Raw genomic sequence first — 100,117 nt, 5'->3', positions numbered from 1 at the left:
CTTCCTCAACCACCGTGAGGCTCGGGTGGTTTCGAGACAGGCGCCAGGGCGCCTTCCTCAACCACCGTCAGCTGACGACGGACGGTGTGAGGCGGGCCTGGTGCCGGCCTGCCCAGTCGTCGACCTCGTCGGCGATGACCGCGCCCCACAGGCCCCGGGCGGCCCGGCGGTCGGCGTACACGACGCTCTGGCCGCGCTCGGTGCCGAACCCCGCGACGGGCATCGTCAGGTAGGTGAGCCTGCTCGTGTGGAAGCTCCGCATCGACACGACGAGCTTGAGCATGTCGCGCGTCGACCACTCGTCGTCGATCGACAGGTGCCGCGTGACGGTGGCCAGGAAGTCGTAGAGCATGCGGGGGTCCTTGCGCATCTCCTGGTGCAGGCTCTCCTGCATGAGCGTGCGCAGCACCACCTGCTGCCGGGCCACCCGGTCCAGGTCGCCGTTCGGCAGGCCGTACCGCTGCCCGACGTAGTCGAGTGCGTCGGCGCCGTCGAGGTGGTGGACGCCGGCGGTCCACGTGACGTCCCGCGCGGAGTCGACGACGGTCTCGGGCACGGTCACGTCGATGCCCCCGACGGTGTCGATGAGCGCCTCGAAGCCGGCCCAGTCGATCACCGCCAGGTGGTCGATCCGGATGTCGGTGAGGTACTCGACCGTCTGGATCGCCAGGGACGGGCCGGAGAAGGAGAACGCCGCGTTGATCTTGTTCATGCCGTAGCCGGGCACGTTGACCCAGGTGTCGCGGGGGATCGACACGATGGACGCGGCCCGCCGGTCGGCGTCGATGTGCAGGATCATCAGCGCGTCGCTGCGTTGGGCGCCGGGGATCCAGGACGACGCCCTCGCGTCGCTGCCCGTCGTCGGCACGCCGGAACGGCGATCCGTGCCGATGACGAGGACGTTGACGGCGTCACCGGCAGGTCCCGACGGCCGCTCGGGCCGATCGGTGAGGCCGTCGAACACCCCCGGGATCCGGGCGACGTTGCCCGACAGCCGGTGCTCGAGGTAGAGGAACGCGCCGACGGGCACCATCGCCAGGACGGTCAGGCAGACGACCACGCCGATCAGCGCCCGCCTCAGTCGACGACGCCGACGGGGCGGGGCTTCCTCCTCCACCTCGCCGCCGAGGTCCTGCAGAAGACTCATGGACCCCATCGAGTCATCGTTCGCCGGCGGGATCGCCCGGGAGCGGGTGCATATCCCCAATCGTGGGTGCCGAACGCCGTCGGCTCGCCGGTCGGGTCGTCGGTCGCGCCTCGAGTCCTCCTCCGAGGCCTGCAGCAAGGGGCTCATCAATATTGGCGAAGGTCTCTCACGCCGCCGGGTGGCGTCCTGTCCGCTGGGTCAGGCTCCCTTCGCAGGACGAAGCGAAGTGGGGGCGATGAGGGGGCATGGTCGGCGTGACGAACGCAGATGGAGCGGCGCGGCGCGAGCTGCGTCGGGGGGACGAAGTACGCGTGCGATCGGCGAGCGAGATCCTGGCGTCGCTGGACGAGTCGGGTGACCTGGAGCATCTCCCGTTCATGCCGGAGATGCTGCCCCTGCTGGGCAGCTCGTTCACGGTCTCGGCGCGCGCCGACAAGACGTGCGACACCGTCAACATCACCGGTTGCAGCCGCGAGATGGACGACACGGTCCACCTCACCGAGGTCCGGTGCGACGGCTCGGCCCACGGTGGCTGCCAGGCCGGCTGCCTGCTCTTCTTCAAGGAAGAGTGGCTCAGCCGCGACGACGCGGCCCCTCAGCAGCCGGCCGCCGACGAGGCCGCCGCGCTGGCCGAGCTGACCGCCCGTGTCGAGGCGCGGACGACCGTGGCGCCGGGCGTCTACCGGTGCCAGGCCACCGCCCTCCCGGACGCCACGCGCCCGATGTCGGGCATGCGCCACTACCTGCGGGACGTGCAGACCCGCAATGTCTCACCGCGGTTGTTCCTGCGTGCGATGCGGATCGCGTTCGTCGACCGCTACCAGCGGTTCTCGAGGCGGCGGCTGCCGGGGTGGGCGCGCGTCCAGGGCGGCGCCGAGCTGCCCGACGTCCGCGGCACGCTCAAGCGCACGCCGGTGGAGTCGCTCGACCTCCAGCCGGGCGAGATCGTCGAGGTCCGGAGCCTGCCGGAGATCGTGGCGACGCTCGACACCAACCAGCGCAACCGGAACCTCTGGTTCGACCGCGAGATGATCCGCTACTGCGGACGTCGGTTCCGTGTCCTGCGTCGGGTCGACCGGCTCATCGACGAGAAGACCGGCGAGATGATCCAGACGCGCACACCGAGCCTCGTGCTCGACGGGGCCGTGTGCGTGGGCGACTACCACAAGCTCTGCCCCCGCCAGGACTACGCCTTCTTCCGGGAGATCTGGGTGAAGCGTCCCGAGGGCGCTGCGCCCGCCGTGGCGGCTGCCGCGGCCGGCGCCACAGACGACAAGACCGAGCACGCCGACAGCAATGGAGTCACGGCATGAAGATCCTGGTGACAGGGGACCGCGGATACATCGGGGCGGTCATGGTGCCCCACCTGATCGGGGCGGGGCACGAGGTCGTGGGCCTCGACGCCGGCTGGTACGACGGGTGCGACTTCGGTCGGGTCCCCGAGGGGTACGAGCAGCGCACCGGCGACTGCCGCGACGCGACGGTCGACGACCTCCGCGGGTTCGACGCGGTCGTCCACCTCGCCGCCATCTCCAACGACCCGATCGGTCATCTCAACCCCGCGGCGACGTACTCCGTCAACGCGGACGCCGCCGTCCACATGGGTCGGATGGCGAAGGAGGCCGGCGTCACCCGGTTCCTGTTCTCCTCCTCGTGCTCGCTCTACGGAGCAGCGGGCGACGCGCCGGTCACGGAGGATGCGCAGTTCAACCCGGTGACGCCCTACGGCGAGAGCAAGGTGCTTGCCGAACGCGGCCTCTCGATCCTCGCCGACGACGACTTCAGCCCGTGCTACCTCCGCAACGCCACGGCGTACGGCTCCTCGCCGCGACTGCGGGCGGACATCGTGGTCAACAACCTGACCGGCACGGCCTTCACCCGCGGCAAGGTCGAGCTGCAGAGCGACGGCAGCCCGTGGCGCCCGCTGGTGCACGTGGAGGACATCTCACTGGCCTTCCTCGCGGCGCTCCAGGCGCCACGTGAGCTCGTGCACGACGAGGCCTTCAACGTCGGGCGGGACGAGGACGTGGTGCAGATCCGTGAGATCGCCCTCGAGGTGTCGTCCCGGATGGACGCTCCCGTGACGTTCGCCGCGGACGCGGGTCCCGACAAGCGCGACTACCGGGTCGACTTCACCAAGATCCACCGGGTCCTCCCGGCGTACCAGCCGCAGTGGTCGGTCCCGCTGGGGGTCGAGGAGCTGGCCCGCGACATGGCGGTGAACTCGCTCTCCGCCGAGGACTTCGAGGGGCCCAGGTTCGTGCGGCTCGCGCGGATCCGGGAGCTGACCGATGCGGGACGGTTGGGCAACGACCTCCGGATGCTCCAGCCGCTGCACGCCGAGGGGGTGCGGGCATGAACGCACCCGAGTGCCGCCTGTGCCACGCCGAGCTCACCCACACCTTCGTCGACCTGGGGATGTCGCCGCCCTGCGAGAGCTACCTCGACGCCGACCGGCTCGACGCCGGCGAGACCTTCTACCCGCTGCACGTCCGGATCTGCCCGAGCTGCCTGCTGGTGCAGCTGCCGACGTACATCCCGGCCTCCGACATCTTCAGCTACTACGCCTACTTCTCGTCCTTCAGCGACTCCTGGGTCGAGCACGCGCGTCGCTTCGTCGACGGTGCCGTCGACCGGCTCGGGCTCGACTCGGACTCGTTCGTGGTCGAGGTCGCGAGCAACGACGGCTACCTGCTGCAGCACGTGAAGGACCGCGGCATCCGCTGCCACGGCGTCGAGCCGGCCGGCAACGTGGCCGAGGTCGCGCGGGCGAAGGGGATCCCCACCACGGTGGAGTTCCTCGGCGAGGAGACCGGCACGATGATCGCCAAGGAGCACGGGCGTGCCGACCTGGTGGTGGCCAACAACGTCTTCGCCCACGTGCCCGACATCGTCGACTTCTCCCGCGGCCTGCGGGCGCTGGTGGCCGACGGCGGCACGGTCAGCATCGAGATCCCGCACCTGCACCGGCTGATCGAGGACCGCCTGTACGACACGATCTACCACGAGCACTTCTCCTACCTCTCCCTCCTGACGACGCAGCGCGTGCTCGCGGAGGCCGGCCTCACGGTCGTCGACGTCGAGCAGCTCAGCACGCACGGCGGTTCGCTGCGGACCTGGTCGATGCCGACGGAGACCGCGCCGGCGCCCAGCGCGCGGGTGGCGGCCGTGCTTGAGGAGGAGCGGGCCGCGGGGCTCCACTCGCTGGAGGGCCACGCCGGCTTCGCCGCCGTGGTCGCCGAGGCCCGCAACGAGCTCGTCGAGTTCCTCGTCGCTCGTCAGCGGGAGGGCGCCAAGGTCGCCGGGTACGGCGCGCCGGGCAAGGGCAACACCCTGCTCAACCACGCCGGCATCCGCACCGACCTGCTGTCGTTCACCGTCGACCGCAGCACGTTCAAGCACGGCATGTTCCTGCCGGGCACGCACATCCCGATCCATCCGCCGGAGAGGCTCGCCGAGGAGAAGCCCGACTACATCCTCATCCTGCCGTGGAACCTCCGCGACGAGATCGCCGCACAGCTCGAGTACACGAAGAGCTGGGGTGCCCGCCTGGTCGTCCCCCTCCCGAAGCTCGAGGTGCTGCCATGAAGGTCGTGCTCTTCTGCGGCGGTCTCGGCCTGCGGATGCGAGTCGGCGACGACCCGCGACCGAAGCCGATGATGACGATCGGCGACCGTCCCGTGCTCTGGCACATCATGCGGTACTACGCGCACTTCGGGCACACCGAGTTCATCCTGTGCCTCGGCTACGGCGCGCAGGTCGTCAAGGACTACTTCCTGCACTACCAGGAGACCGCCTCCAACGACTTCGTGCTCTCCGACGGCGGGCGGACGATCGATCTCATCAGCAGCGACATCAGCGATTGGCGCATCACGTTCGTCGACACCGGTATCAACACCCAGATCGGCGAGCGGCTGCGTCGGGTGCGTCGCTACCTCGGCGACGACGAGATGTTCCTCGCCCACTACGGGGACGTCCTCACCGACGCGCCGATGAACGACGTCATCGACGAGTTCAAGGCGTCTGACGCCGCGGCGTCGCTGCTCGCCATCCGGCCGCCGGGCTCCTTCCACGTCGTGCACGTCGACGAGCAGTCCAACCGGATCCGCGGCTTCCAGCCCGCGACCGAGCTGGCGCTGCGGATCAACGGCGGCTTCTTCGTGCTCCGCCAGGACATCTTCGACTACATCGACGAGGGCGAGGACCTGGTGGCGGACGGGTGCGAGAAGGCGGCCCGCGACGGGCGCATGCTCGCCATCCCGTACGACGGCTTCTGGCAGCCGATGGACACGCTCAAGGAGCGGGCCGAGCTGGACGACCTCTACCGCAGCGGTGCCCCACCCTGGGCGGTCTGGCGTTCCTACGAGGAGCCGGTGCCGTCGGTCTCCGACCGGTGGTGGTGACGTGATCGGGTTGCACCTGCCGTCGGACGGGCTCGACGTCCTGTGCCTGGGAGCCCACCCGGACGACATCGAGATCGGGTGCGGGGGCACCTTGCTCGCTCTGGGCGCGCGTGAGCGCACGACGGTGCGCTCGGCCGTCCTGACCGGCTCGGAGCTGCGGGCCGAGGAGGCGCGGAACGCCGCGAGAGCGTTCGGCGTCACCGATCTCGCCCTCAGCTCCCTGCCGGACGGACGCCTTCCCGCGCACTGGGCCGAGGTCAAGCAGACCCTCGAGGACCTCGCCACGGGACCACGCCCCGACGTCGTCCTGGCGCCGCGTCCGGACGACAGCCACCAGGACCACCGCCTGATCGCCGAGCTCGTCTCGACCACCTGGCGGGACTCGCTCGTCCTGCACTACGAGATCCCGAAGTGGGACGGGGACCTCTCCCGCGCCACCCACTACGTCCCGCTGACCGCCGAGCAGGCACACCGCAAGGTGGAGCTGCTCCACGACAGCTTCGTGTCGCAGAAGGACCGCGACTGGTGGGACGACGAGACGTTCCTCGGCCTGATGCGCCTGCGCGGGATCGAGTGCCGAGCCCCCTACGCGGAAGCGTTCACGGCCCCGAAGGTGCTCCTTGACCTCCGCCGTCCCTGAGCCGTCGACCGGCACGCGCTGCCCGCTGTGCGCCGCACCCGGCGGGTTGTCGGTGCACCGCATCGGCTCGCTGCCGGTGCACAGCTGCCTGCTCATGGACAGCCGCGAGGACGCGCTCGCCGTGCCCGTCGGATCGCTCGACCTCACGCTGTGCGACTCCTGCGGCTACCTCGCGAACCGCGACTTCGACGAGCGCAGGACGGCGTACAGCGACCGCTACGAGGACTCCCAGGCCTTCTCCGGGACGTTCGTGTCCTACGCCACCGGGCTGGCCGACCACTGGGTCTCGAGGTGGGGGCTCGCCGATGGCGTCATCGTGGAGGTCGGCGCCGGCCGCGGCGACTTCAGCCGGATGCTGTCGGCGGCCGGGGCGGCGCGGGTGGTGGCCATGGACCCGACCATCGACCCCGTGCGGTTCGGCAGCGCCGACCCGCGGGTCGAGCCCCTGGTACGGCGATTCGACGTCGCCGCCGACCTGCCTGCCTGCGACGCCGTCGTGATGCGCCACGTCCTCGAGCACGTCGACGACCCGGTCGCGCTGCTCACCCAGCTACGCACGGCGCTGGCCGAGCGGCCCGAGGTGCCGGTGCTGGTGGAGGTGCCCGACGCCACCAGGATCCTCGACGAGGGCGCCTTCTGGGACGTCTACTACGAGCACTGCGCCTACCTGACCCCCGCGACCGTCACCGAGATGTTCGAGTCCTGCGGCTTCGAGGTCCGCGACCTGACCCTCGCCTACGCGGGCCAGTACCTCCTGGTCGAGGCGACGCCGACGGGCACCCGTCGTGAGCCGCGGCTCTCCTCCGACCGGCTCGAGACCCTTCGAGCCAGCGCGCTGGGCTTCCGCGACAGCGTCGGCGAGGAGCTCCAGGCGTGGCGGGAGAGGCTGGAGGAGGCTCGTCGAGCCGGACTCCGCGTCGTGATCTGGGGATCCGGGTCGAAGGGCACGGCGTTCCTCGTCGCCATGGGGGACCTGGCCGAGGTCGTCGATCGCGTGGTCGACATCAACCCGCACCTGCACGGCAGGTTCGTCGCCGGCACCGGTCACCGGATCGTCGCACCCGACGAGCTCGCTGCCGCCGGCTGCGACCTCGTCGTCGTGATGAATCCCGTGTACGTCGCGGAGATCAGTGCGCTTGTCGAGTCGCTGTCGCCGGGCGCCCAGGTCGTCGGGCTCGGAGCTGACGCAGTCGGATCCGGTACTCACCGAGGATGATGCGCCACTGACGGTTGGCGCCGAGCCACCTCGCGACCACCAGCAGGCAGCGCGCCCGCTCGACGCCCCCGATCGGGGCAGTCAGGACCGCCCGGAGATAGGCGACCAGCAGCTGGTGCTGGGGCATGGGGAAGGCGCGACCGCCGTCCGGGTCGAACCACGCGGAGATCTGCTCCGGGGTCTTGTCGATCGCCGAGGAGTCGGCGTGCCGCCGGTTGTAGAAGAGCCGCTGCTCGACGAGGGCCCAGTCCCCGCGGAGCGCGAGCTCGCACAGCAGGACGGTGTCGGCGCCGGGCATCGTGCCGAGCAGGTGGGTGCTGAGGAAGACATCGTGCCGGATCACCCCGTAGACCGGGTAGCACATGTGCAGGAGCGTCTCGTCGGTGCGCGCTCCGAGCAGGCTGCGCAGGCGGGCCGACGGCGAGCCGTTTCGGAAGGGGAGGTCGGCGCGGTACTGGGACGTGACCGCGCCGTCCGCGTCGATGACCGTCGTGAGCGGCCACGCCAGCACGACGGACCGGTCGGAGTCCAGCACTGCCGCGCACGCCTCGATGCAGCGGGGATCGAGGCGGTCGTCGTAGGAGTACCAGCGGAAGTAGGGACCGGACGCGCGCCGCACGACCTCACTGTGGTTCCAGGAGGCGCCGCGGTTGACCTCGTGGCGCAGGTAGACGATGCGGGAGTCCAGCGCGGCGTACCGCTCGCAGATCGCCTGGGTCCGGTCCGTCGACCCGTTGTCGCTGATCACGATCTCCAGGTCGGCGTGCGTCTGCGCCAGCAGGTCGTCGAGCGCCTGCTCGAGGTAGCGCTCTCCGTTGTAGACCGGCAGCCCGACCGACACGCGCGTCATCCGACTCTCCTCGTCCTGACGTTCACAGGTAGACCACCCGGTGCCGCAGGCTTCCCTCGATCCGTCCGGCCACGGTACCGGCGATGGAGAACCACAGCGCCCGGCGTTCCCTCCCGAGCAGCAGGTAGGGGCTCCGCGAGCCGATCCACCAGGCCCGCTCCAGCACCTCGAGTGCGGACTGGCGCTTCGCGCCGACGGCCCGGTACCGCACGAAGAGGAGGGCCTCGCTCGCCTTGTAGCGGCGCATCTGGTGGAAGAGCTCGGTCACCGTGCTTCGATAGCGATAGTGCATCGTCGCGCCCGGCGCGAAGACGAGGCTGGCTCCGGCGAGCTGCGCGCGCCAGCTGAAGTCGACGTCCTCGCAATGCGGGAGCGACTCGTCCCACCCCCCGAGCTTCTCGAACGTCGCGCCGTTGACGAGGACGTTGGCCGACGACGCGTAGGGCAGGTAGCCGCAGGGACCATCCGGCAGCGCCCTTCCGTAGTCGGGGCCGCCCCGGGCCTTGAGCAGGTCCGGGTCGTTGAGCAGGGTGACGTCGAAGGGGCCGCAGACGATGTCACCCGAGTGGCGCGCGGCCCACAGGTTGGCGAGCCAGTCGTGCGCGGCGACGTCGTCGCTGTCGCAGAAGACCAGCCACTGCCCGCGCGCCTCGGCCGCTCCCTTGTTGCGCGCGTACGACGCGCTGGGGTGATCGGACGCATCGACGATCCGGACGTCGAGCAGGTCGCGGAACTCCTCGACGACCGCGAGGGAGCCGTCGGTGCAGCCGTTGTCGGCGAGCACGACCTCCCACGGCTCCGAGAGGCGCTGGGCGGCAAGGGCGACCAGCTGCTCGCGGAGCAGCGGTCCGGGGTTGTAGACCGGCACGACCACGCTGACCGCGCACGCGGCGGGTTCCCTGGTCATGCGGACGGCCGCTCTCGGAGCGCGGACATCGCGTCCAGCAGGCCCTGCGGGCGCACCCGCCGGAGCAGGAGGACGTAGGCGAGCCCGCCCGCCAGCGTCCCGACGGCGAGCTCGAGCAGCTGGGACCCGCCGACGGCCCGGACTCCCTGCGAGGCTCCGAACGCGATCGCCGTCATGACGAGCGTGATCCAGACGTACGGCAGCATCTCTCGCGCGTAGTCCCTCAGCCTCAGGTCGATCTCGCGGAAGGCGAGCATCAGGCCGAAGGGCATGAGGAGGAGCACGCCGGCGGCGAACGCGGCGGCCACGCCCGGCAGGCCCCACGGGACGGCACAGAGCTCGCCGACGGTGAGCACGACGCAGTAGACGATCCCCCAGCGGTAGGAGATGTCGCTGCGGCCCTTGGCCAGCAGGATCTGGCCGGAGCTCGCCGTCACGGACTGGATCGCGGCGACGGGCGCCAGCAGCCAGATGATGGGCACCAGGTCGTTCCAGTCGGGGCCGAAGACCACGGCGACGGCCGGCGTGGCCAGGGCGGCCAGTCCACACATCGCCGGGAAGGTCACGAGGGCGACGACACGGGACGACTTCACGTAGCCGGCGCGCAGGGCGGCGTCGTCGTCCTGACGGCGGGAGAACGCCGGGAAGGTCACCTCGGCGACCACCGAGCCGACCGTCGCGATCGGTGAGGTCACGGTCCGCTGGGCGAGGGTGTAGGTGCCCAGCGCGCCGCCGCCGAGGAATCTGCTGACGATGACCTTGTCGACCTGGTTGAAGACCAGGAAGAGGAGGTTGGAGAGGAAGAGGTGGTAGCTGAAGCGCCAGATCGACTGCAGGCTGGAGAGCTCGACCCGGCCCCAGGTCGGCCGCCACCGGTCGTAGTGCCAGACCATCACGGTGCCCACGACCGCTCCGGCGGCCGTGCCCGCGACCAGCGCCCAGTAGTCGAGTCCCAGGACCGCCGCCGCGATCGAGACCGCCGCGGTCACCGCCGCCGTGGTGGTGGTGACGACGGCCAGCTCGAAGAAACGCAGCTGGCGACGCAGCAGCGCGTGGTGGATCTGGGCGAAGGAGGTGAGGAAGGTGATGGCGGCGAACGCCTGCAGGACCGGTTCGGCGTCCTGGTTGCCCAGCAGCGAGGCGACCGGCCCCGCGGTGAGGTACATGGTCGCCGCCAGGAGGGTGCCCAGCACCAGGTTGAGGTAGAAGACGGCGTTGATCAGCGCGTCGTCCACCATGTCCTTCTGGACGATCGCCGACCCCGTGCCCACGTCCTTGAGCTGGTCGATGAGCATGCTGACGACCATGGCGATCGCCACCACGCCGAAGTCGTCCGGAGTGAGCAGGCGGGCGAGGACGATCGTCGTCGCGAACCGCACCGCCTGGGTGAACCCCTGCGAGAGGGCGGTGTGACGGGTGGCCCGTGCGACGGACGCCGTCGTCACGTCCTCGGTGGTCCCCACTCCGGCCGAGGTCTTCGGCTCGCTCATCCGTGCTCCGCGGCTGACTGCGCCCGCGGACCATCCGCGGGCGAGCCGAACCTATGTCGCGCGGGACGACGGGCCCGGAAATGGTGGCGCCACATCCCCTACCTTGGGGTCAGCGGCGCTGCCCGCGCAGGTCAGCCCTGACCGCAGAGGCTCACGTGCCGCCGCGAGGGCAGCCGCAGGTTGTCCGAGCTCTCGAACCCGCCGCTCCCCGAGCTGTTGCCCAGGTAGCACGCGCGCCAGTGCGGGTCGCGGATGCGGTTCTTCGTGAAGCTGGCGCTCTCCGCGTCGACCATGACCGAGAACGCGAACCCGATCAGCCAGTTGTGGTGGACGGTCACGTTCGAGTCACCACCGTTGGCGTTCTCGAGGTAGACCGCGGCGTTGTAGTTGTCGCGGTAGGGGCCGGCCCGGTAGGTCGAGCACTCGATCACCATCCGGTCGACGCCGCGGACCTGGGTGCCGTCGTAGTGAGACCCGTCGGTGACGCGCGGGTCGTGGATGTAGTTGTAGCGCAGCCTGATCTTCCGGACGAGGCTGCCGGCGTCGGAGGTGACGTGGATCGCGTCGTCGGTGCTGTAGCCGATGTCGGATCGGATGACCGAGATCCTCGACGCGCTGGAGATGCCCACGCCCTGGCTGGTCGTCCGCACGATCCGGACGCGGCTGCTGCCCGGGGTGACGAAGATGTTCCCGCGCACGTGGACGTTCTTCACGGTGACGTCGGAGCCGCTGATCTCGAGGCTGTCGACGTTGGCGTCCTGGAGCGTCTGGCCGGACCCGAGCGTCGTCACCGACCGGTCGTTCCGGACTCCGTGCGCACCGGTGTTCTCCGGCCCCGGGCGGAACTTGCAGGGTCCGGGCGACGCCGACGCGGCGGCGGCCGAGGCGCTCGGCGCGCCGGTGGCGGTCGTCGCGGCCAGGAGCGGTGCGAGCAGGGCGCCGAGAGCGACGGCCCTGAGGACTGGGCTGGCGAGAGTGGACATGCGGGCCCTCCTTGGGGGTCGGGAGGAGTGGGGGGTGGCTCCGCGACCTGACCGGGAGCCGACCTCGGGCCCGGAGGACAGCTTCCCGGGACCGCGCCGGCCCACACCCAATTTCGGGGAGCCGAGGCGTCCTCCATCCGAGCACATGACGGCTCCTCGGACCAGCCCGTACCCCATTCTGAGTACGACGCCGTCTCCCCCACGATCCGGGCGACACCCCCCGCCTAGTCTGCCGACGAGGCAAGGACGACAGAGATGGGGAACCGTGGACGCGCTCGACGTCATGAAGGTGTGCTTGCGCCGGTGGTACGTGATGATGGCAGTCATCCTGATCGCCGCCGGCGCCGGTGCCGGCCTGGTGCGTGACCAGGCGCCCGTGTTCAGGGCGTCCGGCAACTACGCCCTGGTCTACACGCACGGAGAGGACGTCCTGCCCAACCAGGCCGATCCGCGCAGCGCCAACCCGCTCGGCGGCGACAACGCGGCGCTCCTGGCGGAGGCGCTCGCCGACGAGCTGAGGTCCCCGACCCAGCAACGCGCCCGCGCGTCGGCCGGGACCCAGGGCTACGCGCCGGGCGACCCGGCGGACGGCTCCTCGTTCGTCGCCGCTCGCCCCGAGTGGTCGAAGGCGTACGTCGTGCAGGCGTGGGGCCCGAGCCCGGACGCGGTCCGCGACGTCGTCTCCGACGTCCTCGAGTCGACGCCGATGATCGCCCAGCAGATCCAGGACCGGGCCGGGGCGCCGAGGTCGTCGCAGTGGACGACGTTCACGACGGCACCCGTGCAGGTGTCGGCGCTGCCGCCCTCGTCGAAGATGAAGCTCCTGATCGCGATCGCCGGCATCGGACTGCTCGCAGGCGCCGCGCTCTCCATCCTCTTCGACCGGCTGATGTCGCGGCGGCGTGCCCGGCTCGCGGCGCGTCAGCAGGCGGACGACGTCGACGACGCGGTCGCCACCCCCGACGCGGGCTCGCACGTCCCGAGCGTGGGCCCCGGTGCCGTGAACCGGCAGGGCCGCCCCCTCCACGAGGTGCATCCCGACGAGGACGAGCAGGACGCACGCCAGGATGCACGACGGAGCCGTGAGCTCCGGCGAGTCCGCTGAGGCAGGCGGTCGTGGAGTCCCGCACGGTACGCCGGCCGCGGCTGCTGCAGTGGACGCTGCGTGTCGCCACGCTCCTGGGCGCCGCTGCCCTCGCCATGGCGACGATGTCGAACGCCGCGGCGGTGTTCCTGGTGCTGGGGCTGCTGATCCTGTCGTTCCTCGTCGGCCTGATCGCGCTCTCGCGTCGCGACGCGCAGGCGGTGCTGACGTTGCTGTTGCTGCTGCTCTTCCTGGTCCCCGAGAACTACGTGCTGGTGGGACCGCTCAGGTCGGTCGGCCAGCCCGCGCTCCTGGTCGGCATGATGGCGCTCGCGCTCTGGGCGGCCGGACGGATCCTCGGCCTGCTCGAGGCCCGGCGCGGGCATCCGGTCCGCTGGATGCTCCTGGCCTACGCGATCACGACCCTGATCTCGTTCGCCGCGGGGATGTCGCGGACGCTGACGGGTGAGGAGAGCGCAGGTGCGGTCCGGGCGCTGTTCCCGGTCGTGGCGATGCTCGGCATCGGGTTGCTGGCGCTGGACGGGCTCGAGAGCCGCCAGCGTGTCGAGTCGCTCCTGGAGCGACTCGTGCTCATCGGGGGGGTCGCCGCGGCGATCGGCATCCTGGAGTTCTTCGACGGCGGGTTCGTCTACTCCCAGGTGATGCACCTGCCCGGGCTCACGTCGAACACCACGATCATCAACGACACGCGCTCCGGCTTCTCGCGCATCGACGGAGCGGCCGCGCACCCGATCGAGTACGCCGTCGTCATCGCCTGCCTCGCTCCTCTGGCCCTCCACCTGGCACTGAACGCCCCGACGCCCAAGCGCCGGCATCGGTGCGCGCTGGCGCTGACGTTGATGCTGGTGGTCAGCCCGATGAGCGTGTCGCGGTCGGGCATCCTGGCACTGGCGGTCGGGCTCGCCATCTACGTCGCGCACCTGTCCGGGCGCGCGCGTTTCAACGCCCTGGTCGTCGGCGTGATCGGGATCGGGGTCTTCCGCGCGATGGTCCCCGGCCTGCTCGGCACGCTCAAGAGCCTCTTCCTGGTCGGCGAGGACGATCCGAGCATCGCGGGACGGACCGAGGACTACGCCCAGATCCCCGGCCTCCTGGAGGGCCACGTGTGGTTCGGCCGTGGGCTCGGCACCTTCCAGCCGACGAAGTACTTCTTCCTCGACAACCAGTACCTCGGGTCGCTGCTGGAGGGAGGCGTGCTGGCGCTCGCCGTGCTGATCGGCGTCTACGTGACGGGCATGTGCGTCGCGCGCGGGGTCCGCCACCGGACCGGGGACCCGGCGCTGCGCGGCCTGGCGCAGGCGCTCGTCGGCGCCATCGCGGCGCTGGCGGTCTCGGCCGTGACCTTCGACGAGCTCGGCTTCCTGCAGACCGCGTTCGTGCTCTTCCTCCTGCTCGGCTGCGCAGGTGCGCTGTGGACGCTGGTGCGCGAGGCGCCGAGGCGGCACCCGTCGGGCGAGGTGCGCCAGCCGGAGGCACCACCGACCCCGGTGCCGGTCGGATGAGCATCGCCGGTCCCCGCCACGACTCTGTCGTGTTCGCCCTGGCGTACAACACGTGGGCGGACGGCGCCGGCCGGGGGATGTCCTGGTCGGCGGACCGGATGGCGGCGCAGCTCTGCGCGGACCCCCAGGTCTCGTCCCTGCTCGTCGCCGACCCGTTGCGCAGCCATGCCGCCCGGCTGAGGCGGCGGGCGCGTGCCTGGGACGCGGGCTTCCCGGACGACCCCACCCGGACGCTGGTCAGGCCCCGGCGGTGGCGCCGCTCCGACAGCGAAGCCCTGTCGACGACGACGCGTGACTACGTGCGACTCGCCCGCCGACTCGAGCAACACAGCCGCGACCGGAGCATGACCAGGCCCGTGCTCGTGTCCTGCCACCCGGTCCTCGCCGCCGTGGCCGACCGCGACGCCTGGGCCGACGTCGTCTACTACGGGTGGGACGACTGGCTGTCCTACCCGCCCTTCCGGCCGGCGCGGGACCTGATCTCCTGGAGCTACCAGCAGATGGCGGCCCGCGACGTGCACGTCATCGGCGTCACCGAGGCGATCGTGGAGCGGATCGGCGCCGAGCGCGGGACCGTCGTCCCGAATGGCGTGTCGGCCTCCGACTTCGACGAGATGGGCGAGCTGCCGGACTGGTTCCGCCGCCTGGACGGCCCCATCGCGTTCTACGCCGGATCGCTCGAGGAGCGCATCGACGTCCCGGCCCTGGAAGCCTGCGCCCGGGAGCTGCCCGACTGGACGTTCGTCCTCGTCGGCTACCTCGCGGCGCCCGACCTGTTCGCCGACCTGGCGCGCCTCCCGAACGTCGTGCTGCGCACTCTCGAGCCCAGGCCGGTGATCCTGGCGATGATGGCCGCGGCGGACGTGTGCCTCGTGCCGCACCGCCGGACGCCGATGACGATGGCGATGAGCCCGCTGAAGCTCTTCGAGTACCTGGGCGCCGGGTCGCCGGTCGTGGCCACGGACCTGCCGCCCATGCGCGGCCTCTCCGACCGGTGCCTGCTCGTCGAGCCGGGGGAGCCGTTGGCGCCGGCCGTCGTGGCGGCGGCGGCGCTTCCGAGTGACACCTCCGCGGAGCTGGCCGCGTTCCGTCAGCGGCACGACTGGTCGGGGCGCTACCGGGACTGGCGGGCGGCTGCCCTGGGTGCCTGACGGCGTCGACGGCTCGGCCGGTCAGGACGCCGTCGCCGTCGGCGAGCTGCTGCCGAGACCGCGGTAGAGCTCGAGCATGCGGGCGGCGGCCGCGTCCCAGGTCCACCCCGGTGCGCTGGACTCGCCGTTGGCGCGCAACCGGCTCCACTCCGCCGGGTCGGTGAGCACCCGCTCGAGGTGGCACACGAGCTCGGCCTCCGACCCGGTCGCGTGCACGAGCCCGTCGACGTCGTGGCGCACGGGCGACCCCGCGGCCGTCGACACCAGCGGGACGACGCCGGCGCCGAGGGCCTCGTAGGTGACGAGGGCGCTGCCCTCCGAGAAGCTGGGGTGGATCAGCACGTCGGTGCCGGCGAGGAAGGCGCCGATGTCGTCGACCGGTGGGCACTCCACGACGCTGGGGTCGTCGAGCTCGCCGGCGAGGAGCTGGCGTACGTCGGGCGGGATGGCGCCGCGGATGAGCAGGCGCGTGTCCCGGGGCCGGTGCGCGCGGGACCACGCGCGCAGCAGCACGTGGACCCCCTTGGCGGGCTCGGCCCGGCCGATGAAGACCGCGGTGCGCGCCCGATCGGACCGCTCGCGCCGGTGGAAGCCGGCCGCGTCGAACCCGTAGCGGTTGACGCAGACACGCACCGGGACCGGGGCCGCGTCGAACGACCTGGCGGCCTCGGGAGAGCCGACCAGCACGAGGTCGACCGCGCTGAACTCGCGGTCCTCGAGCGCGAGCACGGACTCGGGGATCCGGTGGAAGTGCCCGGCGGGCACGTCCAGCCCGACGGCGGTCCAGGCGGCGGCCGCCTCGGAGATCGCCGTACGCGTGTAGGGGCTGGGCGCCTCACGGACCGACGGCACGCCCAGCTCGGCCGCGCGGGCCGCGGTCCTGAGGACGGCCCGGGGCCAGGTGTGGACGACGTCCGGACGCGCGATCCGGAGCTGGCGCGCCGTCATCCGGTCGACCAGGTCGGCCGCTCGCGCGCGCCCGATCATGCGCGGCCGGATCGGGCCGAGCACCGGCACGACCCGGATCGGCAGGCGCGGGTCGAAGGAGCGGTGCAGTGCGGTGCAGACGACGGTCACCCGGGCGCCGGCTCGGGCGAGGCTGTCGACGTGGTGCCAGGCGACCGTGCCGATGCCGACACCGCCGACCGGGTGCGGGAAGCTGTAGAGGACGTGCGTCACCGGATCACTCTCCTGTCAGCGCGCGGCCGGATCACATGCGCGCATCGAGTCCTCGCGCACTGCCGCGGTGCTGGAGCTCGGGCACCAGCGTGCGGAGGAGGTCTGCGACGTCCTCCTCGTCCACCGGCGCCGTCGGGTCGTCGAGCCAACCGGCCAGTGCGCGCAGCGCCGACCCGATGAGCTCCGAGTGCGTCCGGGGGGCTCGCAGCGAGCGCAGCGCCGTGAAGCCGGCGTCGCCGACGACGTCCCCGGGCGCGGCGAACTCCTCGAACTCCTTCTCACCGGTGGTGTCGAGGTCGGTGAGGAGCACCGGCCAGGTCCCGGGCGCCGGATCGGCGGCCGAGCGTCGGGCCTCGTCCTCCTCCTCGCAGAAGTTCGGTCGGAGGCCCAGGCTCCCGAGCACGTCCTCGGCCACCTCGACGAGGTCGCGAAGCTCCGTCCGGGGATCCAGGTGCGGGATGACGACCTCGCCGGGGCGCCCCAGGACAGCCGCCAGCGTGCAGAGGTGACCCGACTCCTCGAGCGTCACGAAGTAGCGCCGGGTGTCGCGCGGCACCGCCCAGGCCTGGCCCTTGTCCATCCGTCGCAGCCAGCCGTCGAGGAGGGATCCTTGGGAGAAGGCGACATTGGCGAAGCGGGCGCTCGTGACCTCGGGGCCGAGCTGCTCGTCGAGGATGACGTGCTCCATCGCCCGCTTGGAGGCACCCATCAGGTTCACGGGGTTCGCCGCCTTGTCGGTCGACACCGCGAAGTAGCGACGGGTGCTGCCACCGACCCACTCGAGCAGCCGCCGCGGCAGCCGCACGTTGATCTCCAGCATCCGCAGCAGGGAGTAGACGTCCTTCTCCGAGCGCACGTGCTTGACCGCCGCGAAGTTCAGCACGCGGTCGTAGCCGCCGTTCTCCGTGATCAGGCGCAGCATGCTCGGGCAGCCCGCGTCCATCGGCGTGGTGCGCAGCTCGGTCTCCGCCCTCACCAGGTCGCGGTTGCGCAGGTCGCGCACCAGCTCCGTGAGCCCGTTCTCGTCCGTGTCGACGACGTGGAGCTGCCGCGGTCGGAGCCGGGCCAGCTCGGCGACCGTCGCCGACCCGATGCTCCCGGCCCCGCCGACGACCAGCACCCGCTCGCCGCGCACCTCGTCGGCCATCCTCTCGGCGTGGGAGTCGAGGTCGGGTCGGAGCAGCGAGTCCTGGCGACGGACGACCTCGCGGGCGAGGCGGGCCGTCCGACCGACCGGACGGCGTGCCGTGTGCACCGGGTTCACGTGAGCACGACCCCCGGTGCCTCCGGGGCGGGCAGCCCCGGCAGGAAGCGATGGGGGGCGTCGGCGAAGTCCGCGCTGGCCCGCTGGTAGTCGTCGAATCGTCCGATGTCCTGCCAGTAGGCGTCGGACTTCATGCAATGGACGTCCTCGCCGTTCTCGGCGAGTCGCGACATCAGGGACGGCATGTCGAACCGACCCTCCGGGATCGTCGCGACCGACCTCCTGGTGAGCCCGTAGATGCCGGTGCTGACGAAGTAGTCCAGGGTGGGCTTCTCCTCGTAGCGCTCCAGGGAGCCCGTCGGCGCGGCGTGGACCACGCCGTAGTCGATGTGGACCTGGCGCCGCGCGAGCACGATCGTCGCGGCACTCTCCCGGGACTCGAGGTCGCGGATCACGTCGCCGTAGTCGACCGTGGTCAGCAGGTCGCCGTTCATCACCAGGAACGTCTCGTCGAGGTCGTCGACCAGACGCAGCGGCCCGGCCGTGCCGAGCGGCTCGTCCTCGAACTGGTAGTCGATCTGGAGGCCGTAGCGCTCACCGTCGCCGAGCAGGGCGACGATCAGCTCGGGCAGGTGACCCAGGGTCAGCACGACTCTCGTGAAGCCCTGGTCGGCCAGCTGTCGCAGCACGATCTCCATCGTGGGCGTGTCGCCGAGCGGCAGCAGCGGCTTGGGGATGTTCATGGTGTACGGGCGCAGCCGCAGGCCCAGACCTCCGGCCAAGATCACTGCCATCATCTCGCTGTCTCCTTCGCGTCCCCGGTCGTGTCTTCTGGGTGGTTCCTGGATCTGGTCGGTGCCGTCACGAGTCGCCCGGAGCGGCGCTCGGTGACGCGGTGCACAGAGGGTCGGGATCGCCGGTCGCCTCGTCGACGTTGTCGCGGATCGTCAGCGCGTCGGGGGTGGTGCCCGGGCCGAGGTAGCAGGTGCCCCAGTGGGGATCACCGGCGACCCGGTTGCCGATCAGCCGGGTGCCGGGCGCGTCGAGCATCACGGAGAAGCCCGAGCCGAGCAGCCAGTTGTGCTCGATCGCGACGTTGGCGTCACCGCCGTTCGCGTCCTCGAGGTAGATGGCGGCGTTGTGGGTGCTCTCATAGGGGCCCGCGTCGTACGTCGAGCACGTCACGAGGAGCCCGTCGACGCCCCGCACCTGGGTGCCGTCGTAGTGTCCGCCTGGCGGGACCTCCGGTGAGTGCACGAAGTTGTAGCTCAGCGTGATGTCCGTCGCGAGCCGGCCCCGGTCGGAGGTGACGTGGATGCCGTCCTCGGCGCCCCCGCCGATGTTCGAGTACCGCACCTCGGCCTTCGAGGCGCTCGAGATCGCGATCCCGGTGGTGCTGACGTGGTCGATCGTGACGCCGTCCCCGGTGACGAGGATGTTCCCGTCGACCCGCACGTTGCGGAGCGTGACGTCGTCCGCGCGCACCTCGACGCTGCCGAGGTGGACGTCCTCCAGCGTCGCGCCGTCCTCCTCGACGACGGCCGTCGAGTCGCGCCGCAGGTCGCCGGTGGCACCGGTGTTGTCGGCCGACGGCCGGACGTCGCACGGTGCTTCCTTCGCCGTGCCGCCGTCCGCGTCGTCCGAGCAGCCGGTCAGGCAGCTCGCGGCCAGTGTCGCCGCGAGCGCTCCCGCGATGACGAGTTCGAGCGCGTCCACGGATGCATCGTCGTCGCGCAGGACCGGTCAGACCCCGGCCGCCCGACCGGCTCCCCCAACTCTGGGTATGAGCCGCGCTCGGCCGCACCGTGGCACGCCCGCCGAGCGCGCGCCCCGGCTACCCAATAGCCGGGAAGCCGACCGTCGTTCGACCGGGTCCGTGCGTAGCCGCTGCAGGATGGGTTGCCGGTGCGCGGCGTGGGTTCGCGGCGTACGACGTGACGATCGAGGGGGTGGATGGTGGACGTCCAGGGCAGCCGTTCGGGTCGACCGGTGATCGCGAGCGTCGTGATCCCCGCGCACGACGAGGCCCAGGTGATCGGGGCGACGCTGCGCTCGCTCCTGGACCGCGCCGGGGCCGGCCGCCTCGAGGTGGTCGTCGTCTGCAACGGGTGCACGGACGACACCGCCGAGGTCGCGCGGGGCTTCGACGGCGTACGAGTGATCGAGATCGCCGAGCCCTCGAAGGCGCAGGCGACGGCCGTCGGCAACCGCGCCGCCACCGTCTTCCCGCGGATCCACCTCGACGCCGACGTGATGATCTCCGGCGCCGACGCGATCGCCCTGGCGCGCGCCGTCCGCGGCGGCGTCCACGCCGCCGCGCCGGCCCGACTGGTGCCGCTGCGGGACTCGTCGTGGCCCGTGCGCAGCTACTACCGCGTCTGGGAGCAGCTGCCGCAGGTCCGCGACGGTCTCTTCGGCAGGGGAGTGGTCGCGCTGTCGGAGGAGGGCCAGAGCCGCGTCGACAGCCTGCCGCGGGTGATGAGTGACGACCTGGCGTTCTCGGACGCGTTCGCCGAGTCCGAACGTCGGGTCGTCGCGGACGCCACCGTCGTGGTGCACCCGCCACGCACCACGGCCGACCTGCTCCGACGGCGGGTGCGCGTCGTCACCGGCAACGCCCAGGCCAGCGACCTCGGGATCCGCCGTCGCTCGTCGGTCACGACGCCGTCGGTGCTGCTGCGGATGGCGCTGCGCGACCCGCGCATCGGCCTCCGGATGCCCGTCTTCCTCGGCATCGTCCTCGTGGCCCGCAGGAACTCACGCAGGGCCGTGCGATCGGGCGACTACACCACCTGGCTGCGCGACGAGAGCTCCCGGGCCCGACCCTGACCCAGCCGCCGGGTCAGGAACCCGGGGGCGTGGCGGCCGCGGGGAACCCCTGCCACCATTCGGAGCGTCGTCGCCAGGTCGCCAGCCACTTCGGGGCGCGGCCTGTGCACCGGGAGCCCAGCGCACGCACGGCCACGCCGGTGCGCAGCAGGGTGACGACCAGCGCGGCGGATCCCCGTGGGAAGTGCATGCGGGCGTAGACCACCCGCCCGGCCAGCATCAGGGGCGTGCTGCCCGCCTGGCTGGTGGACGACTTGCCGACCGCGTGCACCACCTCGGCGTCGGGGGTCACGACCGGTCGCATGCCGTGGGCGCGCGCCCGCGCGCTGAAGTCGGCGTCCTCGCCGCACACGAAGTAGCGCTCGTCCAGCCCCCCGAGCCGCTGCCAGTCGTCCCGGCGGACCAGGAACAGGCAGCCCGTGACCATCCCCACCTCGCGGACGGAGTCACGCTGCCACCGGCCGAGTGACTCGGGGTCGAAGACCGGCGAGTGCTTGAAGGCCGTGCTCAGTCCCACGGCGAAGCAGAAGGTGCTCCAGACCGTGGGCAGGCCCCAGCACGAGGACCGCTCGAGCTCGCCGTCGACGGTGAGGGTGCGGCCGCCGTACAGGCCGTTGTCGGGGTTCTTCTCGGCGAACTCCAGGAGGTTGCGCAGCGCTCTGGGCCGCGCCTCCATGTCGGGGTTGAGCAGGAGCACCCAGGGCGCCGTGGTCGCGGCGGCACCGCGGTTGACCGCCTTCGCGAAGCCGACGTTCTCCGCGTTGCGGATCAGCGTGACCCCCGGGTACCCCTGCTCGACCAGGGCGGCACTCTCGTCACTCGAGGCGTTGTCGACCACGACGATCTCCGCCTCGCGGCCGTCGAGCGCAGCGGGAATCGCGTCCAGGCACCGGTTGACCCAGTCGGCGCTGTTGAAGGTGACCAGGACGATGGCGACGTCGGGCTGGGTCATCTGCGCTGCATCTCCTTGGCGACGTAGGCGTCGGACTGCAGCCGGTAGAGCTCGGCGTACCGGCCGTCCTGGGCGATGAGGTCGTCGTGGCTGCCCTGCTCGACGACCTCGCCCTCGTGGAGGACGTAGATCCGGTCGGCTCCCCGGACCGTGGAGAAGCGGTGGGAGATGAAGAGCGCGGTCCGGCCGTGCAGTGCCTCGCGGAGCGTCGAGAAGAGCTCGTGCTCCGCGCGGGGGTCGAGGGCGGCGCTGGGCTCGTCGAGGATCACCAGCGGCGCGTCGCGGTAGAACGAGCGCGCGAGCGCGACCCGCTGCCACTGGCCCCCGGAGAGGTCGGTGCCGTCGGCGAACATGCGCGAGAGCACGGTGTCGTAGCCGTGGGGGAGGCTGTCCAGGGTGGCATCGGCGCCGGCGGCGGCCGCCGCCATCCGGACCCGGAGCGGGTCCGCCGGCTCGTCGACGCGCCCGACGGCGATGTTCTCCGTCGCCGGCAGGGCGTAGCGCACGAAGTCCTGGAAGACGACGCTGATCCGGCTGCGCAGGCTCGACGGCCGGAAGGCGGCGGCGTCCCGGTCGTCCCACAGGATGCGGCCGGCCTCCGGTTCGTAGAGTCCGGCGAGCAGCTTCGCGAGCGTGGTCTTGCCCGAGCCGTTCTCTCCGACCAGGGCGACGACCTCGCCCGCGCGCAGGTCGATGTCCACACCGCGCAGCGCGGGCGTCTCGGAGCCGGGATAGCGGAAGGTCAGACCCTCGGCGCGCAGCGCGTCGAACGACTCCGGTGCCTCTGCACCGGAGTCCTCCTCGCCCGCCGGGCGACCGTAGGCGAGGAACTCGTCGAGATCGTCGAGAAAGAGTCCCGACTCGAAGATCGTCTGCACCCCGCGGAAAAGGGTCTGGACCTGGGTGGCGAGCAACCGGATGGCGACGACCGCGGCGCCGGCGGTGGCCACGTCGATCCGGCCGCGGGCGATGAGCCCGGCGAGCACGATCAGCGTGCCGCCGAGGACGACGGCGGAGCCGACCTGCCCCACGAGGCTGAGGATGCTGCGGCGTCGTACGTGCCGCTTCAGATCGTGCAGGTAGGTGGCGTAGAGCCCGTCGAACCGGTTGCCCAGCCACCTGCCGAGGCCGAAGGCCCGGACCTCCTTCGCCTCGGGCCGGCCCGTCTGCAGCATCGCCAGGTAGCTCCGGAGCCGGACGGTGGGGGTCTGCTCGACTGCGAAGTCGAACTCCAGCCTCGACTCGCGTCGGCTGGTGATCAGCATGGGGATGCCGCCGATGACGACCAGCGGCAGGAGCACGGGGGCCACCCGCAGGAGGACGAGGCCGAGGCCGAGGCTGGCGGCGAGCGCGCCGGCCATGGTCAGCAGCCCCTGGGTCACCTGGTACGGGCGGACGAGGGCGCTCGTCTGGACCCGGTTGAGCCGGTTGAAGAACTCCGGGGACTCGAAGAAGCGGAGCCCCACGCCCGTCGCGACCGACAGCACCTTGCTCCACATCGTGCGGGTGACGCACTCGCCGAGCAGGCGCTGCAGCTGACCCTGGAGTGCCGTCGTCACGGCGGCGACCGCCGTCAGCGCAGCGAGCATGACGATCGGGGTGAGCACGATGCCGGTGTCGCCCTGGCTGTCCGCGGTCAGGACCGCGTCGAGGAGCTCGCGCACGGCCAGGACCTGCGCGGCCAGCGCGACGGCCGCGAGCAGCTGCAGCGCCACGAGGGCGAGGAACAGGAGGCGGGCAGCGGACCACACGAGCGAGACGCTGGCCCCCACCAGCTGCGACAGCCGTCCGAACGACTTGGGTGCTGAGCGCGCGGCCGCGCGAAGCGCGAGCGGGTCCGTCGGTGCGACGTCCGCAGCCATCTCAGGCGTCCTGTCGTGTCGGCCCGACGGCCGACATGAGCGGCTCGGCCCGTCGCAGGACGCGCGGCCGTGAGCGCGCGCCGCCCGGCCGGTGCGCGAGGTCCTCGACCGCGGCGAGGTAGTCCTCGACCGCGTGGGGGTCGACAGGGGTGCGCCGAGGCGGGGCACCGGGCGGCACCGGGGGCGGCGCCGAGGTGAGTGGCCGGACGCGGTCGACGATCCCCAGGAACCCGTTCCGGCCGATCGACGCGAGGCTGCGGAGCGCGCCGTCCCGGGCGCCGCGGGCGACCAGGCGCGGGACCGACGCGTCGTGCCGCAGACGATGGACCGGCCAGTGCCGATCGACCGTCGCGGTGAGCGCTTCGAACGCCGACGACAGTCCGAGCCGGCGGCGCAGGTCGTCGGGCACCGGCGTTCCGAGCAGACGGGACGCCCGGCCGAGGACGAGTGCGACCTGAGGCGTTGCCGACCACTCCCGCGCGCGCCGGGCGATCGCGTCCCAGTCCTCGGTCTGCCGCGCCAGCTGGTCGGCGTCGAGAAGGTGACCGAGCCGGTTGGCGCCCGCGAGCGCGGCGTGCATGCAGACGTGGACGAGCGCGTCGGCGTCGTCCAGCGTCCACGCCCGTGTCGGTCCCAGCGTCACCGGCACGCGCCGCGCGAGCAGGCTGCCGGTCGAGACCGTGAAGTGCGATCGCCTCCGGGCCGGGTTGATCATGGCCCAGTGCAGGTCCAGGACCGTGCCGTCGGAGCCGACGAGGGAGATCTCCCCGTTCACCGGTCGGAAGCGGAGCGCTGCCTCCGGGCCGGTGATCGTCCATCCGGCCTCGGCCAGGCGCTCGCAGCCGGCACGGAGGTCCTCGGGTGCCAGCAGCAGGTCGAGATCCGCGTAGGAACGCAGCCCCGGGAGCGGGTGAGCGAGCTCGGACAGCACCGGACCCTTGAAGGTGAGCCAGGGGATCCCGTCCAGGGCCTTCGCGATCCCGCCCAGCGCGGCCATCGTCCGCAGGTGGTGCAGCATGGCGTGGTCACGGTGCCCCCGCAGCCGCTTGGCGGCCTCCGGATACTGCTCGCGCAGGGCGACCTGGGTCAGCGGAGCGATCCGGTGGAACCTCGTGGCGCGGACGATCTCGTCGAAGACCTCGCCGGCGACCTCGTCTCCCGCGGGGAGCCGTGGGGGGCGGCCGGCGCAGACGTCGACCAACAGGTCGTCGATCGCGCGCTCCCGTCTCGCCCGGCGGGTCCCCACGCCGCGCTCCTTCTGCTCGCTGGTCACGCCTGGCTCCTCGTCATCCCGCCACGGCCGCCGGCACGAGCTCGTCGATGCCGACCGCCCTTCGGACGTCCGCCGCGAGGTCGTGGGCGAACGGCGGACCCCACGGCAGCCGCGCGACGTACAGCGGCACCCGCTCGACGACGTCGCCCAGCTGCTGGAACTGCTGTCCGAGCATCCTGGTGTCCTGCCACCCCAGCAGGCGAGGGAACCGCGAGAGCATGATGAAGGACTCCTTCGCCCCGAGCCGGTGCACGCTCGCGCGCGTCGACTGTCCCGAGTGATCGGGAGCCGGCACGACGAGCCCGACGAGCGGGAGGCCCTCGGTGTCGGCCACGGAGACGGCGAGGGCGTCGCGCTCGTCACCGGTGATGCGCTGTGTCGGCTGGCGCTCGAACCGCCCCGCGAGGTCGCCGGCCGCCTTGCGGAGGCGCAGCTCCGTCGCGCCCAGCGAGCAGGTCGGTGGCGACTGGGACAGGTCGAGGCGCAGCAGGTCGTCGGTGATGAGCCGCCCGCCGTCCGCGCACATGAGGGTGGCGGTCGTGGACTTGCCCATGCCCGAGGCGCCGACGAAGCCGAGGGCGACGTCCCCGACCTGGACGGCACTGGCGTGCAGCACGGTCTCGCCGCGCAGCGCGAGCACGAACGCGAGCAGCGTGCCTCCTGCGATCACCGAGAGGAGCGCCTCGTCGGTGTCGCCGACAGGATGGATCACGGCGTGGTCCATTTCGCGGTTGATCTCGATGTCGCACGCGTTGTAGAAGCGCAGGTGGTAGGCGTCGTCCGTCATGCTCCCGGTGTAGAGCTGCCGATCCATCCGGAGGTCCAGCAGGGTGCGGCCCGGGGGAGGCGCGTCGGTCGCGCCCCGTCGCGCGCCGAGGACGATGTCGAGGTCGACGGGCGCGGACGGCGCTGCCGGTCGGTCCTGGTGGAGCGGGACCTCCGACCGGACGGTCAGGCCGTACAGCCGAGTCAGTGTCGTCATGTCGCGAGTCCTGTCGAGATCGAGGTCAAGGGCTGGTAGGAGGCGGCGGCGAACAGCGGGTCCACGACCGTGCCGTTGACGAGCAGCCAGGAGTGCGCTCGGACCTCGCCGTCGATCTTCGCCACGCCGACCACGAGCGACGGGTCGAGACGGCGCAGCCGCCCGCCGCCGACGAGGGCCTGGCGCAGGCAGGTGTCACCGAACGGCCAGTGCCGCAGCACGCGACGGATGGCCTGGAGCTGCTTGACGGCGCGCGGCGGGAGCGGCGCCACCGGCCCACGGTCCATCGGCCTGTTGGTCGACCCGGCCCCGTCCACGACGAGGGTCGTGCCGAGCAGGCGCGCCAGCCGGGGGAGGGTGGTCACTCGCAGCCCGACCTCGACCACGACGGCCATGAGCAGGGTGGCGAGCAGGGTGGGGAGCTCCGCCGGGGTCACTCGCGGGATCCGCCGTCGAGGCAGGCTCATGGGAGCAGTCCTTCCGAGGCCAGCCATGCCTGCTGCAGGAGCAGCCCGCTGGCCATGGTCGGGCGGTCGGAGAGCCAGACCTCCCGCAGCCGCTCGGCGTCCACGAGGTCGTGGTCGACGCCGGAGCCGTCCCAGCCTCGCGCGAACTCGGTCGTCGCCTCGCCGCGATTGGCGAGGTTGAAGGCCGCCTTCGTCGGGCGCGCGATCAGCGCCGCCGGCAGGACGTCGGAGAAGAGTGCGCGCATGACCGACGTCCGCCCGTTGAATCCGGCGATGCCTCCCGCACGCGCCAGTGCGGCGAGGAAGCCCGCGTCGAGCAGCGGGTCGTGCGCGTCGATGTCGAACTCGGCCGCGGCGCGTGTGTGGTTGTGCCGGACCGTCGCGAAGGAGCGCCATCCCGCGATCGCCCAGGTCGCCTCGTCGTAGCGCAGCGGCTCGCGGGCCAGGTCGTCCACGACGAGGCGTGCGTGCCGCTCGAGGGCGGCCGGCGTCAGCCACCGGCTCTGGGCGGAGGTGCGTGCGCCGCGCACCGCCTGGCGTCGTCGCAGCGAGGCGGGGAGCGTGGTCGTGAGGGCAGCGGCCACGAGTGCGCGGCTCGGCTTCCCGTGACGGCGCAGCACGGTCAGCGGAGTGATCCGACGGGCGCCGAACACGGCGTCTCCGCCCTCACCCGTGAGGAGCGAGCCGCCCCGCAGTCGCTCGAAGACGAACCCGTGCGTCTGCAGGGGTGCCGGCCAGAGGAGGCCGCGGGCGCGCAGTCCGGCGCGCGCGGTGTCGCCCAGCAGATCGCTCTCGTCCTCGCGGAGCTCGAAGCGGATCCACTCGGTGAGGCCCAGGTGGTCGACGACCATGCGCTGCCACGCGGACTCGTCGGTGGCCGGGATGTCGGGGTAGCACCGGGTGACCGGGATCGGCAGCGGATGGCCCTCCCGGCGGGCGAGCGCGGTGGCGGCGGCCAGCACGGCCGAGGAGTCGCGACCGCCGGAGAACGTCACGTAGCACGGACCGTCGAGCAGCGCGGGCCGGATGGCGTCGTCGAGCGCCTCGCGCGGCGTGCGCCGCGTGGCCGACAGCGGCGGCGGCGTCGTACGTCCGTAGACCCAGCCGGATGCGGTCTCGAGCGGACTGCAGCGGACGTAGTCGTCCTGAGCCTTGGTCGTCATCCTCGCACCCCCCTCCTGCGTCGATGTTCGGTCGTGGGCTGACGAGTGTCAGGGGTCGCCCGGATCGGGCGACCCCTGACATCGCGGTCGTGTCGATCAGCTGTAGTCGACGCCGTAGTGGAAGAAGAAGAGGAACGTGTCGTCGTCGCCCTCCCAGCCTTCACCAAGGGTCAGGTCCTTCACCGATCCGAGCTGCTTCAGCCTCGGGGACTCGTACTGGGTGTCCATGATTCACCTCCCTCCTGGGAACTCATCCCGACGGAATTCGGAGTCTCCGTCGGCGTGGACTCTGCCCTCAGGCAGTCTCCAGCAGGTCGCTCCCCTCGAGGTCGTCGAGGAACGCCTGCACGTCGTGTTCGGCCTGCTGCTGCCTGATCCCGAAGGCGGTGACCAGGGAGTGGACGAGCTCGCCGGCCGACCGTTCCTCGATCAGCTGCTTCATGAGCAACGTGGCGCTCGCGTTCGCCGTCAGGTACGTCGACGACCGGAGATCCAGGATCACCAGGTCACCGTCGATCTCCCGCCAGGTGAGGTTGTCGCCCCGAAGCCTCATCTACGTCTCTTCTCCGTGGACACGCCGCCAGCGGCGCGATCGAATGATGCTGAAACCGTACGAATCGGCGGCGGCCGAAGTGGCAATCGCGCCCGGGATCCTCACAATGCGGTATCCGTCGCTGAAGCGGTGGCGCGACAGGGTGCTCACCGATTTCAGGGATGTTCGCCCCTACCGTCGCGCGGCTCCCAGCCCACCCCCACAAGGTGTGCCGCATGGCAGAGAACCCTCACGTGCTGGTGATCGTGCAGAACCTGCCGGTGCCGCTGGACCGGCGCGTCTGGCTGGAGTGCCAGGCGCTGACCGCTGCTGGGTACGAGGTCAGCGTGATCTGCCCCCGGGGACCGGGAGACCCCTCCCGATCCACCATCGAGGGCGTTCACCTCTACAAGTACCGGCCCGCGCCCGAGGCGCACGGTGTGCTCGGCTACCTGGTGGAGTTCGTGTACTCGTGGGTGCGCACCGCGCTCCTCTCCCGGCGGGTGTGGCGCCGGCGGCCGTTCGACGCGATCCAGGCGTGCAACCCGCCGGACACCTACTGGGCCCTCGCGCGCTGGTGGAAGCGGCGTGGTGTGGCCTTCGTCTTCGACCAGCACGACCTCAACCCCGAGCTCTTCCTGTCGCGCTTCGGGGAGCCCGAGGGCATGTCGGGGCGCCTCCAGCTGTGGGGGCTGCGCTGGCTCGAACGGCGCACCTACGCGACCGCCGACCACGTGATCTCGACGAACGAGTCCTACAAGCGCATCGCCATCGACCGTGGCGGGTTCGCTCCGGACGACGTCACCGTCGTCCGGAGCGGTCCGGACACGACGGTGATGCGGCCGGTGCACCGGCCCGAGAGCTCGCCGCCCCCGGGGCGGCACACGCTCGCCTACCTCGGCATCATGGGGCCGCAGGACGGGGTGGACACCGTGCTGCACGTCATGGACGAGCTCGTGCACCGGCGCGGCCGCACCGACGTACAGGCGACGCTGATGGGCTTCGGCGACTGCCTGCGCGATCTCCAGGAGCTCTCGCGCGACCTCGATCTCGACGACCTCGTGACCTTCACCGGTCGGGTCGGCCCCGCGGCGATCGCCCAGCACCTGAGCGCCGCCGCAGTGGGGCTGTGCCCGGACCAGAAGACGCCGCTCAACGACGTGTCGACGATGAACAAGACCATGGAGTACATGGCCTACGCCGTGCCGTCGGTCTCGTTCGACCTGGCGGAGACGCGGGTCTCGGGTGGCGACTCGTGCCTCTACGTCCCCTCCGGCGACATCCAGGCCTTCGCCGACGCGGTGGAGCGGCTGCTGGACGACCCGGACCTGCGGTTCGACCTGGCGCGGCGCGCGCGTCGCCGGGTGTCGCTCTCGCTCGACTGGAAGCCGCAGTCGGTGGCGTACGTGCGCGTCTACGACCAGCTGCTGCGCGCCGACCGCGCCGCGGCCGCCAGCGACGGCGCAGAGGCGTACGTCGACCTCGGCGACGAGCTCGAGTTCCGGGCCTTCGTGCTCGGCCGGGGGCCGGTGCCGGAGGTCGAGCCGGTGCCCGAGGACCGGGCCGTCGGGGCCTGACAGACCGAGCGAAGGGGAGACATCGTGCGGATTTCGGTGATCGGCTGCGGCTACCTGGGCGCGGTGCACGCCGCCGGGCTCGCGGCGATGGGTCACGACGTCGTCGGCGTCGACACCGACCCGGCCCGGATCGAGCTGCTGTCGCGCGGCGAGGCGCCGTTCTACGAGCCCGGCCTCCCCGAGCTGCTGGAGTCGGGCATGGCAAGCGGACGGCTGCGGTTCAGCGCCGACGTCGCCGACGTCGCCGACTGCGCCGTCCACTTCATCTGCGTGGGCACCCCTCAGAAGCGTGGCGGCGAGGACGCCGCCGACCTGACCTTCGTGGATGCGGCGATCGATGGGCTGCTACCCCACCTGTCGGCGCGCGACGTCGTGGCCGGCAAGTCGACGGTGCCGGTGGGCACCGCCGAGCGCCTCGCCCGCCGCATCCACGAAGTCCAGCCGCGCGCCGAGCTCGTGTGGAACCCCGAGTTCCTGCGCGAGGGGCATGCCGTCGAGGACACGCTCAGGCCCGACCGGCTGGTCTTCGGCGTCGCGCCGGGCGCCGCCGGAGAGGCCGCGGCGCAGTTGCTGACCGAGGTGTACGCCGAGGTCCTCGCCGGCGGGGCGCCCCTGGTGTGCACCGACTACGCGACCGCGCAGCTCGTCAAGGTGGCCGCGAACTCCTTCCTGGCCACGAAGATCTCCTTCATCAACGCGATGGCGGAGATGTGCGAGGCGACCGGCGGCGACGTCGTCCGGCTCGCCGAGGCGATCGGGCACGACGAGCGGATCGGGCGGCAGTTCCTCAGTGCGGGTCTCGGGTTCGGCGGAGGCTGCCTGCCCAAGGACATCCGTGCGTTCATGGCCCGCGCCGGCGAGCTCGGAGTCGACCAGGCGCTGACCTTCCTCCACGAGGTCGACTCGATCAACATGCGCCGGCGGGTGCGGATGGTCGATCTCGCCCGCGAGGAGTGCCACGGCTCGATCGTCGGCCGGCGGATCGCGATCCTCGGCGCCGCCTTCAAGCCGCACAGCGACGACGTACGCGACTCTCCGGCCCTCAACGTGGCCGCGCAGATGGCCCTGCAGGGTGCCGACGTGGTCGTCACCGATCCACGGGCCGTCGAGAACGCCCGGACGAGGTGGCCGGACCTGAAGTTCGCCTACAGCGCGGAGGAGGCGGTCACCGCCGCCGAGCTCGTGCTGCTGCTGACGGAGTGGCCCGAGTACGTCGCCCTCGACCCGGTCGAGCTCGGCGGTCTGGTGCAGACGCGGCGGATCATCGACGGCCGCAACGCTCTCGACCCGGACGCGTGGCGAGCGGCGGGCTGGCGGTACCGGGCACTGGGTCGGCCGTAATCCCGTTGAGCCCGGGCCGGTCGGCCGGAAGGCTGACCACATGGCTGCCTTCATCTCGCACACGACCGTCGACTGCACCAACGCCTACGAGCTCTCGGAGTGGTGGAAGGTCGTGCTCGGCTACGTCGACATCGACGGCGACCCCAACCTCCCCGACCACGAGGAGTGCATGATCCGCGACCCCGAGACCGGCCACATGGTGCTCTTCATCGAGGTCCCGGAGGCGAAGTCGACCAAGAACCGCCTGCACTTCGACCTGCGCCCCCGATCGGCCACCCGCGACGAGGAGCTCGAGATCCTCGTCGCCCACGGCGCCACGGTCGTCGACGACCTGCGAGGCAAGTACGGCCCCGGCACCGCCTGGGTCGTCCTGGCCGATCCGGAGGGCAACGAGTTCTGCATCCTGCGCTCCGAGGCCGAGGTCGCGGCACAACAGGGTTGAGTCGGGACTTCTGACGGTTGAATCCGGATTGATCTCCCGACTCAACCGTCGAAAGTCCCGATTCGACGTTCTCGTAGACTCGGGCGCGCACCCCCTGTCAGGCGTGACCGGGGGCTTCCGTGTTGCCCGAAAGGACCGTCGTGCACCTGTCCGGCCTCGCCGCTGCCGTCCTCGCCGACCCGACGCTCGACGAGTCGTTGGCCGACGCCCGCGGCGGCGTCGTGCCCGCCCTCGACCTCACCGGACCCGAGGCGCTGCGGCCGTACGTCGTCGCCGGGCTGGTCGGGGCCGGCCGCTCGGTGCTGGCGGTGACGGCCACCTCCCGCGAGGCCGAGGACCTGGTCGAGGCGCTCGGCGACCTCGTCGACCCGGCGCGGGTCGCCTACTACCCGAGCTGGGAGACCCTGCCTCACGAGCGGCTGAGCCCGCGCAGCGACACCGTCGGCCGGCGGCTCGCCGTCCTGCGCCGGCTCAAGCACCCCGGTGACGATCCGAGCAACGGGCCGCTCGACGTGGTCGTCGCACCGGTCCGGTCGGTGCTGCAGCCGCAGGTCGAGGGCCTGGCCGACCTCGAGCCGGTCGAGCTCGAGCCCGGTGGCACCGCGCCGCTCGACGACGTCGTGCGCCGTCTCGCGGGCGCGGCGTACTCCCGCGTGGACCTCGTGGAGAAGCGCGGCGAGTTCGCGGTGCGGGGTGGCATCGTCGACGTCTTCCCGCCGACCGAGGAGCACCCGCTGCGCGTGGAGTTCTGGGGTGACGACGTCGAGGAGATCCGCTCCTTCTCCGTCGCCGACCAGCGCACGCTGGAGAAGGTGGACCGGCTCTGGGCGCCGCCGTGCCGCGAGCTGCTGCTCACCGACGACGTGCGCGAGCGGGCCGCCGAGCTCGGGCGCCGGCACCCGCAGCTGCTCGAGCTGACCGACAAGATCGCGGCCGGCATCGCCGTGGACGGCATGGAGTCGCTCGCCCCGGTGCTCGTCGACGAGATGGAGCTGCTCGTCGACCTGATGCCCGACGACACCCACGTGCTGGTGCTCGACCCCGAGCGCGCGCGCCGGCGGGCGCACGACCTGGTGGCGACCAGCGAGGAGTTCCTCGGGGCGAGCTGGGCGGCCGCAGCCGGCGGCGGACAGGCGCCGATCGACCTCGGCGCCGCGTCGTACCGCGAGATCGCCGACGTCCGGGCCCACGCCCTCGCGCTGGGCAAGCCGTGGTGGACGGTGAGTCCCTTCGGCATCGAGACCGACACGGACCTCGAGCGGCAGGTCGACCCCGACGTGCTCACCGGCGCCGTGCCGACCCGGGCGCTGTCCGCCAGGCCCGCCGACGCCTACCGCGGGGAGATGGAGCGCGCGATCGCCGACATCGCGCGCTGGCGCGCCGACGGCCACCGCGTCGTCGTGCTGCACGCCGGCCACGGCCCGGCCGAGCGCATGCGCGAGGTGCTCGCCGAGCACGACGTACCTGCGCGGGTCGCCGAGGACGTCCAGGAGGCCGCCGACCTGTCCGCCGACGTCGTCACGATCAGCTGCGGTGCCGCCACCCACGGCTTCGTCGACGAGACCAACCGGCTCGTCGTGCTCACGGGCGAGGACCTGTCCGGGCAGAAGGCCTCCACGCGCGACATGCGCAGGATGCCGGCCCGGCGCAAGCGCCAGATCGACCCGCTCGAGCTGCGCGCCGGCGACTACGTCGTGCACGAGCAGCACGGCGTCGGCCGCTTCGTGGAGATGAAGCAGCGCGAGGTCGGTGGAGCGGTGCGCGAGTACCTCGTGCTCGAGTACGGCGCCTCCAAGCGGGGTGGGCCGCCCGACCGGCTCTACGTGCCGGCCGACGCGCTCGACCAGGTGACGCGGTACGTCGGAGGCGAGGCGCCCTCGCTCGACCGCCTCGGTGGCGCCGACTGGACCAAGCGCAAGAACAAGGCCCGCCGCGCGGTCCGCGAGATCGCGGCCGAGCTGATCAAGCTGTACGCCGCGCGCCAGGCCACGAAGGGCTACGCGTTCGGGGTGGACACCCCGTGGCAGCGCGAGCTCGAGGACGCCTTCCCCTTCCAGGAGACCCCCGACCAGCTGAGCACGGTCGACGAGGTCAAGGGCGACATGATGCGCACGGTCCCGATGGACCGGCTCGTGTGTGGCGACGTCGGCTACGGCAAGACCGAGATCGCGGTGCGGGCGGCGTTCAAGGCCGTGCAGGAGGGCAAGCAGGTTGCGGTGCTGGTGCCGACCACGCTGCTGGTCACCCAGCACCTGAGCACGTTCTCCGAGCGGATGAGCGGCTTCCCCGTCGTGCTCAAGGGCCTGAGCCGGTTCCAGACCGACGCCGAGGCGCGCGAGGTGATGGCCGGCATGGCCGACGGATCGGTGGACGTCGTCGTGGGCACCCACCGGCTGCTCAATCCCGACGTGCGGTTCAAGGACCTCGGGCTGATCATCGTCGACGAGGAGCAGCGGTTCGGCGTCGAGCACAAGGAGCAGATGAAGCGGCTGCGCACCTCGGTCGACGTGCTCTCCATGTCGGCGACGCCGATCCCGCGCACGCTCGAGATGGCGATCACCGGCATCCGGGAGATGTCGACGATCACCACGCCGCCCGAGGAGCGGCACCCCGTGCTGACCTACGTCGGCGGCTACGAGGACCGCCAGGTGATCGCCGCCGTACGCCGTGAGCTGCTTCGCGAGGGCCAGGTCTTCTACATCCACAACCGGGTCAACTCGATCGAGAAGGCGGCCGCCCGCATCCGGGAGCTGGTGCCGGAGGCCCGGGTCGCGACGGCCCACGGCCAGATGAACGAGCGGCAGCTCGAGCAGGTGATGCTGGACTTCTGGGAGAAGCGCTTCGACGTGCTCGTCTGCACGACGCTCGTCGAGTCGGGCCTCGACGTCTCCAACGCCAACACGATGATCATCGAGCGGTCCGACACCCTCGGCCTCTCGCAGCTGCACCAGCTGCGCGGGCGCGTGGGCCGGTCCCGCGAGCGCGCCTACGCCTACTTCCTCTATCCGTCGGAGAAGCCGCTCACCGAGACCGCCCACGAGCGGCTCGCGACGCTCGCGCAGCACTCCGACCTCGGCGGCGGCATGGCGATCGCGATGAAGGACCTCGAGATCCGCGGCGCGGGCAACCTGCTCGGCGGTGAGCAGTCGGGACACATCGCCGACGTCGGCTTCGACCTCTACGTCCGGCTGGTCGGCGAGGCGGTGCACGAGTTCCGCGGCGACAGGGAGCCCGAGCTCGACGAGGTGCGCATCGAGCTGCCGGTCGACGCCCACCTGCCGCACGGCTACATCCCGAGCGAGCGGCTCCGCCTGGAGATGTACAAGCGGCTCGCCGAGGTGCGCTCCGACGACGACGTCGACCTCATCAACGAGGAGCTCCTGGACCGGTACGGCGAGCCGCCGGTCGAGGTCGTGTCGCTGCTGCTGGTCGCCCGGTTCCGCGCCCGCGCCCGCCGGGCCGGCGTCGGCGAGGTCACGATCGCAGGCCGCAACGTGCGGTTCGCGCCGGTCGACCTCCCCGAGTCGCGGGTCGTCCGACTCAACCGGCTCTACCCGAAGTCGATCGTCAAGGCGCCGGTCAGCACGATCCTCGTGCCCCGTCCGATGACGGCGGGCATCGGGGGTCAGCCGCTGACCGGCATCGCCCTGCTTGAATGGGCCCGGCAGGTGATCGACTCCGTGATCGACCCAGTTATCGACCCCCAGGAGAACAAGTGACGCGTGTGTCCTCGCTGGTCGGCCTCGCCGTGGCCGCCACGCTCCTCACCGGATGCGGTGCGGTGCCCGACCTCAACCCGGGCACGGCGGTGCGCGTCGACGACACGACGTACTCCCTGGACGAGGTCGCCGATCTCGCGGGCGACTACTGCGACGCCGTCAGGACGCAGCTCCAGGAGGGGGAGATGGTCGCCAACGCCGTCATCAACTCGCAGGTCGCGGGGTCGCTGGCGCTGCGGGCGGCCGCCGAGCAGTTCGCCGGCGAGGAGGGCGTCAGCCCCGACGCGACGTACGAGCAGGCGCAGCAGCAGCTCGACGCGTCGATCGCGGAGCTGACGGCGGACCAGCAGGAGGCCGTGCGCGACGTCAACCTCGCGCGGCCGTACGCCGAGGCCGTGCAGGTCGCGGTCGGCAAGCAGGGTGGCGCCGGCGACGACGAGGCGCTGGGCGCCGGACAGCAGACCTTCGCCGACTGGCTCTCCGACCAGGACGTGCGGATCGACCCGCGCTTCTCGGTGTCGGTCGCCGACGGCGCGATCGCCTCGTCCGACACCAGCGTCTCCTACTCCGTCAGTTCGACCGCGCGCAGTGGCGCCTCGGCCGAGCCCGACCCGACGTACGCCGCGGGCCTGCCGCAGACCCAGCGCTGCGGTTGACGTGTCGGACTCCGGCGAATCCTTCGAGACGCCGACCCCGTCGGCTCCTCAGGAACCACCCCTCCTCGAGTTCCTCGAGGTGATGCGCCGGCTGCGCGCCGAGTGCGCTTGGAAGGCCGGACAGACCCACCGCTCGCTCGCGCGGTACCTGCTCGAGGAGACCCACGAGACCCTCGAGGCGATCGACACCGGCGACGCCGCACTGCTGCGCGAGGAGCTCGGCGACCTGCTGCTGCAGGTCTACTTCCACGCCGTCATCGCCGAGGAGGCCGGCGAGTTCACGATCGACGACGTGGCCGGCGACATCATCGCGAAGATGCACCGCCGCAACCCGCACGTCTTCGGGTCGGAGCCCGGCGACACGCCGGCCCCGACGGACCCGGCACGGATCAACGAGGTCTGGGAGTCGATCAAGGCGTCGGAGAAGCAGCGGACGTCGGTGACCGAGGGACTGCCTCCGGGCCTGCCTGCGCTGCTCTACGCCGACAAGGTCCTCGACCGGCTCGAGCGGGCCGGCCGGCCGGCCGCGCCCGACCCGGCCGACCTCGGCGGCCGGCTGCTGGGCCTGGTCGCCGAGGCGCGGACGACCGGCGTCGACCCGGAGCAGGCCCTGCGCGACGCCGTACGCCGGCTCCTGCCGCCGGACTGAGTCTCCGGCTCAGCCGAAGAGCTGCTTGGCCTGGTCGATCAGCAGCACGACCGAGAAACCGCCGTAGAAGAGCACGGCCCAGATGAGGACGGCGAACCGGCCGCCCCGGAGCCCGATCTCGCGCGGCAGGACCCCGCGGTTGAGCTGGATCAGCAGCACCGAGTAGACGAACATCACGACGCCGTTGAGTGCCGAGGCGATCACGAGCAGGACCAGGGGCTGGTCGACGCCGGAGAGCAGGATGATCGAGCCGAAGAGGATCATCAGCCAGACGGTCGCGAAGTAGAGGCGGCTCTCGCTCCAGGTCGCGCTCTCGCGCAGGGCCCCGGTCTTGAGCACGTCGGCGGTCAGGCGGGCGACCATGTCGAGCACGGTCAGGTTGGTGGAGAAGAGCACGACGCTGCCGATGAGCCAGAACGCGGTGCCGAGCCAGTCGCCCTCGAGGGCCTTGAGCGCCTCGCCCTCCACCTTGATGAAGTCGAAGCTCTCCTCGCCGGTGAGGCCGATCGTCACGTAGGTCAGGGTCATGAACGTGAGGAGGGCGACCGCGCCGATCACGAAGAACGTCACGAACTGCTCGCGGTTGGCGACCTTCCACCACTCGTTCCAGCGCCGCATGTTCTCCTCGTCGCGGCGGAAGAAGTAGCCGGTGGTGGGCGCGGCCGACTCCTCCCCGGTGAACGGCGAGACCACGCGCGGCATCCGGGCGCCCATGCCGAGGCCCTTGTCGCGCACCCAGTTGGACTGCACCAGGTTCATCACGCCGCCCGCGCCGGCGAACGCGATCGCGCCCAGCAGCGGCGCCGCACCGATGTCCGAGATCGCGTCCGGGATCTTGTCGACCTCCACGAAGCCGCGGCCGAGCGCCTCGTACCCGTCGCCGCCGAGCAGGAAGAAGATCGCGTACAGGACGAAGAGCACGATGAGCGCGACCAGGAAGAACTGGATCTTCTCCACGGTCCGGTAGACCACGGGGGAGATGGTCAGGATCAGGCCGATCAGCACCAGCACCCCGATGGTGACGTAGGGGATCGCGTCCTCGGAGAAGCCGAGCGCGAAGCTCAGCGTCGTCGTGCCGCCCGAGGCCCAGCCCGGCCACATCCAGGCGCCGACCGCCATCACGATGAACAGCACGCCCCACGGCTTCCACAGCCGCGTGAACCCGGTGACGGCGGTCTCGCCGGTGGCGAGCGTGTATCGCTCGATCTCCATGTTGAGGAAGTACTGGGTGAGCACCCCCAGCACGGTGAGCCAGACCAGCGCGAGCCCGACCTGGGCGGTGATGTTCGGCCACAGCACGTACTCGCCGGACCCGATCGCCCCCGCGAGGAGCAGCACGCTCGGCCCGATGACCTTCTTCATCGGCAGGACCTCGGGGAGGTCGGCGTACTGCACCGGTGGCAGGTACTTCGCGGGGATCTCCGAGGCCTCGTCCGCGGTGTCGCCGCGGGCGCCCGTCGCGTCGGTCATGACAGTCCTCCTGGTTCGCGGCGCCCGCTCCGGTGCGGGGCCGGATCGTCCCGGTGCCATCGACCCATCCCGAGACCTTCCACGATGTGGAAATTTTCTTCTACGATCTGGAACGCTATGCCGATCGCGATCGAGGGGTCAACAGTGGTCGCGGGCCGGGGAGGGGAGGGTCGACGATGACGCGAGGCGTCCCCGATGCGGTGCACGCGGGTGCGGGCGGCGGGGTGCAGTCCGTGGTCCGGGCCTTCGAGGTGCTCGAGGTGATGGCCGAGCGCGGCCCGATGCGACTGTCGAGGCTGGCGCAGCAGTCCGGGCTCCCGCTCAGCACCGTGCACCGGCTGGTCGCGACGCTCTCCGACCTCGGCTACGTGCGCGCCGACGGCAAGACCTACTCCCTCGCCCCGCGGCTGATCCACCTCGGCGAGCGGGCCAGCCGGATGTTGTCGCGGTGGTCGCTGCCCCACCTGACGAGCCTGGTCGACGAGCTGGGCGAGACGGCCAACCTCGCGATGCTCGACGGCGACCGGATCGTGTACGTCGCGCAGGTCCCCTCGCGGCACGCCATGCGGATGTTCACGGAGGTGGGTCGGCGGGTGCTGCCGCACTGCACCGCGGTCGGCAAGGCGCTGCTCGCCGGGCTCCCCGAGAGCGAGTCGCTCGCCCTGGTCCGACGTACGGGCCTCCCGGCGGCCACCAGCCAGACGCTCACGACCGAGGAGGGGCTGGCTCACGCCCTGGCCGACGTCCGGGCGCGCGGGTACGCCGTCGACGACGGTGAGCAGGAGGTCGGCGTGCGCTGCGTCGCGGTCGCGCTGACCGACTCGAACCTCCCCCTCGCGCTGTCAGTCTCAGGACCGGGGCCGCGCATGACCGCGGAGCTCGAGGAGCGCGCGGTGCCGGCCCTCGGACGGGCGGCCGCCGCCCTCGCCGCCGACCTCGCGGGCGCGTGAGCAGCTCCCGATGTCCGCTGCGACGCCGCAGAGTCGACGGCGCGCTTCTTCGACGCCCGCGTCGTCTAGGGTCGACCACATGCCGCGGGTTCTGATCGTCGAGGACGACGCCGACGTCCGCGACTGGATCGCACACTGCATGCTCAGCGACGGCCACGAGATCCGTGGCGTGCCGTCCGGTGCCACGCTGCGCCGCCTGCACCAGGAGGAGCCGGGCTACCGGCCCGACCTGGTGCTCATGGACTACGCGCTGCCCGACACCGACGGCGTCGCGCTGCTCGCCGAGATCGTCGAGCGCTGGCCCGACCTGCCGGCCGTCTTCGTCACCGTGCAGTGGACCGGGGAGATCATCGACCGGATCGAGCGGACCGGTGCCGAGCGCGTCGCCAAGCCCTTCGACCCCGACGACCTGCGGGCCGCCGCACGTCGCGCCCTCACGAAGGGACCGAGCCGCGGGTGAGCCGCGCACGGCTGCCTGACCTCGTCGCCTTCGCCGCCTACTTCGTGCTGGCGGCGCTGCTCGGCAGACAGACGGTGCTCGACGGCTCCGAGGTGGCCCTGGTGTGGCCCGCGGCGGGCGTGGCGGCCGCCTGGTTCGCGGTCACCGGGTGGCGGCGCTGGCTGGTCGTGGACGCGGTCGTGCTGTTCGTCTGCTCGGCCGGGGTCAACGCCGCGACCGGTGCGGACCTCGGCCTGGCGGCCGGCTTCGCGATCGGCACCGTCGTCCAGGCGCTCGTCTTCGGTGCTCTCCTCGGCCACTGGTGTCCGGGCATGTGGGGCTTCGGCGACGAGCCGCCCCCGGGCGTGCAGAGCGTGCGCGACCTCGGCCTCCTGGCGAGTGCGGCGTTCCTCTCCGCCGTGGCCGCCTCGCTGGTCGGGCCGACCACGATCCTGTTCCTGACCGACGGCACCTGGGACTCCCTGGCGACCTGGGTCCTGCGCAACGGGCTCGGGATCCTCGCGATCTTCCCGCTCTCGATGCTGGCCCGCAACGCGGTACGCGCCCGGGCGCGCGCCCACTCGTGGCTGGGCCGGGGCGGCACCGTGGAGGCGGGCCTGCTCGCCGTCGTGACGGCGCTCGCCACGTGGCTGGTCTTCTGGGTCAACCACGACCTGCCGGTGCCCTTCCTGCTGGTCGCGACCTGCGTGTGGGCGGGCACCCGGTTCACGCCGTGGGTCTCCGACGTCCACGCGATCCTGGTCGGGGGAGCGGCGACGATCGCGACCGTCCTCAACGAGGGCCCGTTCACGGCCGTCACCGACGTCAGCGCCCGGGAGCTGGTGTTCCAGTCCTACCTGGCGGTGATCGTCGCCCTGAACCTCACTCTCTCGGTGGCGCGCCAGGAGCTCCTCCTCGCCAACCATCGCCTCGCGCAGTCGAGAGCCGAGTCGCAGGAGCAGGCGACGATGCTCCGCACGATCCTCGACACGATGGGCGACGGCGTCAGCGTGCTGGACGTCGACGGCCGCCTCGTGCTCCGCAACCGGGCCGCGGGACAGCTCGTCGGCGACCCGCAGCTCGATGCCGGCGGCCGGGTGCCCGACCGGAGCGCCGGCTTCTTCTACGCCGACGGCACTCCGACCTCGCGCGAGGAGGGGCTCTTCGCGAAGGCGCTGGCCGGAGAGAAGGTCGAGGCCGTCGACGTCTTCGTGCGCAACCCCGCCGCCCCGGACGGCCGGATGCTCGAGATGACGATGCGACCGCTCCCCGAGACCGACCCGCCCCTCGTCGTCCTGGTCTTCCACGACGTGACCGCCGACCGGCGCGAGCGCGACGAGCTCGCGTCGTTCGCCGGTGTCGTCGCCCACGACCTGCTCAACCCCCTCACGGTCGTGGAGGGCTGGTCGGAGGCGCTGCTCGAGGCCGCACACGCCGGCACCGTCGTCCCGCCCGACCAGCAGGTCGTGCAGCTCGACCGCATCCTGCGGGCCGCCCAGCGGATGCAGCACCTGATCAGCGACCTGCTCGCCTACACCACCGCGCGCGACCTCAAGATCAAGCCCGTGCGCGTCGACCTCGGATCCGTCGCCGCGGACATCGCCCGGGCTCGCGTCGACGCCGAGCGTGTCAAGGGGTCCGCGACGCCGGCCATCACGGTCGATCCCGACCTGCCCTCGGTGCTCGCCGAGCCGGTCCTGCTGCGCCAGGTCATCGACAACCTGGTCGGCAACGCGGTCAAGTACGTCGCTCCCGACGTCACGCCCCAGGTGCGGGTCACCGCCCGGCAGGTCGCCGACGACGGTGACCGGCCGATGGTGCTGATGGAGATCAGCGACAACGGGATCGGCATCCCCGAGGACGAGCAGTCCCGGGTGTTCGACACCTTCCACCGCGCCCACGCCGACGGCGGCTACCGCGGCACCGGGCTGGGCCTCTCGATCGTCAAGCGGATCGCCGAACGGCACGGCGGCACCGCCTGGGCGGGCACCAACCCGACCACGGGTGGGACCACGATGAGCGTGACCTTCCCGGCCGCTAGGGTGAACGGCGGTCCCTTCCCACCCCCTCAGGAGCAGTGACGTGGCATCCATCGAAGCTGTCGGCGCCCGCGAGATCCTCGACTCGCGCGGCAACCCCACCGTGGAGGTCGAGGTGCTCCTCGACGACGGGGCCTTCGCGCGGGCGATGGTGCCCAGCGGTGCGTCCACCGGCGCCTTCGAGGCCGTCGAGCTGCGCGACGGGGGCGACCGCTACGCGGGCAAGGGCGTGGAGAAGGCCGTGCGCGGCGTCATCGAGACGATCGCGCCGGCGGTCGAGGGCATCGACGCCGACGACCAGCGCCTCGTCGACCAGACCATGCTCGAGCTCGACGGCACCCCCAACAAGGCCGAGCTCGGTGCCAACGCGATCCTCGGGGTCTCCCTCGCCGTCGCCCGGGCCGCCGCGGACTCCGCGGGCCTGCCGCTCTACCGCTATGTCGGCGGACCCAACGCCCACCTGCTGCCCGTGCCGATGATGAACATCCTCAACGGCGGAGCCCACGCCGACTCCAACGTCGACGTCCAGGAGTTCATGATCGCGCCGATCGGCGCCCCGACGTTCCGCGAGGCGCTGCGCTCCGGCGCCGAGGTCTACCACGCGCTCAAGTCGGTGCTGAAGAAGCAGGGACTCTCGACCGGCCTCGGCGACGAGGGCGGATTCGCACCCGACCTGGCGAGCAACCGCGCGGCGCTCGACCTCATCGCGGAAGCGGTCTCGGCCGCCGGCCTGACCCTCGGCAAGGACATCGCGCTCGCGATGGACGTCGCGGCCTCGGAGTTCCACGAGGACGGCTCCTACGCCTTCGAGGGCGGCACGAAGTCGGCCGAGGAGATGACGGCCTACTACGCCGACCTGGTGTCGGCGTACCCCATCGTCTCGATCGAGGACCCCCTCGACGAGGACGACTGGGGGGGCTGGAAGGCGATCACCGACGCGCTCGGCTCGAGGACCCAGCTCGTCGGCGACGACCTCTTCGTCACCAACGTCGAGCGGCTCCAGCGCGGCATCACCGGCGGCCAGGCCAACGCGCTGCTGGTGAAGGTCAACCAGATCGGCACGCTGACCGAGACCCTCGACTCCGTGGAGCTCGCGCACCGCAACGGGTTCCGCTGCATGATGAGCCACCGCTCGGGCGAGACCGAGGACACCACGATCGCCGATCTCGCCGTCGCGGTGAACTGCGGCCAGATCAAGACGGGCGCCCCCGCCCGCTCCGACCGGGTCGCGAAGTACAACCAGCTGCTGCGGATCGAGGACGAGCTCGGAGATGCCGCGCGCTACTCCGGCGCGTCGGCGTTCCCGCGGTACCTCGGCTGAGCGACCCTAGGAGACATGCCGCCCGAGTCCCGCCGTACGTCGTCCTCACGCGGCGCGCGACCCCGTGGCCGAACCGGACCCGGACGGGCCCAGGCGACCGCGCGCCCCGGTGGGCGGCCGGCTGCAGACCAGCCCGGGTCCGTCGGCCTGCCCGGCCGGCGTCGCCCGCGGCTGACCGGCCGCGCCGCGGTCCTCGTACTGGTGCTGTCGCTGCTGACGATCTCCTACGCATCGTCGCTGCGCGCCTACCTCGACCAGCGAGAGCACATCGACGACCTCAAGGGCCAGATCGCGCTGCGTGAGGCCGAGATCGACGACCTCGAGCGCGAGAAGCGGCGCTGGGAGGACCCGGCGTACGTGCGCCAGCAGGCCCGCGACCTCAACTACGTGATGCCGGGCGAGACGGCGTACGTCGTGCTGGACGAGGACGGTGAGCCGCTCGACGGCGAGGCGACGCTGAGCGACCCCGACGCGGTGGCCCCCCGCCAGCCCCGAGCCTGGTGGTCGACCGCGTGGCGGTCGGTCGAGGTCGCCGGCCACCCCCCGAAGCCGGAGAAGGCGCCGGCGTCGAAGATCAACGGCAGTGGTGGTTGAGGAACGCCGCCCCGGTGGTTGAGGAAGGCGCACTGGGGACGTGTCGGTGGTTGAGGAAGGCGCGCTGGCGCCTGTCTCGAAACCACCGTTGGCGTCGGGGTTGCGGTGGCTTGGAGACGGTTGCCGGCGCAACCTCCTCGACCACCAAGGTGGCACCATTGTGCGGCTCCCACGACCGCCGGTGGTCGCTGTGCGTGGGAGGATCGGGCCGTGATCGATCCCGCCGACGTGTCCGCCGTCGAGGCCCAGCTCGGCCGCGAGCCCCGCTCGATCCACGCGATCGGCCACCGCTGTCCGTGCGGCCACCCCGACGTCGTGACGACCGAGCCGCGGCTGCCCAACGGCACGCCGTTCCCGACCACGTTCTACCTCACCTGCCCGCGCGCGGCGTCGCGGATCGGCACGCTCGAGGGCTCGGGGCTGATGAAGGAGATGCAGGAGCGGCTGGGTGAGGACCCGGACCTCGCGGCGGCGTACCGGCGCGCCCACGAGACCTACCTGGACTACCGCGCGACCCTCGGGGACGTCGAGGAGATCGAGGGCATCTCGGCCGGCGGCATGCCCGATCGGGTGAAGTGCCTGCATGTGCTCGCGGGGCAGGCCCTGGCGCAGGGGCGCGGCGTGAACCCTCTCGGCGACGAGGTGCTCGACCGGCTCGGCGAGTGGTGGGAGCCGGGACCGTGCGTGTAGCAGCGATCGACTGCGGCACCAACACCGTCAAGCTGCTCATCGGCGACCTCCCCGCCGTCGACGTCCGCGAGATGCGGATGGTGCGGCTCGGACAGGACCTCGACCGCACCGGCCGGATCGCCGACGCGGCACTGGAGCGGGCGTTCGCCGCCATCGAGGAGTACGCCGCGCTGATCCGGTCGTACGACGTGCCGCCGTCGCTGGTGCGGTTCGTGGCGACGTCGGCCAGCCGGGACGCGTCGAACGCCGACGCCTTCGTGGCCGGGGTCCGCGAGCGGCTCGGTGTCGAGCCGGAGGTGGTGAGCGGCGACGTCGAGGCCGCGCTCTCGTTCGACGGAGCGGTGCGCAACCTGCGCACGCCGCCCGCGACGCCGGTGCTCGTGGTCGACATCGGCGGCGGGTCGACCGAGCTGATCCTCGGCGCGACGGCCCCGGAGTCGTCGGAGTCGATGGACATCGGCTCCGTGCGGCTGACCGAGCGGCACCTGCACTCCGACCCGCCGACCGCCGCCGAGATCGCGGCGTGCGTCGCCGACGTCGACGAGCACCTCGACGCGTGCCGGGTCGACCCCGCCGACGCGGCGACGGTCGTCGGCGTCGCCGGCACCGTGACCCAGCTCGCGGCGGTGGCGCTCGGCCTCACGGCGTACGACCGTGCGGCCGTCGACCAGCACGAGCTCCCGGTGGCCGACGTCCACGGCGTCGTCGACCGGCTGCTGGCGATGACCGCCGCCGAGCGGCGCGCGATCCCGTCGATGCACCCCGGCCGGGCCGACGTGATCGGCGCGGGCGCGCTGATCCTCGACCGGGTGCTGCGCCGCGCGGGTGCCGACTCGCTGCTCGTCTCCGACTCCGACATCCTCGACGGGATCGCCTGGTCGGTGGCCGAACGGGAATAGTCCCTGACGTCTTCGGGGTCCCGAGCGTCCGGAGACCCCGAAAACGTCAGGGACTCTCCCATTTGCGGGTTTGTCCGACCGCCCCGCGGGCACGGGGCGCCCATGGAGAAGGTCCACCGGTGACGGCACACTGACCCGGTGAGCCACGTCCCGCCCGGCACCGGTTGGCCCGGGGATCCCGCGACCGCCGAGACCCCGGTGGCGCGTACACCGGCGCAGGTGCGCCGCCTCGCCCGGGCCGCGGCGCGCGAGGGCATCGAGGGCGTCGAGGAGCTCGACGCGCGGGTCTCGGTGTGTCGCGCCTGTCCGCGACTGGTCCGCTGGCGCGAGGAGGTCGCGGACGTCAAGCGCGCGTCGTTCGCCCACGAGACGTACTGGGGCCGGCCGGTGCCGGGCTGGGGACCGCCGACCGCCCGCATCCTGATCGTCGGACTCGCGCCGGCCGCGAACGGCGCCAACCGCACCGGACGGATCTTCACCGGCGACCGCAGCGGAGACTGGCTCTTCGCGAGCCTGCACCGGGTCGGGCTGGCGCGACTGCCGACCAGCGCGTACGCCGACGACGGCCAGGAGCTGATCGACACCCGGATGGTCGCGACCGTGCGGTGCGCGCCGCCGCAGAACAAGCCGACCGTCGCCGAGCGCGACACCTGCGCCCCGTGGATCGAGGCGGAGCTCGGGATGCTCGTCGACCACGTGCGGGTCGTCGTGGCGCTCGGCGGGTTCGGGTGGGACGCCGCGCTGCGCTCGTACGCCGGGCTCGGCTGGGGCGTGGCGCGGCCACGCCCGCGGTTCGGCCACGGAGCCGAGGCGCGCCTCGTCGGCCCCGGCGACGCGGACGGGCCGCGCGAGGTGACGCTGCTCGGCTGCTACCACCCGAGCCAGCAGAACACCTTCACCGGCCGACTCACCGAGCAGATGCTCGACGACGTCCTCGGGCGTGCCGCCACCCTGGCATCGCTACGCTGACACCCATGCGCGCGTCGTTCTCGGGGGTGCACGTGAGGATGTCCTCGGGGTGAGGATCCCCCGCCTCCCTGCCCAGGTCCGTGGCCAATGGGGGTCGACGGCCGACACCGCCATGGCCGTCGCCGCGACGGCATGCCTGGCGGCCACGACGTACTCGGTGCTGCGCTACCGCCAGGCGCGTCGCGCCGCCTCCACGCACCGCGCGGTCGACCGGGCGCTGGCCGAGACGACCGAGCGCTACCGGACCCTCTTCGAGTACCACCCGGACGGGGTCTTCTCGCTCAGCCTCGACGGTCGGTTCACCAGCGCCAACGAGGTCTCGGCGCGGCTGAGCGGCTACACCGAGGACGAGCTGTGCCGGATGAGCTTCACCGACCTGCTGCCGGACGACCAGGTCGAGGCGGTCGGCCGCAGCTGGGACGACGTCGTGGCGCGCCGGCCGCGGCACCTCGAGGCGACCATCCGGCACAAGGACGGGCACCGCGTCGACCTGAGCCTCACCGGGCTGCCGATCGTGGTCGACGACGAGATCGTCGGGGTCTACGGCATCGCCGAGGACATCACGCGGCGCAACCGGATGCAGCGGGAGGTCGAGCAGGCGCGGGCGGACGCCGAGGAGGCCAACCGGGCCAAGTCGCTCTTCCTCGCCACGATGAGCCACGAGGTGCGTACGCCGCTGACGAGCGTGATCGCCGCGTCAGAGATGCTCGACGACACCGAGCTCGACGACGTGCAGCGCCGGCTCACCGACACGCTGCACCGTTCCGGGGTGCGGCTGCTGCGGCTCGTCGACGACATCCTCGACTTCTCCCGGATCGAGGCCGGCCGCACCCAGCTCGAGGCGGTCCCCTTCGACGTCGCCGCCCTGCTCGAGGAGGCGCTCGCCCCGAGCCGCCGGGCGGCTGCCGAGCGCGGGCTCGCCTTCGAGACGGCGTACGCCGAGCTCCCGGCCCGCCTGGTCGGCGACCCGGTGCGCATCGCGCAGGTGGTCACGAACCTGCTCGACAACGCCGTGAAGTTCACCGAAGCCGGCAGCGTCCGGTTGGTCGCGCGCGCCAAGGACGCCGACCGTGGCCTCGACCTGCACCTCGAGGTCGCCGACACCGGCATCGGCATGACGCCGGAGCAGGTGCGCACGGTCTTCGAGCCGTTCCGTCAGGCCGACTCCTCGATCACCCGCCGCTACGGCGGCACCGGCCTCGGCCTCGCGATCTGCCGTCAGCTCATCGAGCAGATGGACGGGACGTTCGACGTCGACAGCACCCCCGGCTCCGGCACGACGTTCACGGTGCGGCTGCCGCTCGGGCTGGCAGACTAACGCCGCTCGGGGACGCCCCCGTATCCCAACCGGCAGAGGAAGCCGCCTTAAAAGCGGCGCAGTCTGGGTTCGAGTCCCAGCGGGGGCACCAGTCTGAACCGCTCCGGTGTAGCCATCTAGTCGGCCATCGTGCCACAGAACTACACCGGAGTCACCGTGCAGAGACCGTTCCGAAGCCGCCACAGCAGCTGTCGCCGTACCCCCTACCTCGTTCAGCTCCTTCCCGCCGCGGCGCTCGTCGCGACGTGTGGCGTCCTCGCCCACGCGACCGCCACCGCACCGGCACCCCAGCCCGCCAGTGCCGATGCCCACGCCGACCGCTACGTCCCCGGCGCCGACCGTCTCGCCGCGATGACGAAGGCCGGCGCGTGCTGGGGCAACGACGGGCACACGCACCCCTACCCGTCGCGCGTGTGGGTCGTTGCTCCCTATGGCGGCTCGGGCGACGTCAAGTACGTGCTGCGGGGTCAGGCGGCGGTCGACGCGATCCTGACGTCGGGCGACTACGGGAGGGCGGTGCGTTTCTGTGAGTGAGCAGATGGGCGAGGGCGAGCAGCACCCGACCCAGCGGCCGGCCACGCCCAGTGACCCGCCGTGCTCGTGCGGAATGCCGGCAGTGGTCGTATTCCTGACCCCGAAGTTCGGCCCCGTGTCGTGGTGCGGGGTGAACCGATGACCCTCCGCCACCGCCTCGCCCTGTGGCTGAACCGCATCACTCGGCGGTGGCTGCGATGAGTCAGCCCATCGGCTACACCCACCGCCACGACACCGGCCTGCGCGGGATGCTGGCGCGCTGGTGGCTGCGACGACGCACGCGGCGGGTACGGCGGACACTGGGGCGCGTCCGGAAATGACGAAACCGCCCCCACCACCTCGGCATGAGGCGGCGGGGGCGGTGCGCGTTGGAGCGAGCGTCAGACGACGCTGACCTTCTGGTTCGTGCAGGCGAGCAGGATGACCTCGGGCGAGTCGTCGACCTTGACCCACATCCAGTAGGTGCCGGCGGTCGTGTCGCTGTCGACGAGCAGCTTGACCGTCGCGGTGGAGCCGTCGATCGTCACGTCGTCCGGTGCTCCCCAGCTCTCGGGCGGCGTCTCGCGCGACGCTGACAGGCCGACCGTGAACGTGGCACCGGTCAGGTCGGCGCCGTTCTTCTCGGCGACCGTCGCCGTGAGGTACTCGGTCTCCCCGGCGGTGGCGCGGATGGTGATCATGGCGTCTCCAGTCGTGCGGTGAGTCGGGGCGGGTTGAGCGTGACGGCGTGACGTGCTCCGGCGAGTGTCGCTGCGAGGCGCGGGGGCTCGAGGGCGGCGGTCACGGTGAGGTCGCGCTGGTGCTCGGGGTTGCCGCCGCCTCCGGTTGCGGTCGCTGTGGCCGCAGCGGTCGACCCACCGCGCCGGAGGGTCGTGCCGTCTCCGGTGCCACTGGCGACGACGGTGATGGAGCCACCGCCGAACCGGACCGCGTAGCCTGCCCCGGTCGCTGTCGCAGTGGCGTGGGCTGTGGAGCCGCCTCGCCCGGGGATGACGGCGTGACCGGCACCGGTCGCCGTGGCGGTCGCCGTGGCAGGAGAGCCACCGTGCCCGACCTTGACTCCGGAGCCGGTGACGTCGGAGACAGCGAGGGCGGGTGCTCCGGCGGTGATGACCTTCCGGCCGCCGCCCGATGCTCCTGCAGTCGCGGTCGCCGTCGAGCCTCCGCGGCCCTGGGTGACCGCGTGCCCTCCGCCGCTCGTCGTGACGGTGGCCGCCGCGGCACTGCCGCCCGATGCGCGCTTGTGACCCGCGCCGGTCGAGCTCGCGGTGCCCGTGACCGCCGACCCGCCGATGTGGACCGGATGGCCGGCGCCCGCTGCGGTGGCTGTGGCGGTGACCGTGGACCCGTCGCCGTGGAGTGCGCGTCCACCGCCGGTCGCCGTAGCCGCTGCCGGGACGACCGAGCCACCGCCGACGACCTTGGAGCCGCCACCGCTCGCCGACGCCACGGCGGTGACGTCGCCGCCACCGCTGCTCTGCTTGCGCCCGTCGCCGGATGCGGTCGCGGTCGCGGTGACCGTGGAGCCGCCCGAGTGGGACTCCTCGCCGCCGCCGCTGGTGCCGGCGAGCAGCACGGTGGAGACCGACACCCTCGCACCCGAGGAGTTGGGCGCGGTCGCGGTCTGGGTGCCGAGCGCGACACCAGCCGCGACCGGCCTGTGGGCGTAGGCCATGGCGCCGTAGCCGCCGTTGCCGTGGTCGGCGTCCTCGGTCCACCCGGCGGGCATCGTGACGCCGGCGGTGCCCTCGGGTGCGTTGTCGAAGTAGGCCCACTCGCTCACGGCGAGGCCGCCGTTGGTGTCGGCGGCGGGGATGGACCCGGACACTAGGGACTGGGAGTAGGTCGCGGAGGCGTTGACGACTTGCGCGGTGACCCCGGAGCAGTCCTTGGCGCAGTAGGCGGCGAGGTTGCCGAAGTCGCCGTTCGTGGTGGTCGCGGTGATCGTCTTGTCGCCGGCCGCGGTCACCTGCGCCCAGAAGGTCCGGACGCCGCAGCCGGTCGAGGTGAAGTTCGGCGTCTTCGTGCCCTCGGTCCACGTCCCGACCCCGGTCACCGCGGCGGGCGCGGAGATGTTGTCGGGCTCGTAGTCCTCGGAGACGAAGACGACCAGCCAGTCGCCGACCTGACAGCCGGTGAGGGTGACCGACAGGGCTCCGGTGAGGGTGTCGAAGGACTGGAAGTCGCGGATCGACGGGTCGGTCACGACAGCCCCCTCGGGTGCGGTTCGGTCAGGTCTAGGGGCAGGGCGTGAAGGGCTTCCCGCCGAGGAGGTTCCCGTCCTGCGTGGGCGGGCGGGAGTTGGGCTCCTGGTGGTAGCAGGTGCCCCAGTGGATGTCGCCGTCGAACCGGTTGCCGGACAGGACCGTGTTGCCGTCGTTGGCGTGGCCCCACATCGTCGACCACGCGCCGCCGGTCAGCCAGTTCCGCGTGACCGAGACGCCCGAGTAGCCGCCGTTGGCGTCCTCGAAGTACACCGCCGCGTTGAGCTGCGACACGTAGGAGCCGAGGTCGAAGTGGTTGCAGTCCACGACCACGTTCGACGCGCCCCGGACCTGCAGCCCGTCGTAGTGCGCACCGCCGGACGGTCGCGGGTCGTGGATCCAGTTCCCTCGGATGGTCGCGCCCGTGATGTAGGTGCCGGAGTCGCTGGTGATCGTGAGCGAGTCGCCGTCGTCGACGCCGCCGAGGTCGCTGTACTCGACCGTCATGCCGGCGCCGGACGACGTCGCGACCCCGGGGCCGGTCAGGTGGCTGATCGTCGTGTTCTTCGCGCGCTGCACGAAGACGCCGCCGGTCGCTGCGACGTTGCGGATGGTCACGTTGTCGGCGCGGACCACGAGCGTGCCGTTGACCCGGACGCCCTTGACGACGGTGCCCGCCTTGGTGATCGGGTTCGGCCCGGAGTACGCCGCGAGCGTGCCCGTCGCGCCCGTGTTGGACGGGCCGGGCTTCACGCAGTCGCCGGGCACCTCGGTCGGCTCCTCGGTGGGCGGCGGGGTGCTGGTCGGCTCCTCGCTGGGCGTCGGACTCGGCTCCTCGCTGGGCGTCGACTCGGTGCTCGGCTCGGGCGTGACGGTGACCGTCTCGGCGGGTGGCCTCGGGACCGTGCACACGACCGTGATCCGCTGCCCGGCCTCGACGTCCTGGACCTTCGGGTGCTTCGTGCACGTGGCGGTCTGCTGCGGTTCGTCGTCTCCAGCCACGGCAGCGACGAACAGGCCGCCGACGGCGGTCGCGGCGAGGACGGAGAGGCCAGCGACGACGGTTGCCGGGGTCTTCATCAGTTCACGTCGTAGTTGGTCGAAGCGGCTTCGAGCACGTACTGGCCGGCGCCCGCGTAGGTCTCCGCCGTGAGCGCGGCACCGCCGTAGGACGTGCCGCCGGTGAGCGCGTCGTAGCCGACCCAGCCGTCGACGGTCGCGCCTGCGGGGACCTCGAAGGTCTCGTCGGCGGCGATGTTCTGGGCGCCTGCGGTGGCGGTGCCCCAGGTGACGGCCTGGCGGGCGTAGGAGCCGCCGGTCAGCTCGGTGCCGCCGTCGGTGAGCGCGATGTGGGTGACCTGGGTGGTGATGCCCTCGACTGCGGCGTTGAGGGCGGCGTTGGTGAGGGCCATGGTGGTGCTCCCTTGCTGGTGTCGGGTCAGTCGAAGTCGGCGAGGTGGTCGTCGCCGATGCGTGCGAGGTGGCTGCCGAGGTAGGCGCCGAGTGCGCAGAGGCCAACGCCGGTCGCGGCGGCGGCAGCGGTGAGGAGCCACCCGAGGAGGCCCTCGTCGAAGCGCAGGGCAGCCATGGCGCTAGTGCTTCGATCGGGCCGCGGCGCGGGCGGTGGCGTTGAGCTGCTTGGTGACCTGCTCTGCGATGCCAGCGTTGGTCCGGTTCAGCTCCTCGACCTGCTTGGTGAGCTTCTGCATGTCGGGCATGTCCGTGAGGACCGGGGCCGGGTCGGCGGTGTTGGCGGCGGCGACGAGGCCGAGGGCGGTGCCGAGGTAGCCGAAGACGCCGAACGCGACGAGGAGCCACGCGGGCTGGTCGACGTGAGCCGTGGCGAAGCCGACCTGAGTGGCGCCGAACGCGACGCCCAGGGTGGCGTATCCGGCGTAGATCGCGGTGCGGACCTTCTTGGGCAGCATGGTCAGCGGGTTCATCGGTGCTCCTTGCGCTTGCGGGGTCGGATGGTGCCGGTGATGCCGATCGGGCGGTGGTCGGAGGCGGCCGTCTTGGCGAGGATGCGGACCTTGACGCCACGGACACGTCGGGTCAGCGGCCAGTCGATGAGGCGCTTCCCGTGGGTGCCGCCGATCGGGGGCGGGCTGACCTGCTTCATCCCGGGCCATGCGGCGTGCGTGTGCTCGCGGACCCACGGCTTGTGCGCGTCGAGGTTCCAGTCGGCGACGAGCAGCTCGGCGTCAGGGCGATGGTCGCGTCGCCACTCGCGCACCAGTCGCCGCCACGTCTGCGAGGTGTCGCGGTACTGACGGGCGCGCGCGGACGACCATGCTGCCTCGACGCCTGACGGGGTGTGCGTCACCGAGACCAGGAGGGTCCGGCCGGTCGAGACGTGCTCGAGGAGCGCGAGGACCGCGACCTGGCCCTTGCGCATCCCGTCGAGGTCGCGGGCCAGCAGGTAGTAGCCCACGCGCCGGACCCGCCAGACGCCGTCGCGGAACAGGACCGCCGACTCGCCCCAGTCGCCACCGCCGCCGTGCCGCAGCGCGAGGAAGCCGGGGACGTCGCGGAGTGCCTTGCCGCGCTTGGGTCGGTCGACCTCGGTGACGGTGATGATGTCGGCCGACACCGCCGCATCACGGAGTTGGCGCCGCAGCAGCCACGCGGGTCGGTTGTAGCGGCCGGAGAGGTGGGCGAGGCGGACCGTCGCGCGGCGCTTGGGCACGTCAGCGCTTCTTGATCGAGAGCAGCGACTTGAGCGCGGTCCGGATCTTGCCGCGCCGGACCGGGTGGCCCTTCGCGTTGGCGAACGCCTTGCGGCCCACGCGGATCATGTTCCCGATGCGCCGCGGTCGCCGCTTCGGCTCCGGCTTGCGCTCCGGCTTCGGGGGCAGCGGGACCAGCACGCCGTCGCACGTCTCGGACCAGCCCGCGTAGGTGAGCCCCCACGCACGCTCGGGCCAATCGAGCGGCACCGTGGCGACACGGCCCCGCCCGCCCGCGTCGGTGGACCGGATCATTCCGTTGCCCAGGGACACGGCGCGGTGGCCGTTGTCAGCGGAGCCGCCGAGGTAGGACACCGGGACGCCGCGCGGAGGGTTGCGGTCGAAGTGACGGTGCCGGATGGGCTCGGACTTCCACCCGTCCTCGGCGTCCGCCGCGCCGTCGCCGTCGAGGTCACCAACTGACGCGACACCGAAGATTTCGCGTGTCCACTTCTGGCAGGTGTTCGGGACGTTGGAGGTGGCGGCCTCGGCTCGGCGGGCGGCCTCTTCGCGGTCGAACATGGGGGCTCCTTTGGGCAGGCGGGAAGGGGGTTGGCACGCCGCCGAGGGGTCGAACCTCGCTGGGCCGGTGTTGGAGACCGGCCCGCTCCCGGAGCGCGACGCAGGACAGCCGCTCCAAGCCGGGACGGTCGTCCCGATGTGGTCACTTGGTTACGGCTGGATCAGGGGTAGAGCCCCGGCACCGGGACGTCACGGCACCGGCACAGCACGCCCGGGATGACCTCGGCGTCGCAGCGCATCACGTGCTCGTCGTGCTGGCAGCGGTCACAGGGCATCAGGCGGCTGAGCGTCCCGGTGTGCTCGGCGGGACGCTCGTCGGCCATGGCTCAGGAGCGCCGAGGTGGACGGAGCCGGGTCACGAGCCAACCGAGGAACATCAGCCACGCACCCACGGCGATCAACGCGAGCACCGTCAGCGCCAGCCACGTCGGCACGAACCCCGGCCACCGGTAGCCCATCAGGCTCAGGTCCAGTAGCGCCGCCAGCGCGACCGAGGACACCATCAGCCCCCAGCCGACGAACGAGCGCCACCACTGGGCGGTGATGCCGTAGCAGATCGGGAACAGCGTCGCGGGAATCGCCGCGATGGTGACCAGCAGCACGGCCCAGGCGTTGGCGCTCATCGTGCCCCCCGATAGATGCTCTCGATGTTCTCGCGGAAGTGGTTCCGCTCGCGGTGGTAGTCCATGACGGCGACCGCACGATGCACGAGCGGCCACCTGGAGCGCGTCTCCTGCAACTCCCGCTCGGCGCGCTCCACGTTCTCCGCGTCCTCCCTGCTGTGTCCCCACGGCCACTTCACGACGGGTCCCGGGGTGCGGTCTCGGCGGCCTCGTGCAACGCACTGAGGACGGCGTTCACGGTCGGGACGGCGGAGTTGAGCAGTACGCCGTTCTGTTCGATGAGCGCCGCGATCCGCTCGTCCTTCTTGTCGAGCTGCTGCTGGAGCGCGTCGAGGCGCTTGTGCCAGACGAGGCGGTCGGTGAGCACGAGCAGCACCACGAACGCCAGCAGCGTGGACTGACCGACGCCGACGATCGGCAGACCCTCGATCATCGCGTCCCCTCCATCAGTCGTCCCCGCACAGATCGCCGACCGTGAGCCGGACCAGCGCGGTCATCTGCCTCGTCAGCGCCCTCACCTGCGCGAGCGTCTGTGCGGCGGTAGGCGCATCGAGGTCGAGGAAGACGCGGTTGCCGGCGACCGCATCCCGCGCCTGCTCGACCAGCGCCGCCCGGTCCGCCACGACCGCCGCCTCAGCAGCCCGGGCGTCGGCGGCGGCGTTCTCGTCGTCGGTGTACGGCCGCGACTCCCACGGTTCGGCGGTGAAGTCCCACACCAGCCGCGCCTCGTCATCGGCCCACGACGTGCGGTCACCAGCGGGCCATGCGTCGTCGGGAACCGTCGCCGGGGTCGTCACTCGACCGCCACCTTCAACACGTCGGCGAGGTTCCGCGGCGCCTGGTCGACGATCGACAGGCTGATCCGGTCCGACCCGTCCGTGTAGGTGCTGCGGCCGAGCACGACGTCCTGCGACATGCCGAGCGTGTACGCCCGCGACCCGTCCACCACGCCCGCGAGACGGACCATCTGCCCGGCCTGCACCTGGTTCAGTGGCGCTGGGACACCGCCGGGGGTGACGATCTGCCCGTAGGTCAGGTCGAGCCCCTCCGACCAGCCCATCCGCGCGCCGGAGCGCAGAAAGATGCCGGTGATGATGGAGATGGCCTTCGCGGCGGTGATGACGCCGAGGTCTTCGAGCTCGACCTGCACGCCGCGGCGACCGAAGTAGTCGGCGGCGTCGTCGGATCCCACGGTTCGCACGTCGTACACCGGGCCCGAGGTGCCGTAGGAGGTGATGAACCGGCCGGTGATGTGGGTGTAGAACTCGTCCTCGGCGGGCTGGAGTCCACGACCGGCGACCGCATGCGGGACGTGCCACATCGGGGCGGTCGGGTCGGCCTTGACCTCGACGCGGCCGTAGTTGTCGACCCCCCACCGCATCCCGGCCTCGGCGGTGTACCCGTCGAGCAACTGTTCGAGGGTGAGTTCTCCGTTGGCGGTGGTGATCCATCCGGTGCTGGAGATCGACGCCGGCCGGGTGAAGGTGACGTCGCCTCGGCTGATGGCGCCGTCGATGGCGGAGTTTGGGGTGGTGGTGAACCCGCCGGCCGCGGTCAGACAGGGGGAGTGTCGCGTCTGCTGCCACAGCCCGTTGACGACCATCTCGCCGTTCTCGCCGGGCTCCTGCAATCGCCCGAAGCCGATGGGGACACCGCCGTCGTAGATCGTCACCGGAGCGTTCGCGCGCAGCGACGGGTGGTGGAATCGCGGGTCCATCTCCCAGGTGGCGGAGTCGAAGCCGTGGGGCCACGTGTGGGTGACGGTGACCGGGGAGAATCCTCCGATGGCGCGCAGCCAGAGCCCGTCGACCTTCGGGTGGAACATCAGACGTTCCTCATCAGATGTTCCCAGCGTGGGTATGCCAGCGCGGATAGTGCTCCAGCGACACGGCCGCGTCGGTCACCCCCGACGTGACGGTGAAGATCATCGTGCCCTCTGGGTCGAACTCGTGGCTGACCTGGTCGCACAGCACGTTCCCGGAGGCGGGCGTGTGGGAGTCGGACCAGTCGGCGGAGTAGCCGCAGTCGAGGCTGCCGTAGGGCTCCTCCAGCGACGGCGCGGCGACACGGAGACGGTTCGCCGACCCACCGAGGCCCGCGGTGCCGGTGAAGTTGTCGACCACCGTCAGGGTCCCGCGCTCCATCGCGAACAGCCACGCCTCGTCGACCACCGCAGTCGAGTCGCCGCCGAGGCCGATGCGGAGGATGCCACCGACGCCCGTCTTCGTGGGCGGCGCCGTGAACCGGCCCAGCGGCACGAGGATCCACTGGTTGGCGGGGAACGTGACCGTGGTGATGCCGGAGTGCGCGTTGCCGAGGAAGCCCTCATGGCCGGGGAACGTCGAGGACGCCGCCCACGCGATGTTCACGACCGCCGCCGTGGAACGCTTCATCCGCGCCCACAGTTGGGTGTCGCCGAACGGGATCGCCGAGACGGGGACCTCGAACAGCGTGACCGGCGACATGATGTTGTAGGCCCCGGAGACCAGAGTCGTGTCGGTCGTCACGGTGTCGGAGGACGCGAGCCACTGCCGCAGCGGGGGCGTGTAGCCGCCCTCGATGGGGTGGGAGAACACGATGGTGTGCCCGAGGCCGTCGGTGTCGTGCTGCACGAGCACGGTGCCGTGCGCGGGGACCGAGCCGCCGGGGAAGATGGTCGCGACCTTCTGGCGAGTGGTGCCCGATGACGGGAGGGTCGCCGCCTTCTGCACCTTGTCGATCTGCAACGTCGCACTGCCGGTCGAGCGGACGTGGGTCACGAAGAACGAGAAGCTGCTGACGGTCGACGAGGCGGCCGGCACCTGATACCACGACCGCGTGAATCCAGCCGTGGTCCCCGGTTCGCGACGGACCTCGGGAAGCAGCGCGCCCTCTCCATCGACCGTGACGCCCATCAGCGGCGGATTGGGTGCCTTCGACGTGGCCCAGTCGTTGGAGAGGTAGGGCGTGTCCGACACGTCGATGTCGGCGGTGCGGCGCAGGTTCGCACCGCCGAGCCCCGACCCGACATCGATGTCCGGGTCGTAGGTGTTCGTCACCGCGCCGGAGGAGACCGACAGCGCGCCCGTCGCCGGGATCTCGACGGCCCAGTTGGTCGCCGAGGACCCGTTGTCCACCACCGTCGGCGCCGCGCCCACCACCGCGGGCGTGATGATCTTCGACACTGATCGGCCATGCGGAAGCGCCTGCAACGACACCAAGTACGACCGCTCGACCCACCGCTCCCGGAAGTCGTCCATCCGGTGGTCGAACTGCGACCACACGACCTCGAACACCGTCGGCGCCGCGTTCGGGATCGGCGGCTGCCAGATCAGCTCCGCGGGACGACCCGACACCAGTTGCAGCGCCTTCTCCGCCGCCGACAGCCCGTTCGGACCCGACGCACGCACTGTCAAAGCCACCGACGGCAGCCGGTTGTCGTCGCGCAGATGACGCACCCGCGCGCCGTTGGTCAGCATCGACGTCAGCACCTCGACCACCGGCACCGGGTTGCCCCACTGCGTATCCGGGGCCAGCACGTCGAACTCGTAGGTCTCACCCGACAGCGCATCCGTGTGCACCACCGTCACGCCGTCCTCGACGAACACCAACGGCGTACCACCGGGCACACCCAGCGACAGGCCGTGGACCGGGGTCGTCACGAACGTCATCGGTGGAACCCCCCGGGTCGCTTCGGCTTGCCACGTGCCGCGCTCTTCGCCGTCGAGTTCAGCTCCTCGCCGAGACCACGACCGGCCGCCTCACCCGCAGCCACCGCGCCGTCGAGGATCACCGTCTGGAAGCGGCTCAACTCCGCCGCCAACGTCTGGTTCTGCGCCACCAGCGCCGACACCTGCTCGGCCAGCCCGGACACCTGCACCGCGACGTCGCCGAACTGGTCCGCAGCCGAGGCACGGCCAGCGAACGCCAACTCGCGCGACTCGATCCCCGCCGCGTCGAGACCACCGAACGACTGGATCAGCGCGAGGTTCCCCGACTGCGCCAGCGCCGTCGCGAGCGGACCGTCGAGACCGTTCGCTGCCGCAGCCTGCAACGCTGCGGTGGCGGTGCCGTAGTTGGCGGTGTCCCTGCCGATGGTCCGGTCGAACGCGGCGAGGCTGCCACCGAAGGCGTCGCTCATGAACGACCCCGCCGCACCCTCACGGATGGAGTCGATCTGCGAGGTCAGGTCCGAGATCTTCTCGGCGTTCTCGGTGTACCGGTACGTCAGCAGCGACGACTTGAGCGCGAGGTCGTCGAAGTTCTTCCCGACGCTCCCGCCCGCGTCACGGATCTGGTCACGGAACGCCGCCAGCGACTCCCGCACCGACCCCGCCGCCTGCGCGCCGGCCGACAGCTCGATCGGCAGGCCGTCGGTCAGCGACAGACCAGCCTTCGCCTCGCCGATCGCCTGCTTTGCCTCGCGCGCCTCCTGACGGGCGGTGCGCTCGGCCTCCTTGCGCTCCCGCTTCTCACGGTTCTGCGCGTTCCGGAGCTCGACGTGCGCGGCCTTGAGCTGCAGCTCGAGGTACGCGCGCTCCATGCCGCGCACCTTCGGATCACCCTTGTGCTTGCCCTCCTTGACCGTCGCACGGAGTTGCTTCGCGAGGTCACGGATCGTCTGCAACGCGGAGGCGACTGCGAGGCGGTCGTCGAGGGTGCCCTGGGGTGCGATGCCCGCAGTGCCGCCGTCAGCCATTCGGCCCGCGTTGATCGCCTTGAGCAGCGAGCGGTGCCGGTCCGCCTGCCCGTACCGGTTGGAGATGACCTCCTCACCGTCCGCGAGGAGGTAAAGGTGGCGGTCGGCGTAGGGCAGACCCGTCTTCGGGACCGTGGCTCCGTCGGCACCGGCACCGTCGGGGTTACCGGGCAGCGCGTTCGGCCGGTTGGCGGTGTTGATCTGGTTGACGTAGTAGTCGGTGCGGATCGAACGCGGGATGGAGTCGAGCTCCGCCTTGATGCGGCGGATCGCAGCGAGCGCCTGAGCGTTGTCGACCTCGGCCTTCTTCTTCGGCACCGTCAGGTTGATGTAGTCGCGGATCGCCTGCCGCCCCGCACGCCACGCACGGTTCGCGCGGGCGAGCTCGGTGTCGGTGGCGTTCGCGAGCTGCTTCATCCGCAGCGCGCCAGCCGGACCCGCCTCCTTGAGCGACTTGATGAGGCCCTGGTCGAGACCACGCTTCGCCGCGCGCGCCGCGTTCTGCCCGAACGCCTCCAGCGCCGCAGCCTGATCCTCGAGCTGCTTGAGCCAGTCGCCCAGCGAGACCTTCGCGTCATCGAGGGAGTCGCCGAGGGAGATGAAGCCCTTCGCGGTCTCGCGTGCCGACCCGCGGGCCGCGCGCATCTTGAGCTGCTGCTGCTCGAACGCGACGCCCGTCCGGTTCGACGCCGCCGCCACGCGACGCTGAGCCGCGACCGTCGAGTCCGTGTCGGTGGCGAGATCCTTGAGCGTCTTGGAGAGCTCGGCGCCCTCCTTGCGCTGCTTGAACATCTCGACGTCGACACCGCTGGGGGTGTCGACGTTCGCGAACCGCTCCAACTCGGAGTTGACCTCGTTGAGCGCGTCCTTGTTGCCCAGCGCTGCCTGAGTGACGACGTTGAGGTTGAGCCCCAGTCCCTCGGCGGTCTTGAGGAGGCCCTCGTCTTCGAGGTACTTCGCCGCCGCCGCCTCACTGCTCGCGGTCAGCGCACCCGTCTGCTCGTTCAGCGAAGCGGTCAGCGCAGCCACGTACCCCGCCGAGTCCCGGTTCGCGTCGCCGAACGTCGTGACGAGACCGATCGCGCCACCAATCGCAGCGCCCCATGGGCCACCGACCGCGAGGCCGGTCAGCGCACCGCCCGCGATCGCCTCGAACTGCCGCAGCCCGTCGTTCGTCTCGTGCAGCGACGTGAGGAACAGGCCCATGCCCGCCGCGCCGCCCAGCGTGCGGGCGACGCCGCTGAATCGCTGCATCGCGGTCGCCGCGCGGTTCGGAGACGTGCGCAGATCGAGGAACGCCTGATTGAGCGAAGACAGGCCGGGACCGAGGACCGACACGGCCCGGTTCAGCGCGAGGAAGCCCGCGGCGGCGGTGAACAGCGGCGGGCCGATGGGCGAGGCGGAGATCGCCGCGATGATGTCGAGGAAGTCGGACAGGATCGGCAGCAGCGCCTGCCCGAACGGAGCCGCCGCCTGGACGATGCCGACCAGCGCCATGCTCAGCGAACCGAGGAAGTCCAGTGCCTCCGGACCCGCCTCGCGGAGATAGGCAACGAAGTCCTGGAATCCCTGCGTCTCGTCGACCGCGCGCGACCACTCCGCGAACCGCTCCGTCAGGTCGACGAGGCCGTTGGAGAACGACGTCGACAGCGGGTCGAATGCCACGACCAGGTTCGCCAGTCCCTCGACCACGTTCCCGGTCGCGACAGAGAAGGCGCGCAGGGTCGGGGCGGCGTCGGTCTCCAAGTAGTCGAGGAACTCGCTGAACCGGGGGCCGGCCAGCGCCTCGCCACCCGATGCGGCGAGGTCGCCGACCTCGCGGGAGATGTTCGCGATGATCCGCTGGACCTGTGGACCCTCCGTCAGGAGCGCGTCGATGCCCTCCTCGAAGCCGGGCAGCACACCCGCGCGGGCGGTGTTCTGCAACGCCTTGAGCTCCGGCTCGATGCGGTCGAGGTAGCGAACGAAGTGCTCACCGGACGGCCCGAGCTTGTCGAGCTCCTCGCGCAGCGCCTTGAGGTTGTCGGTCGTGGGCTCGAGCTGGAAGTCGTTGAGTGCTTCGAGCGCGTCGCCGACGCCGTTGACCGCCAGTAGGGTCGCACCGAGCGCGCCGCCAGCAGCGAGCAGGCCGGAGGTCAGCCCTGCCAGCGCCGTGATGGACGCACCACCGAGGGGGATCAGCGCCGGTCCGAGGACGGTCGCCGCCTCGGTGATGAGGCGGAGGCGGCCCGAGTAGCGGTCGATCGACTTGTCGGCGCGCGTGAAGACGGTCGCCTGACGGTCCACCGAGTCACTGACTCGGTCCGTGTTGCGCGCCGTCTTGACGGACGTGCCGGAGAGGTGGTCCAGCTCCTTCGCGAGGAGTCGGGTGATCGCCGCGTCCTTCGCCATCCCGGACGTGAAGCCGGAGTCCTCGAGCTCGAGGATGACCCTTTCGCGACGATCGGCCACCACGCCACCGCCTCTCGGGTCTACAGTCGATTCATGTCAGCGAAGGAAGAGGCGCGCGGAGCCGTGTCCGCGATGCTCTGGAGTGGCCTCGGGCTGCTGCTGGTCGGACTCGCTATCGCGACCGCCACATGGCCCCATGTCGACCTCTCGGGCGATCGAGGGAGTTGGGTCCTGTCCGCGTGCGGGCTGGGAACAGCCGCAGTCGGTCAGACCCTCGTTCTCGTCGCCGTGATCGCCTACGGCGTCCGCTACGGCCTCGCGATGGTCGGAAGCCGGGAGACCCCTACGCCCACCCGATCCACGCCGGTCCGCCAGCGGAAGTCCCTCTCGGACGTGGAGCCACTGGGCGACGCCTGAGTGCTACTTGCGTGGCTTGCGGTTCGCCTCATGTGCCATGACCTCCGCCGGCGTCAGCAGCCGCAGGTACGACGTGCGTCCGTCGCTCGGCAGGTGAGCCTCGGGTGCGGCCTTCGCAGCCGCGTCGCCCTCGGCCTTGTTCCGCGCCCGCATCGCCGGAGCCGTGTCCGCACAGATCGGGCAGCGACGGTCCTCGATCTTGAACAGCGGGTCCTCGTCGGCGATCGACGAGTGGAACCCGCAGCCGGAGCAGACGTCGGCGCGGTACCGGGCCAGTGCCAGCATTCGTCGCCGCTGCACGTCATCCCACTCGGTCTCGCGGGTGACGACCGTCCAGCCGGTCAGATTCCCGTCGGCGTCGAAGTGCTCGTGTCGCTCGGCGGGTTCCCATCCGAGGACTCGCTTCTCGCTGACTCCGACTCGCTCGGCGAGCTCGAGGACTGCACGCTCTCGAGGAAGGCGGACAAGTCGCTCAGCGATTTTCCCAGGTCATCACCGTTCTCGTACAGGTCGATGACGATCTTCGCGATGTCCTTCTTGACCGGGCGCGGGACGTTCAGCGCGTCGAAGTCGCCCTCGCCGAGCGGCTCGCTCTCCCAGGAGACGACGTACCGAGCGACGTCCGCGATCAGGTCGTCGGAGTTGCACCAGCCGCCGACGATGAAGGCGTCCTCGCGGAACCCGGGCTCACCCTGCGGACGGGCGGGGTGGGCAATGCGCCACTGTGCCCAGTCGCCGTCATCGCGGGTCGCCTCGACGATGACCTCGCCCTCGTACTCGCCGATGATCTGGAGGAGCTCGGCCATCCGGGCGCGGATCTCCGTCACGCGCTCCGGAACACCGTCCGAGCCCGTCTTGCGAGGGGTGGCCGCAGCGACCGCCAGGCGCTTGTCGTGCTCGGCGGTCAACCGGTCCAGCTCGATCTCGTACTTGCGGCCCTCGCCGACGATGATCTTGAGCGGCCGGCGCGGACGACCGGCCGACTTCTCGGCGCGCAGGTCGGCAACGCTCTTCGCCATGACTACTCCTGCCGTGGTGCCGTGGAGACCCCGCCGCCAGCCACGGCAACCGGCGGCGGGGCGTGTGGGGATCAGGCCGCAGCGATCTCGTGGTCCTCGGCGATCGGCTCGCCGCCCTTGACGATCAGCGACTGCGTGACCGACTTCTCGTCGAACTCGCCGTCACCCGTCTGACCCTTGCGACGCACGCCGCACTCCATGAGGTAGATGTCGGCGACGTCGTCGGCCACGACGGCGCTGATGTCGCCATCCACGCCGTCGAGGACCACGACGGTCACCGTCGAGCCCGGCACCAGCGCCTCGTAGACCTCGTTGCCGTCCGAGCCCGTGGTCGCGACGAGCTGCGGCATGTAGGAGTACTGCGCGTCCACGGCCGGGTAGGTCACCTGACCGAGCTGGGTCGGCGAGAAGATGCTGCCGAGCTTCCGCGGACCCTCGCCCGTGTTCTGGTTCGGGGTGACGTTGAAGTCGCCGTAGAAGTGCAGCGATCCGAAGACGCCTGCGTTGACCTCGGTGAGGACCGGGATGCCGGTCGTGGCGGCGGGCGCGGTCGTGAGGATCACGACCGACTTCTGGCCGAGGCTCTTGGCGGTCGGCGGGTTGGCGAGAGGCATCTCACTGCTCCTTCGAAGGCTGGTTGTTGTCGGACTGCTCGGCCGACTCGGCGGCCTTCTTCGCCGCGGGCGGGTTGCTCGCGTGCGTCTTCGGGGCGGCCTTCTTGCTGGCCGCGCGGCTCTCCTGCTGCTCCTTGAGAGCGCGGGCGAGGTAGGGGTTCATGGCTCCTCCTAGAGCGTCAGACAGTGAACGTGTACGTAGACGAAGCCGAGAACCACGCCCCGGTCGTCAACAGGTCGCCGTCGGGTGCCACGGCGTCACCGGACTCGAACTGGATCGGCGTCGACCTGTAGGCACCGACCGTGACCCGCACGCCACGCAGCGCCGCGTCGTGGAGCCGCTGCATCTCGCGCGCGTTGTCGGCCGTCTGCCCGAGAGCCTTGACGACGACCCGCACCGACCGTGTGCCGATCTGGCCCGTCATGCGCCGCACACCGCCGAACCGGTCCGCGACCGTGAACTGGTTGCAGTCGGTGGTCGGCGCCTGGTCGAGGTCGGTCGGGACAGCGTTCGCGGCGGTCAGCAGTGCCTCGACGGCATCGAAGTGCTCCTGGAGCGATGGGAATGTCATCGGAAGCCCGCGCTCCGGAACAGGCCCTCGGCCATGTCGCCGGTGTCGTCGGCGAAGTCGGGGCCGACGATGTCCGCGGAGTTCGGCAGGTCGAGGTTGGTGCCGCTGCGGAACCCGACGCCCACGAAGTCCGTCTTCGGGATGCCCTCGGGCCCGTACTCGGCGGTCAACGGGCCGGTCATCTCCGACGTGAGCCTCTTGTACCAGTCCTTGCCGTGCGGACCGGCCTTCTCGCGAGCGAACCGCCGCGCGATGGTGTTGCCGCGCTGGGCGTTCCACTCCACGACCTGCGGCGCGCGAGTGGCGAACGAGACCGGGATCTGGGCGAGGTCGTTGGCGAGGTCACCGATGCCGTGGGTCACCCTGACGCGCATCGCAGCCTCCAGATCAACCGTCGAATGAGACCTGCGTGTTGCGCGACAGGCTGCGAGCAGACGAGGCAGCGCCAATTCCAGTAGTCCGGGCCGGGTGCTGGGGCGTGGTCGATGATCACGGCGCTGGCACCTCCACCACGTCCAGTCGTCGCGCAGTCGCAAACGACTTCGCGGGCACGTCCACGACGCGCCATCGACGACCCAGCAGCGACGGATCCGACGACGCGCCCACCGCCGTGCAAGCGAACTCCCAGCCCACCGCCGGGACCGGCGCAGACAACGGGATGTGCAGACCGCCCTCGACCACCGGACGCTCGACACCGCCGACCGTCTCCGTGCGCGTGTTCGTGTCACCCTGACGCGACCGGCCAGCGACCTTGCCCGGCGTCGTGTACTGCGCCAACCAGACCTGCTTGTCGAGGTTGCCGACCTTCGTCCAGGTGTAGGCGTAGGCGGTGAAGGTGTCGAGCATCAGGGCCTCGGCGCGGGCACGCATCGCACCCAGCCGCGCGACCGCCCTCACGACGTCTCCACGACCGCCACGCCGCCGGAGAAGCGGGCGCGAAGCCAGTTGCGGGTCACCTCGGGGATGAACAGCGGCGACACCTGACCGGCAGCCTCGTCGGTGTAGGACTCGGCGGCGTCGTCGATCCGGACCGACTTGAGGCCGGCGGTCGACCCGCCGCCCGTCTCGCGGTGCTGCAACCACGCGATCGCGAGGTCGACGCACATCTCGGCGATGTCGTCGGGCACGGCGCCGAGGCCGAACGTCGCGGTCACGGTGACGTCGACAGGCTCGCAGGCCCAGCCGCAGCGCCGCCACAGGCCGTTGCCTACGTTGCGGTAGTCGGTCACGGCAGTCCCGTCGATGGTCACGGCCGTCACGTCGCGCACCGGACCGGGGAGGGCCAGCAGCCGACCCGACGGGGCCGGGACCGTGACGGTGCCGGTCGTCTCACCGATCGCGCAGCCCGCCGCATCACGGATCGCCGACGACGCCACCGCGAGAGCACGGTCCGCGTCGGCCGAGTCGACCCACGCATCGGGGAGATCGGCGACGGAAGCCAGCGGATCGAGCGCCATCGCGACCTCCTAGAAGCTGACGGGCGGGTAGTGCAGATGCACCGGCCGGATGTGCCACGGGATCGGGACCTCGGCGCGCACGTTGTCGTGGTGCCACTTCGAGAACCGCGTGTCGTTCGCCATCTCATGCGGCTCGGCTGCGGCATAGGCGCGCCAGACCTCGCGCGGGATGTACGTCACGCCGAACCCGAACAGGTGACAGTGGGCGTCCTGCTCGGTCACCCACGGCGCGTTCCGGACATCCTCGGGGTCCTCGGCGTTGAGCCGCCGCATCACCCAGTGAGGGCCGAGGTCGCGCTTCACGAGGTAGATCCGGTACGGCGCCGCGTGCACGGCATCCGGCTCGGACGCGATCAGGTCGCGCATGTCAGCCAGATGCTCGGCACCAACCGCCATGTCCCACTCGACGATGAGCACGTCATCGGCGACGTCCTCGAAGAACGCCCGGTAGTCGTAGTCGCCCATGACGTACCGGGGTAGACCGTCCACCACGTGGCCCCGGTTGGCCGGAACCTCGCGGGGCCACGTGCGGACGATCTTCACGATCAGGACTTGCTGGCGCGGGCACTGCCCTTCGATCGGGCCGACTCTTCGACCTCGACCTTGTAGCCGTGGCGCTTGAAGTAGGCGATCGCGTTGACGTCGTCGGTCTCGCCGACGCCGTCGATGAACGCGACGCCCGCGCGCTTGCCGATGTAGTCGGCGTCCGGGGCAGTGATCTTCGCCATCAGAGGTTCCCTCACTTGATCTTGATGTTGCGGAGCACGGCGGCGCCCGTGGTGCGCTTGAGCACCGGGGCAGCGACCATCTCGACCTCGCCCTTCTTCACCGCGCCGGCGGTGGAGAAGTCGGGCAGCCAGGTCTTGACCAGCGGGCCGGTCTTGGACACCGCGTGGAAGGCGTCGAGGCCGAACTTCACCGCGTAGAGATCGGTGAGGTTGGTGATCGAGCCGCCCGTGCCGGTGCCGTCGGTGTCGCGGGACTCGGTCGGGATCACCGAGGTCTCCGTGTCGTCACCCTCGGCGACCGTGGTCCCGGCGTCCACGAGCGGGATGCCCGCGAACCGGGTCAGCGGGCGACCGAAGGCGTCCTCGGACTCGCTGAGGTAGCCGGCGAGGCGACCGATCCGGGCGAGTGCGATCAGGCCGCTCTGGTTGCCGACGATCACGTCCGCGCCGCCGACGACCTTCGCGATGAACTCCTCGAGCGTGGTCACCGCGTTGATGGCCTTCGCCTGGGTGTCGACCGTGCCGACGGTGATGTCGAAGTAGCCGGCGCCCGTCGGGACGACCTCGGAAGTGGTGCCCGCGAGCATCGCGTCGAGGCCGTCGAACCCGTTCGTGGTCACGGCGGTGTCGCCGTTCACGAGCTGGTCGATGAAGCCGTTGACGGAGCCCTTGAGCAGCTCGTCCATCTGGAAGTTGACCTCGTTGGTCCGCGCCGAGCCGAGGTCGGCGATCACGCGGTCGACCTCGAACGCGCCACCGAGGGGCACGAGGTCGACGGTCTTCCGGGTGCGGCTCGCCTGGCTGGCGGTGTACTCGGAGTTGATCGACCGGAACGTGGCCTTGCGGGTGTTCACGAGCTGCGTGTAGCCGTAGGTGAGGGTCGCCCCACCGGTGCCGGGATTGACGCAGTCGTCGAACGTGAGCCGGTCGAGCAGGTAGCTGTACCGGCGGTACATGTCGATGACGTTGAAGTCGACGTCGTCCTGGGTGTTCTTCTGGGCGTCTGCCAGAGTGATGGGCATGAGAGCCTCCTAGCTCTTCTCGTAGTGGCGGGAGATGGCCTCTCCCAGAGACTTGGCGCGGACCGGCTTCTCCTTGCGAGTGCCGCCGTCCGCGTCGCCCTGGAACCTCTTGCCGCCTTGCGCGAGCAGGTGGGGCTTCTTCTCGCCGAGCTCCTTGAGAGCGTCGACGATGGAATCGACGTCGACCTTGCCGTCGTCGATGAAGTCTTCGATGTCACGGGACCGCAGTAGCACGGCCACCGCGTCCTCGGGGTCGGCGAACGCCGCAGCCTTCGCCTCGATCTTGTCCTCGACGCGCCCTTCGAGCGCCTCGCGTTCGGCCTCAGCCTTCGCGTCAGCCTTGATCTGGTCGATGTCGGGCGTGCCGTCGTCATCGCTGTCGCCAGCCTTGCCGCCAGCCTTGCCGCCAGCCTCGGGCTTCTTCCCAGTCAGGCGAGCGATGGTGGCGGCGTCCTTGCGGGTCTTCCGTTCGAGGTTCCGCTTGTGCCGCTGCTCCGCCTCGAACTTCGCCTTCCAGTCGGTCCCGGCGTCGTCGTCCTTGCCGTCGTCGTCGGAGTCGTCGCCATCGGCGTCGTCGTCCTTGTCGGAGTCGTCGCCATCGTCGTCCGAGCCGCTGTCGCTGGCGTCCATGGACCAGCCGCCGAACAGCGCGTGGTTCCGGGCGATCGTCTCGTCGAGCCACGCAGCCTGTTCGGGTGTGAGGGTGGTGCGCTTCATCGTCTCTCCTTGCGAGAGTTGGCCCGACGCCTTGCGCGTCAGGAAGTCAGGTAGCCGTACAGCCGCAGCAGCCGGATCGCGTCGTCGTGGTCCTCGGCGAACTCGTAGATCGACTCGGGGCGCAACCGCACGAGGCGGGTCGGGTTGGCCTTGCGCCACGCCGACCGCTTCGTCGCCGCGTCGTGCGTGGCCTTCACGCGCCGGCCGAAGACCTCGGTGCGGTAGGCGGTGGTGATTCCCGGGGTTGACGTGCCTCGGGTCGCGTTGACCACCCGCGCGGGGTCGGCACCGTCCGTGATCGCCTGCGCATCGGCCTTCGAGAGACCGCGGACGTCGCCACGCTCGAACGCCTGCTGGAACGAGGACACATACCCCGCGTCGTGCGCCGACTCCCAGTCCTGCACGGGGATCATCACGCAGTCACAGCCGGGATGACGGCGGAACGCTTCGAGGTCGCGGTAGATGCGGCCCGCAAGGATCGCGCACCGTGGGCACGACGGCGGGTTCAGCATCCGCACGTAGTTCTGCCAGGTCGGCCGGACCACGAACTCCACCTGTGAGGCGGTGCGGTAGGCGTCGGCGACCTCGGAGGCGATCAACTGCTCGACCTCGGCCACGAACGCCGCCGCGTCTTCCCACCACGTATCCGGCAGTGGCTCGACCGGCGCGGGCACGATCTGGTCGATGGCCGCGACGATCGGCTCCGAGATCGGGAAGCCCAGCGACGAGACGCCCATGAACGCGCGCGGGTTGGTCAGCGGCGCCCGGTCCTCGGCCATCGCTGCGACCGACCGGACCGCCGCCGTAGCCGACGCGAATTGGTACGCCGCGACCGTGTTGACGACCTCAGCCATCGGGCGCCGGCGGCGGAACAGGGACCGGACCGCGAGTACGGCGGCTCCGACGATCTTCCGCTGGCGGTCGTAGTGGCTACGCGCCTGCGACAGGCTCGGTGTCGCCACCGGCGGCGCCCTTGATCGCGGCCTGCGTCACCGGGTCGAGGATCGAGAACGGGTCGGCCTGCTCCTCGCGGATCCGCTCGAACTCGCGGTCGATCTCGGTCTTCGTCATGCCGTAGCGGCGCTCGAGCACCGTCCGCAGCGACATGCCCACCGCCCGGTCCTTCGTCGCGGCGTCGGCGACCTGAGAGAGCGAGTGGACGAACGGGTCCTTCCACTGGATCTCCGCCAGTCGCAGCGACTCTGCGAGACCGTCCTCACCACGGACCTTCGCCATCAGTCGCAGCGTGTCCTTCGCGGACGGGTCGTAGAACTCCGCCGCGTTCGCCGTCTTCTGGCCCAGCGGCACCTCGGCGGCGGTCAGGGCGTCGGCGTTCAGGTTGGCGAACTTCTCGTTCGTCAACATGTAGTGCGGCGGCGTCGAGGTCTGCGCGGCCACGTGGGCGATCGCACGCCCGATCTCGACACCGAACACGTCGAGCTTCGCCGCGTCCCACTGGTCGATCCGCGCGTTCGCGTCCTTGGCACCGGGGAGGAACAGGAGGCGACCCTGTGCGAGATCCTCGAGCCTCGCGGGCTGAGAGCCGATGATCTGGCCGTTCTCGTCGAGGATCGGGATCTTCGGCGGCTCCGCGCCCAGCACCACGCGCGCGGCCATCGAGGCATGGTCGGCGGCGGTGAACAGGTACGCCCACAGCATGTTGATCGCGTCCTGCATCGCCATCGTGCCCGCGATGTCGGAGATCGGGTCGCCGCCCAAGAGGGGCTGGTTCAGCCACTCGACCACCGGGACCTCGCCGAGCGGGTTCGGCAGCGGCCAGACCTCCGAGGCCACCTCACGCGGCTGCCACCCGGACACGCCGAGCGAGGTTGGGACGTAGATGCCGGAGTCGGTGCGGCCCTCGCGCTGGTCGATGCCGAACGTGCGACGCTGGAACTTCCAGATCTCGTCGGGTAGGTACAGGGTGGCGTACTCGGTGTCGTCCTCGACCCACGCCTTGAGGGCGGCGAGCCGACTGCGGCGGCCGTCCTGCGAGTACGCGACGACCACCTGCGACGGGTGCTCCCATGACACGACCGGCTCGTCGTTGTCGTTGCCCCACACGAGCGTCGCCGACCGCTTCGCGACCGTGGAGGACAGGAAGCCCTGCTTCGACTGGTTCGGCAGCTCGTTGCGCTTCCAGTCGTCCCACAGCGTGCGCTCCGCGGCCGTCACGTCGTCGTCGCCGATGCGGAAGCCGTCGATGCGGAGGCGGTCGACCGGCGCACGGCCGACGACCCCACACCAGTTGTCGGCGAACCCCTTGTAGCGGTCGGCGTGGAACTGCTTCCACTGCTCAGTCGCGTACACAAGCGGCTGCTCGCCCTGGAGGTACTTGAACGACTTCTTGATCTCGGGGCGGCGCGCGGCCAGTACGTCGTAGAGCTTGCTCACCCACGAGAGGGCCTGCTCGCGTGTCGCCACGTGCCCTCCCTAGATGAAGTAGGCGAAGTTCTCCGCCGTCTCCGGCCAGCCGGCCGCGGTCATGTCGCCGTGCGCCTCGTGCGCGAGGATCGAAGGGATGGCCATGTCGATCTTGCGGCCGTCGCCCGGCTTCGTGAGCCCGTAGCGCAGCCCAGCTCGGTCCATGCCCGGCTTGACGCTCGCGGCGTACTTCCTGCGGGCGGCGGCGATGTGCGCAGCCGTGGTCTCGCAGCCGTCATGTGCGAACGTCGACTCGACCTTCACGACGTCGGTCAGCAGCCGCTCGATCGCCTCGTGCATCTGGGTCGGGCGACGGGTGTACCAGCGGATGACGCGATCCTCGCCGAACTCCTCGGCCCAGGCGTCACACTCCGACTCCCAGTACGGCGGGTCGAGGTAGGCGCGAACCACGTTGTAGGTCGCGAAGATGTGCGCCATCCCGGCCCGGACCTCGAGTCTCGGCACCTGACCGCTGGTCGCTGCCGGGTTCCAGATCATCGGGCGACCGTCCGGCAGCCGCGGCGTGAACTGATAGCCCTCGCGCGTCTCGCAACGAAAACCCGTCCAGTCGTCCACGTCCGAGCCGTCGAAGCCGACTACGACGGCAGTGCCGGCGGGGACGTCCTGCGGTGCCTTTCGTGCGGCCCAGGCGTCCATCGGACACCACGAGCCGAGCGTCTGCACCACCCGGTTGCCGAAGAACCGCTCAGCCTGACCAGGGTCGGTCTCGACGAGCTCGTCGGCCTCCGGGTCGATCGCGTTCGGCGGGTCCACCCACGGCGAGTCCGCGTAGACGTGCAGGTGGATCTTCTGCCGGTCGCGCTTCTTGGCGTAGTCCAGATCCTCGGGCGGCTTGCGGTAGTACTTGAAGATGTCCGACTGCTTCGACGCGAACGCCTGCTGGGCCGCCGAGTTCTCCGTCGGATCCCACGGGTTCGTGAGTTCGATCGTCCGGCCCTGCATCGCCGCGATGCCGCGGCGCATGGTCTGCCACGTGTCGAGGACGCCGTTCGACTCGGTGTAGAGCCCGGACTCATCACCGAGGCCGCCCGTGAGGGGCTGGCCGAGCTTCGACCGGGCGGCGGCCGTCAACGGGACGATCTTCCCGCGGTTCGGCGTGCGGATGAAGCCTTCGAGCGGCTTCACGAACGCGGCGAGCGGACCCGAGTGGATCATCGTCTGCAACGGCTCGTAGACGTTCTGCGTCTGCGACTCCGCGTAGGCGAGGAGCCCAACTAGCGACTTGCGCCGCGGGACGCCCATCGCCTCGCCCGGTTGGTACTCGTACTCCCACCCGCAGCCACAGCCGTGGTCCGCGCAGCGGTAGACCTCGCCACCCTCGGCCCAACCGGCGAACAGCGACGGGCCGACCGCCTCTAGCAGAACCATTCCGGCGCCCCATGGCGACTTCCCGCACTTCTGCGGCCCGACGACCACCGAGCGGCGGTAGACGAACGGCGCCAGGAGCCGCCGAGGGTCGAGGATCGCGTCGGCGGTGATCCGGTAGTGGTTGACCGTGCAGAAGAGCTGCCAGCCGTTGAACGTCAGCGGCTCGCCGTCGTACACGCCGCCCGGGACCCGGCAGTGGACCTCGATCCAGTCGGTTCCTAAGAAGCCGAGCGTGTGGAGCGGGTCGAAGTCGAGCGCCAGGTCATCCGTCGCCACCGACGACCTTCATCCTGTCGCGGGACGACTTCGCCGGCGCCTTCTCGGCAGCCTTCTCCTGACGCTTCGTCGCGGTCTCGTCGACCGCCACCCTCCAGCCCATCTCAGCGAGGCCGGCGGTCGTCATGCCGATCTGGTCGGCAAACCGGTGGAGCTGACCGAGCAGTGCGGCGCCGACATCCGGGTCCTCGCAGCGAACCTTGACGCGCACCCACATCGCTACGGTCGCCGCGCGCCACGACTCAGAGGGCAGCGACCACGCGCACGCCTGCGGAGACCGCCACGCCTCCTCCCACACCTCGAGCTCGCGCGCTGACGGAGCCGGCAGTGGGAAGTCGGGGACCGGGCCGTCGTACCCCTCGGCGGGGAGCGCCGTCAGCACGTAGCCACGGCGGTCCGAACGGCCGGAGTCCTCACTGGCCTGCGGGCCGGAGCGATTGCGCGCGCCACCACGGGTCATGTCGGTCAACTCCTTCGGCAGCCTTGCGCCGCGTCGGGTCCCGCACAGCCCTTGCGACTATGCGCGTGGTGCTATAGGCCGGAAAGGTCTGAACCCTCCGAACATCCGAGACGCCTCCCCCGCGGTCCGTCCCGAACAGGTGTTCGACGGTCCCCCGCCACCCCCTATGCGGCTGGTGAGATATGGCTCGCGTGTGGGCAGCCGCCGCGGGTGTTCGCGAGGTTGCATCCATGCAGGTGCTCGGGGCCGTGGATGATGCTGCGGTCGTCGTCACAGTGTCCGAGGCTGTAGTCGTGCGGCATGACCACGCGCTCACAGCGCCAGCACGTCAGCACCTCGCCGCGCGCCATGGCTGCCACGTCAGCGGCCCTGAGGCGGTCGTACTCGGCGTCGTAGCCACGCTCCTGCCGCGTCCCTCGCGCCTGATCCTTGGCCCGCCTGTGCTCAAGGCACCGCGTCTTGTCGGTCAGCGTGCCGCAGCCCGACTCGATGCAGACCCTCACCGCAGCGCCTCATGTCGGCGAGCACAGTCCTCGGCCAACGAGGGCACCACGTACCGCAGCCCACACACCGAGCACACGTACCGATCACTCATCGGCAAGTAGCCACCTGTCGACCAGCGCGTCGATCTCGTCGCCCACCTGTGCACGTCGCTCGACCCAGTGCGCCGGCATGCGCTCCTGCTTGGCACGGAGCTGCATGATGCGCAGCTCGAGGCCAGCGCGTCCCATCGGCTCGGGCGTGTCCACGTGGTTGCCGTCGACGCGGTACGACCTCACGACGCTGCCTCGTCGGGAACCCAGTGCCACACGCCATGGCGGCGGTGCACCCAACGTCCGTCCGTCAGTGGGATGTCGGGATCGGTACGCATCTTCCGTCCCCAGTAGCCCATGCGCGACGGGAGCCCGAGCCGCTTGGCGGTGATGCTCACCGTCGGGACGCTGCATCCGTGCACCTCAGCCATCCGAGCGAGAGGTACGCCGTCGGCCCACTGCTGACGGAAGAGGGCGAGATCCTGAACCAGTGGCGCGCGTGCCATGCCGCTCACCTCGATCCGGGCCGGACATGCGAAGACGCCCGTCGCAGAGTGGCGGTCCGGGCGTCTGAGCGAATGCGGCAGCCGAGGTTCCGACGGTCGCGTCTGCGCACAGCGTAGCCGATGACGTGGCGGATGCGCAGGAGGCGGGCATGTCAGTGCGTCATGGTCGCGTCTTGCGCGTCGGCGTACACCCAGCGGCGGTAGTCGTCCTGCGACCACCAGTGGTCGCGGTTCCGAGGGCACACCCAGCGGTCTCCGGTGTCGTCGTCGTAGTGCTCGCGGCGGCAGTCGGGCTCGTCGCACCAGTGCCCGGGCTCGAGCCGCAGCCGTGGCGCCGGCGATGGGCACGACCGGCATGGCGCACCACGCTCGGGCCGGTTGTCGTTGTGCAGCACGGACTCCAGGTGTTGCCGGCACTTGCGCAACTCGCGGCCGAGTAGCGGGAAGTCCTGCTCGTCGTCGTTGGCGATGCGGTGCAGGTTGCGGTCGAGGTAGGACGCTGCGGTCGCGGTCGTCACCTCGCCGAGCGTGTGGCCGTAGTCCTCGGTGATCATCAGCGCCCACCGGCCGAGCACGGCGTAGGGGTGGTGCCAGTCGTCGTCGGGCATCACGCAGTACCCGGTCTCATCGATCCCCGCGGCGGCGGCGAACGGGCCGAGTGTCGCGAGGCGCTTGCGGAGGAGGACGCGGCGGCTGACGACGGTGCCCGGGTGCGGCGATGGTCCGGCAAGGTTGGCGGCCTCGGAGGTCACACCGTCGCTGATTGCGGCGGTCATCATCAGGGACGCGAGGTCGGCGATCCACCGAAGGTCGCGCCGGACGGCGCCGATGCACCGGGCGCAGGTGAGTTCACCCTCGCCCGTATGCCAGGCGCAGTTCTTGGCCGCCGTGCAGTGGTCCTCGGCGCACGGCACGCAGCCACGGCAGTCGACCTCGGCGCAGTCGTGGCGGTGTTCGTTGCGACCGAAGTAGACGCCGTTGTCGCGGTCGCGGTAGCAGGTGCGCTTGGTCTCCGTCACTCGTCCCCCTCAACCTCGACCCGGTAGACCACAGCGAACGCCGCAGCCTTGCTCTTCACCAGCTCGGGCACTGGGTCGCTTCATGTGGGTCATGACGACGCTCCGGGCCGCGTGACGCGCTCGATCATCACGTCGAGCCACGCCATGGCCCATCGAGCCCGCGTGTGACGACCCCGCTGCGGGAACCCGTCAAGCATTCGCGAGATCTCCTCGCGCGTGCCGGTCAGTGTCTCGCGCAGAGCGGCATCGGCCAGGATCAGGTACCGCTCGCGCACCCACCCGCCCGGGTCTTCGGCCTCCCAGTGGATGCCGTCGTCTGCGGTGTAGATCGCGATTGCGACGCGCTCGCGGAGCACGTCGCCCTCGACCTGGTGCTCAGCCCGCCCCTCACTCACGGCCCGCCTCCTGCCCTCGGTCGGTGGTCTGCGCCGGGACGACCTCGGTCGGATCGTCGTTGTCGACGACGAGGCACACGGTGTCGAGCCAGAGCACCTCGAGTCCTAGCGCCTTCGCCAGCGCCTCCCCGATGACCAGTCCGGCATTCGTCTGCACGTCCGTCGCCGCCGGGTCGAAGCGAACCCGGGCGGTCAACGTGTGCCACGCGGCGGTCATCGTCCAGCCTCGTCAGCCAGCAGGTTGCGGAGGGCGATGGCATAGGCGGCGAGCAACTCGGCGGACGCCATGTGGTCGCGGCCGACGTCATTCCGCGACGCCTTGGCGGACGTGTCGAGTCGATCGGCCACCCGGCCCACCGCCTCCCGCAGCCCGGCGTACTTGTCCTCGGCGGCGTCGAGCGCGTCGAGCAGGGCCAGGACGGTCGGCGGGTCGAAGGCAGCAATGTGGGCGGCGTCTGGCTCAGACGCTTCCCCGAGTCTGTCGAGGCTGCACCCCGGCTCGTGGCCGTAGCCCACATCGCAACCACCGCCACCGCAGTGCCCCGTGTCGTAGGCGATGGAGTTTCCCCACGCGACCCAAACGCCCGGTGTCGCAGCCTCAGCCACGCGCCGCAGTTCGGCGCGGTCGATGGCGGTCACCGGGGGTCCTCGGCGGCGCAGTCGTCTGCGTGCGTCTGGTTGATCTGACGACACTCGGGGCAGCGCGTCCGTTCGAAGTACGCCGCCATCTCCGACGGCAGTTGGACGACCGGGGTCTGATCCGGGTCGCCGATCGCCTCGGGGTTCACGACGTAAGGACGGTCGATCTCGCTCATGATTCCTCCTTCGCGGCCATCGCCGCGTGCTTGATGTCGCGCAGCTCGTCGACCGCTGAGCCGGCGGGCTGGATGTAGTCGGGGCGGAACTCGTGGGTGTCGTCGCCCCATCGCGCGGTGCGTTCGCAGACGTCGCGCGGCTTGTTGCACTCGCCGCACCGGTCGCTGCGGGTCGTCTTGGTCGGCGTCCACCGTTCGACCGGCCGCTCGATCCAGCACGGCGCGGCGGTGTTCCCGATGGCGGCGGGGGTCTCGAGCGTCCGGTCGCGTGCCGCCCTGCCGACCGCCATCATCACTTCGGCGAGGTCGAGGTGGCGGATGTTGGCGAGGGCGGCCATGACTCCGGGTGCGTCCCAGTGTCGTGCGCCGTGGGGTCGGGCTGCGACGGCGAGGGTGGCGAGCATCTCGGCCTGGGGCTTGGTCACGGGCATGTCTCCACCGCCTTCGCCTCGGCGACGACATCGGCGAACATGCGCGTGCCGACGTAGTCCTCCATCGGGAACAACTCGCCCTGACCTGGCGGCGTCGGCTCGGGCTCGGTAGGTGGCGGCGGTCCGTCACCCTCGTCGCGAAACTCGATGCAGTGGTACGCGTCACCAAGCGGCCGGAGTCCGGTCTCTGGGTCGCGCTGTTCTAGCCACTCGCCGGGAGTCTGCCCACAAAGCGCGAGCACGACGATCTGGCAAGCGTCCTCGTAGCGGTCTTGGCGGGCAGGCTTGTCGTGGATGCACCGGTCGCACCAGTTCGCCATCCACGCGTAGCCCTCGGTGCCATTGCTAAATGGCGAGCCGTCGCGGGGGGTCGCGGTCGGCAACTTGGCGCTCATGGCCGCCCACCCCCTCGTCGCGGCGCAGCCGCCATCCATGCGCAGCGGTCTGTCGTGGCTGCGGCGGTGGCGTTTTCCACAGGCGGCGAGTCGCGCCCTGTAGGGACGATGGATGGGTGACCAACCCTCCTACTCCTACTCCTACTCCTACTCAGGGGAACATTGCTCATGAGTAGGTTGTGAGGGTTGCGTGCACTGCTCATGAAAACAGCACCTCCTCGGACGGCGGCGGGATTGTGCTCGGCGTCGGGTGTGGCGGCTTCTGGTGGCGACCCCATCCCCGGAGCCAGCCGTAGGTGCCACCGTTGACGCGGTAGACGAGGACCATCCCTTCCGACTCGATCTCGGCCAGCCAGCGCTTGACGCGGGCGGGCGCTAGTTCGTCGTAGGGGAACAGCTCGCCGTTGATCGCGGCGGGCGTGGCGACGAACCGCCCCTCGTCATCGGCCATCTTGGTGATGAGTCCGGCCAGCACGAGTCGTGCGTCTCGGGACAGGTGGCAGACCTTGTCGTCGTCCCAGAACGAGGTCTTGAGTGGTCGAGCCTTTCGGGCCATCAGTCCTCCCCTGGTTGGTGACACGCGCACTCGCACGACGGGCTCATGCGGCACCGCTCGTGCTGTGGTCGCGCTCCTGGTGGCCCGCTGCACCAGCCGCTCAAGGTCGGCTTAGTCTCGGTGGTCATGACGCACCCACCGTCGGCCGCCACCCGAGGTCGAGCACCTGCCGCACCCAGCGCGCGGCGGTCGCGCCGTCGTCGTGCATCTGGCGCGCGTGTGCCCAGAGGTCAGTGATCTGTGGGGCGGGCGGCGGCTGATCGAGAGCCCTGGCGTACTCGATGAGGTGGTCGCGGATTGCGGCCTCGAAGTTGCACTGGGCTTCGGCGAGGATCTGGCCCTGGTGATCGCCGCCGCAATGGTGGAGTGTCATGCCGCTGCCCGCCTTGCCGCCCGCTGCTTCTCGGCCTCGACGTGCGCCTTCTTGCAGCGCGCACACGGCTCGGTCTTGGTGCGGCGGAGGTGTCGGTAGTAGCCGCCCTCGGTGCCGCATGCTGCCTTGCCCCAGGGCTGTCGCTTCTTCGGCGGTGGTGGTGTCGGCACCCAGACCTGCACCCCGCGCCGATTGACCCACTGACCGCCGTAGAGGCCGTGCTCGTAGGCGACGGGCTGTCGGGCGGCCATGAGGGTGGCGCACTCGCGGCAGGAGGTCGCACCGCCTGTCTTGCGCCGGCACCACTCGCAGCGGGCCGCCGGTCGTTCGGTGATCTTCTGCCCGTCGCTTCCCCAGCCTGACCGCATCATGCGGTTGCGCAGGCCGGAGACGGTCATGTGGTGCTCGGCGGCGAGGTCGGCGAGTGCGAGACCGCCGCGGAGACGTTCGGCGAGGTCGGCCATGGGTGGCAGGTCGGCCTTGCGTGCGTCGCCGCGCTTGCTGGGGTCGAGGCGTGCGGGCTCGGTGTAGAAGCGCTCGGCGGTGATGCGTGGGCGGCTCATGGCGTCTCCTGCGCTGGCTCGGGGGTGGTCGCGAGCAGTTCGTCCAGGCGGCGGCGGTACTCGTACTCGGCCCGGTGGGGCGGCAGGCACTCCACCTTGACGCCGAGTGGCTTCATGCCGTCCTGATGCCACGAAGCGGGCGGCGTGGTCAGCACCACGGCGCGCTCGTCCAGCAAGATGCGGTTGTCGGCGTCCTTGACCTCGGGCGGCATCTCCGGGACCACTCCGAACCGCTGCGAGATGGCAACCATGACGCCGTGCTCAATCGCTTGGTAATGCGGGATCTGTCGCTTGAGCGGGCGCACCATGTCGCCGACGTAGGCCTCGGTCGCATCGTGGAGCAGCGCCCACAGAGCGTGCTCAGGCGCGACGGCTCGGCTCATCAAGACGCAGTGCTCGGCCACCGAGTAGAACCGGCTCGCGTGCCCGCCGTAGCGGCAGATCATCGAGAGCGCGTGCGCAATGTCGCGGGTGTCGATCTCGTCCGGGCGCGGGTCGAGCGGGAAGAACTGGCGGCCCGTGAAGGTCTGCATCCAGTCGCCGCGCGTCCAGCCTCCGGCCTGCTCACTCATCACTCGCTCCTTCGTCTCCGCACGCCAGTCGGTCTGCCAGCGCGCGTCGTGTGGTCGTCAACGTCGGGTGCTTGGTCGCCGCGGTGTGGTCGGCGGCGCCCTTGTCGTTCTCGCCGCGTGCTGTGCAGGCGGTGGGTGGGATGGCGAAGCGGTGGGCGACGCAGATCCAGTAGGTGGTCATTCGCCCACCGCCAGCAGTTCGAGCAGGTCGTCAGGCTGGTGGGCGGCGGCGATCTGAGCGCCCGTCGGCATGGCGAGCAGGTAGCGCAGTGCTTCGGCGGCTTGCTGTGGCACGACGCCGTTGCCCGCCGCCTTCAATGCTTCGTTGCGCGTGATGCCGGGGACGGCAGTGATCCAGCCGAGCGGAACGCCCATCATCCACTCGGAGAACGTGGCGGCGAGCTGCCTGCGGACCTTGAGCGAGCCACGCATCCCGACTGGCCGCTTGTCCTGGCGCGCGAGTCGCTTGGCGCGTGTCTTGAGGTAGCCGGCGGTGATGGTGGTCGGCTCAGGCGCAGGGCGGGTGATGGCTTCCCAGTGCGCGATGGCGGCGGCGTACTTGCCCCAGCGGGAGGGCTGGCGGACGGTCGCGTCGGTCGGGGTTGTGCCGTGCGTGCCCGTGGTGTCGGGGTTGCCGCCGCTGCTGTGCGCATCCATGGTGGTGGTGGTGGGCAGGAGGTCGTACTTCGCCACACCAGGTAGCAGCCGCTCGCCAGAGCGTGCGCCGGAGCGCGTCTCGTGCCCGCCCTCGCCGTCCGCAACGGATGGCGTCGGCAGCATGTCGATCCGCTGCGCCTCGATGTTGAGGCTCGGCCCGTGCCCGTTGCCGTTGTTGTGCTCGGCCTTCATGCGGGCGGTCCACTCGTCCCAAGTCTCCGGGGTGTACGCCGCGCCCATGTCATTGACGGCGGGCGTGGGCAGGAGCGCCCCGTCGAGCTCGCCACGGATTGCCAGCGCTGGCAGGCTCCGGGACTGCTGCGAGTCGCCAACGAGCCTGTACTTCTCGGCCGACGAGTCGGGCGTGGGGAGCAGCGTCACAGGTGCTCCACCTGATCGCCCAGCGATGGCTGATGACCGCCCGCCAGACGCTTCGCCGGCGGCTGCGTGCCCCTCGGCTCCCCATCCCTCGCGTTCGGCGTCCTGAACAACGGTGCGGAGGTCACGCGCCCCGGTTCCATGCTGCCCCCCCCGTTCGTGTCCGAGGTCGTCGGCGTCGGGAGTGATGGCGATGAACAGCCGCTTGCGCTGGTGCGGGGCTCCCACTCCGGAAGCCGGTAGGACAACCCATCGGACATGCATCCCGTCTTCGGCCATGTCCCCGACCACTCGGTCGAAGCCGAGCGAGCGATGGCCGTCCACGTTCTCCAGGAACGTGAGTCGGGGTCGTAGGACGCGAATGGCCTCACGGATGAAAGGCCAGAGGTGTCGGGGGTCGTCAGTTCCACGTCGCCTCCCGGCGTGAGAGAAGGGCTGGCAGGGGTAGCCGGCGGTCAGTACGTCGACCGGAGCGACGGCGTGCCAGTCGATGCGGGTCAGGTCGCCGAGGTTGGGCACGCCCGGGAAGCGGTGGGCGAGGATGGTGCAGGGTGCGCGGCACGGGTCGTGATGGCCTGCGCCATCGGGTCCGAACTTGCACACGTCGGACACCCAGGCGTGCTCCACATCGAGCACGGACGCGACGGCCAGATCGAGACCGCCGTAGCCGGTGCAGACGGAGCCGAGCCTCAGCACGACACCACCGCCTCAAGCGCCCCCGTCACCCCGACGCCCAGCAGCTCCGGACGTCGCGCCAGCAACTCGGCCGCCGCGATGGGCCAGTCGCGCAACGTCGGCCGGTCCTTGCGGAAGGGGCGGGCGTAGACGTCGGGGCTGATGGCGGGTGGTGGGTTCATGACGCACCGCCCTCGGGGAACGCATCCTCGGCGGTCGGCTGCTGCAACTCGGCAACCTCGGTCTCGATCGTCTTGCGTCGGTCGGCGTCTGCTTCGTGCCACTCGGCGCGGAGGTCGGCGATGCGCGCGACGGTCTCCTCGTCGACGGGTGTGGCGGTACGCGCGTGGTCGGGGAGCGGCTCGACGGTGTACGCCGCCCGCTTGCCACGCGTGACGGTCAGCCAGATCGTCAGCGCCTTGCCGTCGGGCAGGTCGGACATGTGGCTCACGCGGATGCCGCCCGGCTTGTCCTTGCCGAACGTCACCTCGGGGTCGCGGTAGAGCGTCATGCGCTTCCCGACGTAGGTGCTCGCGTCCTTGCCCCACGCCTGCACCATCAGCCGCCGCACGGTCTTGGACGGCTTGAACGGGCGACCGTGCGGGAACTCGGCGAGGTGGAAGTTGAACGGCTGCTCGGCGTTCCCCTTCGTGACCTCGGCGATGGTGAAGGTGCGCGGACCGGAGAGCAGGTCTTCGGCGTTCATCTGGTCGGATCGCGGCGCAATCGACTCTGTCATGTCGAGCATGGGTCAGACCTCCATGTCGTCGAGCGCGCGCCACGCATCGGGCAGCACGTCGTCGTGTTCGAAGTAGTAGAAGGCGGGCAGCGGTGACGGCTCGGCGATGAGTTCCGGGTAGCCGCCCCATGTGCCAGACGCGACGCTCTCGGCGTAGATGCGGATGGCGCGGTCGTTGAGTTGACGCGCGAGCTCGATGGCTTCGGCGTCGGGCGTGTGGACCTGCACGAGGTAGGGCGCGGTGACCTCTTGGCAGATGAACCGCATTGGCTGCGCGGCTGCCGGGTGTCCGAGCGCAGTCAGCCCGCGCTGGTAGAACTCGGCCTGCTGGTGGTAGCCGAAGCGCGCCATGGCCTTGGAGAACCCGCGACGGCTCGCGTCCTGGCAGGTCTTGTAGTCGTGGGCGCGAGAGGTGTCGAGCGTGTCGTAGCGCGCCCGCATCCAGACGCCGCCCTCCTGCCAGAAGCCGGAGACCTCGGCGTCGGCGTCGTTGAGGACCGCGGCGACGTAGGGGTGTGCGCGCAGTGCCTCAGCCATGCCGATGATCTGGTCGCGCTCGTCCTCGCTGACTGCGACGACGACCTCGGCGGCGATCTGGTCGGCGTAGGCAGCGCGCTCGGCCTTGCCTGCCTTGGTGCGTCCGTCGTGCTGCCAGACGATCAGCTCGGGGCCGGCGCCGAGTGCGTGGCGGTGCGCCGCCTTGCCGAGGTTCATCGCCTTGGTCGGCTTGCGGTCACGCCGGAGTGCGAACGCCTTGGCCGGGACGTGCTCGGTCAACAGCCGCGCGAACGTGCTCGACAGCGAGCCGTCCGGAACAGGGTCACTGTGGTAGGTGTCGTCGGACACGTCGGGGTAGAGACCCGGCTTCGTGATCTTCATGACCACCCCTCCGCCACCCACTCCGCGAACTCGGCATCAGCCCGCCGCGCGCAGTCAGGGCAGCGTCGTCCGTCGGGGCCGGGCTCGAGGTCGGTGTCCACGACGCGCTTGCAGCCGATGCAGGTGTAGTCAGGCATCGTCGCCACCGCCCGTCTGTGCGGGAGGTGTGACCGGGTTGCGGAAGTCGCCGGGGTGCCCGTCGAGGCGGCTCGCTTCACTCCCGACGGTCCCCAGAACGCAGTAGCCCAGTTTGCGGATCGCCCCCTCGCAGGACTTCGCCCCGTAGTAGGCGTTCGACCGGGCCTCCTGCGCCGCCTTGACCTCGGCCATCGACTCGGCGTGCAGGCGAAGGAATTCCGCGTGCTTCTCGTGAACCTCGACCTGTCGGCGTTCGGCCTCAACGAGGGCTGACATGTGCTCGTCCAGCGCGGCGTCTAGCGGCGCGATGTGTGCTGGTCGGCTCACGACGCCTCCCGGTCGAGCTCGTCCCGGAACGCCGCCACCTCGCGCTCGATGGCCATGAAGCGACGGATGCTGTCCATGCGCATCGCGAGCCGTGTCCGCTGGTAGTCGGTGGCGACCTGCTCAGGCGTCAGGCTGACCGCCGCGAGCATGACTGCCCAGTCGGCGTCTGCTGCTGCGTCATTGAGCGGTCCCCACATCGCACGCGGGCCATCGAAACCGGCTTCGACCTCATCGCGGCTTGGCTCACCGAAGTCAGCGGCGGTCTGCGCGTCGGCCTCGTTGCGGGCGTGCATGACGCGGCAGTAGAGGACGGCGAGGAACGCGGAGACGAGGCACCACGCGGTGAGCGCGGCGATGACGATGACGGCGACGACCATGACGGCCCAGAGGTCGGCGGCGGTCAGCATGGCGCTTCCGCCGTCAGTTCGGCCACATACGTCACGCAGCCCACTCGCAGGTAGGCGCGGTCAGTGGTGGTCTCGATGGCGGCGCCGGGGTTGTCGAACGCGATCTGCTCGAGTTCGTCGGCGGTGACTTGGGCGAGGTGGCGGAGGGTCATGACGCGCTCCTCGTCCAGAAGTCGGGATCCGTGTCCGGCGTCGGTGCCTCGGGCTGGAACAGCGGGTACTCGGCGAGCGCCTCGTCCTGGCTGGCGAAGACCGGCACGTCGGGGTAGTTGCGCTGGACGTAGGACCAGAGCAGCGGGGTCATGGAGTCGACGGTCGACGGCGGGGTGCGGCCGAATGTTGGCGTGAAGGCCAAGACACTGAGGTAACTCTCCGAACTGCCCATCTCGGGCTGAATCAGCGCGAGCAGACGGGCCTTGGAGGTTCGGAAGCCGCGAGTGCCGAGCGTGTAGACGCCGAAGCCCTCGACCACGGCGGCGACCCGACCGGTCCTCAGGTAGTCGTTCATGCCGTCGAAGTAGGCGTAAAACCCGCACTTGCAGCCGAGCCCAGCGAGCGTGTGCTTCGGCTTGGTCGCCTCGCGGAGACCGACGGCGGCTGTGCTCAACTCGCCACGCTTCGCCTTCTTGCCCCGCTTGGCTTCGACTTGCTCCAGTCCGTAGAGGCGAGCCTCCACCTGCGCCAACTGGGCGGCGAGTGCTTTGGTGTACGGGTCGGTCTTGCACTCGGCCTCGTTCACGCCGGGCTTGAAGATGCCGCCCTGCGATGGACCATTCAGCCGCCCGAGTGAGTCGACCGAGAACGCACGCAGACCGACGAGACTCCCGACATGGAACTCGCGATCGGAGAAGTCAGACATGCTCCGGCTCCTTTGCAGGCTCGGGCGCGGGGACCGGAGTCGGCGCCGGGGTCGTCTCGGGGGCTGCTGGCAAGGTGAGCGGCTCGCACTCGCCTTCGCGAATGGGCTTTCCGATGTCTCCCATGTGGAACACTTCCTTCCGTTGGGGCCAGCGCTTGCCTTCGTCGGGTCGATGCGCTGGCCTCTCTTCATGTCTCAGGACGGTCCCGGCCTGACGTGACGCGCAGCCCCACGCGCCAACCGGGACCGCCCGGCTCTAGGGCGGCGGCAGTTGGAGCACCGCCGCGACGAGGCAGGCGGCGATCACGAGCCATGCGGTTGTCGCGAGCAGCAGGCGACCGATGCGGCGGTCGGCGAGGTCACTCATCGGAGGCTCCCGACGCACAGGTCGTGTGGATCCACTCGCCGCGCCGCAGCACGACCTGCGACGACAGCTGGTGGATCGGCCGGTCGCACACCCAGCACTGGCCGTCGAACCACGCGAGCCGACCGGCCATGTGGTCGGCGGTCTTGCCTCGGTAGGTGCGGCGCGTCATGACTGCGGGCCGGTCTGTGCGGAGCGGTCTCGCCAGTCGGGAACGAGCCGCTTGTTCTGTCCGCCATCGGAGACGACCACGAAGACCTGACCGCAGCCGCAGACCCACTCATGACCCGGGTCGTGCAAGGCGACACCGACCGATGCGAACAGCAACCCAATGTGTGGGCACTTGGGAGGCTGCTGGAGGATCGGCCGAGGCTGCTGCTGCCAGCCGAACTTCCGCCCCTGCTCGCCGCTCACGACGCACCCACCCAGCGGTAGAGCCGAATCGGCTTGCCCGCGTTCTTGCCGCGCGAGTCGTCAGACACGTCCCAGCCGTCGACCTCGAGGTAGCCCGCCAGCGTCATCGCGCGGTACGTCGGCCCCACGCGCGTCGGCTTCGGCTGCTTGAACACGGGGAGCGCGGCGAGGGCGTCGCGGACACGGTTCGGGTGGACCTGACCGCTGTGGAAGCGCGCGTCGTCACGGATGGCGGCGGCGATCGTGTTGCGGTCGGCCTCTGCGAACGGGCGCCAGTCTGCGTCGATGAGGTCGAGCAGGGAGGCGGTGGCTTCGTCGACGGCGGACCAGGTGGGCGCGCTCATCGGTCCGCCGCCTCAGCGTCTGCGTGGATCTCGGCCCAGGCTTCAGGGAGCCATGCGGCGAGTTGGGCGGCGATCTCGGGGCCATGTCCGTAGGTCATGACGTTGCCTTTCTTGGGCACTTCTCGCGGTGCTTCCGGGCGTACCTGCACGGGTCGATCAGCTCGGCGGCCTTGTACGGCACCAGGGCGGCGCACTCGTCGCAGACCGCCATGAGGGGCCAGTCGTGACCGCCGGGGGTGAAGCCGAGGTCGCGGAGCTCGGCGGCGTTCGCGTGGAGGAAGCCGACGATGGAGGCGCGGGCCGTGTTGCCGCGCTCGTAGTAGGCGTCCATGCTGCTCATGAGGCACTCGCCTCATCGAGCAGCCGGAGTCCGATCGGTCCGTGGCCCGGCTTGCCACCCCAAGGTCGCGAGTAGGCGTTGATCCCCATCCGGCGCAGGTCTGCCCGCGCACGCCGAAACGCCAGGCGCTCCTCGCGATACGTCACGTACTCGAGACCTGTGAGCTGCTCGAGGAAGGCCGGCGTGAGGTTGAACCACTCGCCTTCTGCGTGATGGCGAAGGAAGAGGCCATGAAGGCGGGACTCGTCCCGCATGATGCATCCAGGATCGAGTGCATCAGCCAGATCGTGTCGGCTCGGTCGAAGTCGGCTGGCACCTTGACTCGGCCCGGCAGTGAGGCGATGCGCTTCGCTGGTGGATGCGACGTGAAGCCGATCTTGACGTACTTGCCACAGGCTGCGAAGTACACGTGGCCGGAGTGACTGTGGGCGCTCATCACGCGTCCGCCAGCCCTTCGAGCCACGCCTCGAGAGCGGCGCGGGTATAGAGCTCCTTGCCGCCCTTGCGCTCCTCGTCCTCGGTCAGCCGCTTCGCCTTGAGCGCGCCCCTGTTCTTGGCGCGGCGGAGCGTGTCCTCGGAGACGCCGCACATCTCAGCGGCCTCCTTGCGGGTGTACGCCAGGCGCGGCAGCGCGGTGCTCATGCCGCGTTCTCCGATACGCGAGACACCTTGGGCGCGAACAACGACCCCGTGGGGGCGTCCAGCTCCCTTTCGATCGCCTTGGCCCACTCTGGGCGTGTGACCTTCACATGGCCACTGACGAGGTGGCCGATCGTGGCCTTGGAGCAGCCGACCTTGGCGGCCAGCTTGGCATAGGAGAGCCCGCGGAACTTGATGTAGTGCTCAAGGATCCTGCGGTCTACGACTCGCACCTCGAACCTCCAGGGACTGCGCTTCATTGGGACTCCTGAACCTTAGACACAGTGTCTCACGTTCTGCAAGACGTGAGACAAGATTAGCCGGTGCCGTCTAACGACACAAGTCGCAATCGGCTCAGATTCGCGCTCAGCGAGCGAATCACAGCCATGGAATCGTGAGACGGATCGTCTAACGTCGGGGTGGACGCGAGACGGAATGCGGCGGAAGGCTGTTAGACATGAGCAACGAACTTCCCGGACGGTGGGGAGAGCTGCTGGCACCGAAGGGCATCCACAGCTACCGCGATCTAGCGGCCAAGATCGGAGTCAGTCATGGCACCGCGCATCGGCTGGTGACCGGGGGGAAGACGAGCCCGGAGACCATCAACAGAGCAGGAGATGCGCTCTTTGGTGGCGACCGGAACCAGGTGTTGAGGCTTCGTGGTAGCGCACGACGCGACTACGGCGACTGGTCGCTGCCGCCTGAGGCTTCACAACTCACTGAGGAGCAGCGCCGCGCGATCCTCGCCGTCGTGCGGGCGATGCTGCCTGCCGAGACAGAGGAGGGAGGTGGTGGACATGACGACGAGCAGCAGCCCGGAGGTACCGCCCCCACCAGGCACGACGACGTGGACGTCAAGACGCGTCGCGCGCAGCATCCGCTAGCAGCAGATCGACGAGCCGATGTCGATCTCTCAGACTCAGATCTGCGTCGATGAACAGCAGCCGATCTTCGGGGAGCCAGACGCTCCCCTCGGCCAGGTTCTTCACTTCTCTCACGCGCACCCCCAACAGCATGAGGAGCCCGAACTCCTCCATGCGACGGGAGTGTGCGCCACAGAGACGCCGCCTGTCCGGAAAACGCTGAAGGTGGTAAACACGTGCGCCTAGTGTTCCCGGGACGAGAGTCGATCGACGAAGGCGGCTAGCCGAGCTCGAGCATGGCGGCGACCTTCTCCAGCGCGGCGCGCTTGGAGGCGGCGTCGACGGTCATGTAGCCCTCGCTGGTCGAGAGGCTGGTGTGGCCGAGTAGTGACGTGATGGTGAGCCCGTCGACGCCCGCTTCGCGGAGGCGGGTCGCGGTGACGTTGCGGCACTCGTGGACGTGGTAGTAGCGGCCGGCCGGGTGCCCGACGCCGGCGGCGCCCTGGAGGGCGTGCCACTCCTCCAGGTCGTCGATGTTGCTGGCGGGACGGCCGAGGGTGTTCGGCCAGACGAGGCCGTGCGGGTTGTCCGGTGCGTGCTCGCGCCACTCGCGCAGGCTGGCGGCGACGACGGGGAGCAGCGGGTAGACGCGGAACCCGGCCTTGCTCTTCGGCCGGACGAGGTGCCACGACTTGTGCACCTGGACGCTGTCGTACTCGGCCGGGACCCGGAACCCCTTTGATCGGTCGCGCTTGTCCCGGTAGGGGAGCCGCTGGAGCTGCCACTCGACGACGATCTCCTCGGCGTCGAAGTCGACGGCGTCCCAGGTGAGCCCGAGGCACTCGCCCTGCCGCATCCCAGTCAGCAGCGCGACGTGCCAGCGGGACCGGTGCGGTAGGTCGCGCGCGGCGGCGATCACCGCCAGCGCCTCGGGGATGGAGAGAGGCTTGCGGTCGCTGGGCGAGGTCTTCGGCATCTTGGCCATGAGGACTCGCGTCGGGACGGCATGTCCCTCGGCGATCGCGGCGCGGAGCATGTTGAACAGCGCTCGCTGGGTGGCGGCGCAGGTCGTGCCCTTCAGTCCAGCCTCGCGCTGCTTGGCCTCGACTGATCGGATGTCGGCGGGCGTGAGCTGAGTGAGGCGCTTGCTCCCGATCGTCGAGACGACCCACTTCCGGACCGGCCCGGCTAGCGCCTTGTAGCCCTTCGGCGAGAGCTCGGCCTCCTTGATGGGCAGCCAGGTGTCGGCCCACGCCTTGACGGTGGTATTGGGCGACATGACGACGATGCCCGATTTCACCTCCGCCACCTTGTCGCGGAGCCGGCGCCGGGCCTCGGCGTCAGTGCGGCCGGTGACGGTGACGCGGCGGCGGCCACCCGAGGCGGTGAACCCGGCGTCGATGGCCCCGATCCACTTCCCGTCCCTGCGCTGGTAGACGCTGCCGGAGCCGTACTCGCGCCGCTTGACCACGCCTCGATCCTCCCGTGTAGCCATGTAGACAGCCATGTGTAGCCATGGCCAGCGGCCGATTTCCATGGAATCCTTGCGTGAAACGACCGTCTAGGGTTACGCTGACGCTGTCAATGCTACGCCTTAAAAGCGGCGCAGTCTGGGTTCGAGTCCCAGCGGGGGCACCGGACCGAGCGCGGCTCAGCCCGGAGCCGGGCTCACGCGGCGCGCAGGTCCAGCTCGCGGCTGCGCCGGTAGGCGTAGACCGGCTGGTAGCGGTCGTGCAGCGTCGTGATCAGGCTGATCAGGCAGAGGAAGAAGAACGTGTCCCAGCCGTCGGCGTTCGGGCCGAGTTGGTCGACGAACGCGACCAGGAGCACGTTGAGCCCGATGCGCACGATGACCGCGAGGCCGGCGGACTCGATCGTCCAGCGCTGCCGGGAGAAGAGCAGCGTGATGCCGGCGTTGAGGGCGACCAGCACGCCGATCGAGACGAAGAGGTCCGGCGTCGAGGACGTCACGCCGGGCAGGAACTGGCCGTAGATCACCGACACCAGACCGACGAGCACGACCTTCTCCAGCGTCATCCACGACAACACCCAGCCACCGGCGAGGTGGATGGCCGCGAGCTTGGCGCCGGTGTCGACGGCGTCGGGCACCGGGTCGGCCACCAGCCGCAGCGCGTGGTCGGACTCCGGAAGCCGCGGACGCACGCCGAACCAGAGGATCACCGCGAGCAGGACGAGCAGGAAGATCAGCAGCGGCCACGCCCACCAGTAGTCGTGGAGGGTGTCGGTCACGTCGAGCTCCGCGACGTGCAGCCAGTACTCCTGTGGCAGCTTGACGAAGATCCAGATGAACGCCGCGGTGAGGATCCAGGTCCGCTCGGCCACCGGGCGCGTGCGCCAGCGGGTGCGCCAGAGCTCGTAGGCGATGAAGAAGTACTCGAACGTGTTCGGGAAGACGAGCAGCACCCAGCGTTCGTGGGTCACCTCGAAGAGGAATGCCCCGGCGAGCCGGTAGTAGAAGAGGAAGCGGGCGACCGCGAAGGCGGCGAGGTTGTCCCAGTTGCGCATCGCCGCCAGGTAGGCGATGGACAGGTAGAAGATGTCCATCGCCTTGTCGTAGTTCTGGTAGCCGGGTGGGTCGAAGCCGAACGCCTGGAAGATCGTCTGGTCCGCCGCGTCGAGCACCAGGCAGGCGACGATCGCGGGCAGTGGGCAGAAGGGGATGAGCAGGGGCAGCAGGAACCGTCCTGCGACCACGGCGACGAAGACCGCGTCTTCCATGGCGCTGATTCTGGCACCCCGACCGGGAACCAACGGGGAGCGACGTGCGTTGGAAGCGGTGAACCCTCCTAGGATGGGTTCAGCGGTGACCCGTCAGAGCGACGCCACCCCCGGCCTCGAGGAGAGACCAATGCAGAGCAACAACCCGGTGTTCCGTTCGCAGGCGTTCCAGTCCTACGCCGGCAACGGGAGCGCCCACCAGGGCTACGGCCAGACCGGACACTCGGACCCGTCCACGTGGGGCGTCGGCACGCCGGGCGGCCCGGCCGGCCCGAGCGCGCCGGTCGCCACCACGCCGATCACGATCGACTCGGTCGTCCAGAAGACCGCCATCTCGCTCGTCGCGGTGCTCGCGGCGGCCGCCGTCACGTGGCTCGCGACTCCCGACATCACCGACACCGACGCCGACCTCGGCCCGCTGATCGGCCTGATGACCATCGGCTCGCTCGTCGCGTTCGGTCTCTCGATGGTCAACTCGTTCAAGCGCGTGGTCAGCCCCGCGCTCGTGGTGCTCTTCGCCGTGGCGCAGGGTGTGGCCCTCGGCGGCCTGAGCAAGTTCTTCGACGCGATGATCGGCGACCACATCGTGGTGCAGGCCGTCATCGGCACGTTCGCGGCGTTCGCCGGCACGCTGGCGGCGTACAAGTTCTTCGACATCCAGGTCGGCAACAAGTTCCGCACGTTCGTGATCGCCGCCATGTTCGGCATGGTCGGGCTGAGCCTGCTCGAGCTGGTGCTCGGCCTGTTCGGCGCCCAGCTGGGGCTCTTCGGCATGGGTGGCCTCGGCCTGGTCTTCGCGATCGGCGGGCTCGTGCTCGGTGTCTTCATGCTGATCCTCGACTTCGACATCGCCGAGCAGCTGATCGCCCACGGCGCGCCGGACCGCGAGGCGTGGCGGGTCGCGTTCGGCCTGACCGTGAGCTTGGTCTGGATCTACACCAACCTGCTGCGCATCCTGGCGATCCTCAACCAGGACTGACCCGCCACCAACTGCGCGCCGACCCGTCAGAAAGTTTCTGGCGGGTCGGCGCTATTTCGGGTCAGCCCGCCCCGTCCAACCAGGCGAGGACCGCGAGCACCCGGCGGTTGTCGTCGGAGGCGGGCGGCAGGTCGAGCTTGGTGAAGATCGCGTTGGTGTGCTTGCCGACCGCCTTCTCGGTGACGAAGAGCCGGGCCGCGATGGCCGCGTTCGAGCGACCCTCGGCCATCAGCGTGAGCACCTCGCGCTCGCGGGGCGTGAGTCGTTCGAGGGGCTGCTCGCGGCCGGCGCCCGCGACCAGCCCGGCGACGACCTCGGGGTCGAGCACGGTGCCGCCGTCCGCGACCTGGCGCACCGAGGCCACGAAGCCGTCCACGTCGGCGACCCGGTCCTTGAGGAGGTAGCCGACGGACCCCTCGCCGCTTGCCAGCAGCTCACGGGCGTAGAGCGGCTCGACGTACTGGCTGAGCACCAGCACCGGGAACCCGGGTCGCGCGCGGCGCGCCTCGATGGCGGCGACGAGGCCCTCGGTGGAGTGCGTCGGCGGCATCCGCACGTCGACGACCGCGACGTCGACCTCGGGCGAGGCGAGCGCCCGGGTGAGTGACGGCGCGTTGTCGACGGCGTCGACGACCGTGAACCCGCTCGCCTCGAGGATCCGGGTCAGCCCGACCCGCAGCAGCGCCTGGTCCTCGGCGACCACTGCTCTCAGGGGTTCGGGCACGGCACCTCCATGGTCACGACGGTCGGTCCGCCCGGCGGGCTGGCGACGACCAGTGTGCCGTCGAACGCCGCCAGCCGCTTCGCGACCCCGGCCAGGCCGCTGCCCTCGGGGTCGGCGCCGCCGCGGCCGTCGTCGCCGACCACGAGGCGCAGCACCCCCTCGGTGTGGGCGCCGGTGACCCAGGCCCGCGTCGCCGACGCGTGCTTCGCGGTGTTGGCGAGGCACTCGGCGACGGCGAAGTACGCCGCGGACTCCACGGGCGCCGGCAGCCCCGGGGGTACGGCGAGCGACACGGTGACCGGCAGGGGGAGCGGGAGCGCCAGCGCCTCGATGCCGCCGGTCAGGCCGCGGTCGGCGAGCGCCGGCGGGTGGATGCCGCGCACCACCGACCGCAGGTCCTCCAGGGCGGTGATGGTGGTCTCGCGGGCCTCGCGCAGCAGCTCGGCAGCGGCGGTCGGGTCGGACTGGATGAGCTTCTCGGCGAGGCCGACGTTCATGCCGACCGCCGCGATCCGGGCCTGGGCGCCGTCGTGCAGGTCGCGCTCGATGCGGCGGACCTCGGCGGCACTGTGGTCGAGGGTCTCGGCCCGCGACTCGGTGACCTCCGAGACCCGCTGCTCGAGCCGCTCGACGCGGGAGTGGCCGAGGATGTTGCGCTCCGCGACCGCGCGACCGCGCACCAGGGCCGGGGTCGCGCACCACCAGGCGACCAGCAGCGGTCCGTCGAGCAGCACCAGGATCCACCACCAGACGCCGCCGTCGACGATCGCCCCACCGAGGTGGATGAACGGCGACACCAGCATCCCCACGACCAACACCGACATGACGAAGCCCCCCGTGGACGAGAACCACAGGAACGCCACGTCCCGCCAGCGGGCCTTGTCGGTGAGCCAGCGCACCGGCCGCGTCAGGAGGTTGGTGCCGCTGGCGTCGGCGTACGCCGCCGGGATCCGCTCGCCCAGCAACGCGCCGGAGACGCGGCGGTGGACGGCGGTCAGCGCGGCGGTCGCGGGCACGACGGCGAAGGCGAGCGCGAACCCGACCATGACCAGCCCCAGCGGGATGCACAGGATCGACAGGATCGCCAGCGCCAGCGCCGGCGCCATCGCGAGCGCGTAGCCGGCCGAGACGGCGGTCAGCCGGAGCCGGTCGACGAGGGCGTCCCCGTCGACCGGCGTAGGCCGGAGCGACCCGATCCTGCGCAACATCGTCGGTGGGGGCACGGTGACCAAGTCTGTCATCGGACCGCGCCGGTGAGCGGGCCCAGCCGGCGCACGGCCGAGCGGGCCGACAGCAGCGTCAGCGCGACGGTCGCCGCGACCAGCAGTGGCGGCAGCCAGAGCTGACCGTCGGGGACGACGCCCTCGTCGCGGGCGACCGCGAACGGCACGACCGTGGCGAGGGAGCCGACCAGGCCGAGCAGCACGCCGATCCCGCCGACGATGCCGGCCTCGGCGAGCACGGACCGCTCCACCTGCGCCGGCGTCGCGCCCAGCAGCCGGAGCCGCTGGAGCTCCTGGCGCCGACCGGCGACCACGGCGGCGAACGCGTTGAGCACCATCACCGCCGCGAAGAGCACGATCATCCCGGTCACCACGTTGTTGAGCAGGTTGATCGTGTCGCCCTCGTCGGTCGCCCGGGCGCCGATCGTGCGGTGGTCGATGCCGACCAGCATGAGCACGCCCACGGCACCGGCGGTCAGGACGATGACCGGCGCGAGGACGCCACCGAGCAGCTGCGAGCGGCGCGAGGTGTTGTACGCAGCCAGCCAGCCGACCGCGCCGGTGCGGCCGAGAGCCGGTGCGCAGAGACGCGACAGCCAGCGCAGCAGCACCGGCGAGAGCACCGCCAGGCCGATGCCGACGAGGATCGAGCTGGAGCCGCTGGTGGTCATCGCCGCGTACGGGTCGTCGTCGTGGCCGGTCACCGTGATCGTCACGACGGCCATGCCCACGCCGTACGCGACGAGCACCAGGCCGATCGCGGTGCGCCACCAGGGCATCCGACCGGACCCGCTGCGGGCATCGGCGATCGCGAGGGTGGCGGGTCCGTTGGTCGTCCGCCGGGCGGTGACCGCGGCGGCCACCAGGCTGGTCGTCACCACGAGCACGACGGTGGCGCCGAGCGCGGCCGCGCCGCCGCCGTACGAGACGTCGTCGGCGACCATGCCGCCGTTGCGGAGCAGCGCGAGCAGCACGAACCCCGCGGGCCAGGCCGCGAGCGCGCCCAGCGCCGCGCCGACGCCGGTGACCGCGGCGGCCTCGGCGAGCACCAGGCGGCGGGCCTGGCGCGGCGCGGCGCCGACCACGCGGAGCAGGCCGATCTCCTCGGCCCGCTGGCGGACCGTGATCGCGAGCGTCGAGGCGACGGAGAAGAGCACGATCAGGCTGCCCCAGCCGCCGACCACGATGCCCATGATCGTCAGGGTCTCCGCGTCGGCGTCGGAGACGCCGGCGCCGGTCGAGGTCTGCGCGAGCGTGGCGAACGCGCCGATCAGCGCGGCGCCGAGGAAGACCGACACGAACGTGGCGGTGAAGGCCGTCCGGCGGTGCCGGAGCGAGGCCATCGCGAGCGAGGTCATCGCGGTGCTCACTGCGGGGTCCCTGCGGAAGTGTGGGCTGGAGGAGCGAAGCGGGGGAAGCACGCAGTTCCGTGGGGTGCTCATGACGCCGCCCCCACCAGCTCGTCGAGGTGCGCCATCTGGCCGGCGACCGCGTCGGCGGTGGGCCGCTCCATCCGGCCCGCGACCCGGCCGTCGACGAGGAAGACCACCGCGTCGGCGTACGACGCCGCGACCGGGTCGTGGGTGACCATCACCACGGTCTGGCCCAGGGTGTCGACGCTGTCGCGGATCAGCGTGAGCACGTCGTGGGCGGTCGCCGAGTCGAGCGCCCCGGTCGGCTCGTCGGCCAGCACGACGGCCGGCTGGGTGACGAGCGCCCGGGCGATGGCGACGCGCTGCTGCTGACCACCGGAGAGCGCGCCCGGCAGGTGGCCGGCGCGCTCCCCGAGGCCCACCCGCGAGAGCAGCGACCGGATCCGGTCCCGGTCCTGCCGGCGACCCGCGAGACGGAGCGGGAGGCCGACGTTCTGCTCGGCGGTGAGATAGGGCAGCAGGTGGAAGCCCTGGAAGACGAAGCCGATCCGGTCCCGGCGCAGCCGGGTGCGGTCGTCCTCGTCGAGGTCGGTGACGTCGTGGCCGTCGATCGCGACGCGCCCGGCGGTGGGTCGGTCGAGGCCGGCGACGCAGTTGAGGAACGTGGACTTGCCGGAGCCGGACGGTCCCATGACCGCCGTGAAGGTGCCCCGGGCGAAGGACAGGTCGACATCCGCGAGGGCCTGGACGGCGCCGACGTCCTCGCCGTAGGTCATGGTCAGGTCGCGGACCTCGAGGGCCGCGCCGGTGCTGGTTGAGTTCATGCCTCCGACGCTAGGGAGCGGCGGCGGTCGTCTCGATGGGCCCAGACCGCCGATCGGGGTGGGGTTTTCCCTACCCCTGCGGCGCCTCGGCGGGCTCCGACTCCTGCTCGCCCGGGGCCTCGCCCTCGGTCTCCGGGTGCCGGCGACGGTGCCGCAGCTCGACCCACAGGCCGCGTACGCCGCGGCGTGCGCCGCCCACCTCGGTGCCGCCGAGCTCGGTGCCCGGGATGTTGACGGCCTGGATCGCGGCGGCGGTGATCGGCAGCACGCCCTCGCCGCGGAACGACTCCGGCTCGGCCTCGTCGTCGGGGATCAGGCCGAGCGCGGCGAGGGTCGAGGGCAGCAGCACCTGGGCGAGCGAGCGGTAGCCCTGCGCCGACGGATGGAACTGGTCGGGGCCGAAGAGCAGCGCCGGCGCGGCCGCGAACTCGGGCCCGAGGATCGACGCCAACGACACGGTCCGGCCGCCCTCCTCGACGACCGCGATCGTCTGGGCTGCGGCGATCCGGCGCGACCAGGCGCGCGCGACCTGCTTCAGCGGCGGCATGATCGGCTTGATCGTGCCGAGGTCGGGGCAGGTGCCGACCAGCACCGCGGTGCCGTCCTCGCGCAGGCGGCGTACCGACTCGACCAGGTGTCGCACCGAGGCGGCCGGGAGCACCGTGTGGGTGACGTCGTTGACGCCGACGAGGATCACCGCGACGTCCGGCCGGGTCGGGAGCGCGCGGTCGACCTGGACGGCGAGGTCCGACGACTTCGCCCCGACGACCGCGAAGTTGCGCAGGTGCACGCGCCGGTCGGCCCGCTCCGCGACCCCGCTGGCGAGCAGCGCGCCGGGGGTCTCCTCGACGCGGTCGACGCCGTACCCGGCGGCACTCGAGTCGCCCAGCAGCGCGACCTTGACCGCCGGGCCGGGGCGGCCGCGGCCGTACCAGCCGGTCGGGTCCGGAGGGGCACCCTTCGCGTTGCCGATCGTCCGGCGCGCGGCCTCCGCCTCGAGCCGGAGCAAGCCATAGAAGCTCGCGCCGAGCAACGAGACCCCGCCACCGCCGTACGCCGCGGCCGAGGCCAGCTTCCGAGCAGCGCCTGCCTTCCCCACATCCCTCACCCTACGGACACCTACCTATCGGTACGCACGCGGATTCCACGTACGTGAGGAGCGCCTCTAGATTGACCAGATGCAGTACGCGAACTCGCTCCTCGACCTGATCGGCAACACCCCGCTGCTCAGGCTGTCGAAGTCCACGGGCTCCCTGGAGGGCGCGAAGGGACCGATCGTCCTCGCCAAGGTGGAGTACCTCAACCCGGGCGGCTCGGTGAAGGACCGCATCGCCACCCGCATGATCGAGGCCGCCGAGGAGTCCGGCGAGCTCCAGCCGGGTGGCACGATCGTCGAGCCGACCTCGGGCAACACCGGTGTCGGGCTGGCGATGGTCGCTCAGCAGAAGGGCTACAGGTGCGTCTTCGTCTGCCCCGACAAGGTCAGCGAGGACAAGCGCAACGTGCTCAAGGCGTACGGCGCGGAGGTGGTCGTCTGCCCGACCGCGGTCGAGCCCGAGCACCCCGACTCCTACTACAACGTCTCCGACCGGCTCGCGTCGCAGCCGGGCGCGTGGAAGCCGGACCAGTACTCCAACCCGCACAACCCGCGGTCCCACTACGAGACCACCGGCCCCGAGATCTGGGCGCAGACCGACGGGCGGATCACCCACTTCGTGGCCGGCGTAGGCACCGGCGGCACGATCAGCGGCACCGGTCGCTACCTGAAGGAGCAGGCTGCCCGGTCCGGGGGCGACGTCGAGGTCGTCGGCGCGGACCCGGCCGGGTCGGTCTACTCCGGCGGCAGCGGCCGGCCCTACCTGGTCGAGGGCGTCGGCGAGGACTTCTGGCCCGACGCCTACGACCGGGACATCGCCGACCGGATCATCGAGGTCTCCGACGCCGACTCCTTCGCGATGACGCGCCGACTGGCCCGCGAGGAGGCGCTGCTGGTCGGCGGCTCCTCGGGCATGGCCGTGCACGCCGCGATCCAGCTGGCCCACGAGCTGGAGGGCACCCCGGAGGGCGAGGACGCCGTGATCGTCGTGCTGCTGCCCGACTCCGGCCGGGGCTACCTCACGAAGGTGTTCAACGACGACTGGCTGGGGCAGTACGGATTCCCGGTCGACGGTGCGGTCGACGTACCCGTGACGGTCGGCGAGGTGCTCCGGGGCAAGGACGGGCGGGTGCCCGACCTCGTGCACACGCACCCCAACGAGACGATCGCCGAGGCCGTGGCGATCCTGCAGGAGTACAACGTCTCCCAGATGCCCGTCGTCCGTGCCGAGCCTCCGGTGGTGGCCGCCGAGGTCGTCGGGGCGGTCTCCGAGCGGACCCTGCTCGACCAGCTCTTCACCGGCACCGCGCGGCTCACCGACAGCGTCAGCCAGCACATGTCCGACCCGCTGCCCACCATCGGCTCCACCGAGCCCGCCTCCGAGGCGGTCGGGGCACTCGAGGGCGCCGACGCGCTGCTCGTGCACGAGGACGGCAAGCCGGTCGGCGTCGTGACGCGGCACGACCTGCTCGCCTACCTCGCCCGGAGCTGAGACACGCCCCACACCCCTACCAAGCAATTGCTTGGTAGGCTGCGACGCATGACGGACACGGCGACGCCGGCGATCGACGGCTGGTTCACGACCGGGCCCGACCCGGCGCTGCTCGGATCGCGGTGCACGACCTGCGAGACGGTGTACTTCCCTCCGGCCTCCGGGTTCTGCCGCAACCCCGGCTGCGCGGGCGAGGAGTTCGCCCAGACGCCGCTCTCGCGCCGCGGGACGGTCTGGTCCTACACCGACGCGCAGTACCAGCCGCCCGCGCCGTACATCTCCGGCACCGACCCCTACCAGCCGTTCGCGCTCGCGGCGGTGGAGCTGCCGGAGGGGCTCGTCGTGCTCGGTCAGGTGGCCGACGGGTACGGCGTCGCCGACCTCCGCGTGGGGGCCGAGGCCGAGCTGGTCGTCGAGACGCTCTACACCGACGAGACCGGCGACCGCACCGTCTGGCGCTGGCGCCCCTTGATTTCAGGGCAGGTCGTCGAGGTGGGCGAGGAGGCCGACCAGTGAACGCACCCAGGAGTGGGCAGAGCGTCGCCGTCGCCGGTGTCGGCATGCACCCGTGGGGCAAGTGGGGCCGCAACTTCGTGGAGTACGGCGTGCACGCCGCGCGGGCCGCGCTGGCCGACTCGGGCGTCGACTGGCGCGACGTCGACCTCATCGTCGGCGGCGAGACCGTCCGCAACGGCTACGCCGGCTACGTCGCCGGCGCGACGTTCGCCCAGGCGCTCGGCTGGAACGGCGCCAAGGTCGCCACGTCGTACGCCGCCTGCGCGACGGGCGCCCAGGCGCTCGACACCGCCCGCGCCCGGATCCTCGCCGGGATGTCGGAGGTCGCGCTCGTCGTCGGCTCCGACACGACCCCGAAGGGCTTCCTCGCACCGAACGCCGGTGAGCGGTGGGACGACCCCGACTGGCTGCGCTTCCGGCTGCTGGGCATGACGAACCCGGCGTACTTCGCGCTCTACGCGCGCCGCCGGATGGATCTCTACGGCGCGACCGTCGAGGACTTCGCGCAGGTCAAGGTCAAGAACGCCCGGCACGGTCTCGCGAACCCGAACGCCCGCTACCGCAAGGAGGTCTCGGTCTCCGACGTGCTCTCGTCGGCCGTGGTCTCCGACCCGCTGCACCTGCTCGACATCTGCGCGACCTCCGACGGCGCGGCCGCGGTCGTGCTGACGTCGACGGAGTACGCGAAGCGGCACGGGCTCGGCGGCGGTGTCCGCATCGACGCGATCTCGACCGTGACCCCGACCTTCCCGCAGACGGTCATCGACATGCCGCTGCTCTCGACGGACGCGACCACGGCGGTCGCCGCACCGGCGCGGACCTTCAAGGAGTCGATCGGCCAGGCGGCGTACGACGAGGCGGGCATCGACCCGGCCGACGTCTCCCTCGCCGAGGTCTACGACCTCTCGACCGCGCTCGAGCTCGACTGGATCGAGGACCTCCAGCTCTGCAAGCGCGGCGAGGCCGAGGCCCTCCTGCGGGCCGGCGACACCACGATCGGCGGCCGGATCCCGGTCAACCCGTCGGGTGGGCTCGCGTGCTTCGGTGAGGCCGTGCCCGCGCAGGCGCTGGCCCAGGTCTGCGAGGTCGCCTGGCAGCTGCGCGGCCAGGCCACCGGCCGTCAGGTCGACGGCGCCCGCGTCGGCATCACCGCCAACCAGGGCCTCTTCGGCCACGGCTCCTCGGTGATCCTCAGCGTCTGACGCGCCCCGGGTTCGGTGGTTTCGAGACGGTTGCCAGCGCAACCTCCTCAACCACCGAGGGCGTCAGGTCACGGTGCCGTCGACGTAGACCCAGCGCTCGCCGCGACGCTGGAAGCGGCTGCGCTCCCGCAGCTCCCCGGGCACGCCGGCGCGGGTGAAGGACGCGACGAACTCCACCCAGTCGGGGCCGTTCCCGACCAGCTCGAGGCCGGTCCACGTCAGGCCGGGATCGGGGGAGAGGTCGTCGGGGCGGGTGCGCGGGTGCCACGTGCGGAAGACGTAGTCGAGGTCGCCGACGGCGTACGCCGCGTAGCGCGACCGCATCAGCTCCTCGGCGGTCGCCGCCGTCACCGCGCCGCGGTGCATCCGGCCGCAGCAGGCGTCGTACGTCGCGCCCGTGCCGCACGGACAGGTCTCCTGGAGAGCCATGACCTCCAGCCTAGATCTCGTCACGTGCCCGTAACCGGAGACGGGTCCCGCTTCTTGCCTCCGCGGCGTAGCGTGAAAGCCGTGACTGCGCCCTCCATCAGCACGGTCGGTGAGCTCCGCGCCTCCGGCCACGTCCAGAAGTCCCTCCGCGAGGAGCTCCGCGACAACCTGCTCTCCGCACTCCGCGAGGGGCGCGACCCGTGGCCCGGGCTGCACGGGCTCGACGACACCGTCATCCCGCAGCTCGAGCGAGCGCTGATCGCCGGTCACGACGTCGTGCTGCTCGGCGAGCGCGGCCAGGGCAAGACCCGACTCCTGCGCACGATGGTCGGCCTGCTCGACGAGTGGAGCCCGGTCATCTCCGGCAGCGAGCTCGGTGAGCACCCGTACGACCCGGTCACGGTCGCCTCGCTCCAGGCCGTCGCGACGTACGGCGACGACCTGCGCGTCTCGTGGCGGCACCGCAGCGAGCGGTACGCGGAGAAGCTGGCCACCCCGGACACCTCGGTCGCCGACCTGATCGGCGACGTCGATCCCATGAAGGTCGCCGAAGGCCGCTCGCTCGGCGACCCCGAGACCATCCACTTCGGGCTGATCCCGCGCAGCCACCGGGGCATCGTCGCCATCAACGAGCTGCCCGACCTCGCCGAGCGGATCCAGGTCGCGATGCTCAACGTGATGGAGGAGCGCGACATCCAGATCCGCGGCTACGTGCTCCGGCTGCCGCTCGACGTGCTCGTCGTCGCGACGGCGAACCCCGAGGACTACACCAACCGCGGCCGCATCATCACGCCGCTCAAGGACCGCTTCGGCGCCGAGATCCGCACGCACTACCCGACCGAGCTCGATGACGAGGTCGCGGTGATCCGGCAGGAGGCCGAGCTCGTCGCCGACGTGCCGGACCACCTGGTCGAGATCCTGGCCCGCTTCACCCGCGCGCTGCGCGAGTCGAGCTCGGTCGACCAGCGCTCGGGCGTCTCCGCGCGCTTCTCGATCGCGGGCGCCGAGACCATCGCCGCGGCCGCGCTGCACCGCGCGACCCGCCAGGGCGAGCCCGAGCCGGTCGCCCGGGTGGTCGACCTCGAGACCGCGGTCGACGTGCTCGGCGGCAAGATCGAGTTCGAGACCGGCGAGGAGGGCCGCGAGGCCGAGGTCCTCCTCCACCTGCTGCGCACGGCCACCGCCGAGACCGTGCGCCACCGCTTCCGAGGCATCGACCTCGGCCTGCTGGTGCAGGCGATCGAGAACGGCGCGATGGTCACCACCGGCGAGCAGGTCACCGCCCGCGACTTCCTCACCGGGCTGCCGGTGCTCGGCGAGTCCGAGCTGTACGACGAGGTCTGCGATCGCGTCGGTGCCACCAACGACGGCCAGCGCGCCGGCGCCATCGAGCTCGCGCTCGAGGGTCTCTACCTGGCCCGCAAGATCGGGAAGGACACCGACGGTGCGGAGACGGTCTATGGCTAGAGTCCTCGGCGTCTCCGCGCCCCGGGGGGCGGTGGATGCGGCTCGGTTCGGTCGGACCAGATCGAGCCTCGCCCACCGCTGGGCGGCCCCGCGCCCCGCGCGCGGTGGATGCGGCTCGGTTCGGTCGGACCAGATCGAGCCTTGCCCACCGCTGGGCGGCGGCGCGGGCGAGGGTTGCCGCGCTAC

Annotated in this window: 122 protein-coding genes and 1 tRNA gene; 34 read left to right on the top strand and 89 right to left on the bottom strand. The window is 71.0% G+C overall.

Annotated elements, in window-relative coordinates; genetic code table 11:
* Positions 1–67: 67 nt before the first annotated feature.
* Complete coding sequence (locus PZ894_RS07810; RefSeq protein WP_275743932.1) at positions 68–1,147, bottom strand: LCP family protein; 1,080 nt, start codon at positions 1,145–1,147, stop codon at positions 68–70.
* A gap of 311 nt (positions 1,148–1,458) precedes the next feature.
* Here PZ894_RS07810 and PZ894_RS07805 point away from each other — a divergent pair, with 311 nt between their 5' ends.
* The 6 genes from PZ894_RS07805 to PZ894_RS07780 are packed head-to-tail and all read left to right on the top strand — an operon-like array spanning position 1,459 to position 7,406.
* Complete coding sequence (locus PZ894_RS07805) at positions 1,459–2,460, top strand: hypothetical protein (RefSeq protein ID WP_275743931.1); 1,002 nt, start codon at positions 1,459–1,461, stop codon at positions 2,458–2,460.
* Positions 2,457–3,506, top strand: coding sequence for an SDR family oxidoreductase (locus PZ894_RS07800; RefSeq protein ID WP_275743930.1), 1,050 nt, complete (start codon positions 2,457–2,459; stop codon positions 3,504–3,506). Before PZ894_RS07805 ends, PZ894_RS07800 begins: the two co-directional genes overlap by 4 nt.
* Positions 3,503–4,735, top strand: a complete 1,233-nt coding sequence (locus tag PZ894_RS07795) for a class I SAM-dependent methyltransferase (RefSeq protein ID WP_275743929.1) — start codon at positions 3,503–3,505, stop codon at positions 4,733–4,735. The genes PZ894_RS07800 and PZ894_RS07795 overlap by 4 nt, the downstream gene beginning before the upstream one ends.
* On the top strand, positions 4,732–5,550 hold the full coding sequence (locus tag PZ894_RS07790) for a glucose-1-phosphate cytidylyltransferase (protein WP_275743928.1): 819 nt from the start codon (positions 4,732–4,734) through the stop codon (positions 5,548–5,550). Before PZ894_RS07795 ends, PZ894_RS07790 begins: the two co-directional genes overlap by 4 nt.
* 1 nt (position 5,551) lies before the next feature.
* Positions 5,552–6,190, top strand: coding sequence for a PIG-L deacetylase family protein (locus PZ894_RS07785; RefSeq protein WP_275743927.1), 639 nt, complete (start codon positions 5,552–5,554; stop codon positions 6,188–6,190).
* Entirely contained in the window at positions 6,171–7,406 is a 1,236-nt protein-coding gene (locus PZ894_RS07780) for a class I SAM-dependent methyltransferase (RefSeq protein ID WP_275743926.1), read from the top strand. Before PZ894_RS07785 ends, PZ894_RS07780 begins: the two co-directional genes overlap by 20 nt.
* Here PZ894_RS07780 and PZ894_RS07775 read toward each other — a convergent pair.
* From PZ894_RS07775 to PZ894_RS07760, 4 genes are all read right to left on the bottom strand, one after another.
* Positions 7,318–8,256, bottom strand: coding sequence for a glycosyltransferase family 2 protein (locus tag PZ894_RS07775; RefSeq protein ID WP_275743925.1), 939 nt, complete (start codon positions 8,254–8,256; stop codon positions 7,318–7,320). The genes PZ894_RS07780 and PZ894_RS07775 overlap by 89 nt on opposite strands.
* A 22-nt stretch (positions 8,257–8,278) precedes the next feature.
* Positions 8,279–9,163, bottom strand: coding sequence for a glycosyltransferase (locus PZ894_RS07770; RefSeq protein ID WP_275743924.1), 885 nt, complete (start codon positions 9,161–9,163; stop codon positions 8,279–8,281).
* A complete protein-coding gene (locus PZ894_RS07765; protein WP_275743923.1) occupies positions 9,160–10,653 on the bottom strand; it encodes a lipopolysaccharide biosynthesis protein in 1,494 nt (497 codons plus the stop codon). The genes PZ894_RS07770 and PZ894_RS07765 overlap by 4 nt, the downstream gene beginning before the upstream one ends.
* Positions 10,654–10,784: 131 nt before the next feature.
* Positions 10,785–11,636 (bottom strand): hypothetical protein, encoded by an 852-nt coding sequence (locus tag PZ894_RS07760; RefSeq protein ID WP_275743922.1) that lies wholly within the window; start codon positions 11,634–11,636, stop codon positions 10,785–10,787.
* A 265-nt stretch (positions 11,637–11,901) separates the two neighbouring features.
* Here PZ894_RS07760 and PZ894_RS07755 point away from each other — a divergent pair, with 265 nt between their 5' ends.
* From PZ894_RS07755 to PZ894_RS07745, 3 genes are read left to right on the top strand one after another with little or no spacing between them, the layout of a single operon-like run.
* Complete coding sequence (locus PZ894_RS07755; RefSeq protein ID WP_275743921.1) at positions 11,902–12,741, top strand: hypothetical protein; 840 nt, start codon at positions 11,902–11,904, stop codon at positions 12,739–12,741.
* An 11-nt stretch (positions 12,742–12,752) separates the two neighbouring features.
* On the top strand, positions 12,753–14,243 hold the full coding sequence (locus tag PZ894_RS07750; RefSeq protein WP_275743920.1) for an O-antigen ligase family protein: 1,491 nt from the start codon (positions 12,753–12,755) through the stop codon (positions 14,241–14,243).
* Entirely contained in the window at positions 14,240–15,394 is a 1,155-nt protein-coding gene (locus PZ894_RS07745; RefSeq protein ID WP_275743919.1) for a glycosyltransferase, read from the top strand. The genes PZ894_RS07750 and PZ894_RS07745 overlap by 4 nt, the downstream gene beginning before the upstream one ends.
* A 21-nt stretch (positions 15,395–15,415) precedes the next feature.
* On the opposite strand, the gene PZ894_RS07740 is transcribed toward PZ894_RS07745, so the two are convergent.
* From PZ894_RS07740 to PZ894_RS07725, 4 genes are all read right to left on the bottom strand, one after another.
* Positions 15,416–16,573: a glycosyltransferase family 4 protein gene (locus tag PZ894_RS07740; protein ID WP_275743918.1), complete on the bottom strand. Its 1,158-nt coding sequence runs from the start codon at positions 16,571–16,573 to the stop codon at positions 15,416–15,418.
* A gap of 31 nt (positions 16,574–16,604) precedes the next feature.
* Positions 16,605–17,837 carry a polysaccharide biosynthesis protein gene (locus PZ894_RS07735; RefSeq protein WP_275743917.1) on the bottom strand — a complete coding sequence of 411 codons (1,233 nt, stop codon included), beginning with the start codon at positions 17,835–17,837 and terminating at the stop codon, positions 16,605–16,607.
* A complete protein-coding gene (locus tag PZ894_RS07730) occupies positions 17,834–18,574 on the bottom strand; it encodes a sugar phosphate nucleotidyltransferase (RefSeq protein ID WP_275743916.1) in 741 nt (246 codons plus the stop codon). Before PZ894_RS07730 ends, PZ894_RS07735 begins: the two co-directional genes overlap by 4 nt.
* A 64-nt stretch (positions 18,575–18,638) precedes the next feature.
* The gene (locus PZ894_RS07725) at positions 18,639–19,493 is read right to left on the bottom strand and encodes a right-handed parallel beta-helix repeat-containing protein (protein WP_275743915.1); all 855 of its coding nucleotides are present in this window, start codon (positions 19,491–19,493) and stop codon (positions 18,639–18,641) included.
* Between the two features lie 273 nt (positions 19,494–19,766).
* On the opposite strand from PZ894_RS07725, the gene PZ894_RS07720 reads away from it, so the two are divergent.
* Positions 19,767–20,606, top strand: coding sequence for a glycosyltransferase (locus tag PZ894_RS07720; RefSeq protein WP_275743914.1), 840 nt, complete (start codon positions 19,767–19,769; stop codon positions 20,604–20,606).
* Between the two features lie 13 nt (positions 20,607–20,619).
* Here PZ894_RS07720 and PZ894_RS07715 read toward each other — a convergent pair whose 3' ends face one another.
* The 8 genes from PZ894_RS07715 to PZ894_RS07680 form a co-directional block, all read right to left on the bottom strand.
* Positions 20,620–21,558 (bottom strand): glycosyltransferase family 2 protein, encoded by a 939-nt coding sequence (locus PZ894_RS07715; protein WP_275743913.1) that lies wholly within the window; start codon positions 21,556–21,558, stop codon positions 20,620–20,622.
* Positions 21,555–23,420 carry an ABC transporter ATP-binding protein gene (locus PZ894_RS07710; RefSeq protein WP_275743912.1) on the bottom strand — a complete coding sequence of 622 codons (1,866 nt, stop codon included), beginning with the start codon at positions 23,418–23,420 and terminating at the stop codon, positions 21,555–21,557. The genes PZ894_RS07715 and PZ894_RS07710 overlap by 4 nt, the downstream gene beginning before the upstream one ends.
* 1 nt (position 23,421) lies before the next feature.
* Positions 23,422–24,693: a nucleotidyltransferase family protein gene (locus PZ894_RS07705; RefSeq protein ID WP_275743911.1), complete on the bottom strand. Its 1,272-nt coding sequence runs from the start codon at positions 24,691–24,693 to the stop codon at positions 23,422–23,424.
* Positions 24,694–24,706: 13 nt separating this feature from the next.
* Entirely contained in the window at positions 24,707–25,675 is a 969-nt protein-coding gene (locus tag PZ894_RS07700; RefSeq protein WP_275743910.1) for a hypothetical protein, read from the bottom strand.
* Entirely contained in the window at positions 25,672–26,142 is a 471-nt protein-coding gene (locus PZ894_RS07695; RefSeq protein ID WP_275743909.1) for a lasso peptide biosynthesis B2 protein, read from the bottom strand. Before PZ894_RS07695 ends, PZ894_RS07700 begins: the two co-directional genes overlap by 4 nt.
* On the bottom strand, positions 26,139–27,305 hold the full coding sequence (locus tag PZ894_RS07690) for an asparagine synthase-related protein (protein ID WP_275743908.1): 1,167 nt from the start codon (positions 27,303–27,305) through the stop codon (positions 26,139–26,141). The genes PZ894_RS07695 and PZ894_RS07690 overlap by 4 nt, the downstream gene beginning before the upstream one ends.
* A gap of 96 nt (positions 27,306–27,401) precedes the next feature.
* Positions 27,402–27,533 (bottom strand): lasso RiPP family leader peptide-containing protein, encoded by a 132-nt coding sequence (locus PZ894_RS07685; protein WP_275743907.1) that lies wholly within the window; start codon positions 27,531–27,533, stop codon positions 27,402–27,404.
* A gap of 67 nt (positions 27,534–27,600) precedes the next feature.
* Positions 27,601–27,858, bottom strand: a complete 258-nt coding sequence (locus tag PZ894_RS07680; protein ID WP_275743906.1) for a PqqD family protein — start codon at positions 27,856–27,858, stop codon at positions 27,601–27,603.
* A gap of 215 nt (positions 27,859–28,073) precedes the next feature.
* On the opposite strand from PZ894_RS07680, the gene PZ894_RS07675 reads away from it, so the two are divergent.
* The 6 genes from PZ894_RS07675 to PZ894_RS07650 all read left to right on the top strand — a co-directional run bounded on the left by PZ894_RS07675 (position 28,074) and on the right by PZ894_RS07650 (position 36,221).
* A complete protein-coding gene (locus tag PZ894_RS07675; RefSeq protein WP_275743905.1) occupies positions 28,074–29,414 on the top strand; it encodes a glycosyltransferase family 4 protein in 1,341 nt (446 codons plus the stop codon).
* Positions 29,415–29,438: 24 nt separating this feature from the next.
* Positions 29,439–30,755, top strand: coding sequence for a UDP-glucose/GDP-mannose dehydrogenase family protein (locus PZ894_RS07670; protein WP_275743904.1), 1,317 nt, complete (start codon positions 29,439–29,441; stop codon positions 30,753–30,755).
* A 40-nt stretch (positions 30,756–30,795) separates the two neighbouring features.
* Positions 30,796–31,197, top strand: a complete 402-nt coding sequence (locus PZ894_RS07665) for a VOC family protein (RefSeq protein WP_275743903.1) — start codon at positions 30,796–30,798, stop codon at positions 31,195–31,197.
* 140 nt (positions 31,198–31,337) lie between these two features.
* A complete protein-coding gene (mfd, locus tag PZ894_RS07660; RefSeq protein ID WP_275743902.1) occupies positions 31,338–34,916 on the top strand; it encodes a transcription-repair coupling factor in 3,579 nt (1,192 codons plus the stop codon).
* A complete protein-coding gene (locus tag PZ894_RS07655) occupies positions 34,913–35,572 on the top strand; it encodes a hypothetical protein (protein ID WP_275743901.1) in 660 nt (219 codons plus the stop codon). The genes mfd and PZ894_RS07655 overlap by 4 nt, the downstream gene beginning before the upstream one ends.
* 1 nt (position 35,573) lies before the next feature.
* Positions 35,574–36,221, top strand: a complete 648-nt coding sequence (locus PZ894_RS07650) for a MazG family protein (protein WP_275743900.1) — start codon at positions 35,574–35,576, stop codon at positions 36,219–36,221.
* Between the two features lie 9 nt (positions 36,222–36,230).
* Here the strand turns inward: PZ894_RS07650 and PZ894_RS07645 are convergent, their stop codons facing one another.
* Positions 36,231–37,691, bottom strand: coding sequence for an Nramp family divalent metal transporter (locus tag PZ894_RS07645; RefSeq protein WP_275743899.1), 1,461 nt, complete (start codon positions 37,689–37,691; stop codon positions 36,231–36,233).
* A gap of 176 nt (positions 37,692–37,867) precedes the next feature.
* Here PZ894_RS07645 and PZ894_RS07640 point away from each other — a divergent pair, with 176 nt between their 5' ends.
* The 11 genes from PZ894_RS07640 (at position 37,868) to PZ894_RS07590 (ending at position 47,444) form a co-directional block, all read left to right on the top strand.
* On the top strand, positions 37,868–38,641 hold the full coding sequence (locus tag PZ894_RS07640) for an IclR family transcriptional regulator (RefSeq protein WP_275743898.1): 774 nt from the start codon (positions 37,868–37,870) through the stop codon (positions 38,639–38,641).
* 79 nt (positions 38,642–38,720) lie between these two features.
* Positions 38,721–39,101, top strand: coding sequence for a response regulator (locus PZ894_RS07635; RefSeq protein ID WP_275743897.1), 381 nt, complete (start codon positions 38,721–38,723; stop codon positions 39,099–39,101).
* A complete protein-coding gene (locus PZ894_RS07630; RefSeq protein ID WP_275743896.1) occupies positions 39,098–41,161 on the top strand; it encodes an ATP-binding protein in 2,064 nt (687 codons plus the stop codon). The genes PZ894_RS07635 and PZ894_RS07630 overlap by 4 nt, the downstream gene beginning before the upstream one ends.
* Position 41,162: 1 nt before the next feature.
* The gene (eno, locus tag PZ894_RS07625) at positions 41,163–42,440 is read left to right on the top strand and encodes a phosphopyruvate hydratase (RefSeq protein ID WP_275743895.1); all 1,278 of its coding nucleotides are present in this window, start codon (positions 41,163–41,165) and stop codon (positions 42,438–42,440) included.
* A 15-nt stretch (positions 42,441–42,455) separates the two neighbouring features.
* Complete coding sequence (locus PZ894_RS07620) at positions 42,456–43,034, top strand: septum formation initiator family protein (protein ID WP_275743894.1); 579 nt, start codon at positions 42,456–42,458, stop codon at positions 43,032–43,034.
* 210 nt (positions 43,035–43,244) lie between these two features.
* A complete protein-coding gene (locus tag PZ894_RS07615) occupies positions 43,245–43,724 on the top strand; it encodes a DUF501 domain-containing protein (RefSeq protein WP_275743893.1) in 480 nt (159 codons plus the stop codon).
* Positions 43,715–44,623, top strand: a complete 909-nt coding sequence (locus PZ894_RS07610; protein ID WP_275743892.1) for a Ppx/GppA phosphatase family protein — start codon at positions 43,715–43,717, stop codon at positions 44,621–44,623. The genes PZ894_RS07615 and PZ894_RS07610 overlap by 10 nt, the downstream gene beginning before the upstream one ends.
* A 138-nt stretch (positions 44,624–44,761) precedes the next feature.
* Positions 44,762–45,592 carry a uracil-DNA glycosylase gene (locus PZ894_RS07605; protein ID WP_275743891.1) on the top strand — a complete coding sequence of 277 codons (831 nt, stop codon included), beginning with the start codon at positions 44,762–44,764 and terminating at the stop codon, positions 45,590–45,592.
* A gap of 49 nt (positions 45,593–45,641) precedes the next feature.
* Positions 45,642–46,910: an ATP-binding protein gene (locus PZ894_RS07600; protein ID WP_275743890.1), complete on the top strand. Its 1,269-nt coding sequence runs from the start codon at positions 45,642–45,644 to the stop codon at positions 46,908–46,910.
* A gap of 14 nt (positions 46,911–46,924) precedes the next feature.
* A tRNA-Leu gene (locus PZ894_RS07595) sits at positions 46,925–47,001 on the top strand.
* Positions 47,002–47,066: 65 nt separating this feature from the next.
* On the top strand, positions 47,067–47,444 hold the full coding sequence (locus PZ894_RS07590; protein WP_275743889.1) for a hypothetical protein: 378 nt from the start codon (positions 47,067–47,069) through the stop codon (positions 47,442–47,444).
* A 380-nt stretch (positions 47,445–47,824) separates the two neighbouring features.
* Here PZ894_RS07590 and PZ894_RS07585 read toward each other — a convergent pair whose 3' ends face one another.
* The 16 genes from PZ894_RS07585 to PZ894_RS07510 form a co-directional block, all read right to left on the bottom strand.
* Entirely contained in the window at positions 47,825–48,124 is a 300-nt protein-coding gene (locus tag PZ894_RS07585) for a hypothetical protein (protein WP_275743888.1), read from the bottom strand.
* Positions 48,121–49,650 carry a hypothetical protein gene (locus PZ894_RS07580; RefSeq protein ID WP_275743887.1) on the bottom strand — a complete coding sequence of 510 codons (1,530 nt, stop codon included), beginning with the start codon at positions 49,648–49,650 and terminating at the stop codon, positions 48,121–48,123. The genes PZ894_RS07585 and PZ894_RS07580 overlap by 4 nt, the downstream gene beginning before the upstream one ends.
* Positions 49,651–49,681: 31 nt before the next feature.
* A complete protein-coding gene (locus PZ894_RS07575) occupies positions 49,682–50,728 on the bottom strand; it encodes a right-handed parallel beta-helix repeat-containing protein (RefSeq protein ID WP_275743886.1) in 1,047 nt (348 codons plus the stop codon).
* The gene (locus PZ894_RS07570; RefSeq protein WP_275743885.1) at positions 50,728–51,060 is read right to left on the bottom strand and encodes a hypothetical protein; all 333 of its coding nucleotides are present in this window, start codon (positions 51,058–51,060) and stop codon (positions 50,728–50,730) included. Before PZ894_RS07570 ends, PZ894_RS07575 begins: the two co-directional genes overlap by 1 nt.
* Positions 51,061–51,086: 26 nt before the next feature.
* Positions 51,087–51,236 (bottom strand): hypothetical protein, encoded by a 150-nt coding sequence (locus tag PZ894_RS07565; protein WP_275743884.1) that lies wholly within the window; start codon positions 51,234–51,236, stop codon positions 51,087–51,089.
* 4 nt (positions 51,237–51,240) lie between these two features.
* Positions 51,241–51,591 (bottom strand): hypothetical protein, encoded by a 351-nt coding sequence (locus PZ894_RS07560; RefSeq protein WP_275743883.1) that lies wholly within the window; start codon positions 51,589–51,591, stop codon positions 51,241–51,243.
* Positions 51,588–52,337 carry a hypothetical protein gene (locus PZ894_RS07555; RefSeq protein WP_275743882.1) on the bottom strand — a complete coding sequence of 250 codons (750 nt, stop codon included), beginning with the start codon at positions 52,335–52,337 and terminating at the stop codon, positions 51,588–51,590. The genes PZ894_RS07560 and PZ894_RS07555 overlap by 4 nt, the downstream gene beginning before the upstream one ends.
* 1 nt (position 52,338) lies before the next feature.
* On the bottom strand, positions 52,339–52,899 hold the full coding sequence (locus tag PZ894_RS07550) for a hypothetical protein (protein ID WP_275743881.1): 561 nt from the start codon (positions 52,897–52,899) through the stop codon (positions 52,339–52,341).
* Between the two features lie 161 nt (positions 52,900–53,060).
* Positions 53,061–53,222: a hypothetical protein gene (locus tag PZ894_RS07545; protein WP_275743880.1), complete on the bottom strand. Its 162-nt coding sequence runs from the start codon at positions 53,220–53,222 to the stop codon at positions 53,061–53,063.
* Positions 53,223–53,225: 3 nt separating this feature from the next.
* A complete protein-coding gene (locus tag PZ894_RS07540) occupies positions 53,226–53,522 on the bottom strand; it encodes a hypothetical protein (RefSeq protein ID WP_275743879.1) in 297 nt (98 codons plus the stop codon).
* Positions 53,519–53,701 (bottom strand): hypothetical protein, encoded by a 183-nt coding sequence (locus PZ894_RS07535; protein WP_275743878.1) that lies wholly within the window; start codon positions 53,699–53,701, stop codon positions 53,519–53,521. The genes PZ894_RS07540 and PZ894_RS07535 overlap by 4 nt, the downstream gene beginning before the upstream one ends.
* Positions 53,698–53,955: a hypothetical protein gene (locus PZ894_RS07530; protein WP_275743877.1), complete on the bottom strand. Its 258-nt coding sequence runs from the start codon at positions 53,953–53,955 to the stop codon at positions 53,698–53,700. Before PZ894_RS07530 ends, PZ894_RS07535 begins: the two co-directional genes overlap by 4 nt.
* A 13-nt stretch (positions 53,956–53,968) precedes the next feature.
* On the bottom strand, positions 53,969–54,319 hold the full coding sequence (locus tag PZ894_RS07525) for a hypothetical protein (protein ID WP_275743876.1): 351 nt from the start codon (positions 54,317–54,319) through the stop codon (positions 53,969–53,971).
* Positions 54,316–55,347, bottom strand: a complete 1,032-nt coding sequence (locus tag PZ894_RS07520) for a hypothetical protein (protein WP_275743875.1) — start codon at positions 55,345–55,347, stop codon at positions 54,316–54,318. The genes PZ894_RS07525 and PZ894_RS07520 overlap by 4 nt, the downstream gene beginning before the upstream one ends.
* 13 nt (positions 55,348–55,360) lie before the next feature.
* Positions 55,361–57,172: a hypothetical protein gene (locus PZ894_RS07515; RefSeq protein WP_275743874.1), complete on the bottom strand. Its 1,812-nt coding sequence runs from the start codon at positions 57,170–57,172 to the stop codon at positions 55,361–55,363.
* Entirely contained in the window at positions 57,169–60,651 is a 3,483-nt protein-coding gene (locus tag PZ894_RS07510; protein WP_275743873.1) for a hypothetical protein, read from the bottom strand. The genes PZ894_RS07515 and PZ894_RS07510 overlap by 4 nt, the downstream gene beginning before the upstream one ends.
* A gap of 33 nt (positions 60,652–60,684) precedes the next feature.
* Between PZ894_RS07510 and PZ894_RS07505 the strand changes: the two genes are divergently transcribed.
* Positions 60,685–61,008: a hypothetical protein gene (locus PZ894_RS07505; protein WP_275743872.1), complete on the top strand. Its 324-nt coding sequence runs from the start codon at positions 60,685–60,687 to the stop codon at positions 61,006–61,008.
* Positions 61,009–61,011: 3 nt separating this feature from the next.
* Here PZ894_RS07505 and PZ894_RS07500 read toward each other — a convergent pair whose 3' ends face one another.
* The 47 genes from PZ894_RS07500 to PZ894_RS07270 form a co-directional block, all read right to left on the bottom strand.
* Entirely contained in the window at positions 61,012–61,308 is a 297-nt protein-coding gene (locus PZ894_RS07500) for a hypothetical protein (RefSeq protein ID WP_275743871.1), read from the bottom strand.
* Between the two features lie 41 nt (positions 61,309–61,349).
* Positions 61,350–62,027 carry a hypothetical protein gene (locus tag PZ894_RS07495; RefSeq protein WP_275743870.1) on the bottom strand — a complete coding sequence of 226 codons (678 nt, stop codon included), beginning with the start codon at positions 62,025–62,027 and terminating at the stop codon, positions 61,350–61,352.
* A gap of 71 nt (positions 62,028–62,098) precedes the next feature.
* The gene (locus tag PZ894_RS07490; RefSeq protein ID WP_275743869.1) at positions 62,099–62,641 is read right to left on the bottom strand and encodes a hypothetical protein; all 543 of its coding nucleotides are present in this window, start codon (positions 62,639–62,641) and stop codon (positions 62,099–62,101) included.
* A gap of 1 nt (position 62,642) precedes the next feature.
* Positions 62,643–62,804: a hypothetical protein gene (locus PZ894_RS07485; protein ID WP_275743868.1), complete on the bottom strand. Its 162-nt coding sequence runs from the start codon at positions 62,802–62,804 to the stop codon at positions 62,643–62,645.
* A 16-nt stretch (positions 62,805–62,820) separates the two neighbouring features.
* A complete protein-coding gene (locus PZ894_RS07480) occupies positions 62,821–63,213 on the bottom strand; it encodes a hypothetical protein (protein WP_275743867.1) in 393 nt (130 codons plus the stop codon).
* Positions 63,210–63,587, bottom strand: coding sequence for a hypothetical protein (locus tag PZ894_RS07475; protein WP_275743866.1), 378 nt, complete (start codon positions 63,585–63,587; stop codon positions 63,210–63,212). Before PZ894_RS07475 ends, PZ894_RS07480 begins: the two co-directional genes overlap by 4 nt.
* 115 nt (positions 63,588–63,702) lie before the next feature.
* Entirely contained in the window at positions 63,703–64,083 is a 381-nt protein-coding gene (locus PZ894_RS07470) for a DUF6093 family protein (protein WP_275743936.1), read from the bottom strand.
* Positions 64,084–64,106: 23 nt separating this feature from the next.
* On the bottom strand, positions 64,107–64,670 hold the full coding sequence (locus tag PZ894_RS07465) for a hypothetical protein (RefSeq protein ID WP_275743865.1): 564 nt from the start codon (positions 64,668–64,670) through the stop codon (positions 64,107–64,109).
* Between the two features lie 9 nt (positions 64,671–64,679).
* Complete coding sequence (locus tag PZ894_RS07460) at positions 64,680–65,213, bottom strand: hypothetical protein (protein ID WP_275743864.1); 534 nt, start codon at positions 65,211–65,213, stop codon at positions 64,680–64,682.
* A 2-nt stretch (positions 65,214–65,215) separates the two neighbouring features.
* Positions 65,216–65,398: a hypothetical protein gene (locus PZ894_RS07455; protein ID WP_275743863.1), complete on the bottom strand. Its 183-nt coding sequence runs from the start codon at positions 65,396–65,398 to the stop codon at positions 65,216–65,218.
* 11 nt (positions 65,399–65,409) lie between these two features.
* Positions 65,410–66,420 carry a major capsid protein gene (locus PZ894_RS07450; RefSeq protein WP_275743862.1) on the bottom strand — a complete coding sequence of 337 codons (1,011 nt, stop codon included), beginning with the start codon at positions 66,418–66,420 and terminating at the stop codon, positions 65,410–65,412.
* A 9-nt stretch (positions 66,421–66,429) separates the two neighbouring features.
* Positions 66,430–67,137 carry a hypothetical protein gene (locus PZ894_RS07445; protein ID WP_275743861.1) on the bottom strand — a complete coding sequence of 236 codons (708 nt, stop codon included), beginning with the start codon at positions 67,135–67,137 and terminating at the stop codon, positions 66,430–66,432.
* A 38-nt stretch (positions 67,138–67,175) separates the two neighbouring features.
* Positions 67,176–68,099: a hypothetical protein gene (locus PZ894_RS07440; RefSeq protein ID WP_275743860.1), complete on the bottom strand. Its 924-nt coding sequence runs from the start codon at positions 68,097–68,099 to the stop codon at positions 67,176–67,178.
* Complete coding sequence (locus PZ894_RS07435) at positions 68,068–69,561, bottom strand: phage portal protein (RefSeq protein WP_275743859.1); 1,494 nt, start codon at positions 69,559–69,561, stop codon at positions 68,068–68,070. Before PZ894_RS07435 ends, PZ894_RS07440 begins: the two co-directional genes overlap by 32 nt.
* Positions 69,562–69,570: 9 nt before the next feature.
* Complete coding sequence (locus PZ894_RS07430; RefSeq protein WP_275743858.1) at positions 69,571–71,226, bottom strand: hypothetical protein; 1,656 nt, start codon at positions 71,224–71,226, stop codon at positions 69,571–69,573.
* Positions 71,213–71,686 carry a hypothetical protein gene (locus PZ894_RS07425; RefSeq protein ID WP_275743857.1) on the bottom strand — a complete coding sequence of 158 codons (474 nt, stop codon included), beginning with the start codon at positions 71,684–71,686 and terminating at the stop codon, positions 71,213–71,215. Before PZ894_RS07425 ends, PZ894_RS07430 begins: the two co-directional genes overlap by 14 nt.
* 164 nt (positions 71,687–71,850) lie before the next feature.
* Complete coding sequence (locus tag PZ894_RS07420) at positions 71,851–72,189, bottom strand: hypothetical protein (RefSeq protein WP_275743856.1); 339 nt, start codon at positions 72,187–72,189, stop codon at positions 71,851–71,853.
* Between the two features lie 84 nt (positions 72,190–72,273).
* A complete protein-coding gene (locus PZ894_RS07415) occupies positions 72,274–72,465 on the bottom strand; it encodes a hypothetical protein (RefSeq protein WP_275743855.1) in 192 nt (63 codons plus the stop codon).
* Positions 72,462–72,725, bottom strand: a complete 264-nt coding sequence (locus tag PZ894_RS07410) for a hypothetical protein (RefSeq protein WP_275743854.1) — start codon at positions 72,723–72,725, stop codon at positions 72,462–72,464. Before PZ894_RS07410 ends, PZ894_RS07415 begins: the two co-directional genes overlap by 4 nt.
* Positions 72,726–72,877: 152 nt before the next feature.
* Positions 72,878–73,744 (bottom strand): hypothetical protein, encoded by an 867-nt coding sequence (locus PZ894_RS07405; protein ID WP_275743853.1) that lies wholly within the window; start codon positions 73,742–73,744, stop codon positions 72,878–72,880.
* A gap of 89 nt (positions 73,745–73,833) precedes the next feature.
* A complete protein-coding gene (locus PZ894_RS07400) occupies positions 73,834–74,139 on the bottom strand; it encodes a hypothetical protein (RefSeq protein ID WP_275743852.1) in 306 nt (101 codons plus the stop codon).
* Complete coding sequence (locus tag PZ894_RS07395) at positions 74,132–74,356, bottom strand: hypothetical protein (protein ID WP_275743851.1); 225 nt, start codon at positions 74,354–74,356, stop codon at positions 74,132–74,134. The genes PZ894_RS07400 and PZ894_RS07395 overlap by 8 nt, the downstream gene beginning before the upstream one ends.
* The gene (locus PZ894_RS07390; protein WP_275743850.1) at positions 74,353–74,778 is read right to left on the bottom strand and encodes an ead/Ea22-like family protein; all 426 of its coding nucleotides are present in this window, start codon (positions 74,776–74,778) and stop codon (positions 74,353–74,355) included. Before PZ894_RS07390 ends, PZ894_RS07395 begins: the two co-directional genes overlap by 4 nt.
* Positions 74,775–74,954 carry a hypothetical protein gene (locus PZ894_RS07385; protein WP_275743849.1) on the bottom strand — a complete coding sequence of 60 codons (180 nt, stop codon included), beginning with the start codon at positions 74,952–74,954 and terminating at the stop codon, positions 74,775–74,777. Before PZ894_RS07385 ends, PZ894_RS07390 begins: the two co-directional genes overlap by 4 nt.
* A complete protein-coding gene (locus PZ894_RS07380; RefSeq protein WP_275743848.1) occupies positions 74,951–75,379 on the bottom strand; it encodes a hypothetical protein in 429 nt (142 codons plus the stop codon). The genes PZ894_RS07385 and PZ894_RS07380 overlap by 4 nt, the downstream gene beginning before the upstream one ends.
* A complete protein-coding gene (locus tag PZ894_RS07375; RefSeq protein ID WP_275743847.1) occupies positions 75,376–75,780 on the bottom strand; it encodes a hypothetical protein in 405 nt (134 codons plus the stop codon). Before PZ894_RS07375 ends, PZ894_RS07380 begins: the two co-directional genes overlap by 4 nt.
* 199 nt (positions 75,781–75,979) lie before the next feature.
* The gene (locus PZ894_RS07370) at positions 75,980–76,336 is read right to left on the bottom strand and encodes a hypothetical protein (protein WP_275743846.1); all 357 of its coding nucleotides are present in this window, start codon (positions 76,334–76,336) and stop codon (positions 75,980–75,982) included.
* Positions 76,337–76,460: 124 nt separating this feature from the next.
* A complete protein-coding gene (locus tag PZ894_RS07365) occupies positions 76,461–76,709 on the bottom strand; it encodes a hypothetical protein (protein WP_275743845.1) in 249 nt (82 codons plus the stop codon).
* Positions 76,706–77,272: a hypothetical protein gene (locus PZ894_RS07360; RefSeq protein WP_275743844.1), complete on the bottom strand. Its 567-nt coding sequence runs from the start codon at positions 77,270–77,272 to the stop codon at positions 76,706–76,708. Before PZ894_RS07360 ends, PZ894_RS07365 begins: the two co-directional genes overlap by 4 nt.
* Complete coding sequence (locus tag PZ894_RS07355) at positions 77,269–77,844, bottom strand: hypothetical protein (protein WP_275743843.1); 576 nt, start codon at positions 77,842–77,844, stop codon at positions 77,269–77,271. Before PZ894_RS07355 ends, PZ894_RS07360 begins: the two co-directional genes overlap by 4 nt.
* Positions 77,837–78,025 (bottom strand): hypothetical protein, encoded by a 189-nt coding sequence (locus PZ894_RS07350; protein WP_275743842.1) that lies wholly within the window; start codon positions 78,023–78,025, stop codon positions 77,837–77,839. The genes PZ894_RS07355 and PZ894_RS07350 overlap by 8 nt, the downstream gene beginning before the upstream one ends.
* Positions 78,022–79,575 carry a DNA cytosine methyltransferase gene (locus PZ894_RS07345; protein WP_275743841.1) on the bottom strand — a complete coding sequence of 518 codons (1,554 nt, stop codon included), beginning with the start codon at positions 79,573–79,575 and terminating at the stop codon, positions 78,022–78,024. Before PZ894_RS07345 ends, PZ894_RS07350 begins: the two co-directional genes overlap by 4 nt.
* The gene (locus PZ894_RS07340) at positions 79,569–79,736 is read right to left on the bottom strand and encodes a hypothetical protein (RefSeq protein ID WP_275743840.1); all 168 of its coding nucleotides are present in this window, start codon (positions 79,734–79,736) and stop codon (positions 79,569–79,571) included. The genes PZ894_RS07345 and PZ894_RS07340 overlap by 7 nt, the downstream gene beginning before the upstream one ends.
* Complete coding sequence (locus tag PZ894_RS07335) at positions 79,733–80,302, bottom strand: hypothetical protein (RefSeq protein WP_275743839.1); 570 nt, start codon at positions 80,300–80,302, stop codon at positions 79,733–79,735. The genes PZ894_RS07340 and PZ894_RS07335 overlap by 4 nt, the downstream gene beginning before the upstream one ends.
* Before the next feature lie 3 nt (positions 80,303–80,305).
* Complete coding sequence (locus PZ894_RS07330) at positions 80,306–81,172, bottom strand: PD-(D/E)XK nuclease-like domain-containing protein (RefSeq protein WP_275743838.1); 867 nt, start codon at positions 81,170–81,172, stop codon at positions 80,306–80,308.
* A complete protein-coding gene (locus tag PZ894_RS07325) occupies positions 81,169–81,309 on the bottom strand; it encodes a hypothetical protein (protein ID WP_275743837.1) in 141 nt (46 codons plus the stop codon). Before PZ894_RS07325 ends, PZ894_RS07330 begins: the two co-directional genes overlap by 4 nt.
* The gene (locus tag PZ894_RS07320; RefSeq protein ID WP_275743836.1) at positions 81,302–81,637 is read right to left on the bottom strand and encodes a hypothetical protein; all 336 of its coding nucleotides are present in this window, start codon (positions 81,635–81,637) and stop codon (positions 81,302–81,304) included. Before PZ894_RS07320 ends, PZ894_RS07325 begins: the two co-directional genes overlap by 8 nt.
* A complete protein-coding gene (locus tag PZ894_RS07315) occupies positions 81,634–82,044 on the bottom strand; it encodes a hypothetical protein (RefSeq protein ID WP_275743835.1) in 411 nt (136 codons plus the stop codon). Before PZ894_RS07315 ends, PZ894_RS07320 begins: the two co-directional genes overlap by 4 nt.
* Complete coding sequence (locus PZ894_RS07310) at positions 82,038–82,196, bottom strand: hypothetical protein (protein ID WP_275743834.1); 159 nt, start codon at positions 82,194–82,196, stop codon at positions 82,038–82,040. The genes PZ894_RS07315 and PZ894_RS07310 overlap by 7 nt, the downstream gene beginning before the upstream one ends.
* On the bottom strand, positions 82,193–82,903 hold the full coding sequence (locus PZ894_RS07305; RefSeq protein ID WP_275743833.1) for a hypothetical protein: 711 nt from the start codon (positions 82,901–82,903) through the stop codon (positions 82,193–82,195). Before PZ894_RS07305 ends, PZ894_RS07310 begins: the two co-directional genes overlap by 4 nt.
* A 359-nt stretch (positions 82,904–83,262) precedes the next feature.
* A complete protein-coding gene (locus tag PZ894_RS07300) occupies positions 83,263–83,439 on the bottom strand; it encodes a hypothetical protein (RefSeq protein WP_275743832.1) in 177 nt (58 codons plus the stop codon).
* The gene (locus PZ894_RS07295) at positions 83,436–83,681 is read right to left on the bottom strand and encodes a hypothetical protein (RefSeq protein ID WP_275743831.1); all 246 of its coding nucleotides are present in this window, start codon (positions 83,679–83,681) and stop codon (positions 83,436–83,438) included. The genes PZ894_RS07300 and PZ894_RS07295 overlap by 4 nt, the downstream gene beginning before the upstream one ends.
* Entirely contained in the window at positions 83,678–84,025 is a 348-nt protein-coding gene (locus tag PZ894_RS07290; protein ID WP_275743830.1) for a hypothetical protein, read from the bottom strand. Before PZ894_RS07290 ends, PZ894_RS07295 begins: the two co-directional genes overlap by 4 nt.
* Before the next feature lie 94 nt (positions 84,026–84,119).
* The gene (locus PZ894_RS07285; RefSeq protein WP_275743829.1) at positions 84,120–84,365 is read right to left on the bottom strand and encodes a hypothetical protein; all 246 of its coding nucleotides are present in this window, start codon (positions 84,363–84,365) and stop codon (positions 84,120–84,122) included.
* Positions 84,362–84,619, bottom strand: coding sequence for a hypothetical protein (locus PZ894_RS07280; RefSeq protein ID WP_275743828.1), 258 nt, complete (start codon positions 84,617–84,619; stop codon positions 84,362–84,364). Before PZ894_RS07280 ends, PZ894_RS07285 begins: the two co-directional genes overlap by 4 nt.
* A gap of 181 nt (positions 84,620–84,800) precedes the next feature.
* Entirely contained in the window at positions 84,801–85,007 is a 207-nt protein-coding gene (locus PZ894_RS07275; RefSeq protein WP_275743827.1) for a helix-turn-helix domain-containing protein, read from the bottom strand.
* Positions 85,004–85,264, bottom strand: a complete 261-nt coding sequence (locus PZ894_RS07270) for a helix-turn-helix transcriptional regulator (protein WP_275743826.1) — start codon at positions 85,262–85,264, stop codon at positions 85,004–85,006. Before PZ894_RS07270 ends, PZ894_RS07275 begins: the two co-directional genes overlap by 4 nt.
* A 197-nt stretch (positions 85,265–85,461) precedes the next feature.
* On the opposite strand from PZ894_RS07270, the gene PZ894_RS07265 reads away from it, so the two are divergent.
* Complete coding sequence (locus tag PZ894_RS07265; RefSeq protein WP_275743825.1) at positions 85,462–85,941, top strand: hypothetical protein; 480 nt, start codon at positions 85,462–85,464, stop codon at positions 85,939–85,941.
* Between the two features lie 206 nt (positions 85,942–86,147).
* Here PZ894_RS07265 and PZ894_RS07260 read toward each other — a convergent pair whose 3' ends face one another.
* Positions 86,148–87,338, bottom strand: a complete 1,191-nt coding sequence (locus PZ894_RS07260; RefSeq protein WP_275743824.1) for a site-specific integrase — start codon at positions 87,336–87,338, stop codon at positions 86,148–86,150.
* Between the two features lie 197 nt (positions 87,339–87,535).
* Complete coding sequence (locus tag PZ894_RS07255; protein WP_275743823.1) at positions 87,536–88,606, bottom strand: hypothetical protein; 1,071 nt, start codon at positions 88,604–88,606, stop codon at positions 87,536–87,538.
* Positions 88,607–88,691: 85 nt separating this feature from the next.
* Here PZ894_RS07255 and PZ894_RS07250 point away from each other — a divergent pair, with 85 nt between their 5' ends.
* Positions 88,692–89,585, top strand: a complete 894-nt coding sequence (locus tag PZ894_RS07250) for a Bax inhibitor-1/YccA family protein (RefSeq protein WP_275743822.1) — start codon at positions 88,692–88,694, stop codon at positions 89,583–89,585.
* A 61-nt stretch (positions 89,586–89,646) separates the two neighbouring features.
* Here the strand turns inward: PZ894_RS07250 and PZ894_RS07245 are convergent, their stop codons facing one another.
* The 5 genes from PZ894_RS07245 to PZ894_RS07225 form a co-directional block, all read right to left on the bottom strand.
* A complete protein-coding gene (locus PZ894_RS07245) occupies positions 89,647–90,297 on the bottom strand; it encodes a response regulator transcription factor (protein ID WP_275743935.1) in 651 nt (216 codons plus the stop codon).
* Positions 90,294–91,532: a histidine kinase gene (locus PZ894_RS07240; protein WP_275743821.1), complete on the bottom strand. Its 1,239-nt coding sequence runs from the start codon at positions 91,530–91,532 to the stop codon at positions 90,294–90,296. Before PZ894_RS07240 ends, PZ894_RS07245 begins: the two co-directional genes overlap by 4 nt.
* Positions 91,533–91,546: 14 nt before the next feature.
* Positions 91,547–92,902 (bottom strand): FtsX-like permease family protein, encoded by a 1,356-nt coding sequence (locus PZ894_RS07235; RefSeq protein WP_275743820.1) that lies wholly within the window; start codon positions 92,900–92,902, stop codon positions 91,547–91,549.
* A gap of 68 nt (positions 92,903–92,970) precedes the next feature.
* Positions 92,971–93,729: an ABC transporter ATP-binding protein gene (locus PZ894_RS07230; RefSeq protein WP_275743819.1), complete on the bottom strand. Its 759-nt coding sequence runs from the start codon at positions 93,727–93,729 to the stop codon at positions 92,971–92,973.
* 70 nt (positions 93,730–93,799) lie between these two features.
* The gene (locus PZ894_RS07225) at positions 93,800–94,828 is read right to left on the bottom strand and encodes an SGNH/GDSL hydrolase family protein (RefSeq protein WP_275743818.1); all 1,029 of its coding nucleotides are present in this window, start codon (positions 94,826–94,828) and stop codon (positions 93,800–93,802) included.
* Between the two features lie 79 nt (positions 94,829–94,907).
* On the opposite strand from PZ894_RS07225, the gene PZ894_RS07220 reads away from it, so the two are divergent.
* From PZ894_RS07220 to PZ894_RS07210, 3 genes are read left to right on the top strand one after another with little or no spacing between them, the layout of a single operon-like run.
* A complete protein-coding gene (locus PZ894_RS07220) occupies positions 94,908–96,317 on the top strand; it encodes a cystathionine beta-synthase (protein ID WP_275743817.1) in 1,410 nt (469 codons plus the stop codon).
* Between the two features lie 48 nt (positions 96,318–96,365).
* The gene (locus PZ894_RS07215) at positions 96,366–96,833 is read left to right on the top strand and encodes an OB-fold domain-containing protein (protein ID WP_275743816.1); all 468 of its coding nucleotides are present in this window, start codon (positions 96,366–96,368) and stop codon (positions 96,831–96,833) included.
* A complete protein-coding gene (locus tag PZ894_RS07210; protein ID WP_275743815.1) occupies positions 96,830–98,035 on the top strand; it encodes a lipid-transfer protein in 1,206 nt (401 codons plus the stop codon). Before PZ894_RS07215 ends, PZ894_RS07210 begins: the two co-directional genes overlap by 4 nt.
* 63 nt (positions 98,036–98,098) lie before the next feature.
* On the opposite strand, the gene PZ894_RS07205 is transcribed toward PZ894_RS07210, so the two are convergent.
* Complete coding sequence (locus PZ894_RS07205; protein ID WP_275743814.1) at positions 98,099–98,464, bottom strand: YchJ family metal-binding protein; 366 nt, start codon at positions 98,462–98,464, stop codon at positions 98,099–98,101.
* An 81-nt stretch (positions 98,465–98,545) separates the two neighbouring features.
* Here PZ894_RS07205 and PZ894_RS07200 point away from each other — a divergent pair, with 81 nt between their 5' ends.
* Entirely contained in the window at positions 98,546–99,931 is a 1,386-nt protein-coding gene (locus PZ894_RS07200) for an AAA family ATPase (RefSeq protein WP_275743813.1), read from the top strand.
* The last annotated feature ends 186 nt before the right edge of the window (positions 99,932–100,117 follow it).

It is taken from the genome of Nocardioides sp. YIM 152315, assembly GCF_029210375.1.
GTDB lineage: Bacteria > Actinomycetota > Actinomycetes > Propionibacteriales > Nocardioidaceae > Nocardioides.
The sequence above is the reverse complement of the archived record's forward strand: the minus strand, read 5'-3'. Positions and strand labels throughout refer to the sequence as shown.

Coding starts and splice junctions, on each gene's coding strand:
- PZ894_RS07520 (WP_275743875.1), bottom strand. CDS start 55,347: ATGTTCCACCCGAAGGTCGACGGGCTCTGGCTGCGCGCCATCGGAGGA.
- PZ894_RS07455 (WP_275743863.1), bottom strand. CDS start 65,398: ATGGCGAAGATCACTGCCCCGGACGCCGACTACATCGGCAAGCGCGCG.
- PZ894_RS07370 (WP_275743846.1), bottom strand. CDS start 76,336: ATGGCCCGAAAGGCTCGACCACTCAAGACCTCGTTCTGGGACGACGAC.
- PZ894_RS07490 (WP_275743869.1), bottom strand. CDS start 62,641: ATGCCTCTCGCCAACCCGCCGACCGCCAAGAGCCTCGGCCAGAAGTCG.
- PZ894_RS07335 (WP_275743839.1), bottom strand. CDS start 80,302: ATGCTCGACATGACAGAGTCGATTGCGCCGCGATCCGACCAGATGAAC.
- PZ894_RS07280 (WP_275743828.1), bottom strand. CDS start 84,619: ATGCGGGACGAGTCCCGCCTTCATGGCCTCTTCCTTCGCCATCACGCA.
- PZ894_RS07690 (WP_275743908.1), bottom strand. CDS start 27,305: ATGACGACCAAGGCTCAGGACGACTACGTCCGCTGCAGTCCGCTCGAG.
- PZ894_RS07445 (WP_275743861.1), bottom strand. CDS start 67,137: ATGAAGCGCACCACCCTCACACCCGAACAGGCTGCGTGGCTCGACGAG.
- PZ894_RS07385 (WP_275743849.1), bottom strand. CDS start 74,954: ATGAGCGAGATCGACCGTCCTTACGTCGTGAACCCCGAGGCGATCGGC.
- PZ894_RS07285 (WP_275743829.1), bottom strand. CDS start 84,365: ATGAGCAGCATGGACGCCTACTACGAGCGCGGCAACACGGCCCGCGCC.
- PZ894_RS07775 (WP_275743925.1), bottom strand. CDS start 8,256: ATGACGCGCGTGTCGGTCGGGCTGCCGGTCTACAACGGAGAGCGCTAC.
- PZ894_RS07265 (WP_275743825.1), top strand. CDS start 85,462: ATGAGCAACGAACTTCCCGGACGGTGGGGAGAGCTGCTGGCACCGAAG.
- PZ894_RS07695 (WP_275743909.1), bottom strand. CDS start 26,142: ATGAGCCTGCCTCGACGGCGGATCCCGCGAGTGACCCCGGCGGAGCTC.
- PZ894_RS07310 (WP_275743834.1), bottom strand. CDS start 82,196: ATGACCCTCCGCCACCTCGCCCAAGTCACCGCCGACGAACTCGAGCAG.
- PZ894_RS07515 (WP_275743874.1), bottom strand. CDS start 57,172: ATGACGTTCGTGACGACCCCGGTCCACGGCCTGTCGCTGGGTGTGCCC.
- PZ894_RS07760 (WP_275743922.1), bottom strand. CDS start 11,636: ATGTCCACTCTCGCCAGCCCAGTCCTCAGGGCCGTCGCTCTCGGCGCC.
- PZ894_RS07765 (WP_275743923.1), bottom strand. CDS start 10,653: ATGAGCGAGCCGAAGACCTCGGCCGGAGTGGGGACCACCGAGGACGTG.
- PZ894_RS07680 (WP_275743906.1), bottom strand. CDS start 27,858: ATGAGGCTTCGGGGCGACAACCTCACCTGGCGGGAGATCGACGGTGAC.
- PZ894_RS07585 (WP_275743888.1), bottom strand. CDS start 48,124: ATGATCACCATCCGCGCCACCGCCGGGGAGACCGAGTACCTCACGGCG.
- PZ894_RS07375 (WP_275743847.1), bottom strand. CDS start 75,780: ATGAGCGCCAAGTTGCCGACCGCGACCCCCCGCGACGGCTCGCCATTT.
- PZ894_RS07330 (WP_275743838.1), bottom strand. CDS start 81,172: ATGAAGATCACGAAGCCGGGTCTCTACCCCGACGTGTCCGACGACACC.
- PZ894_RS07645 (WP_275743899.1), bottom strand. CDS start 37,691: ATGACCGACGCGACGGGCGCCCGCGGCGACACCGCGGACGAGGCCTCG.
- PZ894_RS07315 (WP_275743835.1), bottom strand. CDS start 82,044: ATGCTGACCGCCGCCGACCTCTGGGCCGTCATGGTCGTCGCCGTCATC.
- PZ894_RS07480 (WP_275743867.1), bottom strand. CDS start 63,213: ATGACATTCCCATCGCTCCAGGAGCACTTCGATGCCGTCGAGGCACTG.
- PZ894_RS07395 (WP_275743851.1), bottom strand. CDS start 74,356: ATGACCGCCGCGTGGCACACGTTGACCGCCCGGGTTCGCTTCGACCCG.
- PZ894_RS07730 (WP_275743916.1), bottom strand. CDS start 18,574: ATGATGGCAGTGATCTTGGCCGGAGGTCTGGGCCTGCGGCTGCGCCCG.
- PZ894_RS07635 (WP_275743897.1), top strand. CDS start 38,721: ATGCCGCGGGTTCTGATCGTCGAGGACGACGCCGACGTCCGCGACTGG.
- PZ894_RS07305 (WP_275743833.1), bottom strand. CDS start 82,903: ATGTCTGACTTCTCCGATCGCGAGTTCCATGTCGGGAGTCTCGTCGGT.
- PZ894_RS07710 (WP_275743912.1), bottom strand. CDS start 23,420: ATGGCTGCGGACGTCGCACCGACGGACCCGCTCGCGCTTCGCGCGGCC.
- PZ894_RS07530 (WP_275743877.1), bottom strand. CDS start 53,955: ATGATCGAGGGTCTGCCGATCGTCGGCGTCGGTCAGTCCACGCTGCTG.
- PZ894_RS07745 (WP_275743919.1), top strand. CDS start 14,240: ATGAGCATCGCCGGTCCCCGCCACGACTCTGTCGTGTTCGCCCTGGCG.
- PZ894_RS07685 (WP_275743907.1), bottom strand. CDS start 27,533: ATGGACACCCAGTACGAGTCCCCGAGGCTGAAGCAGCTCGGATCGGTG.
- PZ894_RS07255 (WP_275743823.1), bottom strand. CDS start 88,606: ATGGAAGACGCGGTCTTCGTCGCCGTGGTCGCAGGACGGTTCCTGCTG.
- PZ894_RS07205 (WP_275743814.1), bottom strand. CDS start 98,464: ATGGCTCTCCAGGAGACCTGTCCGTGCGGCACGGGCGCGACGTACGAC.
- PZ894_RS07495 (WP_275743870.1), bottom strand. CDS start 62,027: ATGGCGAAGAGCGTTGCCGACCTGCGCGCCGAGAAGTCGGCCGGTCGT.
- PZ894_RS07220 (WP_275743817.1), top strand. CDS start 94,908: ATGCAGTACGCGAACTCGCTCCTCGACCTGATCGGCAACACCCCGCTG.
- PZ894_RS07770 (WP_275743924.1), bottom strand. CDS start 9,163: ATGACCAGGGAACCCGCCGCGTGCGCGGTCAGCGTGGTCGTGCCGGTC.
- PZ894_RS07485 (WP_275743868.1), bottom strand. CDS start 62,804: ATGAACCCCTACCTCGCCCGCGCTCTCAAGGAGCAGCAGGAGAGCCGC.
- PZ894_RS07560 (WP_275743883.1), bottom strand. CDS start 51,591: ATGAACCCGCTGACCATGCTGCCCAAGAAGGTCCGCACCGCGATCTAC.
- PZ894_RS07425 (WP_275743857.1), bottom strand. CDS start 71,686: ATGACCCGTGGTGGCGCGCGCAATCGCTCCGGCCCGCAGGCCAGTGAG.
- PZ894_RS07545 (WP_275743880.1), bottom strand. CDS start 53,222: ATGGCCGACGAGCGTCCCGCCGAGCACACCGGGACGCTCAGCCGCCTG.
- PZ894_RS07810 (WP_275743932.1), bottom strand. CDS start 1,147: ATGAGTCTTCTGCAGGACCTCGGCGGCGAGGTGGAGGAGGAAGCCCCG.
- PZ894_RS07665 (WP_275743903.1), top strand. CDS start 30,796: ATGGCTGCCTTCATCTCGCACACGACCGTCGACTGCACCAACGCCTAC.
- PZ894_RS07355 (WP_275743843.1), bottom strand. CDS start 77,844: ATGAGTGAGCAGGCCGGAGGCTGGACGCGCGGCGACTGGATGCAGACC.
- PZ894_RS07550 (WP_275743881.1), bottom strand. CDS start 52,899: ATGTTCGACCGCGAAGAGGCCGCCCGCCGAGCCGAGGCCGCCACCTCC.
- PZ894_RS07410 (WP_275743854.1), bottom strand. CDS start 72,725: ATGGCACGCGCGCCACTGGTTCAGGATCTCGCCCTCTTCCGTCAGCAG.
- PZ894_RS07215 (WP_275743816.1), top strand. CDS start 96,366: ATGACGGACACGGCGACGCCGGCGATCGACGGCTGGTTCACGACCGGG.
- PZ894_RS07800 (WP_275743930.1), top strand. CDS start 2,457: ATGAAGATCCTGGTGACAGGGGACCGCGGATACATCGGGGCGGTCATG.
- PZ894_RS07290 (WP_275743830.1), bottom strand. CDS start 84,025: ATGAGCGCGCCCACCTGGTCCGCCGTCGACGAAGCCACCGCCTCCCTG.
- PZ894_RS07350 (WP_275743842.1), bottom strand. CDS start 78,025: ATGACCACCTACTGGATCTGCGTCGCCCACCGCTTCGCCATCCCACCC.
- PZ894_RS07365 (WP_275743845.1), bottom strand. CDS start 76,709: ATGACACTCCACCATTGCGGCGGCGATCACCAGGGCCAGATCCTCGCC.
- PZ894_RS07300 (WP_275743832.1), bottom strand. CDS start 83,439: ATGACGCGCCGCACCTACCGAGGCAAGACCGCCGACCACATGGCCGGT.
- PZ894_RS07470 (WP_275743936.1), bottom strand. CDS start 64,083: ATGCGTGCCCGCGCCGAGGCCCTGATGCTCGACACCTTCACCGCCTAC.
- PZ894_RS07620 (WP_275743894.1), top strand. CDS start 42,456: ATGCCGCCCGAGTCCCGCCGTACGTCGTCCTCACGCGGCGCGCGACCC.
- PZ894_RS07640 (WP_275743898.1), top strand. CDS start 37,868: ATGACGCGAGGCGTCCCCGATGCGGTGCACGCGGGTGCGGGCGGCGGG.
- PZ894_RS07275 (WP_275743827.1), bottom strand. CDS start 85,007: ATGAGCACCGCGCTGCCGCGCCTGGCGTACACCCGCAAGGAGGCCGCT.
- PZ894_RS07700 (WP_275743910.1), bottom strand. CDS start 25,675: ATGACGACACTGACTCGGCTGTACGGCCTGACCGTCCGGTCGGAGGTC.
- PZ894_RS07475 (WP_275743866.1), bottom strand. CDS start 63,587: ATGCGCGTCAGGGTGACCCACGGCATCGGTGACCTCGCCAACGACCTC.
- PZ894_RS07790 (WP_275743928.1), top strand. CDS start 4,732: ATGAAGGTCGTGCTCTTCTGCGGCGGTCTCGGCCTGCGGATGCGAGTC.
- PZ894_RS07230 (WP_275743819.1), bottom strand. CDS start 93,729: ATGAACTCAACCAGCACCGGCGCGGCCCTCGAGGTCCGCGACCTGACC.
- PZ894_RS07540 (WP_275743879.1), bottom strand. CDS start 53,522: ATGAGCGCCAACGCCTGGGCCGTGCTGCTGGTCACCATCGCGGCGATT.
- PZ894_RS07325 (WP_275743837.1), bottom strand. CDS start 81,309: ATGCCTGACTACACCTGCATCGGCTGCAAGCGCGTCGTGGACACCGAC.
- PZ894_RS07270 (WP_275743826.1), bottom strand. CDS start 85,264: ATGAAGCGCAGTCCCTGGAGGTTCGAGGTGCGAGTCGTAGACCGCAGG.
- PZ894_RS07570 (WP_275743885.1), bottom strand. CDS start 51,060: ATGGCCCTCACCAACGCCGCCCTCAACGCCGCAGTCGAGGGCATCACC.
- PZ894_RS07675 (WP_275743905.1), top strand. CDS start 28,074: ATGGCAGAGAACCCTCACGTGCTGGTGATCGTGCAGAACCTGCCGGTG.
- PZ894_RS07715 (WP_275743913.1), bottom strand. CDS start 21,558: ATGACCCAGCCCGACGTCGCCATCGTCCTGGTCACCTTCAACAGCGCC.
- PZ894_RS07450 (WP_275743862.1), bottom strand. CDS start 66,420: ATGCCCATCACTCTGGCAGACGCCCAGAAGAACACCCAGGACGACGTC.
- PZ894_RS07575 (WP_275743886.1), bottom strand. CDS start 50,728: ATGAAGACCCCGGCAACCGTCGTCGCTGGCCTCTCCGTCCTCGCCGCG.
- PZ894_RS07565 (WP_275743884.1), bottom strand. CDS start 51,236: ATGGCTGCCCTGCGCTTCGACGAGGGCCTCCTCGGGTGGCTCCTCACC.
- PZ894_RS07340 (WP_275743840.1), bottom strand. CDS start 79,736: ATGAACCCACCACCCGCCATCAGCCCCGACGTCTACGCCCGCCCCTTC.
- PZ894_RS07465 (WP_275743865.1), bottom strand. CDS start 64,670: ATGGCGCTCGATCCGCTGGCTTCCGTCGCCGATCTCCCCGATGCGTGG.
- PZ894_RS07795 (WP_275743929.1), top strand. CDS start 3,503: ATGAACGCACCCGAGTGCCGCCTGTGCCACGCCGAGCTCACCCACACC.
- PZ894_RS07360 (WP_275743844.1), bottom strand. CDS start 77,272: ATGAGCCGCCCACGCATCACCGCCGAGCGCTTCTACACCGAGCCCGCA.
- PZ894_RS07505 (WP_275743872.1), top strand. CDS start 60,685: ATGTCAGCGAAGGAAGAGGCGCGCGGAGCCGTGTCCGCGATGCTCTGG.